Below are 115,343 nucleotides of genomic sequence, written 5' to 3'. Positions count from 1 at the left end.
TCTGGCGGTGGCCGCCGGCAGCGGCATCACCCCGATCCTGTCGATCATCAAAACCACCCTGCAGAGCGAGCCGCACAGCCAGGTCACGCTGATCTACGGCAACCGCTCCAGCACTGCGGCGCTGTTTCGCGAGCAACTCGAAGACTTGAAAAACCGCTACCTGCAACGCCTGAACCTGATCTTCGTGTTCAGCCGCGAGCAACAGGATGTCGAGCTGTACAACGGGCGCATCGATGCCGACAAATGCAGCCAGTTGTTCAGCCGCTGGATCAACGTCAAGGCGCTGGATGCGGCGTTTATCTGCGGTCCGCAAGCGATGACCGAGACCGTGCGCGAGCAGCTTCGGGCCAACGGTCTGCCAAGCGAGCGCATTCACTTTGAGCTGTTCGCCGCAGCGGGCAGCAGCCACACCCGCCAGGCCCGCCAGATCGCCGCCCAGGCAGGCAGCGCCACGAGCCAGATCACCGTGATCAGCGACGGTCGCGAGCTCTCTTTCGCCCTGCCCCGCAACAGCGTCAGCGTGCTCGAAGCCGGTAACGCCCAGGGCGCCGAGCTGCCGTATTCGTGCAAGGCCGGCGTGTGCTCGACCTGCAAATGCAAGGTGATCAGCGGCGAGGTGGAAATGGACAGCAACTTCGCCCTGGAAGATTACGAAGTCGCCGCCGGCTACGTGCTGTCGTGCCAGGCCTTCCCGTTGAGCGACCAGGTGGTGCTGGATTTTGACCAGCGCTGAACCCATAGGCGCCGCCGGGCGATCGCCCAGCGGACCACACAGACCCTAATCGATCGGTATTGCGCCTGCGAGCCCGTTAGCAGCGGATGCATCCCTGCCTCCGCCACACCGCGTTTCTAAAACAATCACAAAAAAAGAGAGCCGCCCCATGACGCCACAGGACATCGAACAGTTACAGCGCCACCCCGACTTCATCGAGCTGGTCAAGCGCAAGCAACGCCTGACCTGGTCGCTGACCCTGATCATGCTGGGGATTTACTATGGCTTCGTCGTATTGATGGCCTTCTACCCACAGACACTGGGCCGCTCGCTCAGCGGTGGGGTGACCAGCCTGGGGATCGTGCTGGCCGTTGCGGTGATCCTCCTGTCGTTTGTGTTGACCGCCCTGTATGTGCGCCAGAGCAACCGGGTGCTCGATCCGCTGACCGAAAAACTGTTGCAGCAGGTGCAGCCATGAAGCCTTCGCTGCTTGTCACTGCCCTCGGCAGCCTGTTGTGCAGTGCCAACGCGCTGGCCGCCGACGCGCCTGCACGGCCATTGAACTGGCATGCCATCGGCATGTTTGTGGTGTTCGTGCTGTTCACCCTCGGGGTGACCCGCTGGGCGGCATTGCGGACCCGCTCGGCCAGCGACTTCTACACCGCAGGCGGCGGCATCACGGGTTTGCAGAACGGTCTGGCGATTGCTGGCGACATGATCAGCGCGGCGTCGTTCCTGGGGATCTCGGCGATGATCTTCATGGTCGGCTATGACGGTCTGCTGTACTCGCTGGGCGTCGTCGCCGCCTGGCCGATCATTCTGTTCCTGATTGCCGAGCGGTTGCGCAACCTGGGCAAATATACCTTTGCCGATGTGGTGTCGTACCGTTTGCAACAGACACCCATCCGTATCACGGCCGCGTTCGGCACCTTGATCGTGGCGCTGATGTATCTGATGGCGCAGATGGTCGGTGCCGGCAAACTGATCGAGCTGCTGTTCGGCATCAGTTACCTGCAAGCGGTGCTGCTGGTCGGGGTGCTGATGGTGTGCTACGTCACTTTCGGCGGCATGCTGGCCACCACCTGGGTCCAGATCATCAAGGCCGTGATGCTGCTCTCGGGCGCCAGCTTCATGGCGTTCATGGTCTTGCGCCACTTCAACTTCAGCACCGAGGCGATGTTCGCCGGTGCGGCAGCGGTGCATGCCAAGGGGGCCGCGATCATGGCGCCGGGCGGCATGCTCAGCAGCCCCATCGACACCCTGTCGCTGGCAGTGGGGATGATGTTCGGCACGGCGGGTCTGCCGCATATCCTGATGCGTTTTTTCACTGTCAAGGATGCCCGCGAGGCGCGCAAGAGCGTGCTGTATGCCACCGGTTTCATCGGCTATTTCTACCTGCTGCTGATCGCCATCGGCTTCGGCGCAATTGTCATGGTCGGCACCGATGCGGCCTTTCGCGACGGCACTGGCGCCATCATCGGTGGCGGCAATATGGTCGCGGTGCATCTGGCCCAGGCGGTCGGCGGCAGCCTGTTTCTCGGTTTCATCTCGGCCGTGGCCTTCGCCACCATTCTGGCGGTGGTCGCGGGCCTGGCCTTGTCTGGCGCCTCGGCAGTGGCCCACGACCTGTATGCCTGCGTGATCCGTAAAGGCCAGGCCAGCGAGCGCGAAGAGATGCGCATGTCGCGCCTGACCACCCTGGTGATCGGCGTGCTGGCGGTCATTCTCGGCTTGCTGTTCGAGTCGCAGAACATCGCCTTCCTGTCAGGTCTGGTGCTGGCGATTGCCGCCTCGGTGAATTTCCCGGTGCTGTTGCTCTCGATGTTCTGGAAAGGCCTGACCACCCGTGGTGCGGTGGCCGGCAGCCTGGCGGGCCTGATATCAGCGGTGGTGCTGCTGGTCTTGAGCCCGGTGGTGTGGGTCAAGCTGCTTGGCCACGACACAGCATTGTTCCCCTACTCCAACCCCGCGCTGTTCTCCATGAGCTGCGCGTTTGCCTGCGCCTGGCTGTTCTCGGTCACCGACCGCTCCGAACGCGCCACTCAGGAACGTGGCCGCTACCTGGCGCAGTTCATTCGCTCGATGACCGGGCTGGGGGCTGCGGGGGCCAGCCGGCATTAGGTTTTGGGTAAAAGATTTTCGCATTGATCGCGGCTCAGTCCGCTTCTATAACCGACGGAACAATAACAATGCATAACGTCCGTGTTTCTGCCCCATTGCTACTGGCCATGGGGGCCGCCAGCGCCCAGGCCGGTTTTGTCGAAGACAGCAAGGCCAGCCTGGAGATGCGCAACTTCTACCTGAACCGCGACTTTCGCCAGAGCGATGCGCCTCAGGCCAAGGCTGAAGAATGGGCGCAAGGCTTCACCGCCCGCCTGACGTCGGGCTTTACCGAGGGCACCGTGGGTCTGGGCGTGGACGCCATCGGCGAACTGGGTATCAAGCTCGACTCCAGTGCCAGCCGGCGCAATACCGGGCTGCTGGCCTTCGACCCGGCCAGCGGTGAGCCGGTCGACCAGTACAGCGAACTGGGCATCGCGGCCAAACTGCGGGTGGCGAAAACCGTTCTGAAACTCGGCACCTTGCAACCCATGCTGCCGGTGGTGACCTATAACGACACCCGTCTGCTGTCGTCGACCTTCCAGGGCGGCATGCTGACCTCCACAGACATCGACGGCCTGACCATCAATGCCGGACGCCTGACCCGCGCCAACCTGCGCGATTCGTCCAGCCGCGATGCGATTGGCTACGGCGCCGCCAGCAGCGACGCGTTTGACTTTGCCGGTGGCAGCTACGCGTTCAGCCCGCGACTGACCGCCAGTTACTACTACGGCAAGCTCACCAACATCTACCGCCAGCACTTTATCGGCCTGGTGCACAGCGTGCCGCTGGGGACGAACTTGAGCCTGCGCAGTGACCTGCGCTATTTCGACAGCGGCAACGATGGCCAGCAACGCGCCGGGCGCATCGATAACCGCAACCTCAACGGCATGTTCACGCTGGGCTACGGCGGGCACAAAGTCGGCCTGGGCTTTCAGCGCATGTCGGGCGACAGCGCCTTTGCGTTTCTCAATGGCGGTGACCCGTACTCGGTCAACCTGGTGACCTATAACACCTTTACCCGCGCCGAAGAGGACGCCTGGCAACTGCGTTACGACTATGACTTTGCTGCCCTCGGCGTGCCGGGCCTGAGCTTCATGACCCGCTATGTCGATGGCCGCAATGCGCGCACCGCCAGCGGCGATCACGGCGAAGAATGGGAACGCAATACCGATATCGCCTACGTGCTGCAAAGCGGCCCGTTCAAGGGCTTGAGCATGCGCTGGCGCAACCTGACCTTTCGCTCCGGCAACGGGCTGAGCACCGACCTGGACGAGAACCGGCTGATCCTGGGCTACACCCTGGCGCTTTGGTAGTGCTGGCCCCGCCCACCATAAATGTGGAGACACTCTGATGAGCAACGCCCCTACCCTGCAAAGTTTTATCGCTGGTCGCTGGATTGGCGAGCATGGCGCCGCCTCGCTGCGCAGCGCTCTCAATGGCCAGGGCATTGCCCACACGCATGACGAGCTGCTGGATTTCAACGAGGCCCTGGAGCACGCGCGCCGGCAAGGCCGTGACAGCCTGCTGGCTCTGGATTTCCAGCAGCGCGCCGCATGCCTGAAGGCGCTCGGCAACTACCTGCTCGAACGCAAGGAACTGCTGTACAGCCTGTCGCACCATAGCGGCGCCACGCGGACCGATAGCTGGATCGACATCGAGGGCGGTGCCGGTACGCTGTTCGCCTATGCCAGTATCGGCCGCCGCGAACTGCCCTCGGGCAACCTGCTGCACGAAGGCCCGGCCATGCCGCTGGGCAAGCTGGGCAGCTTCGTTGGCAGCCATATTCTGGTGCCGCGCGGCGGCGTGGCAGTGCATATCAATGCGTTCAACTTTCCAATCTGGGGGATGCTGGAAAAGTTTGCGCCGAGCTTTCTGGCCGGCATGCCGTGTATCGTCAAACCGGCCACCGCGACCAGTTACCTGGCCGAAGCGACCGTGCGCCTGATGCACGAGTCCGGCTTGCTGCCCGCTGGCAGCCTGCAACTGATCATCGGCAGCACTGGCGATTTGCTTGACCGCCTGCAAGGTCAGGATGTGCTGACCTTCACCGGCTCGGCCGACACCGCCGCGAAACTGCGCGTCAACCCTAACCTGATCCGCCAGTGCGTGCCGTTCAACGCCGAGGCCGACTCGCTGAACTGCGCGATCCTCGCCCCGGAAGTGACCCCGGACGATCCTGAGTTCGAGCTGTTCATCAAGGAAGTGGCCCGCGAGATGACCGTCAAGGCCGGCCAGAAGTGCACCGCCATCCGCCGCGCCATTGTGCCGGCCAGACACATCGATGCGGTCGCGCAACAGCTGCATGCGCGGCTCAGTAAAGTGGTGGTCGGCGACCCGTCAGTGGAAGGCGTGAAGATGGGCGCCCTGGCGTCCCATGCGCAACAGGCCGACGTTGCCGAGCGCTTGCAACTGCTGCTGGCCAGCAGTGAGCTGCTGCTGGGGGCCGCCGACGGTTTTGCGCCGCGTGGCGAAGGGGTGGCCGAGGGCGCGTTTTTTGCCCCGACCCTGCTGCGCAGCCGCAACCCGCATGCCGAGGGCGGCGCCCACGATATCGAAGCGTTTGGCCCGGTCAGCACATTGATGGCCTACGAGGATCTGGACGAGGCCATTGCCCTGGCCGCCCGTGGCAAAGGCAGCCTGGTTGCCAGCCTGATCACCAAAGACCCGCAGGTCGCCGCCAAAGTGGTGCCCGCCGCAGCCGCGCTGCATGGTCGGCTGCACATTCTCGACCGTGAATCAGCCGCCGAGTCCACCGGCCATGGCTCGCCCCTGCCCCAACTCAAGCACGGCGGCCCCGGGCGGGCCGGCGGCGGTGAGGAACTGGGCGGTCTGCGGGCGGTGAAACACTACCTGCAACGCAGCGCCGTGCAAGGCTCGCCGAGTATGCTCATGGCCGTCACCGGCGAGTACGTGCGCGGTGCCAGGCTGATCGAAACCGAAGTCCACCCGTTCCGCCGCTATTTTGACGACCTGCAGATCGGCGAATCGCTGCTGACCCATCGGCGCACCGTGACCGAAGCTGACCTGGTCAACTTTGGCTGCCTGTCGGGGGATCACTTCTACATGCATTTTGACGAGATTGCCGCCCGCCAATCGCAGTTCGGCAAGCGCATCGCCCACGGCTACTTCGTACTCTCTGCGGCCGCCGGGCTGTTCGTCTCCCCCGCGGCGGGTCCGGTACTGGCCAACTATGGCCTGGATACGCTGCGCTTCATCAACCCGGTGGGCATTGGTGACACGATCCGTGCGCGGCTGACCTGCAAGCGCAAGATCGACCAGGGCAAGCTCAGCGCCAGGGACGAACCGCAAGGGGTGGTGGCCTGGGATGTGGAGGTGACCAACCAGCACGACGAGTTGGTGGCCAGTTACGACATCCTGACCCTGGTGCTCAAACGCTCAAGCCTTGCTTAACCGGCGATCTCGCCGACTTCGACCCGGTCACGGTGCTGCTTGGCCCGGTACAGCGCCTGGTCTGCGGTGCGCAGCAGCGCATCGAAGCTGTGCTGCAGATGGCGGCTGCCAGACTGGGTCAGACCGGCACTGAACGCAATCGGCAATGGCAACTGCGGGTCCAGTTCGCGACTGGCCAGCGCATCGCGCAGGCGCGCCATGAACACCTGCGCCTGGGCGACATCGGTGTGCGGAAACATCAACAGAAACTCTTCCCCGCCCCAGCGCACGAACACATCGCTATGACGCTTGAGCGAAAACACCGCCGCCGAGAACGCCTGCAAGGCACTGTCGCCCACCGCATGGCCGTACTTGTCATTGATGCTCTTGAAGTTGTCCAGATCGATCATCGCCACCGTCAGCGGATAGCTGCCGAGTGCGGCCTGCGCCCATTGCTGGTTGAGAATCGGCTGGGCGCCGCGCCGGTTCAAGGCCCCGGTCAGCACGTCGGTGATGCTCAGTTGCAGGGCCTGCATGCGCAAGTGCTCCTGAAGCATCAGGGCAAAGCCGAGGGTAAACAGGAATGACACCGTAAAATCCACCAGCAGCGCCATCCGCGAGGGCATGTCCGGCTCGTCATAAGGCAGCGGCGGGATCGGCTCGATCAATAGGCTGACACATGACCACAGCTGGAAGCCGAAGGCGAACACCTGGGTCGCGGCAATCCCCCAAGCGCCGCGATAAGTCCTCAACAGCCCGGCACAGACCCGCATCTGCACGGCAATCGCCAGCGCCGCCACCCCGGCAAACCAGGGAAGAATCCAGGAAGTGTCGATCAACGCCACCGCCAGGGCCAGATAGCCGGCCAGCGGCACCAGCACCCAGCCGAGCTGCTGGCCGAGGCGTCCCGGCAGCCCGACAAAATGACGCAACGCCACGGTATGACAACCAATACTGGCAATCAGCAGACCGGTGCTGGCCAGCAAGGCAGCGCGTGGCGACAGAATCTCCAGCCAGTGCAGCGACGGCAGCAACAGGCCGGGCTGGAGCATTTCGGCAACCCGGTACGAGGTATTGCACAGTTCACCCAACAGCCACCAGTGCAGGGCCTTGTTGCTGCGCCCCGCACCGACATACGACAGGCACAGCAATAGCGCCGTCATGATCCCGAACGGAGTGATGATCAACAGTAACGAGAAGGGATCGCTGAGCAACATGAACGGCGGCTTCTGGACAAAGGGCTGCAAGCACCCTCGCATTATGTCAGAGCGCCAGCAATTTGACTCTGGCCGATGGGCAGATAGTTTTCAGCCCGCCAGAGTCAGCCTTGGGCCCGCTCTACCCGGTTACGCCCGGTACGTTTGGCCTGGTACAACGCCGTGTCCGCAGAGCTGTAAGCGGCATCGAAGCGCAGGCCGGCCGCACTGGCGCTGACCCCGAAACTGGCAGTGACCTGGCGGTTGACCGGGGCAGCAAAGCAATGCCCGGCGATCGCCGCGCGCATGGCTTCGGCATAGTCCAGCCCCTGCTGCAAGTCGCTGCCAGGCAGCACGACGGTGAACTCTTCACCGCCCACCCGGCCGATCACCCCGACCTTGGCCACGATCGGCGCCAGGCATTCGACGATCCCGCGAATCACTGCATCGCCCGCCGGATGACCAAAGTCATCGTTGATCTGCTTGAACAGATCAATGTCCAGCACGATCAATACCGCGCCGGTGCTTTCCAGCATCCGCTTGGCCCGCTCGATCACAGCACCGCGGTTCAGCACCCCGGTCAGGGCATCATGGGTAGCGCGGAACTCCAGCTGTTCGGCCAGCGTTTGCAACTGCAGATTGAGCGCGTTCATCTCGCGTTCGGCACGGTCACTGCGAGTGATCAAGCGCCGGGTTTCTCGAATCAGGCGCTCGAAGTGGCTGGTCAGTTCGGCCAGCGACTGCTGGTAGAGCTCAGCGTCGGCATCGGCCTGAGCGAGGACCGAGCGGGCACGCCGCAACGCGTCGGTCTCGCTACTGAACAAGTCCACGGTCTGATCCGCACGCGCCTGGAGCGCAGAGCCAGCAGTCACCATGACCAATCTCCTTTATGAAACCGACACGGGATGATCATTGAAGGTCAACGAGGTGAAATCGGCCTGCAGTTCTTCACCGAACTCGAAGATCGTTTCGTCTTCTTCATCGTGATACCAGTTGACCACGATCTTGTTACCGGCCATGGCCGCGTGGTCAAGGGTATCGAAGATATTGAACAGCATCTTGGTGCTGGAGCTGTTGAAGTAGGCCAGTGCAATGTTGGCCGTCACTTCAACGCCGGCGCAATTAGCAAGAAAGTCGCGCAGTTGCTGGACGATCGGCGCATAAAACGCGGCGGCGTTTTCAGGATAGGACTCGCCCTTGATGGTCAGCAGGCGTTGGTCATAACGAAAATCGACTTCAGGCGAAGTGGCAGTGGCTTCAATGAAAAAATTGTCCATCACAGTCATCAATCCATTCAAATAGTGGCTTTGAGGCAGAACAAGGTGGTCTCCGGGTCTTGCGGGCGCGGCTGGAAGCTGTACTCCAGCGGCTCGCTGGCGTCGCGGGCCATGGTCAGAAAACCCAGCCCCGCGCCTTTGCTGCCCTCCGGCGTTTCGGCCCGCAGGGACACCTTGTAGGCCTGTTTGATTTCTTCAACCGACATGCCGCGCAGCGGTTCGAGGTTGGCGCGCAGCCGCTCGACCTCGCCACTGGCCACCGGGTTGGCACAGAGCATGGTGAACCGATTGTTTTCGGCACTGATGCAGACCGCCCCATGGCGCAGCCCGGTGTCGTCCTCGGCCGACACGCCCAAGGCATCGACCGAGTAGTGGACGATGTTTTGCGACAGCTCGATGAACGATGAGAACAGCTTGCGGCGGGTCGGGCCGCTGACACCGGAGACTTCAAGCTGCAGCTTGACCACCTCGGCCATCGCCGAAACGACGCTGTGGGAGAAGTAGCCCATGTGGTAGAAAATCACGTTGCGCCGTTGGGCAAGGTCGAAAAAGCTCATGTCATGGTCCTCAATGGCGCGCAGCAGATTAGTCATCATTGCTCCTGAGACGAGCGCAAAAGAAAGTCAAATCGTCACGACGATTCTGTTCGCCCTGCCAGTGCGACAGGACTTGCAACAACCCCTGGCCAATCTCGGCCGCCGGGCTATCGCTATTGGCCAGCAGGCTTTCAAATACCCGGCGCTTGCCAAAGGCGATGTTCTTGACCCCGCCAATCTGGTCGGTCAGGCCATCGGTGGTGATAAAAATCAGGCTGCCGGACTCCAGCGGCACACTGTGCATCTCCCATTGGTAATCCATGCCGCTGTCGACGTAGCCGACGCCCATCCGCTGGCCGGCAACCGTCTGAAACTGCTCAGCCTCCGGGTGCAGCACATGCAGGGACAGCCGCGCACCAGCAAAGCGCAGGGTCCAGGTATGGGTATCGAACCAGAAGAACGCAGCGTCCAGCCCGTCATCGGATTCCGGGGTGCCGTCGGCGTCGCGGTCCTGACCGAGCATGCTCTTGACGCTGCGGTTGACCGCCGACAGCAGGGTCGCCGGGTTGCGCGGCCCGTACTGATCGAGCGCCTGACCCAGCGCGCTGGAGGCAATCAGGGTCATGAACGCACCGGGCACACCATGGCCGGTACAGTCGGCAATCGCGCCGAACCAGCCGTCGGGGTACTTGCAGAAGTGATAGAAGTCGCCGCCCACCACATCACGCGGCTCCCAGACCAGCGAGGCGTCACTCAAGGTCGAGGCCAGCGTCTCGCGCGAAGCACGCAGCATGGCGCGTTGAATCACACTGGCGTATTCGATGCTTTGCATCATCTGGCGGTTCTTTTCCGCCTGCATCGCCGCCACCACCGCGATCAGTTGCAGACCGTTGCCCAAACCGACAAACCGCCCTTCACGGGTCACGATAAAGCCATCGGCCAGCGCTTTTTCACCAAACTCGACGGTCTTGAAGGTCAGCTCTTCGATGCTCATCTCGGCATCGACGATCAGCGGCTCCTTGTCCATGAAGGCGATGCAGCTTTTCTTGTCGTACAGCTCGCGGTGATACAACTTGCTCATCTGTGACATGAAGATATTGCGATTGATCAGACCGACCGGCCGCTCTTGATCGACCACCGCCAGGCACACCAGGTCGCGCTGGGTGGTAAAGACCTCCATGACCAGTGAGTTACTGTCGTCTATGTCGATGGCTGGAACGAAGTTGCACAGATCCCCCGCACTTTTGTGGTCACGGGGCAATCGGGGACGCATGAATTGAAAATGCTCTGCTTTCATTCGCGGGCCACTGCACATCATAAATACGTGACCCTACTACAGCGATATTAAACTGATATTACAGTGTCCTTTCAGGGCATCAGGGTCTCCAGCAACCAGGCGCCGGCAGGACCCAGGGTGCGCTGCCGCGACCAGATCACATCAACCGCCGAGCGGCGTGGCCAGCCCGGCACCTGCAACTCCTGCAAGCGCCCCTGGGCGTAGCCAGACACCAGCCAGCGCGGCAACGCGGCCCAGCCAAAGCCGAACACCGCCATGTCCATTAGCAGCAGATAGTTAGGCGCCGACCAACTGCGCCGGCTGCTGGTGGGCAGGTCATCGGTCGGGTTGAGGTGCTCTACCAGGGTGTTGAGTCGCAAGGCCCGATGACCCGCCAATTGCGCGTAGCTGACCTGCTGCTGGCCAGCCAGTGGATGCTGGTGCGCAACGAACAAGCCAAAATCGGCGCGTTCGGTGATGGTTGCATGGCCGATCTCGGGCGGATAACCGGCCTGGGCCGAAAGCAGGCCCAGCGTCGCCCGGCCGCTCTGGATCAGATTGATGGCATCGCCGTGTTCGGCAAATACGCATTCCAGCTCGATATCCGGAAAACGCTGGTCCAGCTCGGTCATACGCGCTTCGAATTCGACGAACTGGTTGGCATCGGACAACACCAGGGTCAGGCGCGGCTCAACGCCAGCCGCCAGCCGCCCGGCGGTGCGACGCAGCAAGTCCTGGGCACACAGCACATCCTCGACCCGCTCCAGCATGGCCCTGCCCGCTGCGGTCAACACCGGCTGGCGCGCCGAACGATCAAACAGTTGCAGATCCAGATCGATCTCCAGCCGGGCAATGGCCTCGCTGATGGTTGACTGGCTTTTACCCAGCCGGCGCGCCGCCGCACTGAACGAACCCAGCGCGGCGATCTGGACAAACGCCTCAAGGGCTTCGGGTGAATAATTCATGACGCGGCCTCCATCGGTTTTACCGATTGATCGTATTTTCACTTTAGCCCGATGACCGATAAGAATGCAGGATCTTTATTGACAGGTGGCTCCGTCATGAACAGCTCAGCCCATTCACTCCCTGCCAAAACCCTCAAGGAACGCGTGCTGCACGCCTTCGCCTTCGAGACGGTCGGGGTCATCATCTGTGCGCCGATCCTGGCCTGGGTGATGGATCGCTCAATTGGCAGCATGGGCGCCCTGACAGTGATGATCTCCACCGTGGCGATGCTCTGGAACATGCTGTTCAACCTGCTTTTTGACCGTATCCGCGCCCGGATGGGCTTCAACATGACCCTGACCAACCGTACGCTGCATGCGCTGTGCTTTGAGGCGGGTCTGATTCTGGCCGTGGTACCGCTGGCCGCCTGGTGGCTGTCGATCAGCCTGGTCCAGGCGTTCTGGCTGGACATTGGCGTGCTGCTGTTTTTCCTGCCCTACACCATGGCGTTCAACTGGGCCTGGGATGGCGCGCGGGAGCGGTTGCTGGCTAACCGGCCAGTGCAACGCTACAACTGACCGGTCAAAAAACCGCATGGCTGTATGGGGCCGCGCTCGCCCGCTTCTTGCACACTGACCGAAATTGACAAGCCAGGGAGCGCAATACCATGACAGAGATCCTAAAACTGGCGGCCTTCAGCGATGGCGAAACAGGCGGCAACCCGGCCGGGGTGTGGATTGGCGATGCCCTGCCCGATGAGCCACGCATGCAAGCCATCGCGGCAGAGGTCGGATTTTCCGAGACCGCGTTTGCCGCCCCACTGGACGGCGGGCGCTGGCGGGTACGTTATTTCTCGCCCTTGGCCGAGGTGCCATTCTGCGGCCATGCCACCATTGCCCTGGGAGCGGCACTGGCGGCGCAGCACGGTGACGGAGTGTTCGATCTGCAATTGAACCAGGCCAGCATTACCGTGGAGGGCCATGCGCAGGGGCAACTGGTTTCGGCGGCGTTGCAATCACCACCGACCCACAGCCAGCCGATCAGTGAAGCACTGCTGAACGAGGCGCTGGCTCTGTTCGGTTATCGCCGCGATGAGCTGGACCTGCGCATTGCGCCAGCAGCGATCAATGGCGGTGCGGGGCACCTGGTGCTGGCGCTCAACAGCCGTGAAGCGCTCAGCGCCATGCGTTATGACCAGGCCGCCGGGCGCGAGCTGATGGTGCGTGAAGGCTGGGCCACAATTGTGCTGGTGTTTGCTGAAAGCGCGCAGTTTTTCCATACCCGCAATCCGTTCGCGTTCGGCGGTGTCTACGAAGACCCGGCAACCGGCGCCGCCACTGCCGCGCTGGCCGGTTACCTGCGTGACATCGGTTGGCCACATGGCGGTGTGATCGATATCCTGCAGGGCGAAGACATGGGCAGCCCGTCGCGGCTGCGGGCAGAAATCAGCGCACAGCCGGGCAGCTCGATCCGGGTATCGGGAATGGCCCGCTACCTGTAATCAGGCATCACGCCTTGAGCCGGCTGCCACTGGCCGCCACTCCCAGCAGCATGATCGCCACGACCATGAACGCCACGCCCAGGCTGCTGAGGTGGGCGACAAAGCCGATGGCTGCCGGCCCCATCAGAATCCCGGCATAGCCGACCGTGGTCACTGCCGGGATGGCCACGCTTTCGGGCATGTCTTGCTGGCGTCCCACGGCGCTGTAACACACCGGAACGATGTTCGAGCAGCCGGCGCCGACCATCGCATACCCCAGCAAGGCCGCTTCCCAGGCCGGCACCAGGGTGGCAATGGCCAGACCCAGCGCCGCCAGCAGACCACCCAGAATAATGATGCGATTCGGCCCGAGCCGACGCACGATGGCATCGCCGAACAACCGGCCAAAGGTCATGGTCACGGCAAATACCGCATAGCCCAGGCCAGCGTAGGCGGTCTCCATGCCGCGGCTGGCGGTCAGGAACACCGCGCTCCAGTCGAGCATCGCGCCTTCGGCGAGAAATACGGTGAAGCACAGCAGACCAATGAACAGCACCACCCCACGCGGAATGGCAAACGCCGGGCCTTCAGCAGCACTGCCATAAGGCAGCAAATGCGCCATGGCCTTGAGCAGCGCCAACGCGATGATGAACAGCACCAGCAAAATCGCCTGCAACGGCGAGGCGCCCAGCACCAGCAGTACGCTGACGCCGGCAGCACCGACGATCCCGCCAAGGCTGAACAAGCCGTGAAAGCCCGACATCATGGTCTTGCCGCTTTCACGCTCGACAATCACCGCCTGGATGTTGGCCGTGCAGTCCACAGCGCCCATCCCCACCCCGAACATAAACAGCGCGGCAATCAGTAGCGCCAGGCTGTCGACCGTGGCCAGCAGGGGCAGGCACAGGCAGATCAGCAAGGTGCCGCCAACCAGCAGACGTCGACACCCCCAACGCGCCGCCAGCGCTCCGGCCACCGGCATGGCACTGATCGAACCCACCCCGAGACACAACAGCAGCAGGCCGAGCATGCCCTCATCCAGGCCGACGCGGAGCTTGGCGTAAGGCACCAGTGGTGCCCAGGCGGCCATCCCGAAACCGGCAATGAAAAACGCCAGGCGCGTTGCCATCTGCTCCTGGCGCGGGGTGCTGCGCGAGGCAGCGGTAGCGGTGTCACAAGCGGTCATGCGGGCTCCTCATCCATGACAAAAAAGGGCCATGGTAGCGACTCAGACCTGACAACGCTGGAAAAGTCGAATAAGCGTCATATCCACTAACGCCAATTCACTCAGAGGGGAACCTTTAATACTCATAGGCACCCGGGCAACGACTCTCTCCAAAACCTCCGATATCAAAATGAAATTACCTAGGGTTTATGTCTGCCCCGCTGGACAAGGATCATTTAGTGACATTCACGCAGGCTTGAGAAAATGAAACGGATCAAATCGGTTGCGCTGTCAGGTGCAATGATCTTCTCGCTGTTTTGCCACAATACCTGGGCTGCCAATGCTCAATCCTGGAATCTGGCCAGAGACATGTACCTCATGACGGAAAAGCCCCCTGCGGGCTCTCCATGGGCGTTCATGCAGAACAAGACAGCAGTCAATGCGGCAGCCAATTACACGCTTTTCCCAACCTTCCATGCTGATCAATGCGGCGACGGGGCGACTACCTGCTGGATGGAAGGTGCTGGCAACGGCTACATAGCTATCGTAAAGAAAAGCTGGACCTTCTCAGGGTCGGGCTCCAGTTCCCTGTTCAAGCAGGGCGACGTGGTTGCACATCCTGGCTCAAACTTCCAGAGCATTGTTCGCTGGACCAGTCCGATTGCCGGCAACATCAATGTACTGGGCAGCATCAACGATCTGCATAACGCGTGCGGAGACGGGATAAGCTGGTCACTCAACCTCGGCGACACGTTGCTGCAGTCAGGCAGCCTTGCAAAAGGCGGCAGCTCGTTGATTTATGTCGATAACATCGCTGTTACTGTGGCCGCCGCTCTATATTTAGTCATCGACAAGAAAGCCAACTACTCGTGCGATGCCACGAGCTTCGATCCACTAAGGAAACTCCGAACACGTTGTCAATCAGCCGGAAATAGACGGCTTGAGGATGCCGAAAAGCCCGATTTTCAGCCGCTGATTATTGGATAACCAAGGCAAAGCCTTGGGTTTCTGCCCTCCCGGGCGCACCTCTCCCGCAGCAGGTAATAATTGCCGACGCACCATCCGCAGATTCGACAGAGCAAACAGCGTGGTCAGTTGCGCCATGTTCTTGGCCAAGCCACGGAAACGGGTTTTCACATAGCCGAATTGGCGCTTGATTACACGGAATGGATGTTCGACCTTCGCTCGCGCCTGCGCTTTGAACTTTTCGATCTTGCGTCTGGCCTTGTAGAGCACGCTTCGTTTGCTTAAATGCGTATAGGTGCTACGACGAGCCGCAATCTGTCAGATTACCGGCCTTCCTACATGCTCCGGCCGCTTCTCCACGCCGGTATAACCCGCGTCGGCACAGATAACATTTTCATCGCCATGCAACAGGTGAGCGACCTCCGTTACATCGGCCACATTTGCCGCATTTCAGGATCGCGCTTGCCGTCCTTGTTCTTGGTCGAGCTGGGTGCGTGGATGATGGTGCCCTGGCGCAACGACAGGCCCTTGTCTCGCAGGTAATTGTTGATGGCTTCCAGAATCCCCGACGCTAGCTGATGCTTTTCCAGCAGGTGCCGGAAATTCATGATTGTCGTGTCTTCGGGGATAGGAGCGCTGAGCGTCAATCGAGCAAACTGGTGCGCCGAAGTGATCTCGTACAGCGCCTCTTCCATGGCTGGGTCACTCAACGAGAACCAGTTCTGCAGCAGATGAACACGAAGCATGGTTTCCAGTGGGTACGGCTTGCGACCATCGCCGGCCTTTGGGTAATGCGGCTCGATCAATGCCACCAAGCCGCTCCACGGGACCACCTGCTCCATCTCGGCCAGAAAACGCTCGCGACGGGTTTGCTTGCACTTACCGGCGTACTCGAAATCGAAAAAGCTCATCTGACTCATGGGATGGAGGGTTTGTAGAGGGCAGTTGGATGGGCCCTATTTCAGCACAGCTCAGATGGTCTGTGCTGACTTGTTCGGAAAATCCCTAACCGGCCTTCTGGCCAGTTTTTCGTTTCCACGACCCTCCGTCTGGAACTAACAAGCAGCGACCTCGAATGCCACACGGCGCAAATCGCGTGATGGTGCCTGCAAACTTTTGGGCGGCGGTGCAGGGCTTCTCGTGTAGACGGAATATTTTTTACGATCAGGCCTGAATAAAACCTCAAGGGTTGCCGATATATCTGGAAAGTTCATAAAGCTTTCGTGCATAGCAATAGACTATAAAAAAATACATTGCGATAGATGTAATAAAAATTCGCCAGTAGCATCATTGTTCAGAGAGATTCTCATGTCACTACGCAGTATGAACATCGCCCCTCGCGCTTTTCTCGGTTTCGCATTCATCGCATTGCTGGTGATTGTGCTGGGCGTCTTTGCCCATACCCGCATGACGTTGATGCGCCAGGCGACGATTGAGGTGCAGACCAACCAGTTGCCCAGCGTCGGCTACCTGGGCAACTTGATCGAGGGTGTGCTGCGGATGCGCATTCTGTCATTTCGGGTCTTGGTCAATCGCGAGCCCGCGGCCCTGGACGAGGCCTATGCGCGTATTGGCGTCCTGGTGGACAAGTTGCGCAAGGACCAGAAGAGCTATGCCGACCTCCCTGCTGTAGATGAGGAGTTGGCAAAGTACCGCGAGTTCACCGCTACCCTCGACACCTACCTCAAGGATCAGGAGCGCATGGTGGAACTGTCCCGGCAAAACAAGCTGGAGGATTTGCGCAGCCTGATCAATACCCAGATCAAGGCCGGCACCGATCTGATGGGCGTACAGCTTAATAAACTGGTGGAAATCAACAAGGCTGGTGCCAAGGTCGCTTCGGATGAATCCGGCAGGCAATACGACAACGCGAGTACCGGCATTGTCATTGTTTCGGTGGTGGCTGCCCTGCTGACGGTGCTGTTGGCCTGGCTGCTGACCCGAAGCATTGTCACGCCATTGAGGAAAGCCGTCGAAACTGCCGAAGTCATCGCCAGTGGCGATCTGAGCAAGCAGATCCTGGTCGAGGGTTCGGATGAACCGGCTCGCCTGCTGACCACCTTGTCCACCATGCAGGACAACTTGCGCAAGACCATAGAACAGATCTCCGGCTCAGCCACGCAGTTGGCTTCGGCTGCGGAGGAACTGAGCGCTGTGACCGAAGAGTCTTCGCGTGGGCTGCAACAGCAGAACAACGAGATCGAGCTGGCGGCCACAGCCGTCAATGAGATGACCAGTGCGGTGGAAGAGGTGGCGCGCAATGCCGTTTCGACCTCCGAGGCGTCCCAGCAGTCCAACCAGGCCGCGCGCGAAGGTCATTGCCGTGTCTTGGAAACCGTGGAAGCGATCCAGGCCATGACCCGTGACGTACAGAGCACTTCGGCCATGATTGAGGGCCTGGCGGCTCAAGGCCGTGATATCGGGCAGGTGCTGGACGTGATTCGGGCGATTGCCGAACAGACCAACCTGCTGGCCCTCAACGCAGCTATCGAGGCGGCCCGTGCCGGTGAAGCAGGTCGTGGTTTTGCGGTGGTGGCCGATGAAGTACGAGCTCTGGCGCACCGTACCCAGCAGTCGACCCGCGAGATCGAGCAGATGGTGGCAGGCATCCAGAACGGCACCGGTGAAGCCGTGCAGTCGATGCAGCAAAGCAACCAGCGTACCCAGGACACCCTGGAGCGCGCACGTGCGGCAGGCGGGGCGCTGGAGCAGATCACCCACTCGATCAACCTGATCAACGAACGCAATCTGGTGATCGCCAGTGCGTCGGAAGAGCAGGCACAGGTTTCCCGTGAGGTGGACCGTAACCTGGTGAATATCCGCGACCTGGCCTCCCAGTCAGCGGCGGGAGCCAACCAGACCAGTGCTGCCAGTCATGAATTGTCACGTCTGGCGCAGGAGTTGCGCTCACTGGTCGCCCGATTCGTCATCTGACGGTCCGAAGGACTTGAGTGTGATGATTAGTTGCGATCTTTCCAGCGCAATGTGCCGATGGCAGTCTCTCATCGCCAAAACTCCGCGTGCCTGCAAGTTCGCCGTCTTGCAGGCACACGGTTTCTTTTCAGAATGGTAGAGAAGATGGGCCTAATCAGCCCTTTGCAAGCTCGGGAAGCACCAGAGCGCTTTAGGGATCCTCCGATCAAGTTAGCTTCTGACGTGCAGAAGCTAACCACCAGCGGCGTTTTTCCGTCATATCGGCTTGATAAGCAATTGCTCAAGCAGCTGTCGGCAGGCTTTTCAGCCCACCTTGTCTAGCCAAGGCGCAATTCACCCATACCCATCAGTTTCTTGCGCACCATCCACAGGTTCGACAGTACAAACAGCGTGGTCAGATGAGCCGTGTTTTTTACCGAGCCACGGAACCGGTTCTTTACGTGGCCGAACTGACGCTTGATCACCCGAAACGGATGTTCGACCTTGGCTCGGGTTAGTGCTTTTGCCCGTTCAATTTCGCGCTTGGTCTTGTAGATCCGGCTGCGCTTGCTCAGCTTCGTGTACGTACTGCGACGCCCTGCAATCTGCCAGATCACCTTACGGTTTTCATGCTCCTTGCGCTTCTCAACAACGGTATAGCCCGCCTCGGCGTAGACAGCATTCTCGTCACCGTGCAGCAGTTCAGCCACTTGCGTCACATTTGCGACCTTGGCTGCGGTGCAATGGACGTGATAGACCAGCCCCGATTCCATATAGGCACCAATGTGGGCTTTCATGCCAAAAAAGGACTGATTTCCTTTTCTGGTCTGGTGCATTTCAGGGTCACGTTTGCCGTCGTTGCTCTTGGTCGAACTGGGGCATGAACAATCGTGGCGTGGACGATGGTGCCTTGGCGAAGCGACAGACCTTTGTCCTGCAAGTAGCGATTGATGACGTCCAGGATCCCCGCTGTCAGTTGGTGTTTTTCCAGCAGGTGCCGGTAATTCTTGATCGTGGTGTCTCCGGGGATCGGAGCGCTGAGCGTCAGCCGGGCGCACTGGCGCATCGAGGTGATTTCGTACAGCGCTTATTCCATGACCGGATCACTGAGAGAAAACCAGTTTTGCAGCAGGTGAATGCGCACCATGGTCTCCAGCGGATAGGGCTTGCGACCGCCGCCAGCCTTTGGGTAATGAGGCTCGATCAGTGCCACCCGCTCGCACCAGGGAACGACTTGCTCCATCTGGGCCAGGAAGCGCTCTCAACGGGTCTGCTTGCGTTTGCCGACGTACTCGAAATCGGAAAAGCTAATCTGACTCATGGGACTGGCTGTTGCTCGTGACGGGAGTGGTGGGCTATTTCAGCACAGCGGGCGGGCGCTGTGCTGGAACTTGATCGGAGAATCCCTAATAGCCGGTTGAAACCGAAGAGCTCTTTCCAGCGATGAGCTGAAAAGGGTCAGGCGCAGTGCCTGTAGGCGTGCAGGCACTGTGCAAGCCCAGGGTGTCAGACAAACACTTCAGTAGCGACCGGCTGGCCGGCCAGTTGAATGAAGCCGTCGACGGCCTGGTTGCTCAAAGCGACAAACTCGGCCGACTCGGAGAAGGCGATTACCACTTCCTGACGGCTCATGGTCTGGTTGTCCAGATGGCCGGTCCACCAATCCCGGCCACCGGCGTCGGCGCTGCGATCCAGGGCATTGAGGTACAGCTGATTGACGAAGTCGGTATTGTTGAGGGCACCGTAGGTCTGATTGAACTCGCTACTGTTCACAAAGCTTGCAGCCACGTCCGTCAGTGACATGCCGCGGTCCACTTGCTGTTCCCAGTAACGAAAGCCGCCAAGGTCCGGGCTGCGGTCGAAGGTGGTCATGTACAGGCGCGCCAGTGACGCATCACTGACTTGCGCCACCAACGGCTGGCCGGTCTCGCCCGGACGACTGTGCGACACCGAGATTTCCTGATAGATGCCACTGCCGTCCAGGTCGCGGTAAACGGTGGTCTCGATCCAGCCATCGTCGCGCTCGACATGCAGCACATCAGTGCCAGACACGCTGTAGGTCTCGTCGCGATCAATGTTCTCAAGCTCCCAGCGACCGTCGTCGAACTCATAGACCCGCTGGATCTGCCCGGAAACAATATCGAAACGCTTCAGATCGATCTCCGCCATGACTCACCCTCTCCCTAACAATGTGAACATTTGATGTCAGGCAAATGTATGGCACTTGGCTTAAACGAAACTTAATAACCAGTTACAACCTCGCCCCCATTCAGTGCACGGCATCGCGTTCGGGTATTCAAGGGACGCATCTGGGCAGGCAGACGGACAAATTCTGTAGCATTTTCAACTACACGACTGTTTTGAATCGCGAACAGTCCTTAGAATAGGCAGGCATTGCACCACTGCGGTGCAACCCTTCTCTTTCATCCATTGCCTTCCCAAGAGTCCCTCGTGCAGAAAGGAATTGCGCTTTCGGTACTGGCTTCCTGTCTGTTCGGAGTCATGTACTACTACACCTCGTTGATGGCCCCGCTCAGCGGTGAAGAGATTTTCGGCTGGCGCATGCTGCTGACGGTGCCGTGCGTGACGCTGTTCATGTTCATGTGCGGTGACTGGCCGCTGGTCAAGGCGCTGGGCGCGCGCATTTTGCGTCACCCGGTGCTGATTCCGGGGATCATGCTGTCTTCGTTTCTGATGGGTGTGCAGTTGCTGTTGTTCATGTGGGCGCCGTTGCACGGTCGCAGCCTGGAGGTGTCGCTGGGTTATTTTCTGTTGCCACTGACGATGATCCTGACCGGGCGTCTGGTGTATGGCGAGCACCTGTCGCACCTGCAGAAGGTGGCGGCAGCCTTTGCTGCGTTTGGGGTGGCGCATGAAGTGTGGCGACTGGGCAGTTTTTCCTGGGAGACGCTGGTGGTCGCGGCCGGTTATCCGGTGTATTTCGTGCTGCGCCGACGGTTGCAGACAGACAATCTGGGCGGGCTGTGGTTTGACATGTTGTTCATGTTGCCGGTCGGGGTGTGGTTCATTGTCAGCGGTAATCCGGCGGCGGCGCAGGCGACGCCGATGTTGTATGTGTTGATTCCGCTGTTGGGGGTGATCAGTGCGTCGGCGTTGATCAGCTATCTGCTGGCGAGCCGGCTGTTGTCGTTCAGCCTGTTCGGGCTGCTCAGTTATGTGGAGCCGGTGTTGCTGGTGGGTGTGGCGTTGTTGCTGGGCGAGAGTATCGGCGCTGATGAGTGGCTGACCTATGTGCCGATCTGGCTGGCGGTGCTGGTGTTGGTGATCGAGGGCGCGAAGCATCTGTTAGCGCAGCGGCGGCGCAACGCGGTTTCCTGAACGACTGTAGGAGCGGCTTCAGCCGCGAAAGTCTGTCGATCTGTGCAAGACTTTTTGCCGTAGTCGCCTGTACTTCGGGTTTCGCCCCGACGGGCGAGTTGCTTTGGTTTCGCCCAAAGTAACCAAAGGCATTGCTCTTGGCTTGGGTCCGCCCTGCGGGCGAACTTCCCTCCGTCCGGCATCGATTCGGGGGCCGGCGCGATGGGCACCGGAGTGAGGGAACCCCGCAGGGGGCCAAGACCGGAGCTAGCGCTTTGGTTACTTTGGTGTACACCTAGACAAAAGTGACCCGCTGTCAAAGCGCAAAGGTGACTCAAACCCACTGCCGCTGCGGCGAATGTATCCATCCCTGGCGCTGTTCTCACTCACTAAACCGCTGCAACTGCATCTCCTGCAACCGGCTCAAAGTTCGGCGGAAGGCGAATTCCAGGTAGCCTTGGGTGTAAAGCTGGTCCATGGGCACGGGGGCTTCGACATAGAGCGGGACGCGGCGGTCGTAGCATTCGTCGACCAGAGCGATGAAGCGCCGCACGCTGTCATCTTTGGGTGACAGTTGCGGCAGTTCGCGGTCACCGGCTTTGACCTGTTCGACGCCGTCTTCGGTGCCGCGGGCAATCTTCGCCTCGCGCTGTACAGCGCTGAGCAGCGGTACTTCGCTGAGCATGACCACGGCAAAACGGTCGCAAAGGGCGATGAAGTCCATCGCCGCCAGTGGTTGTTCGCACAGGTCGCGGTAGCGGCACCAGATCACGTTGTCGGTATGTTGCAGGACATTGACGCTGCGGTAGCCCAGCATGACCTGAGTGTCGTGCACGGTCTGGCCGTGGGTCAGGCCCTTGAAGATTTCAGCCAGGGCGCCGGGCTTGCCGGGTTCGCTGACCCAGTAGCGTTGCAGCAGTTGCCCCGGATGCAATCGGTGGTCTGCGCCGCCATCGACCTCGACCACTTGCATGTAGTGCTCGATCGCGGCAATGGCGGGCAGGAAGCGTTCGCGGTTGTGGCCGTGGCTGTACAACTGCGGCGGCGGGATGTTCGAGGTGCAGACCAGCACCACACCGGCTTCGAACATGGTCTGTAGCAGCCCACCGAGAATCACCGCGTCGCCAATGTCGGTGACGAACAGCTCGTCGAAACACAGCACTCGCACGTCTGCCGCCAGTTCCCGGGCGATCACCGCCAACGGCTGGGCGGTGCCGGTCAGTTCAAACATGCGCTTGTGGACCCAGCGCATGAAGTGATGAAAGTGCTGACGCCGCGACGGTACTTGCAGGCTTTCATGGAAGCGATCCATCAGCCAGGTCTTGCCGCGCCCCACTGGCCCCCACAAGTAGATACCCCTGGCGCCGCCGCCATCAGCCAGCGCCTGCCAGCAGGCCTGCAACTGTTCAGCGGCATCACGCTGGGACGCATCAGCATGAAAGCCCCGTTGCAGGGCTTGTTCATAGGCTTGCAGCGGCGTCGGGCCAGTCATTGTCACACTCCTTGTGGCTGGATGCCGGCACGCCGCAGCAGGCTGCGGCAACGCTCGGACAGATGGATCACGCGCAGGTGTTTGCCGGCCTTTTCATAGCGCTCGCGCAGGGTTTTGAGTGCGGCAATGGCCGAGTAGTCGACGAAGCTCAGGTGCTGACAGTCGAGTACCACCTGCTCAGGATCATCTTGCGGCGAGAACTGTTCGAGAAAATGTGTGGTCGAGGCAAAGAACAGCGTGCCATGCGCGTTGTAGACCTTGCTGCCATCGACGGCCTGATGGCTGTCGACATACAGGTCACGGGCATGCTTCCAGGCAAAGTCCAGCGCGGCGACGATAACCCCGAACAGCACCGCCATGGCCAGGTCGGTGAGCACCGTGACCACGGTTACCGCGACAATCGCCAGCATGTCGCTGACCGGCACTTTGCGCAGGATGCGCAGCGACGCCCAGGCGAAGGTCTGCTGCGCCACCACCAACATCACACCGACCAGCGCCGCCAGCGCAATACGCTCGATCAGCGGCGCCAGAAACAGGATGAACATCAGGATCATGCCACCGGCCACAACCCCGGACAGCCGCCCACGACCGCCGGAGCCAAGGTTGATCACGGTCTGGCCAATCATGGCGCAGCCGCCCATCCCGCCGAACACCCCTGACACCATGTTCGCCGCCCCCAGCGCCACGCACTCGCGGTCCGGGTAACCACGAGTCTCGGTGATTTCATCGGTGAGGTTAAGGGTCAGCAACGTCTCCAGCAGGCCCACCATGGCCATAACCAGCGCATAAGGCGCGACGATGTACAGGGTTTCCAGCGTCCAGGGCACTTGCGGCCAGGCAAAGGCCGGCAAACCACCGGCCATGTGCGCCATATCCCCCAGGGTGCGGGTCGGCAGGTCGAGCAGGTACACCGCCAGGCCAACCCCGACAATCGCTACCAATGCGGGCGGTGCCGCACGGGTCAGACGCGGCAGCAGGTAAACGATGGCCATGGTGACCGCGACCAGGGCGAGCATGATGTACAACGCCTGGCCGCTGAGCCAGGCGCCGTCATGTTGAAAGTGTTCGAGCTGGGCCATGGCAATGACAATGGCCAGACCGTTGACGAAGCCGAGCATCACCGGGTACGGCACCAGCCGCACCAGCTTGCCCAGGCGCAGCAGGCCGAACAGCACCATTAGCGCCCCGCCGAGCAGCACCGTGGCCAGCAGGTATTGCACGCCATGTTCGACCACCAGCGCGACGATCACTACCGCCATTGAGCCTGCTGCGCCGGAGATCATGCCCGGCCGACCACCCAACAGGGCGGTCAGGATGCAGATGATAAAAGCCCCGTACAGGCCCATCAGCGGGTTGAGATGCGCCACCAGGGCAAAGGCGATGCACTCGGGCACCAGCGCAAAAGAGGTAGTCAGGCCGGCAAGAACATCGGCGCGCAGACGGGAGAATTTCATGGGTTACCAGACCAGGCGGCGCGTGGGCACGCGAAAAAGCTGGCATGGTACGCAAACGTGCCCAATGCAGCCAGACACATGTGGTTACAGCGCGTGCATTCGCCAATATTCAGAGAACAAATGTCTATTGAGCGTTCTCCTATTGGCAGGCAATGTACCGGCCCCCCGCGCAACAGGACTGACAATGAACCGAACAATCACGCTGACCGCGGTAACGCTGGCCCTTCTCGGCAGCCCTGCGGCCTGGAGCCAGACCACCGATTCGCAGGCCCGGGACCTGCTCATCGAGCAGGCCGCCCGGCAAGTCATGCAACAAAACGGTATCGCCGGCATGGCCATCGCGGTCACTGACCATGGCGTCCAGCGCTTCTATAATTTCGGCGTGGCGGCCAAAGACACGGGCGCACCGGTGACCAGCGACACGCTGTTCGAACTGGGCTCGATCAGCAAGACCTTCACCGCGACCCTCGCCACCTGGGCTCAGGCGCAAGGCAAACTCCGGCTCGACGCCCCGATCGACAGCTACCTGCCCGCCCTGCATGACAGCCGCCTGGGCAAGGTCGCCGTATTGCACCTGGCCACCCACACGGCCGGCGGCTTCCCGTTACAGGTGCCGGATCGAGTGCAGGATGAGCAACAACTGATGGCGTACTTCAAGGCATGGCAGCCGCAGTACCTGCCCGGCACGCATCGCAGCTATGCCAACCCGAGTATCGGCCTGCTCGGGGTGATTGCCGCCAAAAGCCTGGGGCTGCCGTTCGACCAGGCCATGCAGCAAGGGTTGCTGCCGGCCCTGGGGCTGTCGGCGACCTGGATCAAGGTGCCTGCGGACAAACAGAGCCTGTATGCCCAAGGCTATGACCGGCAGGACCAACCGGTACGGCTCAATCCCGGCATACTGGCCGATCAGGCTTACGGGGTGAAATCCAGCAGCGCCGACCTGATCCGTTTTGTCGAGGCCAATATCGCCAGCCACCCGCCAACCAGTCCGTTGCAAGAAGCGCTGCGAGCGACCCACACGGGTTATTTCAGCTTTGGCCCGGCGATTCAGGCGCTGGCCTGGGAGAGCTATCCGCCACAGGCGGACCTGTCGGCACTGCTGGCAGGCAATTCCAATGACATGGCGCTCAAGACCCAACCGGCGCAGGCACTGCGCCCCCCCGTGCCTCCAGCACCCGGCAGTTGGCTCAACAAGACCGGCTCGACCAATGGTTTCGGTGGTTATGTGGCCTTCATGGCCGACCGCGAATGGGGCGTGGTGATCCTGGCCAACCGCAACTACCCGAACCCAGAGCGAGTGCGCCTGGCACAGACCATCCTCAACGCTGCGGACACGCCACTAGTGCGTTGAAAACCGTTTAAAAGCGCCGATTGGAATTGATAAACAAGGCATCGCCAGACGCTTTGGCTATGACAACCGGCGCTTGACAAACACCTGAACCGCCCCTGAACAGCAGCCAGAAATCCTTGGATAAGGGAAAAACAACTGGCCCTTACACGGGAATGACTATCATTATGTTGCGCATTGTTTCGGTGGCAACACTTTGAAACGCTTCACCCGCCCGTAGTCATTCCTGGTGAAAAATGCTCGTTCCCTTTCTGATCATGCTGCGCGAAGGCATTGAAGCCGCGCTCATCGTAGGCATCATTGCCTCCTATCTCAAACAAACCGGCCGCGGCCAATGGATGCCGGCGGTGTGGATCGGCGTGTTCCTCGCAGGCGCCCTGGCCTTGTTGGTCGGTGGCGGCCTGGAACTGATGAGCGCCGAATTTCCGCAAAAACAGCAGGAACTGTTCGAAGGCATCGTCGGCCTGCTGGCAGTGGGCATCCTCAGTTCCATGGTGTTCTGGATGCGCAAAGTGGCGCGCTCGGTCAAAGATGATTTGCAACAGTCACTGGACAGCGCATTGAGCGGTTCGCGCAATCAAACCTGGGCGTTGATTGCCATGGTGTTCTTCGCCGTGGCCCGCGAAGGTCTGGAGACCGTGTTTTTTCTGCTCGCGGTATTCCAGCAGAGCACCGGCTCCGGTGCCCCACTGGGTGCCCTGCTCGGCCTGCTGGTCTCGGTAGCCGTGGGGGTGGCACTGTACCGCGGCAGTCTGCGCCTGAACCTGAGCCTGTTCTTTCGCTGGACCGGGCTGTTCATCCTCGTCGTGGCGGCCGGAGTGCTGGCCAATTCGGTCAGGTCACTGCATGAAGCCGGTATCTGGAACCACTGGCAAGAGGTGGTCTTCGATTTCAGCGCCACGCTGCCGATGGATGGTCCGACCGGCGCGATCCTGGCCGGGATGTTCGGTTACCAGGACGCCCCCACCGTCAGTGTGCTCGGCGCATGGCTGCTGTATCTGCTCGCCGCCCTGACGCTGTTTTTCCTGCCGCACAAAGCCCAGCCGCAGGCGCCGCGCCCGGCCGTCACGAATCACTAGTCTCAAGGGATACTCATGTCCAACGCCTCATCGGGAGCCTGGTCTCCCCGTGCCCTGCGCGTGGCCGTCGCCGGCTCCGTGGTCCTGATGTTCGCCGCTGGCGGGCTGTTCTACTACGCCTCGCAAGTGGCCGCGCACAAGCGTGCCGCCAATGCCGGTAACGAAACGGTGATCAATATTCACCCGCGCAGTTGCGAGCCCAATGCCCTGACCGTGCCGGCGGGCAAGCACAGCTTCCGCATCGTTAACCAGTCCGAACGTGCTGTGGAATGGGAAATCCTCGACGGCGTGCTGGTGGTCGAAGAGCGCGAAAACATCACCCCCGGCATGAGCCAGGTGATCAACGCCAATCTGATGCCAGGCGATTACGCCATCACTTGCGGCCTGCTGAGCAACCCGCGCGGCACCCTGCACGTGACCCCGACCGCCGAGTCCGAGGCGCAGGCCAAGGCGCGCCCGTCGATGACCGCATTCATCGGCCCGTTATCCGAGTACCGGGTGTACCTGAGCCAGCAAGGCTCGGCGCTGATCAAAGCGGTTGCCAGCTTGCAACAAGCCATCGAAGCCGGCGACCTCGACGCTGCCCAGGCGGCCTACCTGCCCGCGCGCAGCGCCTATCAGCGCATCGCCCCGGCCGCCCAGCGCCTGGCCGAACTGGACAACACCATCAACGCCCGGGCCGATTACTTCGAACAACGTGAGCAAGACCCAGGCTTCAGCGGCTTCCACCGGATCGAATTCGGTCTGTTCAAGCAAGCCAGCCTCGACGGTCTTGCTCCTGTGGCGCAAAAGCTCAGTGCCGATGTGGCGCGGCTCAAGCAGGAACTGCTGGCCCAGAGCATTGCCCCGGAGCAACTGACCAGCATCGTGATCCGCAACCTGCTGAGCCTGGCGCAGAACCGCAGCAAGGGTGAAGAGGAACGCTACAGCCACACCGACCTCAATGGGTTTGCCGCCAACCTTGAGGGCGCGCGTAAGGTCATCGACCTGCTGCGTCCACTGCTGGCGAAGAACCACGCTGACCTGCAACAGCGCCTGGACAGCGCCGTGACCAACCTGGACAGCACCTTTAACGGCCTGAAAAGCGCAGACGGCTATCGACCTTACGATCAGGTCGATGCCGCCGCCCGCCAACTGATCGCCAGCCAGTCCACGGCGCTGGCCGATGCCCTGCAACAAATCGATCCGGCCTTGGGCCTGTCGAGCCTGTAAGACTGCGGAGTACTCAATCAAGATGAAAAAACCAGACGCAACCGCTGTGATCGAATCGCCCCAGCGCCGCCGCGTGCTGATGGGGCTGGGCGCCGCCGGGGCGGCGTTGGCCGGCAGCAGCCTGGCAGGTCCAGCGATGGCCGCAAAACCTGCGCAGGTCACCGAAGCACCGAACAGCGACAAGACCCAGGACAGCAACGCCTTTCATGGCGTGCACCAGAGCGGCATCGTCAACCCGCGCCCGGCGGCCGGCATGTTCGTCGCTTTCGATGTACTGGCCACTGACCGCCAAGACCTGGAGCGACTGCTGCGCACCCTCAACGAGCGCATCGCGTTTTTGATGAAAGGCGGCCTGGTCCAGGACATTGATCCAAAGCTTCCACCGCTGGACTCCGGCATCCTCGGCCCACTGGTAACCCCGGACAACCTGACCATCACCGTGTCGGTGGGCGATTCGCTGTTCGACGAGCGTTTCGGCCTGCAAGCGGCAAAACCCAAGCGGCTGAGCCGTATGGTCGGTTTTCCCAATGACGCGCTGGACGCCGCCAGTTGCCATGGCGACCTGAGCATTCAGTTCTGCGCCAACACCCCGGACACCAACATCCACGCCCTGCGCGACATCGTCAAAAACCTGCCGGACCTGCTGCTGGTGCGCTGGAAGCAGGAAGGCACCGTACCGCCGCAGGCACCGAAAAAGCCCGGTCAGCCGGCAGAGAGCGCGCGTAACTTCCTGGGTTTCCGTGATGGCTCGGCCAACCCGGACTCCAACGACAAGAAACAGATGGACGAACTGGTCTGGGTCCAGCCCGGCAGTGACGAGCCGGCCTGGGCCGCGCACGGCAGCTATCAGGTGGTACGCATCATCCGCAACTTCGTCGAACGCTGGGACCGTACCCCGTTGCAGGAGCAGGAGTCGATCTTCGGCCGCACCAAAGCCAGCGGTGCGCCCATGGACGGCAAGCTCGAAAGTGACGAGCCGAATTACGCCGCCGACCCGCACGGCAAAAAGACCCGCCTGGATTCGCATATTCGCCTGGCCAACCCGCGCACCCCTGAGAGCCGCAAGAACCTGATTCTGCGCCGCCCGTTCAACTACTCCAACGGCGTCAACAAGAATGGTCAGCTGGATATGGGGCTGCTGTTTATCTGCTACCAGGCTGACCTTGAGAAGGGCTTCATTACCGTCCAGACCCGCCTTAACGGTGAACCGCTGGAGGAATACCTCAAGCCGGTCGGCGGCGGTTACTTCTTCACCCTGCCGGGGGTGACCAATGATGAAGATTTCATCGGTCGCTCGCTGCTGGCGGCCACTTCACCGAAATCTGTCTGAACCTCAACTGGAAGAGTCGATATGAACAAGACCCCGCTCGCCCTGCTGTTCGCCCTTGGTGTGTTGAGCGCACCGCTCGCCGCCGTTGCCGCCCCCGCACCGCTGGATCTGGTCGGCCCGATCTCCGACTACAAGATCTACGTGACCGAAAACATCGATGAACTGGTCAGCCACACCCGCCAGTTCACCGATGCGGTTAAAAAAGGCGACATCGCCACCGCGAAAAAACTCTACGCACCGACCCGTGTGTTCTACGAGCGCGTGGAGCCGATTGCCGAACTGTTCAGCGACCTCGACGCCTCCATCGACTCGCGGGTCGATGACCACGAACAAGGCGTGGACGCCGAAGACTTCACCGGTTTCCATCGCCTGGAACACGCGCTGTTCGAGAAGAACACCGCGCAAGATCAGGGCGCGATTGCTGACAAGCTGATGGCTGACGTCAATGACCTGCAAAAGCGCATTGCCGATTTGACCTTCCCTCCGGAGAAAGTAGTCGGCGGCGCCGCCGTGCTGCTCGAAGAAGTGGCGGCCACCAAGATCTCCGGCGAAGAAGACCGCTACAGCCACACCGACCTGTATGACTTCCAGGGCAACGTTGACGGCGCGAAGAAAATCGTCGACCTGTTCCGTCCGCAGATCGAGAAGCAGGACAAAGCCTTTGCCGCCAAGGTGGACAAGAATTTCGCCTCGGTGGACAAGATCCTGGCCAAATACCAGACCGCTGACGGCGGCTTCATGACCTATGACAAGGTCAAGGAAAACGACCGCAAGGCACTGGTGGGTCCGGTCAACACCCTGGCCGAAGACCTCTCGACCCTGCGCGGCAAACTGGGCCTGAACTGATCGACATTGCCCCGTAGGAGTGGTCGGGCGGCGATCCGCTTTAGCCGCGAATTAGCTTCGCCGCTAAAGCTGCTCCTACAAAGGTTCAAGCCTTTTTGTCGTGGCTGATGCGCAGCAGATAAAAGGTCGCCGCCCCCCCTTCACTGGCATAGCCGGTATTGTCCTGGGTATAGACCCCGGCCTTGAAGTACAAAAGTTTGGTACTCCACTGCTGATCCAGGCGCACTTTCCAGTCGTGATCATAAGCGTTGACGCTCAGCTCGCCGGTGCTGGTCAACGCAATGGTGTAGTTGAAGCGCACATTGAGCGGCACCCCTTGCGCCAGGGTGATGACTTCAATCTCGGCATCCGGGTTGCGCCGCAGTTTGGCAACGATGTTGCCGGTCTGGAGTTTCTCCTTGTACTGATACTCCACCTTGAGCAGCGGCTCATTACTCTGATAAGCGTGAATCTGGCCGATGACAATCTTGCCGCTCGATGGCACCTGGTTAACGGTCAAGGCGGCACGCAAAACGTTGTCTGCGGAGGTGTAACTCCAGTTGAAAGCCCGACCATCTGCGGTGGTCTCGCGCAGTTCACTGCGCGGGTATTTGGCGTTGTCAGTGGTCGAGCCGGTTACCGGCGCCCAGAAGAACAGCGTTTCGCCAGAGCGGAAGTAACCATCCTGGTAGCCGCGCACCAATTGCGGGGTGTTGATGGTAGTGGCGGGAATGCCGACAGGAACGGACAAATTCCAGGTGGCGAGGTCAATCATAGGGGGCTCGCAAGGTGCGCATGCGCACCGACAGAATGGCTCTGGAGCGGGCCTTTCGGCCTGCCCTGTTCGCCACCGCTATCGGCCTGGAGCGTTTTTTGTTGACCCCCTGAAAGCGTCAATGAATCGTTGCCCGAGCCGCCTGGCCATTATTGCGATATCACCGATGACCGTCCTTGTGCAGGACCGTTTCAGCTCCGGCGCCGGATTAATCGGGATAGGCGGCGACATCGCAGTGTCAGTTTTTTGAATGGCGCGACTCAAACACCGAATAAAAGTTGCACGCCTTCCGACCAACGGTCATCAACCAGCCTGATCGAGCAGGCTGCGCAGCTTCAGAACCGCGCTGTCTGGCGTGGTCAACACCGGCAGGCCGCTGACCTGACGCACCCACTCACTGGCACGGGCCATGGAGAATTGCGCCAGGCAGATCACCTCAGCCGGCCCCAACGCATCAGCTGCTTGCGCCACTCGCCGGTCATGCTCAGGGCCATCACCCTGAGCCAGGATCTGCATGCCGTCCTCAGCCAGTTGCAGTTGCAAGTCCAAGGCCTGGCCCTGGCGTTCGGCAGCCGCGATAAATTCGGCACGCATCGACGCCAGGGTCGGTTCAAAGGTCGCCAACAGCCCGATCCGGCTGCCTTGCGCCAACGCTGCTTCGATCATCGCCTCATTGGGCTTGAGCAGCGGAATGCTCACTTCGCGCTTGCAGGCATCGATGGCTTCACCGAACGCCGAGCAGGTAAACAGAATGGCATCGGCACCAGCACTGACCGCGTAACGGGTCAGATCGAGAAAGCGCTGGATAATGGCCGGGGTCAGCTGCCCGGCAGCCTTCAAATCACGGGGCAGCGAGTCTTCCAGCAAGTTGACAAGCTCGGCTTGCGGCCAGTGCCGGTCAAAGGCCGTATTGATGGGGCTGATCGACAAGGGAGTGGCATGGACCAGGAAAATACGCGGCGTGTTCAAAACGAACCCTCATGAGCTGGAAAACGTGACACCATCCTGCCGCATCGCGCTCATCACAAAAAATATTCATTTGTGATGCCACCTATCAATTTTTGTTAGCTATGGCGAGTCATGAATCTCAAGGCACTGACTTACTGCGTCACGGTCGCGCAACTGGGCAGCTTCACCAAGGCGGCGCAGGCGCTGCATGTGGCGCAACCGGCGCTGAGCATGGCCGTGGCGCGGCTGGAAGAAGAACTCGGCGTGCAACTGTTCAACCGCGTCGGCCGGCAACTGACGATCACCGCTGAAGGCCAGTTGTTCGTGCAACGGGTAGAAGCTGGCCTGGTGCAGTTACGCGGAGCGCGGCAAGCACTCAAGGACCTGACCGCGCTGGAGTGCGGCGAGATCCGCGTCGGCATCCCGCCGTTGTACGGTATTGGTCATATTCCTGAGTTGCTGGCGCAGTTTCGGGCGCGGTATCCGGCTATGGCCATGCACGTGGTCGAGGGCAGCGCTGACGATATCCGCCAGCGCCTCAAGGACCGGCAGATAGACGTTGCGCTGCTCGAGCAGCGCCGAATCGATCCTGAATGGGAGCACGTGGCGCTGGGCAGCGACGAAATGGTCCTGTGCATGGCTCACGACCACCCGCTGGCCAACGAAACAGCAATTTGCGCCGAGCAACTGCAGGACATCGACATGCTGGTGTTCGACCAGAGCTTCTTGCAGCGTCACCTGCTAGACGCCTTCTGCGCCAACCGTCAGGTCCGCTACCGGATTGCCCTGGAGAGCAACTTCGTGTCGCTGATCAGCCGCCTGGCCTGCGACGGGATGGGCATCTGCACCCTGCTGCGCTCAATCCAGCGTCAGCAACCAACGCTGGTCGGCGTGCCGTTCGATCCGCCGTTACTGCTGAGCTTTGGCCTGTGCTGGCGTCCTCAGGAGTACTTGTCATTGGCCAACCAGCGGTTTGTCGAAGCGGCGCAGGCGTTTTTCGCTGAGTCAGCGGCGGAGCGTGTTCGCGGCTGAAGCCGCGCCTGCAAGCAAGAAATTTCATTTGACTGAAACAGGTTGTTACAGGATAGTAATAGTTAGCAAGCTATTAATGTCCTCACTAATAATACTCACCCTAACGACCTGAGCCATGTCTGACCCGACCCTGCATCGCGCCATCAGCAGCACCATGGTCGCCGCCTCCCGTCATTGGCGGCGGCTGTGCCATGCCACGCTGTCCAGCTACAGCATCAGCGAAGCCTGCGCCGGTCCCCTGCTGGCCATCGCTCGCCTGGGCGACGGGGTGCATCAGGTCAGGGTGGCGCATGCTGCGGGGATGGAAAGTCCGACTCTGGTGCGCCTGCTCGACCAGTTATGCAAGGCCGGGATCGTCTGCCGTACCGAAGACCCCAACGACCGCCGCGCCAAGGCCTTGAGCCTGACCGACAAGGGCCGCGAGTTGGCCGCCTCAATCGAGGTCGAGCTGACCCGCCTGCGTGCAGGGGTGCTGAGCGGCATCACCGCTGAAGACCTGCAAATTGCCCTGCGCGTGCTGCAGGCGTTTTCTGATGCGCTGCCGCCCGAGGGGGATCCGGCTTGAGCATGAAGGACTTTCTCAGCGACCTGCCGCCCGGCCGCGACTGGCTGCACGGAGTACGCACTTTCGCTGCCTCGATGCTGGCGCTGTACATCGCACTGGTTATGGAAATGCCGCGTCCTTACTGGGCCATGGCCACGGTGTACATCGTCGCCAGCCCGTTTGTCGGCCCGACCAGTTCCAAGGCCCTGTACCGGGCGCTAGGCACACTGACTGGCGCCTGCGCCTCGGTGATCCTGGTGCCGATTTTCGTCCAGACGCCGATCCTGCTGGCCATCGTTATTGCCTTGTGGACCGGCACCCTGCTGTACCTGTCGCTGCACCTGCGTACCGCCAACAGCTACGCGCTGATGCTGGCCGGCTACACCATGCCGCTGATTGCCTTGCCCGCCGTGGACAACCCCCAGGCGGTGTTTGAAATTGCTGTGTCGCGTACCGAAGAAATCTTCCTCGGGATCACCTGCGCCGCGGTGGTCGGCGCCATGTTCTGGCCACGGCGCCTGGCGCCGGTGTTCCGGGCCAGCACCGACAAATGGTTCAGCGATGCCACCCTGTACAGCGAGCAGTTTCTCAGCCGCAACGTTGACCCCGGCGAGGTCGCGGGCCTGCGCACCGCCATGGCCGCCGGGTTCAACAGCCTGGAGCCAATGATTGGCCAATTGCGCCATGAGGGTGCGCATAAACAGACCGTGCGACACGCGCTGGAACTGCGCGGGCGGATGATCCATCTGCTGCCGGTGATCGACGCGCTCAACGACGCGCTGTGGGCGCTGGAACGGCGCTGCCCGGAACGCATGGCCGACCTTTCGGCCCTGCTGATCGAGGCGCGCCACTGGCTGCGAGCCACTGCCAGCGGCCTGCAACCGGAGCAGTGGGACTATCTGCATCAGGCGTTGCAACGCCTGCAACCGGACGCCGAACAGCTCGACGAGCGCGAGCACCTGCTGCTCTCCAACGCCCTGTATCGCCTGGGCGAGTGGATCGATCTGTGGCAGGACTGCCGAAGCTTGCAACAGGCTATCGAGGCCGATGATGGCCGGCCCTGGCAGGCGGTGTACCGACACTGGCGGCTGGGACGGATCAGCCCGGCGCTGGATCGCGGTCTGATGCTCTACTCGGTGGCTTCGGCGGTGCTGGCGATTGTCGTCGCTTCGCTGATCTGGATTTTCATGGGCTGGCAGGACGGCGCCAGTGCAGTGATTCTGGCCGCAGTGTCGTGCAGCTTCTTTGCCGCCATGGATGACCCGGCGCCGCAGATCTACCGGTTCTTCTTCTGGACCCTGGTTTCGGTGGTGCTGTCGAGCCTGTACCTGTTCGTGGTGCTGCCCACAGTGCATGACTTCCCGATGCTGGTACTGGCCTTTGCAGCGCCATTCATCACGGTGGCGACCCTCAGCGCCCAGCCGAAATTCTTCCTGCCTACGGTGCTGACGGCGGTAAACACCGCGACGTTCGTCAGCGTGCAGGGCGCCTATGACGCCGACTTTCTGGTGTTTATCAACAACAATCTGGCCGGCCCCGCCGGTCTGCTGTTCGCGTTCATCTGGACGCTGATCATGCGCCCGTTCGGTGTAGAGATGGCCGTGCGCCGCATGACCCGTTTCAACTGGCAGGACATTGTCAGCCTGAGCGAACCGGCCACTCTGGCCGAACATCGGCGCCTGGGCGTGCAGATGATCGACCGCCTCATGCAGCAGGTGCCACGCCTGGCCCAGACCGCCCAGGACAGCAGCACGCCACTGCGTGAACTGCGGGTGGCGTTGAACCTGCTTGACCTGCTGGCCTGGACACCCCGGATCCCGACCTCCTGTCAGGCACCGCTGCGTCAGGTGGTCGCGCAGATCGGCGGTTATTTTGCCGCCTGCCTCAAGGCCGGGGAGCGCCTGCCGGCCCCCAACGGCCTGCTGATGACGCTGGACCGAACCCGGCGGGCGCTGAACAGCCAGGCCCCGGCCGAACCTCAGGCACGCCTGCACCTGCTGCATGCCCTGAGCGGCCTGCGCCTGGCACTGCTGCCGGGGCTGGAGATCATCGACGTCAATGGCCAAAGCATCGAACAACCGATCCACGGCCCCGATGGAGCACCCGCATGATTGGCGAGCTGGATATCAACGGGATCTTCATCCCGACCTTTCTGGTGCTGATGGGCCTGGCGTACCTGTTGTTTCTGGCTGTTCACGCTGTGCTGTCGCACACCCGCTTTTATCGTCTGGTCTGGCACCGGGCGTTGTTCAACACAGGTTTGTATGCCCTGCTGCTGGGCGTACTGGACACCTTTAGCCGGTACCTGATGACATGAAAAAACCGATCCTGACCTTGGGCCGCGTGGTCCTGACGTTAATTGTGGTGGCGCTGGCCAGCGTGCTGGTGTGGCGCATGGTGATGTACTACATGTTCGCGCCCTGGACCCGCGACGGGCACATTCGCGCCGACATCGTGCAAATCGCCCCGGATGTATCCGGGCTGATCCAGCAGGTCCAGGTGCGCGACAACCAGCAGGTCAGCAAGGGCCAGGTGCTGTTCAGCATTGACCAGGACCGCTTCAAACTGGCGCTGCGCCAGGCCCAGGCCACCGCAGCCGAGCGTCAGGAAACCTGGCAGCAGGCGCAACGCGAGAATCGTCGCAACCGGTCGCTGGGCAATCTGGTATCGCGCGAACAACTGGAAGAGAGCCAGTCCAAAGAGGCCCGGGCGCTGTCAGCACTCAATGAAGCCAGAGTGTCAGTGGACGCCGCGCAACTGAACCTGGATCGCTCGGTGATCCGTAGCCCGGTGGATGGCTACCTCAACGACCGCGCCCCACGCCCCCATGAATTCGTCACTGCCGGGCGGCCGGTGCTGTCACTGGTGGATGCAGCCTCCTACCACATCGACGGCTACTTCGAAGAAACCAAACTCGACGGCATCCATATTGGCTCGAAGGTCGATATCCGCGTGGTGGGCGACAATGCGCGCCTGACAGGCCATGTCGTGAGCATGGTCGCCGCCATCGAAGACCGTGACCGCACCAGCAGCAGCAACCTGTTGCCCAACGTCAACCCGGCGTTCAGTTGGGTACGCCTGGCGCAGCGTATCCCGGTGCGCATTGCCTTCGACCAAGTGCCCGAGAATTTCCGCATGATCGCCGGGCGTACCGCCACCGTGTCGATCATCGACGCCTCACACCAGGAGGCCGTGCAATGAAACCGGCCTTACGCCTGCTGGCGCTGAGCGTCGGCGCCCTGCTCTCGGCCTGTCAGGTGGTCGGCCCGGACTACCAGCCACCCAAGGACGCCGCAGTCAATCGTGCCGACCTGCAAGGTACGCTGGGCAACTCGGCCAATGTGGTTTCAGCGCCGGTGCCTGAGCATTGGTGGCGGCTGTACCAGGACCGGCAACTCGATGAGCTGGTGCGCCAGGCGCTGGCCAGCAACACCGACCTGCGCATCGCAGCGGCCAACCTGCAACGCTCGCGCTACCAGAGCGCCGAGGCCGAAGCCGCCGGAGGTTCTCACGGCAGCGCCAAGGCCGGCGCCCAGCGTTTACAGGAATCGGGCGAAGCCTTTCTGCTGGCTGAAAAAGTCCCGGTGGCAACCGTGGGTGATGTGGGTCTGACCACCTCGTATCAGTTTGACCTGTTCGGCACCCTGCAACGCGGCATCGAAGCGGCCCAGGCCAATGTCGACGCCACCCAGGCGGCGGCTGATACGGCGCGCATTACCGTGGTGGCCGACGTGGTGCGGGCCTACACCCAGGTCTGCGCCGCCAACGAAGAGCTGGCCATCGCTCACCAGTCGCTGGACCTGCAACAACAGAGCGTGAACCTCAACCAGCGCCTGCGCGATGCCGGGCGTGGCGATCAGACCCAGGTGACCCGCTCGCAGACCCAATTCAAGTCGCTGCGCGCCGAACTGCCGCGCTATGAAGCGCTACGCCAGAGCGCGCTGTTCCGGCTGTCGATGCTGCTGGCCAAACCCGTGGCGCAACTGCCGGCCGGAGTCGAGAACTGCGCCGAGCTGCCGCACCTCGCCCAGGTCATTCCGGTGGGCGACGGCGCCGCGCTGCTCAAGCGCCGCCCCGATGTCCGCCAGGCCGAGCGTCACCTGCACATGGCCACTGCCGAAATCGGCGTGGCCACCGGCGAGCTGTACCCGGACATCAGCATTGGCGCCTCGGTGGCGACCATCGGTTTTCTTGATCATCTGGGCAAACCCGCCACCAATCGCTGGGGCTTCGGCCCGCTGATCAGTTGGACCGTGCCGAGCAATGGCACCCGGGCGCGCATCCATCAGGCCGAGGCGGCAAGCCAGGTCGCGCTGGCGCGCTTCGACGCCGTGGTGCTCAATGCCATCCGCGAAACCCAGACCAGCATGGCCCAGTACACCGCCCTGCTCGACCGCCGCGATGCCTTGGTAGAAGCCGAGCAATCGGCCAAAGAAGCCGCCGAACAGACCCATCGGTTTTACCAGGCCGGCCGGGAGTCATTCCTGGCGGACCTGCAGGCCACCCGCACCTACACCCAGATGCGTGCACAACTGGCGCAGGCCAATACCCAGGTGGCGATGGGGCAGATCGATCTGTTTCTGGCGTTGGGTGGGGGCTGGCAGCAGTAGCCCGACTCAAGCCCGAGCATGCCCGAACGGGCAGCTTCGCAGAAATATCTCACAAAATTTCGGAAAAAATCTGACATCCAGCAGGTAGTAAACGTCAGAAACCAAGAGCAGACTCTCACAACTTTTTCAGCACCAGGGAAACAGACGTTTCCCTGAACAAGGCTTAACCTGCAGCCAGGCGACTGGGAGCAATTGCTCAAGGAGGCGAAATCACAGGCTGAGCGCTTGAATACGCTCGCCATCGCTGTCGAATGACCACCGAGCCATCCTTGCCACGCAGAGACCACCCATGAGCACCACCCCAAACCGCCGCGAGCGGTTGCACACGGTCATCTTCCAGACCGACACCCCCGCCGGCCGCCGCTTCGACCAGACCTTGCTGGTGATCATCCTGCTCAGCCTGCTGGTCACCATCATTGACAGTATCGAGAGCATCCACGCCGAATACGCCACCGCGCTGGCCTGGATCGAATGGGGCTTCACAGCGGTGTTCGCCGTCGAGTACCTGCTGCGCCTGTACTGCTCGCCCCGGCCATTGAAGTACGCTTTCAGCTTTTATGGGCTGGTCGACCTGCTGGCGATCATCCCCGGCATCCTGGCGATCTATTACAGCGACGCTCAGTATCTGTTGATCGTGCGGATCATCCGCATGTTGCGGATCTTCCGGGTCCTGAAAATGGGCATGTACCTGCGCCAGGCCCACTACCTGCTCGAAGCACTGCGCGGCAGCAAACAGAAGATCATCGTGTTTCTGGCCAGCGTCTCGACCCTGGTAACGGTGTTCGGCACCCTGATGTACGTGATCGAAGGCCCGGAGCATGGCTTTACCAGCATTCCGAAGGGCATTTACTGGGCCATCGTGACCCTGACCACCGTGGGCTTTGGCGACATCGTGCCCAAGACCCCGGTGGGCCAGATGGTTTCATCGCTGGTGATGATCATCGGTTACTCGATCATCGCGGTCCCCACCGGAATCTTCACCGCCGAGCTGGCCAATGCCATGCGCGGTGAACAGCTCAAGCACGACTGCCCGGTGTGCGCCAAGAAACAGCATGAACACGGCGCAGCGTTCTGTTCACGGTGCGGCAACGCGCTGTTCCCGAAACTCGACGATCGGGCATAAGTAAATATTTTTTTAATCTTTAATGGCAAGGTGCCCCGCCGTTATGATCGCGGCAGCTGGATATCTGCCGCATAACAACGACGCACTCATCTAAAGGAATCTGCTGTGAAGAAACTATTCGCCGCCTCACTGCTGGCCGCCGGCCTGGCTCTGGGCAGCAGCGCCCAGGCCGCGCCGCTGCTGAACGTCTCCTACGACGTGATGCGCGACTTCTATAAAGACTACAACGTCGCGTTCCAGAAGCATTGGGAGGCCCAGCACAAGGAAAAGGCCACCGTGCAGATGTCCTTTGGTGGTTCGAGCAAGCAGGCCCGTTCGGTCATCGACGGTCTGCCGGCGGATGTGATCACCATGAACATGGCCACCGACATCAACGCCCTGGCCGACAACGGCGAGCTGGTGCCCAAAGACTGGGTGACGCGCCTGCCAAACAACAGCGCGCCGTTCACCTCCGCCACGGTATTCATCGTGCGCAAGGGCAACCCTAAAGCCCTGAAAGACTGGCCGGATCTGATCAAGGATGGCGTCGAGGTCATCGTGCCGAACCCCAAGACCTCGGGTAATGGTCGTTACACCTATCTGTCGGCGTGGGGCTATACCCTGAAAAACGGCGGCGATGAAGCCAAGGCCAAGGAGTTTGTCGGCAAGCTGTTCAAGCATGTGCCGGTTCTGGACAGCGGTGGCCGTGGCGCGACCACCACATTCATGACCAACCAGATCGGCGACGTGCTGGTGACCTTCGAGAACGAAGCGGAAATGATCGCCCGTGAATTTGGCCGTGATCAGTTTGAAGTGATCTACCCGAGCGTTTCTGCCCAGGCCGAGCCACCGGTGAGTGTGGTTGACAAGGTGGTCGACAAGAAGGGCTCACGCGAGTTGGCTGAAGCCTACCTGAAGTACCTGTGGTCGCCTGAGGGTCAGGAGATCGCGGCCAATAACTTCCTGCGCCCGCGTGATGAAACGGTGCTGGCCAAGTACAAGGATCGCTTCCCGAAGGTCGACTTCCTTTCGGTTGAGAAGACCTTTGGTGACTGGCGCACCGTGCAGAAGACTCACTTTATCGATGGCGGCGTGTTCGACCAGATTTACACCGGCAAGTAGGAGCGGCTTTAGCCGCGAAGACCTTCCGTTCTGCGCAAGAGTCTTTGCCGCGGTTGTCTGGACTGCGGGCGAACTTCCCTCCGTCCGGCGTCGATTCGGGGGCCGGCGCGATGGGCGTCCTGCCCAACGCACCTGCTCCTGATATCAAGAGCAGCGACATCCATGTCGGTTTCTCCCCCGAATCAACGCCTACCCTCGGCCAGCGCCCAAGTCGCGATTTGCGGCGCCTGTGCCATCTCGGCTCAAAGATCAAAAGCAAAATCAACGGCAACGATCTACAGCCGAGCACAGATCATTTGAAATGCGATCTTGCAGGCGCCGCCGCGGCGAATGTACACCGCTCAACCGGTCAAAATCTCATCGCACATCAATTACCGAACTTCTGCCCCAACCCACCCGGCACACCATTGGCATCGGTAGGCTGCCAGGGCCCGTCAGGCTGGGTTGACCAGCTCCAGCCGTTGTTCCACTGGTAATACGTGCGCTGGCGATAAAACGTGTTGGTCTTGCCATCAAGCACATAGACGCCCAGTTTCTGATCCCAATGACTATTGCCCCCTGGCGGCGGCGCAAAGCTGGCTGAGGTTTTGGCAGGAGCCGGTTTCACAGGCTGGCTCGGCTTGGGCTTCGGCGTGCCCGGTTGCGACGGGCCCGGCAGGCTCTTGATCGACTCCTGGCTGCGCGGCCCGGAGGGTGGCTGGTGTACCGCACAGGCGCTCAGGCCCATGACGGCGGCCAGCAAGGTTGTGCGGGCAAGGCGCCAGGTGATGACAGCAGACATGGCAAGTACCTATTCAGAACGGTCAATGATCAACGCTTGACGGGCCGTCGTGCTGGTCGCCAGTGGTGGGCTGTTGCCCACCCATTCACCCTTGGTTGGCTGCCCGGCACGCGACACCCGTGCACTGAGTTGGACTTGCGCGAAGTTCGACAGTTTCAGTTGCGGCATCATGGCGTCGGCATCGCTCATCTGCACCTCGATCGGCAGGTCAGCCACAGTCACCCGCCTGACCGCCAACGGCGCAGGCGGGCCGCCTACGGCACGGGCAAAGATGAATACACTGTCGCCGGGCTGTACCTTGTCTTTTAACGCGGCGGCCAGTTCGACCCGGACCTTGAGCTGCGGGCCACTGACGGCTGGCGCCGGCGCGGTGGTGCCGAGGTTTTCACGGGCTCTGGCGATGCCACCTTCCAGCGCGGCACGGGACGGGTCCTGAACCGGCAGCAACTGTTGCAGGCGGGTCCAGTAGTCCACCGCGTCCTGATAACGCTTGCTCTCGAACGCCGCGATGCCCAGCAAGCCCAGGCTGGTGACTTCGTTGGCATCGGCTTTCAGGGCTTCGTCAGTCAACGCCTGCACCTGCGGGGTAAAGGTCTTGTTCGCGGCGAAGTACAACGCCTGGGCCCATTGCCCCAACAGTTCCGGTTGACGGCCGGTCAGTGCCGCTGCGCGTTCGAACTGCCGCGCTGCATCGGCCGGGCGTTGCTGGGCCATGTAGCTGCGGCCCAGAAAGTAAAAGCCCTCGGCCGACTCGGGCTGGACTTCGACGGTCCGCTCCAGGCGATGGGTCATTTCTGCCAGCGAAGTCGGCGGTTCGGCGAACTCCCGGCTCAGCTCGACCCGCTCACTGGCGCCGTAATGCAGGTAAAGACCTACCCCCAGCAGCGGCACCAGGATGGCGGCGGTCAACGGCCAGGCTTTACCCAGGCTGCCCGCCGCACGGGCGCGGTCGCTGCCTTCGGTATCGGCCAGCAGTTCGCGGGCGGCTTCGGCCTTGCCGCTGTCCAGTTGCTCGGCACTCAGCCCGCCCGCATCACGTTGGGCCTGCAACTGCGCCAGCCGCTCTTCGTACAGCTCGATATTGACTGCCGTGCGATCCGCAGCAGCCGCCAGCGGGCGGCTACGCAGGATCGGAATCAGCAGGAAACTTGCAGCCACCAGTGACACAAGCCCGACGGCCATCCAGAAATCGATCATTGCCGGTGTTTATCCATGGGGTGGTTATTCAAAAGATTCGCCAGACGCTCGCGCTCTTCGTCAGAAAGCGTTGCATCGCTGTGCACCGCAAGGCGCCGACGCCGGACGATCAGCGCAATCACAGCGCCGCCGACGATCAACAGGCCGGCCGGGCCGAACCACAGCAGCCAGGTGCGGGCCGTGAGGGTCGGCTTGTAGCGCACGAACTCGCCGTAGCGATCGACCATGTAATCGACGATCTGGCGATTGCTGCGGCCCTCTTCCAGCAACCGGTAGATTTCCTTACGCAGATCGGCAGCGATCGGCGCATTGGAGTCGGCAATGTCCTGGTTCTGGCACTTGGGGCAACGCAGTTCGCGGGTCAGCTCGGCAAACCGCGCCCGCTCGGCTTCATCGCGAAAGGTATGCGCCTCGATGGCGGCCTGGGCCAGACCGGTCAGCCCCAGACTCAACAGCGCAGCGGCCAGCCAGCGCTTCATGGCCGGGCCTCGTCAACCAGTGCCTGATAACGGCCGGCCAGTTGCTCGCGCCAGACCTGATCGTCGATCACTCCGACGAATTTGTGGCGGATGATGCCTTGGCTGTCGATCAGGAAGGTTTCCGGAGCGCCGTATACGCCAAGGTTCAGACCCAGCGTACCGTCATCGTCGCGGATATTGAGCTGGTAAGGGTTATGAAAGTCCTTGAGCCACTTCTGCGCCTCGGCGTTCACATCCTTGTAGTTGATGCCATGGATCACCACCCCCTGCTGCGCCAGCCGGTTGAGCACCGGGTGTTCGGCACGGCAGGCCACGCACCAGGTGGCCCAGACGTTGACCAGCGCCGGGCGCCCGATCAAGTCGGCACGGGTCAGGGTCCTGGCGCTGCTGACATCGCGCAGGCTGAACTCGGGAAACGGCTTGCCGATCAGCGCCGACGGCAACGCGGCAGGGTCAAGAAACAGGCCGCGAAACAACAGCGCGCTGAGGCCGAGAAAGACCACCAGGGGGATCAACAGAATCCAGCGTTTCATGAGATTGCTCCGGCAGGACTGAGGGCCTGGCGTACCTTTTGGCTGACCTTGAGCCGATAGCGGCGATCCAGCGCCGCCAGGAAACCGCCCAGCCCGGTCAGCAGGCCGCCCAGCCAGATCCAGCGCACGAACGGTTTGACATGAATACGCACCGCCCAGGCGCCCTGCTCCAGCGGCTCGCCGAGCGCCACATACAGGTCGCGGGTAAAGCCTGCATCAATACCGGCCTCGGTCATCATCGACTGCTGCACGGTGTACAGACGCTTCTCCGGGTGCAGGACGCTGATTGGCTGCTCATTACGCAGAACCCGCACCGTGCCCCGGTCGGACGTGAAGTTCGGCCCCTCGTAATGCCGGGCACCTTCGAACACGAAGCGGTAACCGCCCAGTTCGGTGGATTGCCCCGGCGCCAGGCGCAGGTCGCGTTCGATACTGTGCTGGCTGGAAAGCACCACCCCCAGCGCGCACAGCACCAGCCCCAGGTGCGCCAGCTGCATGCCCCAGTAACTGCGGCTCAGACCGGCCAGCCCTTTGAACAGGCCCTTGTGGCGGATCTTGTCGTGGATATCCCGCAACGCGCCCAGCACCACCCAGCCAGCCAGCAATACCACGGCCAGTACCGCCCACTGGCCTTCGCCAAGGATCAGGCCCAGCGCCACCGCCAATACCACGCTGCCGATCAACACCGGCGTCAGCATGCCCAACAGCCACTTGACCGGTGTGTCTTTCCAGCGCACCAGCACGCCGACACTCAGCACCGCCATCAGCAACGCCATCAGCGGCACGAACAGGGTATTGAAGTACGGCGGGCCGACCGACATCTTGGCACCGCTGAGGGCATCAATGACCAACGGATACAAGGTGCCCAGCAAAATCATCGACGCCGCGACCACCAGCAGCAGATTGTTGGCCAACAGCAGGGTTTCGCGCGACCAGAGGGCGAAGCCGACCTGGCTCTTGACCACCGGCGCACGCACCGCGAACAGCGTCAGCGAGCCGCCGACCACCAGCAGCAGGAAAGCCAGGATAAACACCCCGCGCTCCGGATCGGTAGCAAAGGCGTGGACCGAGGTCAGCACCCCGGAACGGACCAGGAAGGTCCCCAGCAGGCTCAGGGAAAAGGCAGCGATGGCCAGCAGCACCGTCCAGCTTTTGAATACGCCGCGCTTTTCTGTCACTGCCAGTGAGTGGATCAGTGCCGTGCCCACCAGCCAGGGCATGAACGAGGCATTCTCCACCGGGTCCCAGAACCACCAGCCGCCCCAGCCCAGTTCGTAATAGGCCCACCAGGAACCAAGGGTGATGCCAACGCCGAGAAATGCCCAGGCGACCATGGTCCATGGCCGCGACCAGCGCGCCCAGGCCGCATCCAGACGGCCACCAAGCAGCGCCGCGATGGCAAAGGCAAAGGCCACCGAAAAGCCCACATAGCCCATGTACAGCATCGGCGGGTGGACGATCAGGCCAATATCCTGCAACAACGGGTTGAGGTCGCGGCCGTTGGCCGGGCTCTGCGGCAACAGGCGCAAGAACGGGTTGGAGGTAAGAATCAGAAACGACAGAAAGCCCACGCTGATCATGCCCATCACCGCCAGCACCCTGGCCAGCATCTCGTGTGGCAATTGCCGTGAAAGGACTGACACCGCGAAGGTCCAGCCGCCCAGAATCAATGCCCAGAGCAATAGCGAACCCTCGTGGGCGCCCCACACCGCGCTGAACTTGTAATACCAGGGCAGCGCGCTGTTGGAGTTTTGCGCGACATAAGCCACCGAAAAATCATCGCTCATGAACGCCTGGGTCAGGCAGCCGAAGGCGAACAGCAGAAACGCGAATTGCCCCCAGGCAGCGGGACGGGCGATGCTCATCCACAAACGATCACCGCGCCAGGCGCCAATCAGCGGCAGGCTGGCCTGGACCAGGGCAAAGCACAGCGCGAGAATCATGGCCAGATGGCCGAGTTCGGGAAGCATGGCTTACCCCTCCCTGGAGACTGATGGAACGGCTGCGGCAGGCGTCGGGCTGTCAGTCTTGCCACTGTCTTGCAAAGCCTTGGTGACCTCCGGCGGCATGTATTTCTCATCGTGCTTGGCCAGCACCTCATCGGCTTCGACCACGCCTGCGGCATTGAGCCGGCCCAGGGCGACGATGCCCTGCCCTTCGCGGAACAGATCCGGAAGGATGCCCTGATAGCGGATGGTCACCGAACGGTTGTAGTCGGTGACCACAAAGCGTACCTCAAGCGAATCCGGCGAGCGTTGCAATGAGCCCTTTTGCACCATGCCACCGGCGCGGATACGGGTGTCCAGCGGCGCTTCGCCATTGGCGATCTGGGTCGGGGTATAGAACAGGTTGATGTTCTCTTGCAGGGCGCTGAGGGCCAGCCCCAGCGCCACGCCGATGCCCGTCAGCAACGCAAGGATCAATAGCAGACGCTTTTTACGCTGCGGGTTCATCACTTCCCCTCCCGGCGCAGGCGACGGGCCTGCTCCTGCAAATAGCGGCGCCGGGACAGCAGCGGCAACGCGATATTGATCAACACCACCAGCACGAACAGGCCATAGGCCGACCAGACGAACAGCCCGTGGCGGCCCATGGCCAGAAAGTCGGCAAAGGATTCGAAACTCATGGTTGCACCTGCGTGACCGGACGCCCCAGGGTTTTGAGCACTTCATCCTGGACCCAGCGGGTCCGGGCCTCGCGCTTGAGCACTTCAAGACGCATGCGCAGCAGCAGCACGCTGGCGAAGAACGCGTAAAAACCCAATGTGGTGAACAGCAGCGGCAGCCACATTTCAGCGGGCATCGCCGGTTTTTCTGTGAGGGTGAAGGTCGCGCCTTGGTGCAGGGTGTTCCACCACTCCACCGAGTACTTGATGATCGGGATGTTCACCACCCCGACAATCGCCAGCACCGCGCAGGCCTTGGCGGCGCTGTCGCGGTTGCTGATGGCGTTGCCCAGCGCGATCAGCCCCAGATACAGAAACAACAGAATCAGCATGGACGTCAACCGCGCATCCCAGACCCACCACGACCCCCAGGTCGGCTTGCCCCAGATCGCCCCGGTCAGCAGCGCCAGGGCGGTCATCCAGGCGCCGATGGGCGCCGCGCATTGCAGCGCGACGTCAGCCAGTTTCATGCGCCAGACCAGCCCCACCACGCCGCAGGCCGCCAGCATCATGTAGCACGACTGAGCCAGGATGGCGCTGGGCACATGGATATAGATGATCCGGAAGCTATTGCCCTGCTGGTAGTCCGCTGGCGCGAAGGCCAGACCCCAGACCACTCCCACAGTCAGCGACAGCGCGGCAAACGCCGCCAGCCAGGGCAACCAGCGGCCGCTGAAGTCGTAGAAGGTTTTCGGTGAGCCCAGACGGTGAAACCAGGCCCAACTAATGCTGCTTTTCATGAAACTGCCTTTGTTCACGGTTACACAAACGCTATGGGCCGGTTACCCGCATCGCCTGCAAGGGGGTCGCTGATGACCGCTACAGCGGTCTCGGCACCTCGATTATTCACCTACGCTGATTTTCAAGCCCTCAGCAATGGCCAATGGGCAGAGCGTCAATGCCAGCACCGCCAGGCAACTCAACCACAGCAGGTAGCCAGCAACCGGCATGCCCTGCAGGGACGCCTGTAGCGTACCGCTGCCCAGAATCAGCACCGGAATGTACAGCGGCAAAATCAGCAGGGCCAGTAACAGACCGCCACGCTTGAGGCCGACGGTCAGCGCGGCACCGACCGCGCCCAGCAAGCTCAATACCATGGTGCCCAGCAACAGTGACGCCACCAGTGCCGGCACGCAGCGCGTGGGCAACCCCAGCATCAAGGCCAGCACAGGTGCCAGCAACACCAGCGCCAACCCGGAAAACAGCCAGTGTGCCAGCACCTTGGCCAACACCATAAGCGCCAGCGGGTGCGGCGAAAGGACCCACTGCTCAAGCGAGCCGTCTTCAAAATCGCTGCGAAACAGACCGTCCAGCGACAACAACACCGCCAACAGCGCTGCGACCCACACCAATCCCGGCGCCAGGGTCTGCAACAACTGCGCTTGTGGCCCTACCGCGAGGGGAAACAGAGCAATCACGATAGCGAAAAAAACCAGTGGGTTGAGCAACTCCGCCGGACGGCGGACCAACAGGCGGACTTCGCGCCCCAGCAGAAGGATAAAGACCTGCCTCATGCCTGCACCTGCGCCAGATCAAGGTTGCGGTAACCGGCCGGCCGACGCTGCAGCAGGTGGTGGGTGGTCATCACCAGCAAGCCACCCTGCTCACAGTGCTCGACCAGCCGTGCCTCCAGCTGCGCCACACCGTGCACATCAAGCGCGGTGAACGGCTCGTCAAGAATCCAGGTATCAGGACCGGGCAGATACAGCCGGGCCAATGCCACCCGGCGTTGCTGACCGGCCGACAGGGTATGGCAAGGCACGTCCTCGAAACCGCGTAACCCCACCCGCTCCAACGCCTGCCACAGCTCAGCAGGCGGCACCGGTTGATGCAGCGCGCACAGCCAGGCGAGGTTCTCCAGTGGCGTCAGCACATCCTTGATCCCGGTGGCATGGCCGATCCACAGCAGATGACGGTCCGGTTGCCCTCGCTGCCCGGCCAATGGCAGGCCGTTGAGGCTAACCTGCCCGGCGGCCGGGCGCATCAGGCCACAGAGCAGACGTAACAGGCTGGTCTTGCCACTGCCATTGGGGCCGCTGACTTGCAGCATGTCCCCCGACCGCAATTGCAGGTCAAGATGCTCGAACAGCAGCCGCCCGTCACGTTCGCAACACAGGCCCTCAGCCTGTAGAGTCACACTCATCGCACACATCCGCCAGTACACTGCGCACAGCCGGAACAGACACGGCGCTGCGAGCGGGTTAAATGGAGGTTCAAGTCGGCCTCGTAACGGCCGTTACACTGATGCAAGGTTCTTGCAAGCCCGGCAAAAAAAGCTGGGATTATACATGGCAGCCCGCTCCCCAAAGCGTCTAATTCAGCAGGTCACAGCTTAATGACAGGTGATATTGCCAGCGTCCCGCCGGCCAATCCCAACCTGGCCCAACTGCGTGCCAGCATCACGGCCAATCAGGTTCTGACCCTGTTCAACGCTGCGGCCAATCTGATCCCCCAAGGTCAGACCGCCGAAGCTGAAGTGGTCACCCTCAAGCAGATCGACCAGCAATTTCAGTTGCTGCTGCGGGTGATGCTGGGTAACGGTAACCAGACCAGCCTGCAGGTGACGAGCAACCTGCCGCTGACACCCGGCACCCAATTGCTGGTGGCGCAAGCATCACCCAATGAACTGACGCTGTCGTTGCAGCAGATCAACAGTGCATTGAATAACCTCAAGACCGAACTCGATACCCGGCAGATACCGATCGGTACGCTGTTGCAGGGCAAGGTGCTGACCAGTCAGGTCATCAACTCACTGACCACAGCGCCTTCGGGTCCCGGCCAACCCGCTGGCCCGGCCTCGGGCCAAGGGCTCACCGGCCAGTATCGCTCGATCGTGCTGCTGCTCAACACCGCGCTGGCGGGCACCAGTTTGAGCATCGACAGCCCAGAGCCACTGAAGCTGGGCAGCCTGCTCAGCGCCCGGGTGCTGGGCAGCCAAGCGCTGAACTTTGTCCCCCTGCCCGGCGGCCTCGATCAATTGGCGGTCGCTCAGCAACTGAGCACTCAACAGAGCCGCCAAGGGTCGCTGGAGAATTTGTTCAACGCCCTGCAGAACCTGCCACGCAGCCAGGCCCCGATCGCCCCTGCACTGCAAGCCAGGGTTGACCAGTTATTGGCCGATATTCCCGACATTGAGCAAATGGCCAGCCCGCGCAATGTGGCACAAGCGCTTAACGCCAGCGGCCTGTTCATGGAGTCAAAACTGTTGGCCGGCCAGAACCTGACGCAGTTGCCGGACATGAAAGCCAATCTGATGCGCCTGATCGCCCAGATCCTGCCGCCCGGAGTGCCGGCCAACACCGCCTACAGCGCCGCCGCCGCGTCCAACACGCTGGTCCGGGTGATGCCCAGCGCCATCCGCGCCGCCTTGGGCACTCTGGGCCAGCTCGCGCCGCCGGTGATGCCGAGCAGCTTTCCGCTGCCGGCACGCGATGCCGGTGCAGGCGCAGAAAAAGATGACCTGGAGCTGTTGCTCAAACTGGCGGCCGCAGCGGTATCACGGGTGCAGAGCCATCAACTCGGCGCGCTGGAACAGACCCGCACCCAGCCCGATGGAACCCAGCTGACCACCTGGCAGACTGAAGTGCCGATGCGCCATGCGCATGAAATCGTGCCGCTGCAGGTCAAGGTACAACGCGAAGACTCGCCAGAGCGGCAAGAACAACAGGGCCGCGAAGAGGAATCAGGAGCGCAGCAGCGCGAGCAGCTCTGGCGCATCGACCTGAGTTTTGATCTGGAGCCGCTGGGGCCTTTGCAGGTTCACGCGCAATTGGTGCGCGGCACTTTGTCCAGCCAGCTCTGGGCCCAGCGCGAGGACAGTGCGCAGTTGATCGAGCGCGAACTTGGCTACCTGCGCGAGCGCCTGGTTGCCTGCGGCCTGGCGGTGGGCGAGCTGGCCTGCTCCCATGGCAGCGCACCACAAGGCCCACGTACCCACCTTGAACAACGCTGGATCGACGAGAACGCCTGATGAGCCATTCTGACCTTGCCAACCCTCGCCAGGCCATTGCCCTTACCTACGACGGCCAGCAGGCACCCACCCTCAGCGCCAAAGGTGACGACCGCCTCGCGGAAGAAATCCTCAGCATTGCCCGCGAGCACGAAGTGCCGATCTATGAGAATGCCGAACTGGTCAAGCTGCTGGCACGCCTGGAGCTGGGCGACAGTATTCCTCAGGAGCTGTATCGCACCATCGCCGAAATCATCGCTTTTGCCTGGCATTTGAAGGGCAAGTTTCCGGCGGGCCAGGGGCCGAATGACCCACCGCGGGAAAAACACACCCCCCCGCCCAGAGGGCGCTAGGCGCGAACTCCACCCCCCAGGCGGCCCTCACATGCCGCTCGTGGCTTCCCGCCTTCAACTGTTCTTGTGCAGCTTGCTCATCAGTTGCGCTTCGGCCTGGGTCAGTCCGCAAGACTGGGTGAGCTCTTCGACGCTGGCGCCCATCCCCACCAGCCGCGCCGCCTGGGCAAAGGTCAGGGTCGAAGGATCACGTTGCTCCAGGGCCGTGATCTTGTCCGGCAACACGGCGACGATGGCACGCAGTTCGTGCAGATCCTCGCCCATGCCGACCGTGCCCTTCTGGAAGTTTTCCACTCGCCGGGCCAGCTCGCGCAGACGTTGCTCACGGGCTTCATCAGCCTTGCTACGCTGCTCATCGAGCTGACGCTGACGCTTGATATGGTTCAGCAGCACAACCAGGGTCACGACCCAGAGCATGCCCAGAACACCGACAGCGATCCACAGCATCGGTCAGATGTTCTCCAGCTCGGACCATTCTTCCTCGGTCATCATCTTGTCCAGCTCAACCAGAATCAGCAATTCGCCGTTCTTGTTGCACACGCCCTGAATGAACTTGGCCGACTCATCGTTACCCACGTTCGGCGCGGTCTCGACTTCGGACTGACGCAGATAGACCACTTCCGCCACGCTGTCGACCAGGATACCGACCACCTGCTTGTCGGCTTCGATGATCACGATCCGGGTGTTGTCACTGACCTCGACCGGGGCCAGACCAAAGCGCTGGCGCGTGTCGATCACCGTGACCACGTTACCGCGCAGGTTGATGATACCCAGCACATAGCTGGGAGCACCTGGCACCGGCGCGATTTCGGTGTAGCGCAGCACTTCCTGGACCTGCATCACATTGATGCCGTACGACTCGTTGTCCAGACGGAAGGTCACCCACTGCAGGATGGGATCTTCGGAACCTTGTGCAGACGACTTATTCATGTTTCCAACCCCTCACCTAGTGCTGTGCAGGCAGCGCAACAAGCGCCAGCCAATGATTATCGATTATCTGAGCGTGTTCATTTGCTTGACCGCGCCACTGGCGATCAACTCGGCCAACTGTGCAACATCGAGCAAGGCGCACATATGCTCAATCACTGTACCGGCCAGCCATGGCCGATGACCGCGCTGGGCGCGCCACTTGATTTCCTGCGGGTCCAGGCGCAGCGAACGGCTGACCTGATGCACCGCCAACCCCCACTCGTAACCTTGTACCGAAATCACATACTTCAATCCCTGGCGGAAATCTTCCCGATAGCGGTCCGGCATGACCCAGCGGGCGGTGTCGAGCACCTTCAGGTTGCCGGCCTGGCACGGCAGGATGCCCAGGAACCAGTCAGGCTGACCAAACAGCGGCGTCAGTTCCTGCCCTTCCAGAGAATAGATCGCCCCCAGACACACCAACGGCACCGCCAGGGTCAAACCCGCCACATCGAACAACAGGCACTCGAACGGCTCGGCAGCCCAGTCCGGACGCCCATCGGTGGCCGGTGGTGGTGGCGGGCTCTGATCGAGCCGGGTGTTGAGCTCAGCCACTGGCTCGGCCCGCGCAATGGCCGACTCCAGCGCCTCGACGACCGGAACCTCGAGCTTGGGCACCACCACTTCAGGCACCACCACCGGAACCGGCAGCTCGACCCTGTCCTGAACCTTGGCCTGGACCGCAACAGCAACCGGTACTGCCACCGGTGCCGGCGCCGCGACAGCCACTGCCAGCGGTTTGGGTGCCAGCATACGGGCGTCATGCGCCTGCTCTTCAAGCACAGCCGCCTTGAATTCATCGAAATGATCAACCGGCGCCGGCACCACCAACAGCTCGTCGGTGACGTCCTGCAGCAGCGCATCCAGGTACGACTGCAAAGCCACCTGTGGCCGGGTTGCCAAATCTACGGGGCGAATCATGTCAGAACCCAACCAGAAAAAGTGCCATGCCTCATTGACCGGGTTATCGGCTGCCGGGTGCACAGGCTTGAGCGCACGAACAAGGATTTAAACGTCACCTCAGGCCACCTGCGCTGTCAGTTGTTCGGCCAACAGGTGCTTGAGCAACGCACGATAGGCCAGTACCCCACGACTCTTGGGGTCATTCTGCGAAGGGGTCACTCCGGCCCGGCTGGCATCGCGCAGGCGGGTGTCGACCGGCACGTAGGCTTTCCAGACATGTTCCGGGAAGCTGTCACGCAGCAGCTTGAGGGTGCCCATCGAAGCCTGGGTGCGTCGATCGAACAGGGTCGGCACGATGGTGTACGGCAACGGCACCTTGCGCGAGCGGTTGATCATCGCCAGCGTGTTGACCATGCGCTCCAGGCCCTTGACCGCGAGAAACTCGGTTTGCACCGGAATCGCCAGTTGCTGACTGGCCGCCAGCGCATTGACCATCAACACGCCCAACAACGGCGGGCTGTCGATCAGCGCATAGTCAAAATCCTGCCACAGTTGCGCAAGGCTTTTGGCAATCACCAAGCCCAGGCCGCTCTGGCCTGGCGACTGACGCTCCAGAGTGGCCAGTGCGGTACTGGACGGCAACAGCGAAATCCGCTGATCGCTGGTCGGCAGCAGCAACTGGCCGGGCAGGCCTTGAGGCACTGCACCTTTATGCAAAAACAGGTCGAAAGCGCTGTGCTCCAGCTCGTCAGGGTTATGGCCGAAGTAACTGGTCATCGAGCCATGCGGGTCCAGATCGACCACGACCACACGCTTGCCCGAGTCAGCCAGCAGGCCGGCCAGGGCAATGGTCGTGGTGGTCTTGCCGACCCCACCTTTCTGATTGGCGACTGCCCAGACTCTCATTTAGCTGTATTCCTTGTGCACGGCAATGTCCCTGACCGTTCTAGCGAGCGGGTGACGGAGAATTGACGGCATTGGTGCCTGACGGTGGACTTGCCGGAGCCGGTGCAGTTTGTGTGCCAGCACGCCGTAATGCTGCATCAGGGGTGGCATTGGCTGAACCACCTGCGGTTAGACTGCGGCGCACATCCAGGTTACGGGAAATAACCAGCACCACGCGACGATTCTGCGCCCGCCCCTGCGCGGTGGCATTACTGGCGATTGGCTGAAACTCAGCGTACCCCACTGAAGCCATGCGCGCCGGATTGACGCCGTACATGGCCAGCAGACGCACGATGCTCGCCGCCCGTGAAGCGGACAGCTCCCAGTTGGTCGGGAACTGCGCGGTGTTGATCGGTTGATCGTCTGTGAAACCTTCGACATGCACCGGGTTATCGAAGCGTTTGACGATATTGGCCACCCTTTCGATGATGCTGAAGGCCTGATTGCTGGGCATGGCGTCACCGCTGCCGAACAACAGGCTGGAATTAAGCTCGATCTCAACCCACAACTCGTTGCCACGCACGGTCATCTGGTCGGAGCGCAACAGGTCGCCGAATCCGGCGCGCACATCATCGGCGATGGCCTGCAACGGATCGACCGTTTTGGCACCGATACCGGCGTCAGTCTGCTCACTGTCTTTCAGAAGAGGCTCGGCAGGTCGGGTGGTCTGTGGCCGCTGCTCACCGATCGGAATCGGCTGCATGGTCCGCTCAGCGTCATTGAACACCCCGACCAGCGCCTGGGACAGAATCTTGTACTTGCCCTCGTTGAGTGACGAAATCGAGTACATCACCACAAAAAAGGCGAACAGCAAGGTGATGAAATCCGCGTAGGACACCAGCCAGCGTTCGTGATTTTCATGCTCTTCGTGGCGGCGACGACGGGACATGCAGTTACTCCATGAAGCCTTGCAGCTTGAGCTCAATGGAGCGCGGGTTTTCACCCTCGGCAATGGACAGCAGGCCTTCGAGCAGCATCTCGCGGTAGCGCGACTGGCGCAGGGCAATCGCCTTGAGTTTGTTGGCCACCGGCAGCAGGAACAGGTTGGCACTGGCCACGCCATAGATCGTGGCGACGAACGCGACCGCGATACCGCCACCCAACTGGCTCGGGTCGGCCAGATTGCCCATCACGTGGATCAGGCCCATGACCGCACCGATGATGCCGATGGTCGGCGCGTAACCGCCCATGCTTTCGTAAACCTTGGCGGCCTGGATATCGCGGTTTTCCTGGGTAATGAAATCGACTTCCAGAATACTGCGAATCGACGCCGGCTCCGCACCGTCAACCAGCAGTTGCAGGCCCTTGCGCGCATAGGGGTCAGGCTCGGTGTCTGCCACGCTCTCCAGCCCCAGCAGGCCTTCCTTGCGCGCCGTCATGCTCCAGCCAATGATCCGGTCAATGCCGCCAGGCAGATCGATGCGTGGCGGAAACAGAATCCAGCGCAGGATCTGCACGGCACGTTTGAACGCACTCATCGGTGCCTGCAACAACGCAGCCGCCAGGGTGCCGCCCAGCACGATCAGCGCGGCCGGGCCGTTGACCAGCGAGCTGACATGCCCGCCCTCAAGCAGATTGCCACCCAGAATCGCGACAAACGCCAGAATCAGGCCGATAAGGCTCAGTACATCCATTACAGGCACGCCTCCACGATGTGCCGGCCGATATCGTCCAGGCTGTACACCGCATCCGCCAGATCAGCCTTGACGATGGCCATCGGCATACCATAAATCACGCAACTGGCCTCATCCTGGGCCCATACGGTGCTGCCGCCCTGCTTGAGCATGCGCGCACCTTCACGGCCGTCGGCGCCCATTCCGGTGAGGACCACCGACAGCACCTTGTCACCGTAGGCCTTGGCCGCCGAGCCAAAGGTGATATCCACGCACGGCTTGTAGTTCAGGCGCTCATCACCGGGCAGGATTTTCACCGCGCCACGGCCATCGACCATCATCTGTTTGCCACCCGGAGCCAGCAACGCCAGACCCGGACGCAGCAGATCACCGTCTTCGGCTTCCTTGACGCTGATCTTGCACAACTTGTCGAGGCGCTCGGCAAACGCCTTGGTAAAGGCTGCCGGCATGTGCTGGATGAGCACGATGGGCGCCGGGAAGTTGGCAGGCAATTGGGTCAACACGCGCTGCAACGCAACCGGCCCACCGGTGGAGGTGCCAATGGCTACCAGCTTGTAGGCCTTGCGCCGTGGCGCCGGCGAATGATGAGCATGGGCCGGCGCAGCAGCCGGGCTGGCGGATGCTGTGACCGGCGCCGCGCGACTGGTCAACGGCCGGGTAGCCGCCGGAGCAGGCGCCGGCGCCACAGGGGGCGGCGTGCGCCGCACACTCGGGCTGGCCGCAGGTGCCGGGGCGGATGCCGTAGCCGCAGGCGTTGACTGCGAGCTGCTGCCAAACGAGCTGAAACGACGATTACTGCGCGCGATGCTGTTGATCTTCTCGCACAGCAACTGTTTGACCTTGTCAGGGTTGCGCGAGATGTCTTCGAAATTCTTGGGCAGGAAGTCGACCGCACCGGCATCCAGCGCGTCGAGTGTGACCCGCGCGCCCTCGTGGGTCAGGGAGGAGAACATCAATACCGGCGTAGGGATACGCTGCATGATGTGGCGGACCGAAGTGATGCCGTCCATCATCGGCATCTCGTAGTCCATGGTGATCACATCAGGCTTGAGCGCCAGGGCCTGTTCGATGGCTTCCTTGCCGTTGGTTGCGGTACCGACCACCTGAATGAGCGGGTCCGAAGAGAGGATTTCCGTAACGCGGCGGCGGAAAAAACCCGAATCATCCACCACCAGGACCTTGACTGCCATAAACACTCCAATAGACCCCGGGACAATACTGCCCCGGGGCCAGAATCAAATACGCCGTGCGGCGTAACGCTTGAGCATGCTCGGAACATCAAGGATCAAGGCAATCCGACCGTCACCGGTAATGGTGGCGCCTGACATGCCAGGGGTGCCTTGCAGCATCTTGCCCAGCGGTTTGATGACCACCTCTTCCTGGCCGACCAGTTGATCAACCACGAAACCAATGCGCTGCGTGCCGACCGACAGAATCACCACGTGCCCTTCGCGCTGCTCCTCATGAGCTGCCGACTTGATCAGCCAGCGTTTGAGGTAGAACAGTGGCAGTGCCTTGTCGCGCACGATCACCACTTCCTGGCCGTCAACCACATTGGTGGTCGACAGGTCGAGGTGGAAGATTTCGTTGACGTTGACCAGCGGGAATGCAAACGCCTGGTCGGCGAGCATCACCATCAGGGTCGGCATGATCGCCAGGGTCAGCGGCACCTTGATGACGATCTTCGAACCCTGGCCCTTGGTCGAATAGATGTTGATCGTACCGTTGAGCTGGGAAATCTTGGTTTTCACCACGTCCATGCCAACCCCACGACCGGACACATCGGAAATCTCGGTCTTGGTCGAGAAGCCGGGGGCGAAGATCAGGTTGTAGCAGTCGCTGTCGCTGAGACGATCGGCCGCGTCCTTGTCCATGACGCCGCGCTTGACCGCAATGGCGCGCAGCACGGCCGGGTCCATGCCCTTGCCGTCATCGGAAATCGACAACAGGATGTGATCGCCTTCCTGCTCGGCCGACAGCACCACCCGGCCACTGCGTGACTTGCCGCTGGCCTCACGCTCCTCAGGAGTTTCCACACCGTGGTCGACCGCGTTACGCACCAAGTGCACCAACGGGTCAGCGAGCGCCTCGACCAGGTTCTTGTCCAGGTCGGTCTCTTCACCCACCAGTTCCAGGTTGATCTCTTTCTTGAGCTGGCGTGCCAGGTCACGAACCAGACGCGGAAAGCGGCCGAAGACTTTCTTGATCGGCTGCATGCGGGTCTTCATGACCGCGGTTTGCAGGTCGGCGGTGACCACATCCAGGTTGGAAACCGCCTTGGACATCGCTTCATTGCCGCTGTTGAGGCCAAGGCGTACCAGACGGTTACGCACCAGCACCAACTCGCCGACCATGTTCATGATCTCGTCAAGCCGCGCGGTATCGACGCGCACCGTGGTTTCGGCTTCTGTCGCGGTCGGCTTCTCGGCTGGCGCGGCAGCAGCTCTGGCCGGTGCGGCAGCGGCAGGCTTGGCCGCCGCGGGCGCAGGCGCAGGCGCAGGCGCAGCAGCAGGGCCGCCCACGGCAGGCCCGCCCTTGGCGCCGGGGGCGGGGGGTTGGCCCCCCGGCGCTGCGGCGGCAACCGCGCCGCTTACTGCCGCCGGTTCGAACTTGCCCTTGCCGTGCAACTCGTCGAGCAGGTTTTCAAATTCGTGATCGGTGATTTCATCCGATGCAGGGCTGCTGGCAGGTGCCGCAGGGGCAACGGCCACCGCTTCTACAGCGCCGCTGAACGAGCCTTTGCCGTGCAACTGATCAAGCAGCGACTCGAATTCGTCGTCGGTGATTTCATCCGAGGCAGCGCCAGCGGGCGCTGCGACAGCAGGTGCTGCAGCACTGACAGTGGCGACGCTGGCATCGAACGAACCCTTGCCATGCAACTGATCGAGCAGCGCTTCGAATTCGTGATCGGTGATTTCATCACTCGCTGCAGCCGCAGGCGCGGCTGGCGCAGACGGCGTAGCGGCGACCGGGCTGCCGGCCGGGCCGTGCAGGGAGTCGAGCAGCCGCTCGAACTCATCGTCGGTGATCAGGTCGGAGCCGGCCTCCCCGGCAGCCGGTGCAGCCGCCTCGACAACCGGTTCCGGCGCGGGCTCAGGAGCCGGCTCAGGAGCCGCTGCCACCGCAGCCACTTCGTCAGCTGACTCAGGCTCTGCCAGCCGTGACAGTGCCTGCAGCAGCTCAGGGGTAGCAGGCGTGATGTCACTGCGCTCACGCACCTGGCCGAACATGCTGTTGACGGTATCCAGTGCTTCGAGGACCACGTCCATCAATTCGGCGTTAACGCGACGCTCACCCTTGCGCAGGATGTCGAACACGTTCTCGGCAATGTGGCAGCACTCGACAAGCTCATGCAACTGAAGGAAGCCGGCGCCTCCTTTTACAGTGTGAAAACCGCGAAAAATTGCGTTGAGCAAGTCCGCGTCATCCGGGCGACTTTCAAGCTCGACCAGTTGTTCAGACAATTGCTCGAGAATTTCGCCGGCCTCTACCAGAAAATCCTGGAGGATCTCTTCATCGGCGCCGAAGCTCATTGGGGTGCTCCCTAAAATTAACCGTCAACTGACCTTAGAAGCCAAGGCTGGATAGCAAGTCGTCCACATCATCCTGACCGGAAACGACATCTTCCCGTTTATCGGCATGAATCTGCGGACCTTCACCCTGAGCAAGATGTTTTTTCGGATCTTTTTCTGCTTGCATCGCTTCACGGTCATGCTCGATCCCGGCAAAGCGATCAACATGGCTGGCCATCAGTACCAGCTTGAGCAGGTTGCTCTCAACTTCGGTGACCAGTTGCGTCACGCGCTTGATCACCTGACCGGTAAGGTCCTGATAATCCTGGGCCAGCAGAATGTCGTTGAGATGGCTGGCAACGGCATGGCTCTCTTTCTCGGTACGCGAGAGGAAACCGTCCACTCGTTTGGCCAGATCACGAAACTCCTCAGCACCGATTTCGCGGCGCATGAAGCGCCCCCAGTCGGCACTCAGCGCCTTGGCGTCGTCACTGAGGCTGTTCATCAACGGTGTGCTTTGCTCCACCAGATCCATGGTGCGGTTGGCCGCACCCTCGGTCAGCCTTACAACATACGACAAGCGCTCGGCGGCATCAGTGATCTGGGACACCTCTTCGGCTTGAGGCATCTGCGGATCGATATGGAAATTGACGATCGCGCTGTGCAGCTCACGCGTCAATTTGCCCACTTCCTGATACAGGCCGCGGTCGCGCGCCTGGTTGAGCTCATGGATCAGTTGCACGGCGTCGCCGAATTTGCCTTTTTCAAGGCTGGCGACCAGCTCGTGCGCGTGTTTTTTCAGGGTCGACTCGAAGTCACCCAATGAATCATTGTTATCCATAGCGCCCTCGCGGCATGCACTCAGCTATTGACGCGCTCGAAGATCTTTTCAATCTTCTCTTGCAATACCTGGGCGGTGAAAGGCTTGACCACATAGCCGTTCACACCGGCCTGGGCCGCTTCAATGATCTGCTCACGCTTGGCTTCAGCAGTCACCATCAGCACCGGAATGTTCTTCAGGCGCTCGTCCTGACGCACCTGGCGCAGCAGGTCGATACCCGACATGCCAGGCATGTTCCAGTCGGTTACCAGAAAATCAAAGGCACCGCTTTGCAGCATCGGCAGCGCGGTAAGACCGTCATCTGCTTCCGATGTATTGGTAAACCCCAGGTCACGCAACAGATTTTTTATGATCCGCCGCATCGTTGAAAAGTCATCAACGATGAGGATTTTCATGTTCTTGTCCAATTCGACCTCCAAGCAGTCTTTAACGAGCCCGCTCCCCGGACCCGCCGTTCACTCAATACAGGTACAGCAACCCCCCGGTGCAACCAGCGCTCGACGCACCAGACACCAGAACACGGCCAAATCGCCTGCAAACAACCCTGTAGAGTTGATTGACAGGCTCCTGCCTTGTCCGGGTAGTCGACACCTCAAGCCCTGCACAGCCGGCCTGAAACCAATGGATCTGTCAGCGCGCCCGCCATTCCCCCAAACGACCTCGCAAGCGGGCTGCGCACTGACTGTGTAACTGGCTGACCCGAGATTCGCTGACCCCAAGGACCTCACCGATCTCTTTGAGGTTCAACTCCTCGTCATAGTACAACGCCAGCACCAAACGCTCACGCTCCGGAAGATTGGCAATGGCATCGGCCAATGCTTTCTGGAAGCGCTCGTCCTCAAGATCGCGCGACGGCTCCAGCGAACCGCTGGCGCCATCTTCGTGCAGCCCATCATGCTCGCCGTCCTGCAACAGGTCGTCAAAGCTGAACAGCCGACTGCCCAAAGTGTCGTTCAAGATAGCGTAATAATCATCAAGACTTAACTGGAGTTCGGCAGCAACTTCATGATCTTTAGCGTCGCGCCCTGTTCTTGCTTCAATAGCGCGAATCGCATCACTGACCATCCGGGTATTTCGATGCACTGAACGCGGCGCCCAGTCACCTTTACGCACCTCGTCAAGCATCGCGCCACGGATCCGAATGCCGGCGTAGGTTTCGAAACTGGCACCCTTGGTGGAGTCGTATTTGGTCGATACTTCAAGCAGGCCGATCATGCCCGCCTGGATCAGGTCTTCGACCTGGACGCTGGCAGGCAGACGGGCCAGCAGGTGGTAGGCAATACGCTTGACCAGTGGCGCATAGCGCTCAATCAACTCGTATTGCGAATTCCTTGATGCCTTGCTGTACATCTGATAACCGCTGGCTGTCATTGAACCGGTCCCGCTGCACTGGTCTGGTGAACAAGTCGCTCGACAAAGAACTCAAGGTGCCCACGCGGATTGGCCGGCAACGGCCAGGTATCGACCTTCTGGGCAATGGCTCGGAATGCCAGCGCGCATTTGGAGCGTGGAAAGGCTTCGTAGACCGCACGTTGCTTTTGCACCGCCTTGCGCACACATTCGTCATAGGGCACTGCGCCGACATACTGCAAGGCCACGTCCAGAAAACGATCGGTCACCTTGGTCAGTTTGGCAAACAGGTTACGACCCTCTTGCGGCGTCTGCGCCATGTTGGCCAGGACCCTGAAGCGGTTCATGCCGTAGTCGCGATTGAGCAGTTTGATCAGCGCGTAAGCGTCGGTGATCGAGGTCGGTTCATCGCAGACCACCAGCAAGACCTCTTGGGCGGCACGCACGAAACTGACCACCGATTCACCGATACCGGCTGCGGTGTCGATCACCAGCACATCAAGATTGTCGCCAAGCTCGCTGAACGCCTGGATCAGGCCGGCATGCTGCGCGGGCGCCAGGTGCACCATGCTCTGGGTACCGGAGGCCGCTGGCACGATACGCACGCCGCCAGGCCCCTGGAGCAGGACGTCACGCAGCTCACAGCGGCCCTCGATGACATCGGCCAGGGTGCGTTTGGGCGTAAGGCCCAGCAAAACATCAACGTTGGCCAGACCAAGATCAGCATCAAGCAGCATGACGCGACGGCCGAGCTCGGCCAGCGCCAGCGACAGATTCACTGAAACGTTGGTCTTGCCAACGCCACCTTTGCCGCCGGTCACGGCGATAACCTGTACGGGATGCATGCTGCCCATGTTATTTCTTTACCTTGTCATGCGTAGACTGGAGCCACATTACGGGCTGCACGTTCCGTGACGAACAATGCCTGGCAGACCACCGATGCAGTAATTTTTTAGTCGTGTTCATCAATCACCCCACTCGCTTGCCGGGGTTGTGATAAAGGTCGGCGAACATGTCCGCCATAGCCTCTTCGCTGGGTTCATCCTGCATTTGCACACTGACGGCCCGACTCACCAGTTGATGGCGGCGTGGCAGATGCAAATCATCAGGAATACGCGGCCCATCGGTCAGATAGGCCACGGGGAGTTCATGCCCGATCGCCAGGCTCAGCACTTCACCCAGGCTGGCAGTTTCATCCAGTTTGGTCAGGATGCAGCCGGCCAGCCCGCAACGTTTGTAGCTGTGGTAAGCGGCGGTCAACACCTGCTTCTGGCTGGTAGTGGCCAGGACCAGATAGTTGCGTGAACGAATCCCGCGCCCGGCCAGGCTTTCAAGCTGCAGGCGCAGCGCCGGATCGCTGGCTTGCAGGCCGGCGGTATCGATCAGCACCACACGCTTGCGGATCAGCGGTTCGAGCGCCTGGGCCAGGGACTGTCCCGGATCGACGTGGGTCACCGGCACATTGAGAATACGCCCAAGGGTCTTGAGCTGCTCCTGGGCACCGATCCGGAAGCTGTCCATGCTCACCAGCGCGATATTCTGCGCGCCGTACTTGAGCACGTAACGCGCCGCCAGCTTGGCCAGCGTAGTGGTCTTGCCCATCCCTGCCGGACCGACCATCGCGATCACCCCGCCCTCTTCCAGCGGCTCGTTGTCAGGCACATTGATCATCCGCGCCAGATGCGCCAGCAACATGCGCCAGGCATGACGGGGATCGTCGATATCGGGAACCATATCCAGCAGATCCCGCGACAGCGGGCCGGACAGGCCAACGCGCTGCAGACGCCGCCACAGGTTGGCCTGCTGCGGACGACTGCCCTGCAATTGCGTCCAGGCCAGCGAACCCAACTGGACTTCCAGCAGCTCGCGCAAGCCGTTGAGCTCCGAGCGCATCGAGTCAAACGCACGCTGGTTCAGCGTCGGCTCGGCAACGCCGGGTGCAGCGACGGCAACAGCAGGACGCGGCGGTTCTTCGAGGGTCGGCTCGATGTGCCGGTCGGCAGCGCTCAGCGGCAAGCCAGAAAACAACTGACGGTTGCTCGATACGTCATCGCCTTCGTTGCGACTTTCGAGTTCAGCTTGCGCCGAGACGATCCGCGACTGAGTCTTGCGCAGCTCGTCTTCAAGCTCCATGTTCGGCACCCGCGGCGCCAGCGCAGACAGCTTGTAATCAAGAGCAGCAGTCAGCTCAACGCCACCGGCAATGCGCCGATTTCCGATGATGGCCGCCTCGGCGCCCAGCTCATCGCGAACCAGTTTCATGGCTTGACGCATATCGGCGGCGAAAAAACGCTTAACTTGCATGACTCACTACCTCAGCCGTTAGGCCCGACAGTCGCTACGATGGTGACTTGCTTGTTGTCAGGAATTTCCTGGTACGCCAGAACATGCATGTTCGGTACAGCCAATCGTCCAAATCGTGACAGCATGGCCCGGATCGGACCTGCCACCAGCAAAATCACCGGCGAGCCTTGCATCTCTTGACGCTGCGCCGCCTCAATCAACGAGCGTTGCAGCTTCTCGGCCATGCTTGGCTCCAGAAGAACGCCTTCTTCCTGACCCTGACCCGCCTTCTGCATACTATTTAGCAAAATCTGTTCCAATCTAGGCTCAAGGGTGATGACAGGCAGCTCTGTCTCAGTCCCTACAATGCTTTGCACGATCGCCCGGCTCAACCCGACCCGTACCACAGCCACCAACGCGGCGGTATCTTGACTCCTGGCCGCATTGTTCGCGATGGCCTCGGCAATCGTGCGGATATCGCGCACCGGCACATGCTCGGCCAGCAGCGCCTGCAGCACATTGAGCAGCGCCGACAACGACAGCACCCCAGGCACCAGCTCTTCAGCCAGCTTGGGCGAACTCTTGGCCAGCAACTGCATCAGTTGCTGCACTTCCTCGTGGCCGATCAATTCATGGGAGTGCTTGTAGAGAATCTGGTTCAGGTGCGTCGCCACAACGGTGCTGGCATCCACCACTGTGTAACCCAACGACTGGGCCTGGCTGCGCTGACTGATTTCGATCCACACCGCTTCCAGACCAAACGCCGGATCGCGCGCATTGATACCGTTGAGGGTACCGAACACCTGACCCGGGTTGATCGCCAGTTCACGGTCCGGATAAATCTCCGCCTCGGCCAGAATCACCCCCATCAGCGTCAAACGATAGGCGCTGGGCGCCAGATCGAGGTTGTCGCGAATGTGCACCGTGGGCATCAGAAAGCCCAGGTCTTGGGAAAGCTTCTTGCGCACACCCTTGATCCGCGCCAGCAACTGACCACCCTGATTGCGATCCACCAGCGGAATCAGCCGGTAACCGACCTCAAGACCGATGATGTCGACCGGCGTTACGTCGTCCCAGCCCAACTCCTTGGAGTCCTGGGCACGCACTGGCGAAGGCAGCAGGTCCTGCTGACGCTGCACCTCGGCCAGCGCCACAGCCTTGGCATTCTGGTCACGGCGCCACAGCCAGTAGGCAGCACCCGAGGCGATTGCCCCCAGACCAATGAAGGCAAAGTGCGGCATGCCAGGCACCAGGCCCATGACGATCATGATCGCCCCCGACACCGCCAGCGCCTTATAAGACGAGAACATCTGGCGGTTGATCTGCTTCCCCATTTCTTCCGAACCGGAAGCACGGGTCACCATGATCGCCGCTGCGGTCGACAGCAACAGAGATGGCAATTGCGCCACCAGACCGTCACCGATCGCCAGCAAGGTATAAACACGCCCGGCGTCGCCAAAGCTCATGCTGTGTTGCAACATGCCCACCAGCATGCCGCCGATCAGGTTGATGAACAGAATCAGCAGACCGGCAATAGCGTCACCGCGCACAAACTTGCTGGCACCGTCCATCGAGCCATAGAACTCGGCCTCGGCGGCCACTTCAGAACGACGCGCCTTGGCCTGGTTCTGGTCAATCAATCCAGCATTGAGATCGGCATCGATCGCCATCTGCTTACCCGGCATGGCGTCAAGAGTAAAGCGCGCACTGACCTCGGAAATCCGCCCGGCACCCTTGGTGATTACCACGAAGTTGATGATCATCAGGATGGTGAAGACCACGATACCGACAACGTAGTTACCACCGATCACCACCTCACCAAAGGCCTGGATGACCTTACCGGCAGCGTCGTGACCATCCTGGCCGTGCAACAGCACCACCCGGGTCGAGGCGACGTTCAACGCCAGACGCAACAGGGTGGCGACCAGCAGGATGGTCGGGAATACCGAGAAGTCCAGCGGCCGCATGGCGTACACACAGACCAGCAGAACCACGATCGACAAGGCAATGTTGAAGGTGAAAAACACGTCGAGCAGGAACGGCGGGATTGGCAACATCATCATTGCCAGCAGCGACAGCAATAATATCGGCACGCCCAACTGGCCGCGCCCGAACCCGGCCAGATTGCTGCGCGCGTTACTGATTAACTGAGAGCGATCCACCGGTTCTTTCCTGCATCAGACCAAAACTTTGACGCCCCACGCGCCATGCACTGGCCTACTGCAAGAAACCGTCCAACTTTGCCGCCACAACCGCGTCGATAAAACCATCCATCGTCGACGCAGAAATCGTCATCAGGAGTCGCGCTGCAGATCGGGCGGAATGGGAAGATCGCCCAAAGGATCCGGACGCTTGGCGCGCCCGGCATGGAATTGACGAATCTGAAAGACATAGGCCAGCACCTGCGCCACAGCAAGATACAGACCGGCCGGAATCTCTTCTTCCAGCTCGGTGCTGTAGTAAATCGAACGCGCCAGGGCAGCCGACTCCAGGATCAGGATCTGGTTGTGCGCACCGATCTCACGAATCTTCAGGGCAATCATATCCACCCCTTTGGCCAGCAGCATCGGCGCCCCACCCTTTTCAGGGTCGTACTTGAGCGCTACGGCAAAGTGGGTGGGGTTGGTAATGATCACGTCCGCCTCGGGAATGGCAGCCATCATCCGCCGCTGAGACATCTGAAACTGCAGTTGGCGAATACGCTGTTTGACTTCCGGACTACCATCACTGTTCTTGTGCTCATCACGCACTTCCTGCTTGGTCATCAGCAGTTTTTTATGCGCCTCGTACAGCTGGAACGGCACATCCACCGCCGCAATCAGAAACAGCCCGGACACGATCCACAAGGTGCTCCAACCCACCACTTGCAGACTATGGATCATCGCCTGCTCAAGCGGCTCATAAGCGATAGCCACCAGATCATCACGGTCGCCGTCGATCACCACCAGCGCAACGATAAGGATGATCAGAAACTTCGCCAACGACTTGAGCAACTCTACCAGCGAATGCATCGAGAACATGCGCTTGATGCCGGACAACGGATTCATCCGGCTGAATTTGGGCATCAGCGATTTGGTCGTGAACAGCCAGCCACCAAGCAGGATCGGCCCCACCAGAGCCGCTACCAGCATGGCGACCATGAACGGCAACATGACAATGATCGCGAACTTTCCCGACTTGAGAAGCATGGTTCCCATCCAGGTCGGGTCCATGAGCGCTTCACGAGAAATCGAGAAGTTGTCGCGCATCAACTCCTGCATCATTTGGGCAATACCGCCACCAAATATCAACAGCCCGACCGCCCCCATAAGCGTAACAACCAGCGTGGTCAGCTCCTTGGATCTGGCAATCTGCCCCTCAGCCCGGGTGTCACGGATTTTCTTCTCCGTGGGGTCTTCTGTCTTGTCCTGACCACTCTCGCTCTCGGCCATTCAACGCGCCCTCACCAGATCTCGCAGTTGCTGCAAGGCTTCGACCGCCATTGGCTGATACTGGCCCAGCATGTCAGCCATGCTCATCCACAAGATGACCATACCAAGCACCAGAGTCATCGGGAAACCGATGGAGAAGATGTTCAATTGCGGCGCGGCGCGAGTCATGATGCCAAACGCAATGTTGATGATCAGCAAGGCGGCAATGGCTGGCAGAACCAGACGCAACCCCGCTGCCAGCGTCCAGCTCAGACCATTGGCCAACCCCCAGAAGCTGTTGATCTGCAAGCCCCCGCCAACCGGGAGCGTAGTGAAGCTCTCGATGAGAACCTCCAGCACCACCAGGTGGCCATTCATGGCCAGAAACATCAGGGTGACCAGCATGGTAAAGAATTGCCCGACCACAGCTGTAGATACGCCGTTGGCAGGGTCAACCATCGAGGCGAAGCCCATACCCATCTGGGTAGCGATGATCTGGCCGGCGATCACGAACACTTGAAAGAACAGCTGCAGGCACAACCCCATGCCAACCCCGATGATTACCTGCTCGCCAATCAGCAGTAACGCACTGAGATCCAATGCCTGCACAGCCGGAACCGGTGGCAGCACCGGCGCTACAACCACTGTGATAGCGACCGCCAAATACAGGCGCACACGCCGTGGCACCAGCGTCGTGCCGATAATCGGCATGGTCATCAGCAAAGCGACAATACGAAACAACGGCAGCATGAAACTGGCCACCCACGTGCTGATCTGGGTGTCGGTCAGCATGAGCAATGGCTGCATGATCCTCAGCCGATCAAGGTGGGAATGCTGTTGAACAGATTCAGGACATAGTCCATGAACACTTTCAACAACCAGGGACCGGTGACAATCAGCGTGATGAGCATCACCAACAGGCGCGGCAGAAAGCTCAGGGTCTGTTCGTTGATTTGCGTGGCCGCCTGAAATATGGCCACGATAAGACCACAGATCAGGCTCGGCACCACCAGAATGGCCACCAGCATGGTGGTCAACCACAACGCCTCGCGAAACAGATCGACCGCGACTTCAGGGGTCATGACAACGACGCCTCCACCAGACTCTTCATACGCCGCCAAAACTGCCAGCCAAAGTACCGACAATCAACGCCCAGCCATCAACCAGCACAAACAGCATGATCTTGAATGGCAATGAGATGATCAGCGGCGAGAGCATCATCATACCCATCGCCATCAGCACACTGGCCACCACCATGTCGATGATCAGAAACGGGATGAAGATCATGAAACCGATCTGGAACGCCGTCTTGAGCTCAGAGATCACAAATGCCGGCACCAGGATGGTCAGGGGCGCGGCATCCGGTGTAGGAATATCAGTGCGTTTGGACAGACGCATGAACAGTTCCAGGTCGCTGGTCCGGGTCTGGGCCAGCATGAAGTCCTTGATCGGCACCTGGGCTTTGGCGACCGCTTGCTGGGCAGTAAGGGTCTCAGCCAGATAAGGCTGCAGAGCATCGTTGTTCACCCGATCAAACACCGGCGCCATGATGAACATGGTCAGAAACAGCGCCATGCCAATCAGAATCTGGTTCGATGGGGTTTGCTGCAAGCCCAGAGCCTGGCGCAGAATCGAGAACACCACGATGATCCGGGTGAAACTGGTCATCAGCATGACGAATGCCGGAATAAAACTCAGCGCCGTCATGATCAGCAAGATCTGCAAGCTGACCGAATACTCCTGCTGACCGTCAGTCCCGTTGGACAGCGTAATAGCCGGAATCGACAACGGATCGGCCGCCAGGGCCACAGGTGCTCCCAGCCCCAACAACAGCACCACCAGCCAACGCAAGGCACCCATCACTTGTTGTCCTTATCCTTGCCCATGAGCTCCAGCAGGCGCTGGGCGAACTCGGGAGTGGCCGGCTCGCGAACCGGCACCTGAACATTTTCATTGAGCACATGCAGAGGCGTGATACGCCCAGGCGTGATCCCCAATAAAATCTGCTCCTTACCCACCTGAACCAGTACCAGCCGGTCACGCGGCCCCAAAGCTCTGGAGCCAACCAATTCGATAACCTGCTGATTGCCGATCGACGCCCCCTGAACCCGACGCATCACCCACGCCAGCACAAAGATCAGCCCGATGACCAGCAACAGCCCCAGTAATAACTGCAACAGTTGCCCACCCCAGCCACCGGACAGAGCGCTACCCACCTGCGGGGCAGCCGCCTGAGCTGTCGGCTCGGCTGCCAGCACAGCCAAAGGCGCAGCCAGCAACAGCATCAACCAGCGGTTCACTTAGCGCAGCTTCTTGATGCGTTCACTCGGACTGATCACGTCAGTCAGGCGAATGCCGAACTTTTCATTGACCACCACCACCTCGCCATGGGCGATCAGGGTGCCATTAACCAGCACATCCAGCGGCTCTCCCGCCAGGCGATCAAGCTCGATCACCGAGCCCTGGTTGAGCTGCAAAAGGTTACGAATGCTGATATCGGTGCTGCCCACTTCCATGGAAATCGACACCGGGATATCCAGGATCACATCCAGGTTCGGACCATCGAGCGTGACCGGCGCAGTGCTCTTGGGCACACTGCCAAACTCTTCCATGGGCATACGATTGGAGCTGGGGCGGCTCGCTTCATCAGCCGCCAGCAGCGCATCAATATCAGACTGCCCTCCCTCGCCGGCTTCATTCAGCGCAGCAGCCCACTCATCGGCCAACGCCTGATCATCAGCAGACGTCATATCGTTTTCATCAGCCATCGGTTGTCCTCTGCGGGCAGTAATTCAATTACGCAATTGGGTTGTGGCGCGACGGTCTGTCAACGCCGCTCTATCGGTTCGATAACCTGCAAGGCCAGATTGCCCTTGTGCGAACCGAGCTTGACCTTGAATGACGGCACACCGTTGGCGCGCATGACCAGCGCCTCGGGCAGCTCGACAGGAATCACATCGCCAGGCTGCATGTGCAGGATGTCGCGCAACTGCAACTGACGCTGCGCAACCGTAGTCGTCAGCGGGACCGATACATCCAGCACGTCCTCCTTGAGTGCCTTGATCCAGCGCTCATCCTGATCATCCAGATCAGACTGAAAGCCGGCATCAAGCATCTCGCGGATCGGCTCGATCATCGAATAAGGCATGGTCACGTGCAGGTCGCCGCCACCGCCATCGAGTTCGATATGGAAGGTCGAGATCACGACGGCTTCACTGGGCCCGACGATGTTGGCCATGGCCGGGTTCACTTCCGAGTTGATGTACTCGAAATTGACCTCCATGATTGCCTGCCAGGCCTCCTTGAGGTCGATAAATACCTGATCGAGCACCATACGCACCACACGCAGTTCGGTCGGCGTGAACTCACGCCCCTCGATCTTGGCATGGCGCCCGTCACCGCCAAAGAAGTTGTCCACCAGCTTGAACACCAGCTTGGCGTCAAGAATGAACAAGGCAGTGCCGCGCAGCGGCTTGATCTTGGCCAGGTTGAGGCTGGTGGGCACATACAACGAATGCACGTACTCACCGAACTTCATTACCTGTACGCCACCCACCGCAACATCCGCCGAGCGGCGCAGCAGATTGAACATGCTGATGCGGGTGTAACGGGCGAACCGCTCGTTGATCATTTCCAGGGTCGGCATGCGACCCCGGACGATCCGGTCCTGGCTGGTCAGGTCATAACTTTTGACGCTGCCAGGCTCGACTGCGTTATCGGTCTGGACCATTCCATCGTCCACGCCGTGCAGCAGCGCGTCGATCTCATCCTGGGACAGCAGGTCTTGCACGGCCATGTCCTGGAGTCCTACTGCAATACGAAGTTGGTGAAGAGCAGCTGCTCAATCACAGTCTTGCCCAGCTCTTTTTGAGCGACTTCCTGAATGCTGGCCGTGGCTTTCTGGCGCAACATTTCCTGGCCGATCGGCGATGACAGCGATTCGAACGGGATACCGGCGAACAGCATGACCAGATTATTGCGAATGGTCGGCATATGCACTTTCAGCGCCTCCATGTCTGCCGTATTGCGTGCAAGCATGGTGATGTTGACCTGCATGTAACGCTGGCGTCCGTTGGCATTGAAGTTGACCACGAATGCCGGTGTGAGAGGTTCGAATACCGCAGGTTGCCGAACATTCGCTGCGGCCGCAGCCGCTGCCGGATCAGGCTTGGGCTCGGATTTGTGCATGAGAAACCAGGTCGCGCCTGCCGACAAGCCTACCGCCAGCAACAGGGCAACAACGCCGATAATGATGAGCTTGAGTTTACTTTTCGAGCCGGGCTCTTTAACTGCGTCACTCGCCATGCCAATAATCCGTCAGTATTCAAGGGGTTCGTTGATACGTAACAGAGTTTGAGCAAGTGTTATGCCAGAGTGGCGAGCACAGCAGAGGAAAGCGCGCACTGAGCAATTTCAGGCGCGCTTTTTTGCGGATCAGGCGTAGTAATCGATTTCGCTGCTACCCACAATCCGCTGGGCAGGCTGAGACACTGCAGCAACCGCTGCCGGCGCCACTTCATCCTCAACTTCATCCTGCGCCATAGACCCACGCCCGCCACGCTGCGCGCGACTGGCCTGCTCCTGAGCCTGCTGCTGGGCTTGTTGCTGTGACTGGTCAGAGACATTGACGTCAACCTGACCCAGGCCCTGCTGACTGAACGACTCACGCAGGCGCGCGACCTGGCTCTCCAATGCATCGCGCACGCCCAGATGCGCACTGGCAAAGGTCACCTGGGTCTGTTGATCCGGCGCCATATTGACACGGATGTCCAGACGCCCCAGCTCCGCAGGCTCAAGCTTGATCTCTGCCGACTTGAGATTCTGACTCGACAGGTACATGACCCGATCAACAATACCCTCGGTCCAGCCACTCTGATGCATGGCCAACGGCTGACCCAATGGCGAAGCCACCGGCGCAGTCACCGGCCGCGCCGGCTGGGCGGCCTGACTCAACGCGGCAAGACGTTCGGCAAAGTTATCGACCCGGGTATCACCGGCAGCGCTCTTTACATCCTTAAGCCCATCACCGAGCACCGCAGTAAAAGACTGATCACTGCTCTCGGTAGAACCATCCTGAGCTGCCGGGTCACCATTAAGGCTCGCCAGATTATTGACAACGTTCTGCGCCCGAGCGTCGTCGGCGTTGAGGTCCGGATTCGCCTGAGCCTGCCCGGCCTGATTAGTCGCCACCGGCGCAGCCGCACGACTCTTGCCGCCTGCACTTTCAAGCGCAAACTGCAAGGCATGCAGACCGTCAAGCGGGTCAGCCTCCGGATTGAACGCCTCTTCCACAGCAGCAGAAGTTGCCGCAGGCGCCGCTGCCAGCGGCGACGCTGCGAGCTGGGACTGCTGCAGGCCATCAATGGCCGCATCTGCCGACACCGGAGCGTCAACCGCTACCTCAACCGGAATCTGAATCAGCGTCGGCAGCCCCACCAGTTGCTCGACAGCCTCGGACGGATCGGCACTCTGATCATCAGCATCAGCGGTCTGACCCTTGGCCTGGACTGGCAACGAATTGCCGCTTCCGGCAACCTGATCAGGCTCACTCTTGGCCTTGTCTGCCGTATCCGGCTTGTCTTTGCCGACCGCAGCAGGCTTGTCTTTGGTTGCGACCGCCTTGTCTTTATCGGCAGCGGGCTTGTCCCGAGCAGGCCTGGCCGGTATATCGCGCTCAACGGCAGGCTTGTCGCGAGACTGCTGCGCATAGACATCAGAGAAGCTGGAGGCGTCAGCCTTGCTGGTTTCGGCAGGCTTGAACGAATTACTGACGGCACCGGTCTTGGCCGGAGCCGCTACATTCGCCTGGAGGAACACATCTGGAGCAAGCGGCATCGGGATCTCCACATAAAGCAGCACAATGCTATTGCATTAGCAAAATGCAGGCCAAACTAACAAGGGAGATAGCAAGCAGAGCAATACTCAGGTCTGAGCAACCAGCACTTGTCGCTCGGCATTGAACACTTGGCGAATGGCCTGATACTCGCTGTCGATCAGGCTGACAAGCTCTTCAAGGCCATCGAGCGCCTGACGCCGGGCCTGCTCTTCGAGCTGACGGCACAATTCAGACAAGCGCAGGGCGCCCATATTGCTGCTGCTGCCCTTGAAGCTGTGCGCCGCCAGGCCCAGTTCCGTCAGATCAGGCGATGTACCGCCGGCCAGGTTGCGCGCCGCCTGACGAAGCAATGCCAGGCGCTGCTCGGAGTCGCTCAGGAAGACGTCGATGAGCGTCAGATACTCGTCTTCCATGACCTCTTGCAAGGTATTCAATACCGCGTAGTCAATCTGTACGAACGACACTTGCTCACTCCTTGATCAAGACCCCGAAGGCAAGTATGCCATCGCCCCCCAGACAAATTCCACATGCACCGTACAACCATCGGCGGACCATCGCGCATCCCGGCACAACGAGCGAATCAGGCGCAGCCCGCGACCGTGCAGGCCCGCATCATCCGGCAGCCTGGCCAGCACCGCCTGGACGTCGAACCCTTGGCCACTGTCCTGCATGCAAATCTGCAACCTGCCGCCTTGCGCAGCAGAACAAAGCACCAACTCCAGGCGGATGAACCCGTTTTGCAGCTCAGCCAGACGCTTGGCGCGCGCCTCGTAATACCGGGCAAAACCGGCCGCATCCTGTTTGAGGGTGGAATCCAGCCCGAGAACGCCATGCTCCAACGCATTGCTGTAAAGCTCGGTGAGCACGCTGTAAATCGTGGCCGCCTGCTCACGCAAGCCGCGCTGCTCCAGCAGCAGTTGCAGCACGCCAGGAAGCGGATTACTCGCTTTGAGGGTCGCAGCGCGAAACTCGAAGGCCACCGACCAGTCCACCGGCTCCGCCAGACCACTGTCGGACCAGCCTTGAGTCAATGCAGTGGCCGGCAGCGCCCCATGCCCGGCACTGATTTCCAGCATGCTGACATCGTCACGGGCACGGCCGCCAAAATCGTTGAGCGCCTGGAGAATCTCCTGAATCAGCATCTCGGGCTCGCGATTGGCAGCCAGGACTTCGCACAGGCGTTGCGAGCCAAACAGCTGATCCTGAGCATCCCGGGTGTCGATCACTCCATCAGACAACAGAAAGATCCGGTCCCCGGCCCCCAACGGGTGAACCTCGGTATGCGCCTCGAACGCCTTGGGTGACAACACGCCCAGCGGCAGGTGCCGGGACTGCAACGGGACAAACCCGGCGTTGTCGGCGCGCAGCAGATAACCGTCAGGCAACCCGCCATTCCATAGCTCGACCTGCTGCTGACCGGCATCGATGCACAACAGCGCGGCGCAACAAAACATGTCTACCGGCAGGATACGTTTGAGCTTGCCGTTCATCTCCCGCAGGATTTCCGCCAGCTCGTAGCCTTTGGCGGTCATCCCGTAGAACACCTCGGCCAGCGGCATGGCACCTACTGCTGCCGGCAAACCATGCCCGGTGAAGTCGCCGAGAAACACATGCATGTGCCCGGCCGGTGTATAGGCCGCCAGCATCAGGTCGCCATTGAACAGCGCATAAGGCGACTGCAGATAACGGATACACGATGCGTCAAGACAGCCGGAATGCGCCACCTGGTCAAATACCGCCTTGGCCACCCGTTGTTCGTTGAGTAAATGTTCACGATGACTGGCAATCAGGTCGCGCTGGCGCAGCACAGTATCCTGCAGTTGCCGCAGTCGATTCATGGCATTGATCTTGGCGGCCAGCACCAGAGGATTGAAGGGCTTCGCCAGAAAGTCGTCACCGCCGGCATCCAGGCATCGGGCCAGCGCCTCCCCCTCGGTCAGAGAGGTCAGAAAGATGATTGGCACCAGCGCCTGACCGGCCATCTGCTTGATCTGACGGGCGGCCTCGAAGCCGTCCATGACCGGCATCAGGGCATCCATCAGTACCAACTGCGGCTGGTGATCGCGATACAGCTGCACAGCCTCCTGACCATTGGCAGCGACCAGCGGCTGGTGCCCCTGCCGACTGATCAGGGTCGATAACAGCAGCCTGTCACTGGCACTGTCATCAGCAATCAGCACCCGCAGCTCTTGCCCAACAGGCTGCAAGACTTAACCCAGCGTAAACAGTTTGGAGAAATTGGAGATGGTCAGGATCTTGACCACCTCGCTGCTGCAGTTGATCAGCCGCACCTGCGCATGGTCGCCACCGGCATGGTCGCGCAACAACAGCAGCATGCCCAGCGCCGAGCTGTCCAGATAGTGAGTGCCGCGCAGGTCCACGACATAATCCAGCTCGCCGGAAAAAGCTTCATAAGCGGCACGAAAATCCTGATGGCAGGAGAAGTCGAACCTCCCCTCGATAAACAGCGTGACTTGCCGACCGTCTGGCGAGAGACCGCAAGTGACTGTCATAACCCACTCCTGCGCTGCATCAATGATAAGACACAGACTAGACCATGATCGGCGCTACATCTCGTGACGCGGCAAGCGCTGAGACAGCTCATCGAGCAGTTTCTGCTCACGCTTGTCTTCCAGCGCCCGCGCCTCATCAATGTAGCGCTGCACCAGCTTGCGCAACCCTTCGACCCGCGCATAGGCCTGCTGCCAGACGCCACGCGCCCGATCCAGGTTGGCTTGATGCCAGGCCAAGCTCTTGCGCTGCTGGCCGATCGCAGTTTCAAGCTGATTGAGAAAGCGCTGGTAGTTCATCAGCCACTGACCTGAAACGCCATGGTTGCCCTTGTCGATCCACTGCTGCTGATAGTTGAGGCGAAACTGCTCCAGCTCCTCAAGCTTGCTGTGCGCCAGATTGACCTGCCCCTGGGCGTGCCCCAGGCGCTGCGCCGCGGTTCGCTCTGCCGACTCGGCCATTTCCACAACCGGCGCCAAGCGCGCCGCACGACTCTGTGCCATGGCTCATCAACCGCCCGGTGCCGGACCGAACACCGCCGCCAAAGCACCCTCACTGTCCTGCATGCTGAAGCTTTCGGTCAGGCCCTGGCGCTGAAAGCGCACCAGTGCCGGCTGCAACTGAATCGCCAGGTCGGTTTCCCGGTCACCGCCGGCCACATAAGCACCGACGCTGATCAAGTCACGGGTCTGCTGATAACGGGACCACAACTGCTTGAAGTATTGCGCGCGCATCATATGGTCAGGGCTGACCACCGCCGGCATGACCCGGCTGATGGATGCCTCGATATCGATAGCCGGGTAGTGCCCCTCTTCGGCCAGACGTCGTGACAGCACAATATGCCCGTCCAGCACGCCACGGGCCGAGTCGGCAATCGGGTCCTGCTGATCGTCACCCTCAGACAGCACGGTATAGAACGCGGTAATCGAACCACCACCGGCCTCGGCATTACCGGCACGCTCCACCAGTTTGGGCAAACGGGCAAACACCGATGGCGGGTAGCCCTTGGTCGCAGGCGGCTCGCCAATGGCGAGAGCGATTTCACGCTGGGCCTGGGCAAAACGGGTCAATGAATCCATCAGCAGCAGCACGTTCTTGCCCCGATCGCGGAAGTATTCCGCGATACGGGTGCAATACATCGCCGCCCGCAAACGCATCAGCGGCGCATCATCGGCAGGTGAAGCCACCACCACAGAACGCTTGAGCCCCTCTTCGCCAAGGATGTGCTCGATGAATTCCTTCACCTCCCGACCCCGTTCACCGATCAGCCCGACCACAATGATGTCGGCCTCAGTAAAGCGGGTCATCATGCCGAGCAACACACTCTTGCCCACCCCGGTACCGGCGAACAGCCCCAGCCGCTGACCACGTCCTACCGTCAACAAACCGTTGATGCAGCGAATGCCCACATCCAGCGGCCGACTGATCGGGTCACGCTTGAGCGGGTTGATGGTCGGGCCATCCATCGGCACCCAGTCTTCAGCCTTGACCGGCGGGCGACCGTCGAGCGGGCGACCGGCACCGTCAAGCACTCGACCCAGCATGCTCATGCCCATGGGCAGCCGACCAGTGTCAGCCAGCGGCACGACCCGCGCACCTGGCGCAATACCGACCACACTGCCCACCGGCATCAGGAACACTTTGCCACCGGCAAAACCCATGACTTCGGCATCCACCTGGACCGGATGGTGACTGTCGTCGTTGATGACCACACAGCGGCTGCCCATCGCTGCGCGCAAACCTTCAGCCTCAAGGGTCAGGCCGACCATGCGCAGCAGACGGCCTTCAACCACGGGCTGAGTCGGCAGGTCGATGGCGCTGGCGTAACCGCCCAGGCGCTTGGCGAAACTCAGGCGTTCAAGGCGCATGGCCCGGCTCTTCGTCCGCCGCCAGCGAGTCAGCGCCGACCGGCTGCTCGGGGATATCACTGCTGCGCGGCACTTCAACATCAGGCAGTTCGATGCTCAGATCAGGCGCTGCCGGATGCGCAACCTGTTCATGCATCTGATCGTACAGGCGGGCAATCGCCTGACTGATCCGGGTCTCGACACTGGCATCGATCCGGCTGTGCTCGGTTTCAATGCGGCAGCCACCGGGCATCAGCGCGTCATCTTCAAGAATCTTCCAATTCTCTTCATGACGCTCGCGCAGCAGCTTGACCACGGAAAAGTCCTGCGGATTGACAAAAATGCGCAGATTATTGGCGCCCATCGGCAGCAGTTTCAACGCTTCGCGCAACACATGGGCGATTTGCTGCGAGTCGGTTTGCAGTTCGCGCTGAATGACCTGGCGGGCGATATGCTCGACCAAATGGACCAGCGACTTCTCAATCTGGGTGTCTTGCTCGGCGATAGGGTCGAGCAACTGGCTCATCAACAGTTCAAGGCTGTCGAGCTTGGCCGCCAGAGCCACTTCAGCCTCTTGGCGAACCTTGATCCGGGTACTATGAAAACCTTCTTTTTCGCCGGTAGCGAAGCCTTCGTTCCAGGCCTCCTGGCGAATGCTTTCCAGCTCTTCAAGCGTCAGTGGCTGGACTTCCTCCAGCGGCACCTCTTCCATCTCCAGCGGTTCAGGCTCAGGCTCCGGTTCCGGCTCGGGCTCCACATAGGGGTCAAAGCTGGGCAAGGCCCAGATATCTGCGTCACGAACATCCTTGGCGCGAATCAGATCACTGGGTGACGAATCTTTTACAGAGCTGGACATGGCTTAGATCATTTCCTCGCCACCCTTGCCACCCAGCACAATCTCGCCAGCTTCGGCCATTCGGCGGGCGATGGTGAGGATTTCCTTCTGCGCGGTCTCCACATCGCTGACCCGCACCGGCCCTTTGGCCTCCAGATCGTCGCGCAGCAGCTCGGCAGCACGCTTGGACATGTTCTTGAAGACCTTCTCCTTGATTGCCTCGTCGGCACCCTTGAGCGCCAGCACCAGCACATCGGAAGACACTTCGCGAAGCAGTGCCTGAATGCCGCGGTCGTCGACGTCGGCCAGGTTGTTGAAGACAAACATAAGGTCTTCGATCTGCGTCGACAGGTCTTCGTCGACCTCGCGGATCGAATCCATGAGCGCGCCTTCGATGGAGCTGTCGAGGAAGTTCATGATGTCCGCAGCACGCTTGATACCGCCCAGCGTGGTCCGCGAGGTATTGGCATTGCCGGAGAACTGCTTCTCGAGAATCTGGTTGAGCTCTTTGAGTGCCGCCGGCTGCACCGTGTTGAGCGACGACACCCGCAGGATGATATCCAGACGCACTTTATGATCGAAGTGGCCAAGCACCTCACCCGCCTGGTCAGCGTCCAGATACGCCACCACGATGGCCTGAATCTGCGGGTGCTCGTAACGAATGACGTCGGCCACCGCACGCGGCTCCATCCACTTGAGGCTGTCCAGACCGCTGGTGTTGCCACCGAGCAGGATGCGGTCGATCAGGCCGTTGGCCTTGTCTTCGCCCAGCGCCTGGGTCAGCATCTTGCGAATGTAGCCATCGGAGCCAACGCCGAGACTGGTCTGATCGCCGACCGTGTCGACGAACTCGCTCATCACCTCTTCGACCTGCTCGCGGTGCACATTGCGCATTTGCGCCATGGCCACGCCGACTTTCTGCACTTCTTTGGGCCCCATATGCCGCAACACCTGGGCGGCATCGGTTTCGCCCAGCGACAGCAACAGAACTGCGGCCTTTTCGACCTGGGTCAACTTGACAGCCACGGCGCGGTCATTCATCAGCGTTAATCCACTCTTTTACGACCTGAGCCACACGACCCGGGTCTTCGGCCACCAAGCCCTTGATTGCATTCAACTGCGCGTCATAGCCCTCGGTCGGGCTAGGCAGCAGGATGCTCTGCGGACCACCCAGGCTGACCCGGTCGTTCGACAGTTCGCCATCCAGACCGCCCATGCCACCGAGTTCGGCATCGCCACCAAAGCCGCCCAACTCCTTGCTCTTGGGGTTGGTGATGTTGCTCAGTACCGGGCGCAGCACACCAAACACCAGGATCAGGATGAAAATCACCCCGGCAGCCTGCTTGATAATGTCCCAGAACCACGGCTGGGTGTAGAACGGAATATCCGGCAGTACTTCGCCGCGCTCACTGGAGAACGGTACGTTGATGACACTGACGCTGTCGCCGCGGCTGGCGTCGTAGCCCACTGCGTCCTGCACCAGACGGGTAAAGCGGGCCAGATCGGCAGCGCTCCAGGGCGCCCGAGTGACTTCACCGTTGGCCGGGTTGGTCTTGACCATGTCATCGACCACCACCGCGACCGACAACCGGGTAACCCGACCGGCCTGCTGCTTGGTGTGGCTGATGGAGCGGTCGAGCTCGAAGTTCTTGGTCGACTGTGAACGCTTGTCGGTCGGGAACGGCGCCAGCGCCGGCTGACCGGTGGCGGGGTCCATGACCTGCTGACCATTGGCATCAAGCAGCGGCTGACCCGCCGCAATCGCAGGCGCGGCACCGCCGGCACCGGCTGCCGCATTTTGCGGTGCCGTGGCAGGACCTGGCGGCTGGTTGCTCAGCGCACCAGGCACACCTTGCGGGCCAGTGCTGCTGGAGCGCTGCTCATTGACCGACTGCTCGCTGCGCAGGGCCGGCTGGTCCGGATTGAAGCTTTCCGAGGTAGACTCCACCGCACTGAAATCAACCATGGCCGAGACCTCGGCCTTGTAGCGATCACTGCCCAGCACCGGCTGCAGGATATTCTGCACCCGCTGGGTCAGCATGCTCTCCATGCGCCGGGTGTAGTCGAACTGCTTGCCGGCCATGGTCAGCTCAGAGTTCTCGGCCTGATCGGACAACAGGTTGCCTTTCTGGTCGACCACCGTCACCTGTGATTTGGACAGCTCAGGGACGCTGGTGGCGACCAGATTGACGATCGCGGCGACCTGACCGGCTTCCAGCGCACGGCCCGGATACAGTTCGACCAATACCGAAGCGGTCGGCTTGCGGTCGTCACGGACAAACACCGAGCTTTTCGGAATTGCCAGGTGAACACGGGCCGCCTTGACGTTGTTCAGCGAGGAAATGGTTCGCGCCAGCTCACCCTCTAGACCACGCCGATAGCGGGTCGCTTCCATGAACTGGCTGGTACCCAGCCCCTGATCCTTATCAAGAATCTCAAAGCCGATATTGGCATCGGTCTGGCTGACGCCGGCCTGGGCCAGCTGAATACGGGCACGTTGCAGATCATCGGCCTTGACCAGCAGAGCACCGGAATTGGGCTCGACGGTGTAAGGAATATTGGCCGCCCCCAGGGTGTCCATCACCTGCTTGCTGTCAAGACCCGCCAGGCTGCCATACAGCGGCCGGTAGTCGGGTTGCTGAGACCAGAGCACAACGGCAAAACCGATGGCCACGCTGGCTGCCAGACCGACCATGAGGCCGACCTGACGAAGCATGGTCATTTCGGAAAGATTTTCCAGAAAAGCAAAGCCGAACAGCGGCTTCTTGTCCGGGTTACCCGCCCGCGCTGGGACAGAATCAGATGCTGCTTCGGCCATGACTCAGTACGTCCCTTAAACCGGCATCTGCATGATGTCTTGGTAGGCCTGCACCAGCTTGTTGCGCACCTGGGTCAAGGCCTGGAAGGACACGCTGGCCTTCTGCGAGGAAATCATCACATCCGTCAGGTCCACGCCGCTTTTGCCCATTTCGAACGCATTGGACAACTGACTGGAGGCTGCCTGGGTATCGGCCACCTTGTTGATCGCCTGCCCCAGCAGGTCGGCAAAGTTACTGCCAGCGACCTCAGGCACATTGCCGACCGGCTTGGACGCCGCCATGGCATCCATCTGCATGGCCCGCATATCCAACATCAAGCGATTAAATTCAACACCTTGGCTCATGGACATTATCTCTCGTGAGGCCCGCATTTTTTTGACACTGCAACAGCGATACTCAAGTCGTAGCAACAAGAGTGCCAGCTAATATGCAGGCAAATAGCCACCTAGAAGCTTTATTGCATCAAAACAGTGTTCGGAATGAGCGACACCGCCCAATGCCGTGCATAGTGCCACGGCGATATTGCACTGTATCGACAATTTGACCTGGATCACATAAACATCAAACAAAACCGATAAAAAACCATTCTCACGAAGCGTACAGATAAGCCTCGACATCCATCCCCGCGTCACGCATCTGCGCCAGCTTGTAACGCAAGGTACGCGGGCTGATACCCAGCCGCTCGGCAGCCTCTTTGCGCCGCCCACGCTCACTGCGCAATGTGTCGATGATCAACTGGAACTCACGACGGCGCAGGTCTTCACCCAGCGCACCGACCGCCTCGGCGCCCGCTGACAAATCAGCGCCCACCACCGGCACGGCGCCAGCAGGTGCAGGCGGCTCGGCAGCGAAGGTCACTGGCCCGGCCAGGCAGAAATCGCGTGCCTGAATCAGCCCGCCCTGCTGCAGAATCAGTGCGCGCTGCAGTGCGTTGTCCAGCTCACGCACATTGCCTGGCCAGGCGTATGCCACCAGACAAGCGCGTGCCTCCTCAGAGAGCCGCACCGGCGCGTGCTTCATTTTTTTGACATGCTTGCTCAGCAAGCGCTCGGCCAACGGCAGAATATCGGCAGTTCGCTGACGCAACGGTTGCCAGGCCAGCGGGAACACCGACAGCCGATAGAACAGGTCTTCGCGAAACCGCCCGGCCGCCACTTCACCGGCCAGATCACGGTTGGTCGTCGCCAACACCCGAATATCCAGGCTGATCGGCTTACGCGCCCCGACCCGTTCAACTTCGCGCTCCTGCAATACCCGTAGCAGCTTGGCTTGCAGCCCCATAGGCATTTCGGAAATTTCATCGAGCAAAATGGTGCCGCCTTCGGCCAGCTCGAACTTGCCCGCCTGGGCCGCGATGGCCCCAGTGAACGAACCCTTTTCGTGCCCGAACAGTGTGGCTTCGAGCATATTGTCCGGAATGGCCGCACAGTTGATGGCAATGAAGGGTTTCGCAGCGCGCGGTGACTGCAAATGAATGAAGCGCGCCAGCACCTCTTTACCGGTGCCTGACTCGCCCGAGATCAGCACCGTAGAGTCACTTCTCGCCACCCTGGCAGCCAGTTCCAGCAGTTGCTGACTGGCAGGCTCGATGGCCACCGGACCGTCATGCTCGGCAGGACCAATACTGCCCAGCGCATGCTTTGCCACCAGTGCCAGCAACGCCCCCGGCTCAAAGGGCTTGACCAGATAATCCACTGCGCCCTGACGCATGGCGTCCACAGCACGCTCCACAGCGCCATGGGCGGTCATCAACAGCACCGGCAGGTGCGGATGCCGCTCGCGCAACGCGGCGAGCAACTGGTGGCCATCCATACCCGGCATGTTCACATCACTGACCACCAGGCTAAATACATCCTGCGCAACCGCTCTGAGCGCATCTTCAGCACTGGCTACCGCACGGTATTGATGACCTGCCAGTTCCAGCGTGTCGGCCAGCGCCTCGCGCAGCGCACGATCATCCTCGACCAGCAATACCTTGCCCGCCATCAAACTTCTCCCTGAGCGCCGCCGGGAATCAGCGGCAGACTAACAATGGCGCACGTACCGCGCCCGACTCTGGAGCGATAATCAACGCGGCCCTGATGAGCCCGTGCCACAGCAAAAACCACCGCCAGGCCCAGACCGGTGCCGGTGGTCTTGGTGGTGTAGAACGGCTCGCCAATCCGCGCCAGCGCCGCCGCATCCATACCCGCACCACGATCACTGATGCACAAGCGCAGCATGTCACCCCTACGGTAGAGGTGGATCTTCAACTGCGCGGTGCTGCCACTGGCCTGCACCGCGTTCTCGATCAGATTAAGCAAGGCACCGACCAGTGTGTCGCGATTGCACAGCAACTCACCCGGCACCGGATCGCACTGCCAGCGCACCGCAACCTCACTCACATGGGTCTGCGCCGCCGCCTGCAAGGCCTGGAACAGCGCGGCAGGCGGCAGGCGATCATTCAGCGGCAACTCACCGCGAGCGAACACCAACATGTCCCGCACCTGGTGCTCCAGCTCATGCAACCGCTCCTTGAGACGCCCGGCGAAACGCTGCTGAGTCTCGACCGGCAACGCCTGTTCACTCAGGTGGCTGGCATAGATCATGGCCGCTGACAACGGCGTACGAATCTGATGCGCCAGCGAAGCGACCATGCGCCCCAGCGACGACAAACGCTCATGACGCGCCAACTGGTCCTGCAAGCGCCGGGTCTCTGTCAGGTCGGTAAGCAACACCAGCTGGCCAGGTTCAGCGTCCAGCGAACGGGTGGCAATCGACAAGCGTCGGCCGTCCTTCAGCGAGACCTCATGCCCGTCGTCACTGCGCGGCGCAAAGCAGCGGCTGATCACCTGACGCCACAACTCCCCTTCCAGCGGCTGGCCCAAGAGCTCGACAGCCGCCGGGTTGGCTTCACATACCACCCCACTGCCGTCAATGACGATCACCCCACCTGGCAGCAGATCCAGCAAATTCTGCAAGCGGTTGGCCAGACGCTCTTTTTCCGCCAGCTCCTGCATCCGCTGCACACCGGCTTCGGCCAACTCGCCCTTGAGCTCGTTGACCCGCGATTCGAGCAGCCCGTAGGAGTCAGTCAACTGTGAGGACATTTGATTGAACAGCGCAAAAGCCTGTTCCAGCCCCTGACGGCTCTCCAGCTCCGGCGACAACGCCGACTGAACAGAAAGATCGGTAGAAACGTGCAAGGCCTGAGGCATCGAATTCTCTCTCGCAGGGCGAACCGTCATTAAACGGCTTGTTGAAAAGAGACTTAGCAATCACCGTGCCTAACCCGCTGGAAAACCCTGACAAGACCGGTGCAGCGGCGAAAGCCCCAGGCTTTTCAGGCGCATAAAAAACAAAACCTCCGCATTGGCGGAGGTTTTGGTCAACGCCTGGACAGCCAAGCGTCAATCATCTGCCTGTTCGTCACCATCGCGGCGACTCATGCCATATTTGCGCATTTTCTCGACCAGCGTGGTACGCCGGATCCGCAGCCGCTCGGCAGCACGCGCCACGATACCGTTGGCATCATCCAGCGCCTGCTGGATCAAGCCCTGCTCCAGACCACCCAGGTAGTCTTTCAGATCCAGCCCTTCGGGCGGCAACATGGCAGTGGAAGTGAAGTTCGGCGTGGTGGAATTGATCGCCACCCGCTCTTCCAGATCGCTGCGCAGACTGTCGACCATCTGCTCGTCTTCATCATCGACATAGCGGAATTTCTTCGGCAACTCCGACACCCCGATCACACCATAGGGATGCATGATCGCCATCCGCTCGACCAGGTTGGCCAGCTCACGAACGTTACCCGGCCAGCCATGGCGACACAGCGACATGATCGCCGCCGAGTTAAAGCGGATCGAGCCGCGCTTCTCGTGCTCCATCCGCGAGATCAGCTCATTCATCAGCAGCGGAATATCTTCGACACGCTCGCGCAGTGGCGCCATTTCGATCGGGAACACGTTCAGGCGGTAGTACAGGTCCTCGCGGAACGCGCCGGTCTCGATCATGCTCTCAAGATTCTTGTGCGTCGCCGCAATAATGCGCACGTCGATACTTTGAGTCTTGTTGCTGCCGACCCGCTCGAAGGTGCGCTCCTGAAGCACGCGCAGCAGCTTGACCTGCATCGGCAACGGCATATCGCCAATTTCATCGAGGAACAGCGTACCGCCATTGGCGAGCTCGAAGCGCCCGGCACGGCTGGTGATCGCGCCGGTGAACGCACCCTTCTCATGACCGAACAACTCGCTCTCAAGCAATTCGGCAGGAATCGCCCCGCAATTGACCGGCACGAAAGGCGCGTCACGGCGCTTGGAATGGTAATGCAGGTTGCGTGCGACCACTTCCTTGCCGGTGCCGGACTCACCCAGGATCAACACACTGGCGTCGGTATCGGCGACCTGCTGCATCATCTGCCGGACATGCTGAATCGCGCGGCTGGTGCCCACCAGGCTGCGAAACAGGTTCGGCTCACGATGACGGCCACGCTCACGGGCCTGGTCGTACATCTCACGATAGACCTGCGCACGGTGCAAGGCGTCCAGCAGCTTGCTGTAGCTAGGCGGCATTTCCAGAGTCGACAGCACCCGGCGGCGCAGGTCTTCTGGCAGCTCTACAGGGGCATGCTCACCAAAAAGCAACACGGGAAGGAACTCATCCCATGCAGCGATGGTCTTAAGAAGTCCCTGCAAGCTCCCAGCAGCGCTGACACTGCCAATAAGTACGCAAAGTACTTCCCGGGTAGAGCCAAGAGAGCCAACCACCTGCTGCCAGTCCTGACTGGAACAGGAAATGTTCTCTTCGCCGAGAAAATTGAGAATGACCGCCAGATCACGGCGGCGCTGGCTATCGTCATCGATCAGCAGGATTTTGATTTCACGCCACATGCAATAGCAACTTCCCTAGTCAACTCTTTAACCTGCCCGCAGGCAAGCCGCTTGGCATCTCAGCCACTTCTTAATACTGATCTGACGCCAGAAAACGAAAAACATCACTAGTTAAGTCAAAAAAACGGACACAGTCAAATTTATGGCGTGTTTTGTGTCCGACAATCCAACTCAGCCAAACAAATGGTATACCTTCGTAGCGTTTTTGGCTCGCTGAATCTCTGACATCTCATCGACGATTGCCTGACGCTCGCCGACCGCGACGTCAATCAACTGCCGGTAGACCCCGAGTAACTCCTCAAGTTTGCCGCGCAACTTCTCATCATCGGGCGCTGCGTGCTCTACCACCGTCTCGACACACTCACGACAAGCCAGATCGAGTTGGGTAATCGCCTCCCAGTTACGCACAGCCAGAGCCTCAAGCAGCGCTTCCTGGGTTTCTTCGATACGTTGCAATGCAGCACTCATGGGAATAACTCCTGAAAGCAGATCAGTTGATCGTGCCGATGGCGTCCCAGCCTTCTTTTACAGTGATCAGCAGACCTGCTACCTCATCAAGCATTTTCTGGTCATTCTTGATGTTAGCCTCGGCCAGACGCTTCATCATGTAGTGATAAAGGTTGTCCTGATTGCGCAATGCATCAGTGGCGTAATTATCCAGATCCAGCCCCTCACGCAGCCCGCCAATGATGGCGATGGCCTTGCCGATCAATACTCCTTTGTTGCCCACATCCTTGCGCGCCATTGCACCCTTGGCCTGGGCAATCCGGTCCAGGCCGCCCTCCATCAGCATTTGTACCAAACGGTGAGGACTGGCTTCGGACGTCTGGGCATGAGAGCCGATTTTCTGGTATTGACGCAACGCTAGCATAGGATTCATGAGAGACCTCGCGGGCAAGACAAACTTTGTATATTCAAGCTATCGACGCGCGCTCGATAAACTTTAGGCCATAAGGCAAAAACCCGGCACACGGCCGGGTATTCGTCAACGCATCACCATCAGGACGCGTTCTTCTGAGCATTCATCGCCTCAAAGATCGAGGTAATACTTTCACCTGTAGCTTTCAACTGGGCAACCACCAGGTCCATGGCGTTGTACTTCTTGGTAAGCGATGCAGTCAGCGTTTCAATCCGGCGATCCAGCGCCTCCTGATCCGCCTCAAGACGAACAGTAATTTTGTCCAGGCTGGTCTTTTTCTGCGCCAGGACACCATTCGCTGCCGTAAAGGGCTTCAACGAGTCTTCGATTCGTGAGATGAAGCCCTTGTTGTTATCGTCACCAGTGAAAAAAGCCTGCATCTGACCGCCCAGCTGCTTGTCGGTGACCGCCTCTTTGAATTTGGTGGTATCAAAAGACAAGGTACCGTCAGCCTGTTGAGTAGCGATACCCAACTGAGAGAGAGAACCCAGGCCACTTGTAGCGGTGGCCGAAGCAATTTCCTTGCGAACAGCCTCAAGGATGCTGCGAGGCGCAGAATCCCCAGTCATTGGCGCGGCGACAAATGTGCCATTAGAAGATGTCGTACCCTTGGTCAGAGTACTGACAAGCTTGACCAAGGTATTAAAAGAATCCACAAAGCTTTGCATCGAGGCTTGCAAGCCCTCGGTATTGCTTGCCACCGTGATTGTCGAAGGCTGGTTTTTGCCAACCAGCTCCAGAGTCAGACCCGAAATAGCATTTGAGACGCTGTTCTTGGAACTGGTCAGCGCCAGACCGTCGACCGTGAACTTCGCATCCCCGGCCACTGCCGTGATCGCCCCGGCACCAGTAGCGCTATCACTCATTTTTTGGGTGCCATCAATGTCCAGCAACGTACCCATGGCACTGTCACCCTTGACACTAATATCGGTACCTGCGCCGGTAGTTGTCGAGGTGAATACTAGCCGCGAACCGCTCGCGTCATTCACAATGTTGGCGCTGATGCCTTTGCCCTGCATCGTGGTATTGATCTGGTTACGCACCTCCTCTAACGAGGTCGTTGCTGTGATATTGACCTTGGTATCAATGCCATTTTGACTGATGGTCAGTTCACCACTCGGAATAGCACTCGCCTGCGCCGGAGTCAGCGCAGCAGTGGTCACCTTGGACGCAGTTGCAAGCTCCTGGACCACAATGGAGTAAGTCCCGGCAACAGCACTGCTTCCGGCTGTAGCCTTGACACCCTTCTCATCGGAGGAGGTTGCAGCGAAGCCATTGAATGCCGGCGCAGTCGTGCTGCCGAGCGTTTTCAACGTCGAGGTGAAGGCTGCCAGAGCGCCTTGCAACTGACCGACCGCAGTCAACGAAGCCGTGTTTTTGGTGCTTTGGGTGGTGATCTGCTTCTGTTTGGCCGCCTTTTCAGCATCAGCCAACGCGGTCACCATTTCGGTGATCTTCAGCCCGGAACCGATACCCGTTGAGGTTATAGGGGATGCCATATCAATCTCCTTTCAGAAGGTTACAAGGTCTCTGACCCAGCGCAAGCCCAGAAACCCACCCGTACTGTTGCCGTATCAGGCCTCAGCCTTGAACAAAGTGCTATTGGCATCGTTCAGGCTTTCAGCCAGTTTCAACACTTCCTCATTGGGGATTTGTCGAACCACCAAACCGGTGTCACTGGCAATTACTTTGACCACTACCCTGCCAGAATCCTCATCAACCGAGAACTCCAGATTTCTCTGGATCGACTGAAGAAACTGCTGGATCTGAGCAGCAGCGGCCTTGACCTTTTCATCATCGTGCTGCGAGCCTTTACTCTCTTGTGACGAAGCCTCAGCCTCGACAACCGGAGGTTTCACAGCCACCTTATCCAACACGACAGTCTCGCTCGCCGGTTTAGCGGCCGGATAAGACAAATTCAACCTGACGCCCATATCCATTGTCTATTACCTCAGAAAGTAAAAAAGCGAGGAAGTACGTGACCGCACCCCTCGCTTATGCTCACCCCAGAATTACTGGAGCAGTTTCAGTACAGCGGAAGGCAACTGGTTGGCCTGGGCCAGAACCGAAGTCGACGCTTGCTGCAGAGTCTGCTGCTTGGTCAGCTGGGCAGTTTCAGAAGCGAAGTCAGTATCTTGTACGCGCCCCAGAGCAGCAGTAGCGTTTTCGTTGATGTTCTGCAGGTTGGAAATGGTGCTGGTCAAGCGGTTTTGCGCAGCACCGAGGTCAGCACGAGCGGCGTTGATGGTGTTCAGAGCGCTGTCGATAGCCGAGATAGCAGCGTTGAAGCTCGCCTCAGCGGTGGTGCTGTCAGAACCGGTGATCGCAACGGCAGCCGAGTTGACACCCAGAGTCGAAGCAGCGAACGAGCTGCTCAGGGTCAGAGTGATCTGGTTGCTGGCGCCCGAGTTGGAACCGACCTGGAAGGTCATGGTCGCAGCGCTACCGTCCAACAGGTTCTTGCCGTTGAGGTTGGTACTTTCAGCGATACGAGTCAGCTCGTCGGACATGGCCGCGAACTCTTTGTTCAGAGCTTCACGATCGGTAGTGCCGTTGTTGTCGTTACGCGCCTGGATGGCCAGTTCACGCATACGTTGCAGGATGTTGGTCTGCTCTTGCATCGCGCCTTCAGCGGTCTGGGCGATGGAGATACCGTCGTTGGCGTTTTTGATCGCCATGGTCTGACCACGAATCTGCGAAGTCATACGGGTAGCAATTTGCAGACCGGCGGCGTCGTCTTTGGCGCTGTTGATTTTCAGACCGGAAGACAGACGAGTCATCGAGGTCGACAGCGCGTCGGAAGCCTTGCCCAGGTTCTTCTGCACGTTCAAGGAGGCAACGTTGGTGTTTACTGTTAAAGCCATGATGAATTCCTCGTGGGTTGATTGCTGCGTGGCTTCCGGCCCCTGCGAGCGCCGGGTGTGCCTAGAGAACCTTCGTAATAGTTATCGTCGGCATGGCAGGTTGCTTGAGGGCTTTTTTGATTTTTTTTACAAACCACTCTACAAGCCAGTCAAAACAACAAGTTATCGCAGCACTCAACCAGTAAGGATAGCCATTGAATTGCCCCTGGCTCAGGACAAAACGCGATGCAGTTGGCAATCGATGCAAAACACTGAATTCAAATGCACAACGCCCGATCAACGAGTGTCGGGCGCAAAGAGGGCAAGATTACGTATCAGGCGCGATAGATGATCGCCGACCCCCAGGACAACCCCACACCGAAACCGCTCAGGGCAACACGCTGCCAGGTTGACCCCAGCACGTGCTTTTCAATCAGCAGCGGAATACTGGATGAAACAGTGTTGCCGGTCTCGACCATGTCCTTGACGAACTTTTCAGGCTGCTCCTCGAAACGTCGCGCCACGGCATCGACAATCGCCGCGCTGCCTTGGTGAATGCAAAAGGCATCGATATCCTCAGGCTTGAGGCCCGACTCATCTAGCAGCTCATGCAAGTGCGCGGGCACCTTGAGCAGCGCGAAGTTGAATACCTGACGGCCATTCATATAAAACACGCCGTTACTGACCTTAAGGTGCGGCGCGCCGGAGCCATCGGTGCCAAAACGGGCCTTACCCAATTGCCAGGGCGCATCTTCGCCCATCCAGGTAGCGGTGGCTGCATCGCCAAACAGCATTGTTGTGTTTCGATCATCAGGGTCGACGATCTTGGAATAAGGATCGGCAGTGACCAGTAAGCCATTTTTCAGGCCAGCCGCCTCCATGAAGCCTTTGATCGCATAAATGCCGTACACATATCCCGAACAGCCCAGAGAAATGTCAAAAGCGGCAACGCGGGTCGATAAACCCAGTTTGTCCTGGACGATCGCCGCGGTGTGCGGCAAACCCTCTTCGTCACCGTTCTGGGTGACTACAATCAGCACATCGATGCTTTCACGGGTCAGTTGGGGATTGTTGGCCAACAGGGCGTTGACCGCCTCGACACACAGGTCCGAGGTTTCCTGCGCGGCATCCTTGCGCGGCAAAAAGGTGGAGCCGATCTTGCCCAGAATGAATTCTTCATCCTTGCCGAACCTGGCGCCTTGCGCGTAGTTGTCCACACCCTCGACGGGCACGTAACTCGCTATGCTTTTTATGCCAATCATCGCGGCTTCCCGATAGTAAGCAGTTAACCACGCCTGCGCCGTAGCGACGGGCGTGACTTGAAAATAAAGGACTCGTGGTCGATAGCAGCAAGCAAACACAGCAGCGAACAATACGAGTACCGCCTTGCATGCACGCTCGATACAGTGAAGATGCCCGCTGCCGAGTCTAGGTCACGCCCAATGTCACGATTTGCAACAAAGCCATCTGCCATGCGCGACAAATAAAAAGGCCACGAACACTACTCGTGTTCGCGGCCTTGGTAAAGCATCCGTGTGTCAACCGAGCAACTGATCCCAGTCAACCGCCCCATCCTTGAGCCAGGACTCCCGCTGGGAATGAAGATGGTTCTCATTGCCGAGCGGATCCTGCTGCAGAGGCCCGGACCACTTACTGCGCAATGCGTCGAGCGCTGTTGCGACCGGCACCACCTCACCACTGTGCAGCACCTGAGCCTGAGGGGTCAGGACGGTCAGATAACCCGCCTCTCCCAGTTTCAGACACAGATCGACATCGGCAAAGCCCTGACCGAACGCCACCTCATCGAAACCACCGGCAGCATCAAACAGCTCTTTGCGGACCATCATGCAAGCCCAGGACACCGCGCTACAGTTCTGTTCGACAAGCGCACGATCCATATAGCCTGGTGAATCCTTGCCTTCGCCGACAAACGCTGCCGCCACCCCATTGTCTTGGCCAAGCAGAAGACCTGCCTGAGTTGATACACCCTTGCTGTCGACCAGTTTCGCCCCTACGATCGCGACCTCAGGGCGCTGTGCCTGATTGAGTAGGCTGTCGACCCAGTTGGCGGTCACCACCTGAGCGTCGGGCGCCAGGAACAGCAAGTACTCACCCCGAGCCTGCTGGCTGGCCAGATTGTAAAGCGCGGCGGTATTGACGCCTTGTTCCAGCCGTAGCGTCCTGATTCGCTCACCCTTGGCCTGAAGCTCATCGAGCCACTGATGCAGGCGCGGGTCGCGACTGTGGTTGTCGGCAATCAGAATCTCATGCTGTTGATAACGAGTACGCTGTAATACGCTAATCAGGCAAAGCTGCAAGACTTCGAAATTATCTTCACTACGCAGGATGATCGACACCAGCGGACGTCGGGCATGGCGATAATCGATTTGCCAGTTGCCGGGCCTGGTTGAACTGACCTGGGCTTGGTAGCCACGCACTTCAAGGTGACGAACCAGAGTCTGGCTTTGCTGCTCGTTCTCGACCCGCTCCGGGGCCTTACAGATCAACAGCGGTTCGGCAAGATGGGCCAGCCCACTCATGCCACCGCCCTCAATCAGACGCAAAACCAGATCGAACTCCAGCGCCTCAGCAAACCTGGCGGAGTAACCACCAGCCTCAAGAAACACATCACGACGAATCAGCCAATGCCCGGCCATAAGGTCCGGCACACTCAAGAGCAGATCGAGATTGAAGCCTGGGCGCAACACATCGCGCAACGAGCCATCTTCCTGGCGATGAACCTCATCCATCGCAACCGCACGGCACTCTGGCGCCGCACGCAATTCCAGTGCGGCCCGCAACAGCCCTGTTGCAGTGAACACCTCACCGGCCTTGGCCAACAGCAGCCAATCTGCCGAAGACCCGGCTGCCAATTCATTGAGCTGCTCAACGTGACGTCCGGATTTGACCTTGACGAAATGCACCGTGTCCTTGCGACGGGTGTTAGCCGGCAGGTCTCCGGTCATCAGGACCACGACCTTGAAGGTCTTCAGATTAGACGCCAGCAAGCTGTCAAAGGTTGCCTGCAGAGCATCAGCGTCGTTATCCAGATCAAGCAGCAGAATCTCGATCTGTGGACCGCTTTGCTGCAACAGCCTGTCAGCTTCACCGACCTGCCGCACAGTGGGCCGACGATCATCAAGCCACTTGATCAAGCGCCCACTGTGCATGTTGTCGAACATCGCCTTGCGGTCCACAACAGCCACCGACCTGACTCGCTGCGCCCAGGCCTTGAGGTTTTCAGCCTCGTCAAGTTCTTCAGGAGTACTGCCAGCCTGCAGTGCAGGAATCAGCCTGTCGACCACATCAAGATTGAAGACGCCGAGACTCAAAGCCCGCCACAGACGGGCACGCAACGTTTCCTGAGTGTCGTTGGGGTACTGCTGCATCAGTTCCTGCTGCTGGACCAGCACCCCCTCAAGCTCAAGCATCTGCTGGCGGTTTGCCGGCATCGAATGAATAAGAAACTCGATCTCGGTCAATCTGTCGAAAAAAGCCTTGTTGTAGAACGGCATTTCGACAAACTGGATCAGGTCGAAGTGACGCACAGGTTCGGCGCCGGGTTGCTGCCATTGCGAGCGGAAAATGCGGCTCATCCTTAGCGAGCGGCCATGCAGGAGACAGTCGGCCATGGCTGCAAAGCTGTCCAGCGCAAGCTGCCTGGCAGCGCCTGGCTCAAGCTCACTGATCCCGGTCGGCAAGGATGTCAGGAACGCGGCGAACTCCTCGCGCCCCGCCACCGATTGGGCATCGAGCGGCGCCAGGACGGTCAGGACGTTGGTACTGTGGTCGGAACCACCGTAGTTGATTTCCCTGACAATGTAGGGAATATCCAGAATCCGCGCCTTGGCACTGGCCAACAGATAAAAAGAGTGGCCCACTTCCTGCCATTCGAAACTGACTCCCGCCGGCATCGACCGGTGCCAACTACGCAGTAACTCGGTACGGGTTACGGCATAGAATGGCGGCAGGAACTGCGCCATGAAGTCCATAACCCGCTGCGCAGCGCAATCGGAGCCATAATCTTCCTGAACTTTCATTTCCCGCCGGAAATACAGAACCTCGGCGCCGCGCGCCAGATACATCATCCCGTAGCCATGGCACATGCCATAGTCGGGGTTGGCCTGCAGAAATGCCACACACTGGGCCAACGCATCATGAAGCATGAAATCATCATCAGGTGCAAAGGCCATGAATGGCGTTGTCACCACAGACGAGCCATAGGCCAGCTTTTCCTGAAGACTCCCGTAAGACAGCTGGGGCAGATGGTGATAATCGATAAAGGGATACTGTTCGCTCAGCGCCGAATCACCCTGATCGGACGAGTCCAAAACCAGTAGTCGCCCAGTAAAGCCGCGATAGTACTCAAGGGTGCGCCTGAGAAACGCATTGCGATTGTGGGTGATCAAAACCAGAGTGAACAGCTCCTTCAGGGAGCCTGGATTATCCAAAACATGCGACTGCATTTGTGTTTTCCCTGAACCCGGCGCGCGGCCTGGTGAAAGATTCGGCATCGGTTACTTGACGCGCAGCAGATAACCATCCGGCGCAACCGAAATCAGCAGTTTATTGTTCAACCGCTGATCGATCTGGAAATCGGTATTTTCCTTCAGATACTCCCAGACCGCCGTTTTTGGATTGTCACCCGGCCCCCATGGACGATCAGGGAATGCCTCAGCCGGCATATCCTCGACCACGGTGTCCATAACTACACAGTAGCTACCCACGCTGACCAGTGGCGCATACAGGCGCAGCTCTTCAAGCACATGCTCGTGGGTGTGGTTTGAATCCAGCACCAGAATCACCTTCTTGCCGATCGCCTGGGCACGAACCTGTTCAGCAATGCCGGCATCAATGCTGGAGCCTTCGATCATGGCGATACGCTTGAACATCGGGTGGCTTTCGATGGCCTCACGGTTATGAGGGCGGATATCCACATCGATACCCAGCACCTCGCCATGACCGAGCAGTTCGAGCATCGACGCGTAGTAGATCAGCGAACCACCATGGGCAATGCCACATTCAATGATCAAATCCGGACGAACGTCCCAGATGATCTCCTGCATGGCCACCATGTCTTGGGGCAACTGGATGATGGGACGGCCCATCCAGGAAAAGTGATAGCTGTACTTGTGTTGCGCCGACTCATTGAAAAAATCGGTCGCCAGTGCCCGCAGTTTCTGGTTTTCACCCTGAGCCTGGATATCAGCCTCATTCTGCGCTGCGAACTCTTGAGCCTGGATACTGGTCATGTTCAACCTCGAAGGAAAATTACTGGAATGTGGCATCATCGACGGCGTGATACACATAGCGCTCATCGGTCATGTGCCTGATTTCATCCAGATAGTTGGAATTCATCACAAACAAATGTGCTCCGGCCGGCAACGCCTGCATGGCTTCTTCAGGTGAGGAAACACGCAAGCCACTCAACGGAAGATAACGTCCCTGCTTGGCCGGGTTGATATCAACGATCTGGTCCACACTGACCCCGGCACGTTGCAGAAACAGCGAATAGATCACGCCCTTGGACGAGGCGCCCCAAATACCCACTGGCTGACCACCGTCAACCTGGGCAATCTGCAAGGCACGGCCGATGCTGTGGCAGAAATTGTCCGGCACCTGAACGGGCTCGGCGGGCGGCAAGCTATCGCGTAGACTTGCCAGATCGGCCACCACATAAAGGTATTGGCCCCCAAACAGATGCCCTGCCTCATCGACAGTGGCGAACATCCGACGGAAATCCTCGATGCGGAAGTAGTTCACATGCTCGTAGAACACATCGAACCAGGCGCGATGTTCGAGAATCCAGTCCAGACACGGGACTTCGATGTAGATACGCCCACCGTCATTGGCTTGCGCGATGGTATGCAGGAAAGCGAGCGGGTCAGGGATATGTTCAAGCACATGGCGCAACACCACTGCATCGGCTGACAGACCGGCGTCCGGCGTGAAAGGCGCCTTTAGCACATGTGGGTTGTCGCCCTCGTATGCCGGATCGATGCCCACGATATCGAAGCCCTTGCCACGCAATTGCTCAAGAAAATAGCCCTTGCCACACCCCACCTCGATCAGCCGCTGGCCGACGAAGTGCTGCTTGACGATATGCTCGACTGCTTCGAGGTGCGCCTTAAAGTGTGCCGAATGCGCCTGCTCGTTCTGATAATCGCTGTCGTAGCTGAGTTTTTGCGGATCGAAGGCAGCGTTGTACACAAGCCCACTGTGCAGATCCTGCACCAGCACGACATCGGCACTGGCATAAGCCTTGGCTGTAGCCTGGTCGGCAAAGGTGCGGTTCTGCAAGACCGGCAAACCGCTGGCCCGATACAACTCATTGTGCATGCTCAGCTCCGAGTAACTGTTGTAGACGGCGCACATCACCCCAGAAAGCCAGCGGCTCATGTACTGAGTAGGGGTAATGGCCAAGATTGATATGGATATCGGCATGACGCCGGGCGACCTGCGCCTCTACCAACGCACGGACAGAAACCGGCCGACCACTGCAGCAGTTGAGTATCCCGTTGAAATCCGCTTTCTGAACGACCGCCGCCATGTGAGCGGCAGCTTGCTCGATGGGCAAATAATCACGCAATTGATCGCCTGCCGACATATCGAAGGACTCAGCACCGGTATCAATGGCCCTTTCCAGACTGGCCAGCAGGCTATTGGGGTTTTGCCCCTCACCATACAAATAGAACAGCCGCACCCACTGCAAAGTAAACGACTGCTCACGCTGCAACGCTTCAAGGAACAGCCGCAGGGTGTGCTTGGCCAGTCCATAAGGATTGACCGGCCGTGCCTCAGTGTTTTCGCTCAGTTCGCCGTTCTGCAAGCCATATTCAAAACAGGTACCGGTGACCATGATTTGAGTGATACCGGCCTGCACCGCCGACTTGATGAAGGTGTAGTCGGCGAACAGGTTGCGCTCAAAATGAAACAGCCCCTGATACGCCGGCAGCCCTGGCCAAGCCAGATGCGCCAGCACATCGACACCTTGGGCAAGCGCGACAACATCCAGGTCCAATGCGTGAACATCCGCCGCGACGAACTCGACCCTGTCGAACCAAGGCATGCGCAGGGCCTTGTGCTGATCGCGTGCCACGGCACGTACCTGACAACCGCCATCAAGCAACGCCTGAACCAGATGCCGGCCAACAAACCCGGTGGCACCGGTAACCAATACCCTCTGACCACTCATAGCAAGGTCAGCTCCGGCACCGCGATGACGAACCGGCCACCCCATTCATGCACCTGCGGATACTGCCGACGCACCTCATCGAGCAGGTTCCACGGCAAGACAAGCACGTAATCGGGCCGCTCAGCCAGCAACTGCTCAGGCGCTATCACAGGAATGCGACTGCCTGGCAGGAACTTACCCTGTTTGTGCGGGCTGGCATCTGCCACACTGGCCAGCAGGTCGGTCTTGATGCCAGCGTAGTTGAGTAGCGTATTGCCCTTGGCCGCAGCGCCATAGCCGACTACGCGCTTGCCCTCAGCCTTGGCTTGCAACAAAAAGCTCAACAACTGATGCTTGATACGCTCGGCAGCCGGCGCCAAGGTTGCGTAATACGCCCTGGTAGTGACCCCTACGGCCTGCTCTTGAGCCAGAACCCACTCAACTGATGGCTCAATCGCGCGCGGCGGCCCATCGCTACGCTGCACAAACACTCGCAATGAGCCTCCATGGGTAGGCAATTGCTGAACATCGAAAATGCGCAGGCGATTGCGCCGACACAAAATCTGCACGGCGGTAAGTGACAAGTAGGAATAATGCTCGTGGTACAAGGTGTCGAACTGCGCACCAGCCATCAGCGTCAACAGGTGCGGAAACTCGAACGTTGCCACGCCATGCGGCTTTAGCAACGTGGCAAAGCCACTAAGAAAGTCGTTGATGTCCGGCACGTGGGCCAGCACATTGTTGGCCGCCATCAGATCGGCAGACCAGCCTTCGGCAACCAGAGACTGCGCGGTCTGCTGGCCGAAAAACAACTCGCGAATATCCAGCCCCTTGGCGCGAGCGGCCTGGGCCGTGCTATGGGTAGGCTCGACACCGAGGCAAGCGATGCCGCGCGCAGCGACATACTGCAACAGGTAACCGTCATTGGCCGCCACTTCAACTACCCGACTGTCAGTGCTCAGGCCAAAACGCTCGACCATCTCATGCACATAGCGCTCGGCGTGCGCCAGCCAAGTACTGGAGAACGAACTGAAGTAAGCATAGTCGGCGTCGAACAGGCTGTCTGCTTGGGTGTAATCCTCGGTCTGCACCAACCAGCACTGCTCACAGACCTGAACTTTCAACGGCACCCACTGCTCAGCGTGTTCCAGTTGTCTAGCCAAAAGGTAAGCATTGGAGGGTGGTGACGTTCCCAAGTCGATCAGCGGCAGACTCAGAGGGGCGCCGCAACCTCGGCAGTTCATAAGCGAACTCCAGTAAAAGAAGCATCCAGCAGCGGGTGTGAACTGTCGCGCACCGACAGATTTCTGACAGGTAGCGGCCAGTTGATCGCCAACCGCGGATCGTGCACCGACAAACCACCCTCGGCTTCAGGACTATAGTCAGCACTGTGCAGATACAGCAGTTCGACGTCGTCACTCAGGGCCTGAAATCCGTGGGCAAACCCTGCCGGGATCAGCAACCCGCAGCCATCACCGACGCGCAGGTGTTGTGCGTGCCAATGTAGATAGGTTGCCGAGTCCGGACGCAGATCAACTGCTACGTCCCAGACTTCGCCGCGCAGACAACTGATTAGTTTGGCTTCGGGCTGTTGCCCGTCCTGGTAATGCAGACCGCGAACACTGCCCGCCTCACGGGTGCAAGAGTGATTTATCTGGCGGATGTGAAAGGGATAACCGAACGTAGCCAGACCGCCTTCACAAAATAGCCGGGAGAAATGCCCGCGAGCATCTTCATGACGCTTGTGGCGCACCAGTGCCAGCCCGGCCAGCGGTAACGCCTGCAATCCAAACTCGCTCACGGGCACCCCCGAAACAGATTCAATTGCTCAAGGGTCACCTGATGCATATCTGCGCCAGCCTGCCAGGCCAAGTGCCAGTTCAAGGTATGCTCCAGACATTGTGCCAGCGACCAGCGCGGCTGCCAGCCCAGTAACTGACGCGCACGGCTGCTGTCCAGGCGCAATAACCCGGCTTCATGCAAGGTGACGGGCTCGATCTGAATACCGGCAGCTTGCGGCCAACGCGCGGACAACAGCCGAACTACCTCACCAACGCTGCACATGTCGGCTTCACCCGGCCCAAAGTTCCAGGCACCGGAAAAGGCCGTGCCTTGCTCAAAGAGCCCGTGGGCCAGTTGCAGATAACCCGCCAAAGGCTCCAGTGCGTGCTGCCAAGGCCTGACTGCCTGCGGGTACCGTAAGGTTACCGGCTGGCCAGCCGACCAGGACCTGAGTACGTCAGGTATCAGCCGCTCAGCGGCAAAATCGCCACCACCCAGTACATTGCCGGCGCGTGCAGTGGCCATGGCAAAGCCATGCTCTGCGTATTGCTCAGGCGCAAAGAACGAAGCCGCGTAGGACTGCGCCAGTAACTCGCAACAGGCTTTGCTACTGCTGTAAGGATCATGCCCGCCAAGCGCTTCATTTTCCCGGTAAGGCCAAGCCCATTCCTGGTTGGCGTAGACCTTGTCGGTGGTGACCAGCACGCACGCTTTGACACCGCCGACCTGACGGATGGCTTCCAGCAGATGGAGCGTGCCCATGACATTGCTGGAATAAGTCCCCAGCGGATCACGGTAGCCTTCTCGCACCAGCGGCTGGGCAGCCAGATGCAGAACAATTTGCGGTCGGGTTTCGACCACAACATCCAGTAGCGCCGCAAGATCACGCAAGTCGCCGCGCCGGTCGTCGAGCCCCTCGCCGACCCGGGCCAGCTCGAACAGACTTGGCGTGGTCGGTGGATTCAGAGCAAAGCCGGTGACCCAGGCTCCCATACTCTTTAGCCACAGCGCCAGCCAACTACCCTTGAAACCGGTATGGCCGGTCAGCAGAACACGCTTGCCCTGCCAGAAGGCCGCGCTCACCCCCACATTTTCCAAGGGGCCTCCCCGCTCTGCCAGAGTTGCTCCAGATAATTCTTGTCGCGCAGGGTGTCCATCGGATGCCAGAAACCGGTGTGCTGGAAGGCATTGAGCTGCCCCTCGGCAGCCAGTCGGCCCAACGGCTCGGACTCCCAAGGCATCTGGTCACCTTCGATATAACGCAAGACCTTGGGCGACAGCACGAAGAAGCCACCGTTAATCCACGCGCCATCACCTGGCGGCTTCTCGGTAAAACCCAGAACCTGATCACCGGAGCACTCCAGCGCGCCGTATCGCCCCGGCGGCTGAACAGCTGTCACTGTCGCCAGGCGGCCATGAGCCTTGTGAAAGTCGACCAAAGCACGGATATCCAGATCCGAGACGCCATCGCCATAGGTAAAGCAGAAGGCCTCTTCACCTTCCAGATAGCGGCCAGCGCGCTTGAGGCGGCCACCGGTCATGGTCTCCTCTCCCGTATCGACGAGGGTCACGCTCCACGGCTCGCTGTAGTTCTGGTGCACATCCATGCGGTTATTGCGCATGTCGAACGTGACATCGGAGGTGTGCAGGAAGTAATTGGCGAAAAAATCCTTGATCGCATACCCCTTGTAACCCAGGCAAATCACGAAGTCGTGAATGCCGTGGGCAGAGTACTGCTTCATGATGTGCCAAAGAATTGGCTTGCCGCCGATTTCGATCATCGGTTTGGGTTTGAGGTGCGACTCTTCACTGATACGCGTTCCCAGACCACCAGCCAGAATGACTGCCTTCATCGCGTTCCTCTTGAGCATTGGGCCGCCAGAACCCTTCATCCATACCAGGCCATGCCTTCCTGCGTGCAACGAAGAAGGATTCATGACGATAAGCGAAGGGCTTGCAGGAACTGCGCCAATTACAGCAAGGGACGTTCTGACAGAAAGCGATCAGGCAGCACTGGGCACTGCCTGACCGTCAGCGGTGCGGGATCAGTCTGGTAACCAGCCCCACTCCCAATGGCGCAGGTTATCGCCTGATAACATAAAGTTCTGAAACACCGCCTCGCGTAACTGATCGCCCATGCGATAACTGGCTTCAGGATCAGCCAAGTGCATACGGATTGCCTCAATCCATTCCTCGGTGCTGTTGCTCTTGACTCGGGTGCACGGCAGAAAACCTTTGTAGGCCTCCGTGTCGGTACAGACTACCGGGTAACCACAAGCACCATACTCCAGTAACCGCAAGTTGCTCTTGCAGTCATTGAAAATATGAAATTCCAGTGGCGCCAGAGCAAGGTCAAGATTCAGACTTGCGAGTTTGGCAGGGTAGCGCTGAAGATCGACAGGTGGATAAAACTCGCGCACATACGGTTTAAGCTCCTCGGTGCACATACCAAAAAACACCCAGTCAACTTCGTCCGCCAATTGTCGTACCACATCGACAATGACCTCAAGATCCCCGGTATGGCTGGTCCCGCCCCCCCAGCCCACACGCGGACGCGCCGAAGTCTTGCGATGGCTTTTAAGCCCCTGCCACAAATGTGGGGCAAGCATATTTGGCACTACCCGAATATCATCGTGCATGGCTGACAATGCATCCTTGAGTCCCTGAGTTGTCACCACCACCCGATCGCAGGCCTGGATCGACTCGCGCAACCACTGCTCGGTATCAGCCGGTTTGTTTCTGGCATGGGCATTCTTGACAGGCGCCTTGATCACATAATCATCCAGCTCGAATATCCGCAAGGCACGAGAATATTTCTTCAAAGAGGCGATATAGGCGGGAGCATTACCGCCATAGCGGCACTGCAGGACGATCACATCCGGCGCAATCCGCTCAATCTCAGCAAACGATGGGAAATCGAACACTGTACGCCCTACCACCCGCCCAGCAGCCTGCAACTCGGTCAACGGCTGGATAACACGATAGTGTCCCGTCGCCATTTGATTGACCGGCATGATCAACACGGTTGGCAACGATTGCGAGCAAAAAGGACTCCAGCCGGTGTTCAAACCAGGATTGAGAGCAAAGCTGGAAAGACCCTGACTCAGACTCGGGTTATAGGCAGGGTCTCTGGCAATGACATCGATCCAGCGGCAATGAAGATGATCACGTTCCAACTCGCGCTCTTGAATCTGCGCTAATGAACGCTCAGCAGGCAAACGATGCTGGACGATACTCGAATAAGGCGTGCCGACCACCAGATATCCTTGTTTGCCAATGCGCAAGCAAAGGTCAACATCATGCAGACACGAAGCGAAGGCGTCGGCATCAAAGCCATTGACACTATCGAACACCTCTTTTCGCACCATCAGGCAATCGGCACTGATAGCGCTCCAGTTCTGGGTTGCCTGCAAACGCTGCATGTAGCCACGCGCCTTGCTAGACTCCCCCAGGAAAGGCGAGGCGGCTGCGCCACCCAATCCAACGATCAGACCCGCATGTATGATTGCACCCTGCGGATTGAGAATCCTGCCCCCCGTCACCCCGACCTCAGGACGCTGCGCATGGTTTAGTAATTCACTGAGCCATTGCGACTGGGTAAATACCGTGTCGGTACCCAGAAACAGCAGATATTCACCACGACTCTCGTCGGCCGCCAGATTATTGAGCGCAGCTTTACCGACAACGTCCGTGCGCACAACGCGCAACAGATTTGTGTCCAGTTGCCCCATGGCCGCCAGCCAGTCGCCCATCTCCTGATCGTCAGCGTTATCGTCTATCAAGAGAATTTCATAACGACTATAAGCCGTCTGCTCAATTAGCGTCTCGATGCAACGCTGCAAGACCGCCAGCCGACGACCTACAGAAATGACGATACTCACCAGCGGCTGATGTTCACTCAGATAATCGACGCGGCTGATTAACGACAACTCACCCGCCCGAATACGGTGCTCAACGCCAATACGCTCCAGATGCGACCGAAGCAATTGTCGACTTTGTTGCTCCATCCAGGGTGCAGATAACCATTGCGCGAACGTATAAGTACTGGCGAGCTGAATCTCGGCAATATGTCCAATGGTCTGCGGACCATGGACCTCCACCAGCTTCCATAACAGATCCTGAGGTGCGAGCTCTGCATGAAACGGGTCGAAGCCGTCATAATCAAGTATGGCCTGACGAGAAAACGCCAGAGCTCGTCCCACATAGGGGTAACTGCGCATCAGATCGGTATTGAAGTCGGGCTTGAACACCGGCTCACGAGAAACGTCCTCGCTCCATGCGCTTTCATCGCTGTAAATGCATAGCATGCCTGGGCGATGGGCAATACGCTCAGCCAAGACCAGTAGTGCAGATTCAACAAGCTGATCGCCCGGGCGCAGCAGATAAACCCACTCGACCTGATGCATGGAAGTAATGATTTCGTTGAGTTGCGTCACCCAGTCTTCACGCGCCATATGATGCTGGACCGAAAGATCCATCGGCGGACACTTGGGAGCTATTAACGAAACGTTCGCCACGTCATACATCTGCGACTCAAGAGATCCCAGCGTCAGACCCAGACCAACAGAATCACCTTCAAGATCAATAACGACGACTGCAATACGCGGTTTCTGCGGCCATTGAGAAATTGCGCGAGGGAGCTGCGCCAATTCAGCATCAGTAAACCGCCGGGCGGCAAGCCAGTCGGCATAGAACTCATCATAGCTTTCACTCTCACTACCGACACGCAACCCCAGTGAAGTTATGAGATTACTCATCGCACGCAAAAGCGCCAGCTCTTCCCACTTATGCGGCTGGCCAGCCACTACGCGAGCAAGATCCACTGCACGCACCCAGCCTGGGGCAGGCGCATCGTCACCACCGCGCCCCTCCATCATCTGTAATAGCCACTGCAATTCACGCCCTGCGGCTTCGATCATGGATGACTGTTTGCTCAAGCGTCCTGAATGAATCCGCTCAGCACTCAACACAGAGCGCAACATGGCCATTTCGCCACGTCGTAGCAAACAAATGAAGAGTGCAAAGTCCAGCAATGCGCAAAACTCGACACCCTCTTGGGTCAGCGCCTCAAGAATCGCTTGCACATCTGCTGTACGCATCAAAGCAGATGAAAAATTACCCAGGATATTGGTCGGCGAGCTGTGCAACAGCGCCAGCATGTCGCCGCCTTTGAAAATCGTATCGAAGTTATGGATCTGGGAGTTGATAAGCCGCGATGGGAGGGCGTAGTCATTGGCATCAATCAGCACGCGCTGACATAACACAAGATTAACGTCAAGATGTTCACACAACACCTGCGCCTGCAGCCTGATACAGTCCGCGAACATCCGGTCGTCATCGCACAGTACCTTGATGAATTCGCCTTCGGCCTGAGCGACTGCATGTACCAGATTACGAGGGAATCCCAGGCGCTGCTGATTACGCAGATAACGCAGACGCACCCCTTCAGGCACGGTCAACGACTCGACAATTTTGCAGATTTCTTGCGTCGGACAATCGTCGCTGATCACGATTTCCAACGGAGAGTAAGATTGATCAAGGGCGCTTTGCAGAGCCGCGCCGAAGTACAGCGGGTCAAAGGCGGGGATGACGATACTGACGAGCGGTGTCGAATTCACGGTAAGGACTCACAAGCGGCGGGAAGCGTAACCAGTACGCCTCCACTTCGGCCGCTGAAAAAAGACGGCGAATGCCTGAAAAAGTACGACTTACAGCTTGCTGAACAGATTCAAACTGGAAAGCTGTAAAAACACCTGCTGAGAGGCAGCCAGGATGTTTTTCTGCAAAGTCAGCTGAGTGGCTGCCTCCATTTCGTCAGCCTTGGTGAATGACTGCGACTCGACCGTATTATTACCTTTGAGCAAATCATTGGTGACGCCTTGATCAGTCGCCGCGTTCTGCCTTGCTCCAATCGCGGAGCGCGCAGTAGAAGACTGCTCAAGCGCCATATTGATATTGCCCATGGCTGAGTTCAGAGAGGCGTTGAGCTTCTGTAGCCCGACAGCACTGCCATCAGTCGGAGTCGTTAACGCCTTGATTACGTCAGTCAACGTATTGAGTACATTCTTGGTCTGATGCGTACTGCTCTCGACCACAAACTGATCACCATCGTTAGGCGTGCCACTGATGGTAAAGCTGACACCCGCCGCACTGATAGTCGGCCCCGATCCAGTACCCACCGCCACCGGAGGATTATTGTTACTCAAGGGTGCCGCGTAAAGTTCATAACCACCGGGGACGAACTTCAACACTGCGCCACCCGTTGGGAAAGTTGTGTTGAACAATTCTTTCTCTGCAGCTGTAGTACCCACCGCAGCCGTCGTGATGACCGCTGCCGACGTATTACCAGCACTGCGTACCGGGCTGATACTAGGCGGTGTTGAGCTCAGTTCATAAGTGCGCCCCAGCAACACACCTTCAGCAGTAGCGGCATCGACCGACTCGGCAGCAGACAGGTTGATGTTGAGATTCAGATCCACGCCACGGAAAGTGATCAACTGATTTTCCGAATTGGCAAAACTGAATGCGCCAGCAGTTGAAGCATCGCCGGTCACATCATTGCCTGCAGCATCGGTGATCGCATATTGCGGACCACTCACGATACTCAGTGTGTAAGGCTGGCCGGCGATGAAGCTGGAATTATAGGTGGTGGTCGACGACACGATACCGCTGGACATATTGAACTTGTCATCGTTAGGAGTCGCACCAGTCGCCGTAAGCGAAGTACGAGTGGTATTGACCGCCTTGTCAAACGCTTCCCAACCCGTCGTGTTGCTCGGCAGAATCAGTCCATCACCCACCGCCAACCCCACGGAGGTCTGGTTACCGTGATAGCTATAGGTGCCGTCGGAGTTCATTGAGTAAGGCGGCTGCGCCGCATCGGACCCGGAGAACAGATAACGACCATTGGCATCCTGGCTATTCATCAAGCCAAGCAGTTGACTCTGCAGCTGTTTGATCTGTTCAGCCGTAGAGATCCTGTCAGCATCGGTATAGGCACCGTTACCGCCTTTGATAACCAACTCACTGATTGTCTGAAGCGCAGTACCGATACTTTCCAGCGCAGTTTCAGTGTTGGCTGCGTTGTAGTTGATCGTCGTGATATTAGACGCATACTGGTCCAGCATCGAATTCTGTTGAGCCAGCTGTAAAACACGTGCCGCCCCCACCGGATCATCGCTGGCGCTATTGAGCTTTACACCCGTTGTGGTCTGCTCGCCCGCCTGGATGAACTTGGCATAGTTCCGCTGGTAGTTGGCGCTGGACGCGTCGTAGATCTGATTGGTGGAAATGCGCATGGGCTACGACTCCTTAAAGGGCGTTGATCAGAGTACTGAACATGGTCTGAGCCGCCTTGATGATCTGCGACGACGCGGTGTAGTACTGCTGATACTTGATCAGGTTGGCGGCCTCTTCATCCAGTGATACGCCGGATACCGAGTCGCGTGCGGTCTTCGCCTGGGCCAGCACCGCATCGGTCGCAGTCACGTCAAGCTTGCCTTGGCCTGCCTGAGTGCCGACAGTTGAAACCAGGCTACCGTAGGCGCTGGACAGACTTACCCCTACACTGCCACCCGACACACCGACCGTACGTTCAGTCTGCAAACCAACCAGCGCTGTAACATTACGGTTATCAGAAGAACCTGCCGCAGTCAGGTCGACACTAAAGGTGTCATTGGCATTGGGCGTTCCGGACAAAACCATTTCAAACTCGAACGACTTCGAATTCGATGCGCTATCGATATACCCCACGTTGAACTTCAGGGTATTGCTCTGGCCCTGGACGATCGTACCGGTAATGGCATTGCCACTGGCATCATTGACTGCAACACCTTTCGCATCGACCAGCGAATAGCTCTGTACGCCATTGGTCGCTGTTCCCATGACCAGACGCATGGGGGTCGCATCTTTCAAGGCAGTGTGCAGATCATTGAGCCCGGTCGCGTTGTAGATATCGGGTTTGGTATTAAGCACCGGCTGGGTAAAACCACCTGTGCCGCTGTTGCTCACTCCTGCTGCGGCAGTCAGAGGCGCCGCGGCGGCGAAGTCCTGCGGATCACTCATGACAACCGAAATACCTGTGGCCCCATTGCGGGTCGGGGTCACCTTGAAGGTGTCACCGGCCGCCAGGCCATTGCCGCTAAGCGACAGCGAGAAACCATCGAAGCTGGGGGCAGGATTGGCATACAGGTCGCCGGTACCAACGGTTTCGCCATTGGGCAGACGCCGCACGGTGTACAGGGTGGTAGGCGGTGTAGTGGTCAGATCCGAAGAGTCGACCTTGACCTCATAATCAGCGGCCGTCAGCTTACTCGTGTCGGTAATGGTTACATTCAGGTTGCCGGAACCCGAACTGTTGCGGATCGCGCCGATACTGCGCTGAGTGATCGCGTCAGCCGAGTTGATATTGCTGAACAGGTTGGTCCCGAACTCACCCTTTTGGTTAATACCCTGGGAAAGTTGCGTGTTGACCTGATCGGAAAGTACCAGCCCGAGACGACCCAACTCGTTGGCCGCCGGAGCCAGAACATCGGAGCGATAACGAAGCAACCCGCCAATTGTGCCGCCGGTGACAACATCGGTGACATCGGTCGGCGTATTACCGTAATAGACCTGCAGATTGAATTGGCTCGGGTCACTCGGCCCCGGACCGGCCTCCATCCGATAAGAGGTTCCAGCCACGACCAGTGACTGACCAGTACCGGTGTAAACATCGAAGCCGGTATTGTTTTCGACAACCTTGACGCCAATCAGCTCATTGAGCTTGCGAACCGCTTCGTTACGAGAGTCGAGCAAGCTGTTGGGCGACGTGTTACCGGCCGAGGCCTGGGTGATCTGCTTGTTCAGGCTGGCGATCGTACTCGTCAGCTCGTTGACGTTACCCGCCAGGCTCTTGAGCTGGCTGTTGATATTGTCGTTTTGCGAGACCATCTGCGCCGAGATGGAGTTAAAACGTGACGCCAAAGACGAAGCCTGGGCCAGAAAAGCTGCACGCTGCGAAGACTGCGTCGCATTGGCGGCGATGCCCTGCAAATTGGTAAAGAACGACGCCAACTGGGTCGCAATACCGGTATTGCTGTCCGACAGCAGGGTATCGATCTTGTTTGCCTGGGTCGAAAAGGCAGTGGCTTCTGCACTCAATGCTGTGCCGTTCTGCAACTGGGTTTCCAGGTAACCGTTATAGATGCGCCGCACATCAGACACCGTAGTGCCCGTGCCGAGGTAACCAACGCCCACGCCAAGGTTGATCTGCGCCGTTGAGGTCGTCTGGACCTGCTGCCGCGAGTAGCCCGCAGTGTCGACGTTAGCGGTGTTGTTGCCGATAGTGGCAATCGCAGCGCTACTGGCGTTGAGCCCTGAAAGCCCAATATTGATCAGCGACATGGTTCAAGCCTTTATAAAGTCGTGGAAGCGTCGGTTACCGCAGCGTAATTCTGGTAACTCTTCATCTGCTTGGCGATCTGCGAAATCTTGCTGGCGTAGTCCGGGTCGGTGGCGTAGCCAGCTTTCTGCAATTCTTTTACAAACTGTTCCGGGTTATCGGCCGAATTGACCACTTCTTTATAGCGGCTGTTGTTCTGCAACAGGCTCACCAGATCGTGGAAACTGTCAGCGTAGGAGTCGTAGGCACGGAAGTTGGCCGTCTCCTTGACCATCTTGCCGTCACGGAACTCGCTAGTGATCGCCCGCGCCTCGGCGCCTTTCCAGCCGCCGCCCATGGCCTTGATACCGAACAGGTTGTGACTGCTGCTGCCATCGCTCTGGCGCATGATCGATTTGCCCCAACCGGTTTCCAGCGCCGCCTGGGCCACCAGCATGACCGGGTCAACACCGATACGCGCTGCTGCCTCCTTGGCCAGCGGCAACATGGTCGCAACAAACTGGTCGGAGTTGCCAAACGCGCGCTTGGCCGGCGCCAGTGGGGTCTGCACTCTCTTCGCGGAGATGTCCGGGGTATTGGCCAATTCGGGATTGCGCGTCCAGTCGCCGTTGGCACGGGCAATCAGCTCTTTATTCGACCCAGTGCCGGGCACGTTGATGCGGTGATTGGGCTGATCCTGAACCGTGGTCGTGGCCGACGGTACGATACCGGCCAGCAAGCGGTCGGTGAGCTTGCCCGGCAGCGCCAGGCGCCGCGAGTTGAGCATGGCCATGTCGTTACGCGCCTGACCGGACGCATTGGTCGCGGCATCAGTGCCGGCTGCCGAGTGAGAACGATTGGCCCACAACGGTTGCTGATAGATGGAGGTTGCCAGGGCCGGTTTGTTAGCGGCCTTTTCAGCGGCCGCACTGCCCTCGGCAGACTCCGTCGGCGCGGCCGGCGCATGCTGCACACCCTTGTCCTTGGACAACTGGCGCATCAGCACGTCCTGCAAACCAATACCGTTACCACGGGTCGACAGAGTCACTGCCAATTGCTGGTCATACATGTCCTGATACTGGCGGGTAGCGGCAGTATTCATCGGATTGTCCTTGGCCAGCACTTCATTGGCCGAGCGCATGGCTTTGAGCATCTGACTGACGAACAGCGACTCGAACTCGCGGGCCACCTTGCGCAGGTTTTCCGGGCTGTCCTTATCGCTGCCTTTGAGCGAAGCCAGACGATTGACGTCGGTATAGGCACCGGAGTCGACGACGGAGGATCCTGGAGCCTTGGGCATATCCATCATGCGCGTCCTCAGATCACGATCAGGTCGGCCTGCAGCGCGCCGGCCTGTTTCAAAGCTTCGAGAATCGCCATCAAGTCACCTGGCGCGGCACCGACCTGGTTAACGGCGCGGACGATTTCATCCAGCGTGGTGCCAGGGCCGAACTTGAACATCGGTTTCATTTCCTGCTGGGCATTGACCCGCGAGCGCGGCACTACAGCGGTCTGGCCGCCGGATAACGCCCCTGGCTGGCTGACAATCGGGTCTTCAGTGATAGTCACGGTCAAGCTGCCATGGGTCACAGCCGCCGGCGAAACCTTGACGTTCTGACCAATCACGATGGTGCCGGTGCGCGAGTTGATGACCACCTTGGCCGAAGCCTGACCCGGATCGATCTCGATATTTTCCAGAATCGCCAGATAATCGACGCGCTGCCCCGGATCGAGCGGCGCCGTCACCCGCACGGAACCGCCATCCAGCGCCTGAGCCACACCCGGACCAAGCATGTCGTTGATCTTGTCGACAATACGCTTGGCCGTGGTGAAGTCGGAGCGGTTAAGGTTCAGAGTCAGACTATTGCCCTGATTGAAACCGCTTGGCACCGCACGCTCAACGGTTGCGCCGCCGGGGATCCGACCGGCCGACGGAACATTGACGGTGATCCGCGAGCCATCCGCGCCGCCCGCGTCAAAGCCGCCCACCACCAGGTTGCCTTGGGCGATGGCATAGACGTTGCCGTCGATACCTTTCATCGGCGTCATCAACAGGCTGCCGCCGCGCAGGCTTTTGGAGTTACCGATCGACGACACGGTAATGTCCACCGCCTGGCCAGGTTTGGCGAACGGCGGCAGGTCGGCATACACCGCAACCGCCGCCACGTTCTTGAGCTGCACCGTACCGGACCCGGCCGGCACCTTGATGCCGAACTGCGCCAGCATGTTGTTGAAGGTCTGCAAGGTGAACGGCGTCTGGGTGGTCTGGTCACCCGTACCGTTGAGCCCGACTACAAGGCCATAACCGATCAACTGGTTGGTCCGCACCCCGGAAATGCTGGCAATGTCTTTAAGACGTTCGGCCTGGGCCGCGAAAGGCGCGGTGATCAGCAGCGCAGCAACGATCAGTTTTTTCAAGGCAATCATGGCTATCCCGCGATCAGAAAGGGAACAACGGGCTGAGGAAGAAGCGGTCGAACCAGCCTGGCTGGCTGGTATCGGCAAACGCTCCGGTCCCTGAATAGGTGATGCGCGCATCGGCGACACGGGTCGACGAGACGGTGTTATCAGTGGCGATGTCATCGGCGCGGATCAGGCCGGCGATACGCACCAGCTCGTTGCCAGTGTTGAGGGTCATCCACTTCTCGCCACGCACCGCCAGAATCCCGTTAGGCATTACATCAGCCACGGTGACCGTCACCGAACCGGTCAGGCTGTTGCTTTGCGCAGCCTGGCCGGCACCTTTGGTTTCGCGCTGAGAGCCATAGCCGGCATTGAGACTCAGATCGTTGCTACCGATCGGGTTATTGGTGGTCAGACCCGAACCGAACAGCGATGTCAGCCCCACAGTCGTGTTGCTGTCCTTGCTCAGATCAGAGCTGGCCGCCTTGCTCGCCGCCATCCGTTCAGACAGGGTGATAGTGATGATGTCACCGACCCGGAAGGCTTTGCGATCGCCGTAAAGGTTCTGCTCAAAGCCCGCCTGATAGATCGCGCCATTGTTGGCAGCGGCTGACATCGGTGTGCGCGGCAACACCGGAGCGTAATAAGGGTCATTGGGCTTGGCGTCTGGTGCCACGCAGCCGCTCAGTAGCACGGCGGCGCACAACGGCGCGATCAGCACGGGAAAACGCAGAACAGATAAGCGCTTCATGACTCTTGAAACCTCGCGATGTAGCAGGCGCCGCGACGGCGCCTTGGCAGATTGAGCAGATGCATCATGTCTTACAGGTTTTGTACCAGGTTCTGCATCATCTGATCAGCGGTAGAAATCACCTTGGAGTTCATCTCGTAGGCGCGCTGGGTAGTGATCATGTCGACCAGTTCTTCAACGGTGCTGACATTGGAGTTTTCCAGAGTATTTTGCAGCACCGGGCCCAGACCGTTGAGGCCAGGCTGGCCAACGTTCGGCGCACCGCTGGAAGCGGTTTCCAGATACAGGTTGCCGCCAATGGCCTGCAGGCCGGCCGGGTTGATGAACTCGGCAGTCTGAATGTTACCGATCACCTGTGGGGTCGCTGTCGCCCCCGGCAGCGTGATCGATACAGTGCCGTCCTGAGCCACGGTAAACGTCTGGGCACCCTGCGGAACCACCACTGCCGGCTCCAGGGCAAAACCGTTGGAAGTCACGATCTGACCGTTGGCATCCAGGTGGAAGGTACCGTCACGGGTGTAGCCGATAGTGCCGTCGGGCTGCATGATCTGGAAGAAACCGCGGCCGTTGATGGCCATGTCCAGCGGGTTCTCGGTGGTCTGCAGGCTGCCGGCCACGAAGCTCTTCTGAGTGCCGACGATACGCACACCGGTACCGACCTGCAGGCCGGACGGCAGCTCACTGTCCTGAGTGGACTGAGCACCTGGCTGACGCTTGATCTGGTAAAGAAGGTCCTGAAACTCGGCCCGATCACGCTTGAAACCGGTGGTCGAAACGTTGGCCAGGTTGTTGGAAATGGTCGTCAGGTTGGTGTCCTGGGCAGCCAGGCCGGTTTTGGCGACGTACAGAGCAGGAAGCATGGGTTTTCTCCTCAGGCGCCGGGTTACCGGCGCGAGCTGTCAATGGTTAGCCAATCTGCAAGACGCGAGCCATTGCCTGGTCGTCTTCTTCAGCGGTTTTCATCATTTTTACGTGTAATTCGAATTGCCGGGACAACGCCAGGATCGAGGTCATTTCCTCGACCGCATTAACGTTGCTGGCCTGCAGGAACCCCGACTCGACACGCACGTTGGCGTCCATCTCGGCAGGCCGCCCGTCTTTGGTGTGAATCAAGCCGTCAGGGCCTTTTTCCAGGTTGGCCAGGGCTGGATTGACCAGCTTGATGCGGTCAATCTGCGCCATGACCTGCGGGCTTTCTCCCAACGAGCGAATGCTGATGGTGCCGTCGGAACCGATATCGATCTGCTGCTGCGGTGGCACTGCAATCGGGCCACCGTTACCCATCACTGGCAGGCCATTGGCGGCGCGCAACACACCCAGCGCGTCAATGTTCATGCCGGCGCTACGGGTATAGGCTTCGCCACCGTCAGCGGTTTGCACGGCAATCCAGCCGTCACCCTTGACGGCGATATCCAGGTCACCGCCGGTTTCAATCAGGGCGCCACCGGAAAAGTCAGTACCCGGCCGTTCGCTCATGGCATAGGCGCGCGACGGCATGACTTCGCCAAACACCGGCATCGAGCGGGCCTGTTCGAAGTCACGCTGAAAACCGGTGGTCGAAACGTTCGCCAGGTTGTTGGCACGCACCTTCTGCGCCAGAGCATTTTCCGACGCACCGCTCATTGCCACGTAAAGCAACTTGTCCACAGTCTTCCTCCTCCGACAGACGCTTGCCGTCTGTAGCTGTACTGATGCAGGCGAAGCAATTTTTGCACCAACTTGTCATTAGCGATACAAAAGCGCTGATCCCCAGCACTGACGGGCACTTCGCTTGCGGGCTGGCAGGCACTCATTTGCCAAAGCGGCGAAGGACTGCCGCTGGCGGCCAACAACCCGGCACTGACCGCCAAAAAACTGCGCCGCGCAGCTTTGCCAATCGCAGCAAGGTGTTTTATCGTGACAAGACCCCACCCAGAGCATGAAGTGGTGATCACCATGCGAATTAAACCCGGGCTGCGCCTGTTGACCACCAGCCTGCTGGGCTTGACCCTGCTGAGCGCCATCGCCCCAAGCCAGGCCGCACCAGCGCGCTACTACAAATGGCAAGGTGCCGACCGCGTGATCTGCGCCCAGACCAGCCCCGGCTGGGGCTGGACACGCCTGAACGGTTTTTATGTGAAATCAGACTGCTCGATCTGACGCTCAGGTCGACTGGATCAAAGTCTGCAACACCGTGGTCTGCGTTGAGATTGCCTTGGAATTGGCCTGAAACGCCGTCTGCGCCTGAACCAGCTCTATCAGCTGCGCCGACAGCTCAACATTCGAAGCCTCCAGAGACTGAGCGACAATACCTCCGGCTCCCGCACCTCCCGGCACACCAAACATCGCCGCACCCGAAGCCTGGGCTGCACTCCAGCGCGTATCACTGACCGGCAACAAGCCTTGTTCATTGGCGAACCGCGCCAGCATGACCTGACCAATCGCCCGATGCAGCCCGTTGGTGTAAGCCGCACTTAATACACCATCACGCCCGATCCCGATTCCGGCCAGCATCCCAGGCGCGTGACCGTCGGGGCGACTGGCAAGCAATGCGGTGTCAGCGTTGTGCTGGGTCAGGCGATCCACCTGAATCCGCACGCCGTCAGGATGCGCTGCTGCGCCGTTGGCGACCCAGCCACGCCCGGACGCATCACTGAGCCGCGCCGGCAACCAATGCTTGAGCACCAGGGCACCCCGATCCAGATCGAGACCAGCAGCCCCTGTGACACTGGCCAGCGTGCCGTTGGCATTGAACAACAGACTGGCGGTCACTGGCTCAGCACTTTGCGGATCAGCCGGGTTACGACCATTGACCAGAACGTGCATCTTCCAGCTATTGGTGCCGTCCTTGACGAAATACTGCTGCAACTCATGTGGATTACCCAATGAGTCGTGGAGGGTGCTGGAAAAAGTCTTGTTGAACGACCCCAGATCCGCTGGCCGGAACACTGGCACCGGACGCTCCACCAACGGATCGACTTCACTCAGCGCGTGATCAGCCCCATCCATCAAAGGCAGGGCCAATGGGCCTGCCGCCCCCGCGGCACTGGCCAGCCACTGCCCATTAACTTGCCGAGCCGGCTGCCAGCCACTCAAGGAAAACTCTGCATCGGACACCTTCTTGATGTGCTCACTACCACCAGTAAGCACCACCGAGCCATCAGGCCGCTTTTGCAGCGACCACTGCAAGGGTTTGTCAGAGCCGGCGTCCAGTGGATTGCGCCCATCCACGGTGACATACAACGTCCAGCGATCCGCATCAGTCTTGACCAGATACTGCCTGAACTCATGATCCTCTGGCGCCACCGCTGGGACGCCCGGCCGGGTAACCACTCCGCTGGCATCGACCATTTCGACCACTTCAGCAATACCTGCGTCGCGTACGGTTCGGGTCATGACCCGGGTGTAACTGCCCGGCTCGGCCGGATTGAACTCGCGCAATGCGGCCAGCGATGGCATGGCTGAACTCAGATTCACCGCCTGCTCAAGCTCACGGGTTGCCCGTGCCTGCATCACCGAAGTATCGATTTTCAAATCAGTGCGCATGCCGACCAGCACCCGCCCATCGTCATCCACCCCGTACCCCTGCAGACGATTACCGGCACTGTCGACAATAAAGTCCTCAGCATCCTTATGAAAAGCGCCCGCACGGGTATAACCCAACGCACCCCGCTCACTGACCACAAAGAAACCGCTGCCTTGAATACGCATATCCAATGGCGCGCCATCGCTGCTCATCGCATCACCGGCGTTGAAGTTCTGCGCGACATTGGCCAGGCGCACACCATCACCAATGTTATGCACACTGCTGCCCAACTGAGATGAGGAATAAAGCGCTGAAAATTCCGCACGCGAAGATTTGAAGCCTACCGTGCCCACGTTGGCAATATTGTTACCCGCCACTTCCAGCCGCTTGTGAGCCGCACGCAGGCCACTCATGGCCACATTAAATGTCATGAAAACTCCCGGACGCCAGATGGCGCTCTGCTCAATGAGTGATAAAACAGCCAGCTGGACTGCATGCACAATGGCGAGACCAGACTGTAGTTTCGAGTCTTGCATTGATCAGAATCGGAAGTTTCCGGGTATCGAGTGGGAAAGTTCTGGATTAATTAAAATATTGAAGCCGTCCATAAAAGCCAGACGGGCTCATTGAACAACCCTCAGAGAAGCGCATACTCCTCAACAACAGCCTTACAGAAAAACAGCTGCACTTAAACGCAAAAAACCCTGCCGAAGCAGGGTTTTTTGAACAGGCCGATTAGCCAACCATCTGGATAGTCGTTTGCAAGATCGTACTTTGAGTGGAGATTGTCTTGGCGTTGGCCTGATAGTTACTTTGCGCCTTGATCAGGTTGACCAGCTCAGCCGTCAGATCGACGTTCGACTCTTCAAGTGCCTGGCCGGTGATATAACCCAGAGTACCGGTTTCCGGCGGACCGCTGACCGGCACGCCAGAGGCAAAAGTTTCACGCCAGTTGGTGCCACCGGCCGAGGCCAGGCCTTGCACGTTGGCAAAGCTGGTCAGCGACACCTGACCAATAACCTTCGACTGGCCGTTGGTGTAGGTGGCGAACAGATTACCTGTCGAGTCAACGCTCATGGCACTGATCTGGCCAGTAGCGTAGCCGTTCTGGCTCTGGGTAATCAGACCGGAAACCGACGCAGTCTGGCTGATACCGGTCATGTCCAGCTTGATCCCGGTCGCCGAACCCGTGGCGCCGTTTTCAGCCCATACCGGGTTGGCGGCAGTACCGGTCTGGATCAGCGGCTTCCAGTCAGCGACCTGAAAGGTACCATCAGCATTGAGGGTGACCTTGCTACCGCTGACAGGCTGCGGAGCATTTGGATCAGCAGCATCCACATCACCTGTCGTAGTACGCGGCAATGACAGATTACCCGCCGAGTCAAATTTGAAGTCCACTCGGTCCAACTGCGGATCGACCGGAGCGGTCGGGTCAGCTGGCGAAATGTTTTGCCCGTCAACCAAGGTGTACATCGACCACGAGTTTACCCCAGTCTTGACAAAGTAACTCTCCAGCTTATGAGCGTTACCTTGCGAGTCGTAGATAGGCGTATCGTACTTGAGGTTATAACTCTTGGTGTCCGTTGGGTCGAACGTCGTGATGCTCGGTGCAGTGGTCGTGGAGTTCAGGTTGGCCACGTTGGTGATCATACTGGTCGTACTCGGCGCCAGGTTCGAAGAATCGACCCGCAGGTTCGCCAGCGTACCCACTACAACATTACCGTTGCCATCAACGTTGTAACCCTGCAGGTTCATCCCTTCACTATTGATAACATAGCCGTCTTTATCAGTGTGGAATGCGCCGGCACGAGTATAGAGCTTCTCGCCGCTGTTGCTGAGCTGGAAGAAACCATTACCGTTAATGGCCAGATCCAGACTATTACCGGTCCCGGTAGTCAGGTTGCCCTGCTGGAACTGCTGGGACACAGAGTTGACCGT

General features: G+C 59.8%; 107 protein-coding genes and 3 pseudogenes (2 of these 110 cut by a window edge). 27 read left to right on the top strand and 83 right to left on the bottom strand.

What is annotated here, in order from left to right; genetic code table 11:
- The 5 genes from paaE to paaZ all read left to right on the top strand — a co-directional run.
- Positions 1 to 733, top strand: partial view of a 1,2-phenylacetyl-CoA epoxidase subunit PaaE gene (gene paaE / locus NRB16_RS15870; RefSeq protein ID WP_253140151.1) — the 3' portion only. 344 nt of this gene lie to the left of the window's left edge; the window shows 733 of its 1,077 coding nt (coding positions 345-1,077); the start codon falls outside the window, past its left edge; it ends in the stop codon at positions 731 to 733.
- Between the two features lie 148 nt (positions 734 to 881).
- Positions 882 to 1,190, top strand: a complete 309-nt coding sequence (locus NRB16_RS15865) for a DUF485 domain-containing protein (protein ID WP_045489627.1) — start codon at positions 882 to 884, stop codon at positions 1,188 to 1,190.
- Positions 1,187 to 2,833: a cation acetate symporter gene (locus NRB16_RS15860; protein WP_257106474.1), complete on the top strand. Its 1,647-nt coding sequence runs from the start codon at positions 1,187 to 1,189 to the stop codon at positions 2,831 to 2,833. Before NRB16_RS15865 ends, NRB16_RS15860 begins: the two co-directional genes overlap by 4 nt.
- 68 nt (positions 2,834 to 2,901) lie before the next feature.
- The gene (locus NRB16_RS15855; protein ID WP_257106473.1) at positions 2,902 to 4,128 is read left to right on the top strand and encodes an OprD family porin; all 1,227 of its coding nucleotides are present in this window, start codon (positions 2,902 to 2,904) and stop codon (positions 4,126 to 4,128) included.
- Positions 4,129 to 4,165: 37 nt separating this feature from the next.
- The gene (gene paaZ / locus NRB16_RS15850; protein WP_257106472.1) at positions 4,166 to 6,226 is read left to right on the top strand and encodes a phenylacetic acid degradation bifunctional protein PaaZ; all 2,061 of its coding nucleotides are present in this window, start codon (positions 4,166 to 4,168) and stop codon (positions 6,224 to 6,226) included.
- Here paaZ and NRB16_RS15845 read toward each other — a convergent pair.
- The 6 genes from NRB16_RS15845 to NRB16_RS15820 all read right to left on the bottom strand — a co-directional run bounded on the left by NRB16_RS15845 (position 6,223) and on the right by NRB16_RS15820 (position 11,455).
- Entirely contained in the window at positions 6,223 to 7,422 is a 1,200-nt protein-coding gene (locus NRB16_RS15845; protein ID WP_253117337.1) for a diguanylate cyclase, read from the bottom strand. The genes paaZ and NRB16_RS15845 overlap by 4 nt on opposite strands.
- A gap of 104 nt (positions 7,423 to 7,526) precedes the next feature.
- Positions 7,527 to 8,276: a GGDEF domain-containing protein gene (locus NRB16_RS15840; protein WP_045489616.1), complete on the bottom strand. Its 750-nt coding sequence runs from the start codon at positions 8,274 to 8,276 to the stop codon at positions 7,527 to 7,529.
- Positions 8,277 to 8,288: 12 nt separating this feature from the next.
- Positions 8,289 to 8,678, bottom strand: a complete 390-nt coding sequence (locus tag NRB16_RS15835; RefSeq protein ID WP_045489613.1) for a DUF1987 domain-containing protein — start codon at positions 8,676 to 8,678, stop codon at positions 8,289 to 8,291.
- A 17-nt stretch (positions 8,679 to 8,695) separates the two neighbouring features.
- A complete protein-coding gene (locus NRB16_RS15830) occupies positions 8,696 to 9,271 on the bottom strand; it encodes a SiaB family protein kinase (protein ID WP_257106471.1) in 576 nt (191 codons plus the stop codon).
- Positions 9,264 to 10,487, bottom strand: a complete 1,224-nt coding sequence (locus NRB16_RS15825; protein WP_045494514.1) for a SpoIIE family protein phosphatase — start codon at positions 10,485 to 10,487, stop codon at positions 9,264 to 9,266. The genes NRB16_RS15830 and NRB16_RS15825 overlap by 8 nt, the downstream gene beginning before the upstream one ends.
- A 95-nt stretch (positions 10,488 to 10,582) precedes the next feature.
- Positions 10,583 to 11,455: a LysR family transcriptional regulator gene (locus NRB16_RS15820; protein WP_045489608.1), complete on the bottom strand. Its 873-nt coding sequence runs from the start codon at positions 11,453 to 11,455 to the stop codon at positions 10,583 to 10,585.
- Positions 11,456 to 11,551: 96 nt separating this feature from the next.
- Between NRB16_RS15820 and NRB16_RS15815 the strand changes: the two genes are divergently transcribed.
- The gene (locus NRB16_RS15815) at positions 11,552 to 12,013 is read left to right on the top strand and encodes a multidrug/biocide efflux PACE transporter (protein ID WP_253140145.1); all 462 of its coding nucleotides are present in this window, start codon (positions 11,552 to 11,554) and stop codon (positions 12,011 to 12,013) included.
- Positions 12,014 to 12,102: 89 nt separating this feature from the next.
- Entirely contained in the window at positions 12,103 to 12,936 is an 834-nt protein-coding gene (locus tag NRB16_RS15810) for a PhzF family phenazine biosynthesis protein (RefSeq protein ID WP_253140144.1), read from the top strand.
- 7 nt (positions 12,937 to 12,943) lie between these two features.
- Here the strand turns inward: NRB16_RS15810 and NRB16_RS15805 are convergent, their stop codons facing one another.
- The gene (locus NRB16_RS15805) at positions 12,944 to 14,101 is read right to left on the bottom strand and encodes an MFS transporter (RefSeq protein WP_257106470.1); all 1,158 of its coding nucleotides are present in this window, start codon (positions 14,099 to 14,101) and stop codon (positions 12,944 to 12,946) included.
- 243 nt (positions 14,102 to 14,344) lie between these two features.
- Here NRB16_RS15805 and NRB16_RS15800 point away from each other — a divergent pair, with 243 nt between their 5' ends.
- Complete coding sequence (locus NRB16_RS15800) at positions 14,345 to 15,067, top strand: hypothetical protein (RefSeq protein ID WP_257106469.1); 723 nt, start codon at positions 14,345 to 14,347, stop codon at positions 15,065 to 15,067.
- 33 nt (positions 15,068 to 15,100) lie between these two features.
- On the opposite strand, the pseudogene NRB16_RS15795 reads toward NRB16_RS15800, so the two are convergent.
- Positions 15,101 to 15,966, bottom strand: a pseudogene (locus tag NRB16_RS15795) (IS5 family transposase); the annotation flags it as partial.
- A gap of 388 nt (positions 15,967 to 16,354) precedes the next feature.
- Between NRB16_RS15795 and NRB16_RS29720 the strand changes: the two are divergent.
- Both NRB16_RS29720 and NRB16_RS29715 read left to right on the top strand, forming a co-directional pair.
- A pseudogene (locus NRB16_RS29720) lies at positions 16,355 to 17,122 on the top strand (MCP four helix bundle domain-containing protein); the annotation flags it as partial.
- Positions 17,117 to 17,980 (top strand): methyl-accepting chemotaxis protein, encoded by an 864-nt coding sequence (locus NRB16_RS29715; RefSeq protein ID WP_373568473.1) that lies wholly within the window; start codon positions 17,117 to 17,119, stop codon positions 17,978 to 17,980. The pseudogene NRB16_RS29720 and the gene NRB16_RS29715, both read left to right, overlap by 6 nt.
- Before the next feature lie 317 nt (positions 17,981 to 18,297).
- On the opposite strand, the pseudogene NRB16_RS15785 reads toward NRB16_RS29715, so the two are convergent.
- Positions 18,298 to 19,211: pseudogene (locus NRB16_RS15785) on the bottom strand (IS5 family transposase).
- A 254-nt stretch (positions 19,212 to 19,465) separates the two neighbouring features.
- Complete coding sequence (locus tag NRB16_RS15780; protein WP_257106467.1) at positions 19,466 to 20,128, bottom strand: DUF4214 domain-containing protein; 663 nt, start codon at positions 20,126 to 20,128, stop codon at positions 19,466 to 19,468.
- Positions 20,129 to 20,410: 282 nt separating this feature from the next.
- On the opposite strand from NRB16_RS15780, the gene rarD reads away from it, so the two are divergent.
- A complete protein-coding gene (rarD, locus tag NRB16_RS15775) occupies positions 20,411 to 21,298 on the top strand; it encodes an EamA family transporter RarD (protein ID WP_045489594.1) in 888 nt (295 codons plus the stop codon).
- A 361-nt stretch (positions 21,299 to 21,659) separates the two neighbouring features.
- Here the strand turns inward: rarD and zapE are convergent, their stop codons facing one another.
- Together zapE and NRB16_RS15765 are read right to left on the bottom strand one after the other, a co-directional pair.
- Positions 21,660 to 22,769, bottom strand: coding sequence for a cell division protein ZapE (gene zapE / locus NRB16_RS15770; RefSeq protein WP_253115257.1), 1,110 nt, complete (start codon positions 22,767 to 22,769; stop codon positions 21,660 to 21,662).
- A 2-nt stretch (positions 22,770 to 22,771) separates the two neighbouring features.
- On the bottom strand, positions 22,772 to 24,223 hold the full coding sequence (locus NRB16_RS15765; protein ID WP_253115259.1) for a SulP family inorganic anion transporter: 1,452 nt from the start codon (positions 24,221 to 24,223) through the stop codon (positions 22,772 to 22,774).
- Between the two features lie 178 nt (positions 24,224 to 24,401).
- Between NRB16_RS15765 and ampC the strand changes: the two genes are divergently transcribed.
- The 5 genes from ampC (at position 24,402) to efeO (NRB16_RS15740) (ending at position 30,038) form a co-directional block, all read left to right on the top strand.
- On the top strand, positions 24,402 to 25,574 hold the full coding sequence (gene ampC / locus NRB16_RS15760; protein ID WP_373568472.1) for a class C beta-lactamase: 1,173 nt from the start codon (positions 24,402 to 24,404) through the stop codon (positions 25,572 to 25,574).
- A 233-nt stretch (positions 25,575 to 25,807) separates the two neighbouring features.
- On the top strand, positions 25,808 to 26,650 hold the full coding sequence (gene efeU / locus NRB16_RS15755) for an iron uptake transporter permease EfeU (protein ID WP_257106465.1): 843 nt from the start codon (positions 25,808 to 25,810) through the stop codon (positions 26,648 to 26,650).
- A gap of 15 nt (positions 26,651 to 26,665) precedes the next feature.
- The gene (efeO, locus tag NRB16_RS15750) at positions 26,666 to 27,862 is read left to right on the top strand and encodes an iron uptake system protein EfeO (protein ID WP_045489580.1); all 1,197 of its coding nucleotides are present in this window, start codon (positions 26,666 to 26,668) and stop codon (positions 27,860 to 27,862) included.
- 22 nt (positions 27,863 to 27,884) lie between these two features.
- The gene (gene efeB / locus NRB16_RS15745) at positions 27,885 to 29,192 is read left to right on the top strand and encodes an iron uptake transporter deferrochelatase/peroxidase subunit (protein WP_045489577.1); all 1,308 of its coding nucleotides are present in this window, start codon (positions 27,885 to 27,887) and stop codon (positions 29,190 to 29,192) included.
- A gap of 21 nt (positions 29,193 to 29,213) precedes the next feature.
- Complete coding sequence (gene efeO / locus NRB16_RS15740) at positions 29,214 to 30,038, top strand: iron uptake system protein EfeO (RefSeq protein WP_045489576.1); 825 nt, start codon at positions 29,214 to 29,216, stop codon at positions 30,036 to 30,038.
- Positions 30,039 to 30,123: 85 nt separating this feature from the next.
- On the opposite strand, the gene NRB16_RS15735 is transcribed toward efeO (NRB16_RS15740), so the two are convergent.
- Positions 30,124 to 30,792 (bottom strand): polysaccharide lyase family 7 protein, encoded by a 669-nt coding sequence (locus NRB16_RS15735; protein WP_045489574.1) that lies wholly within the window; start codon positions 30,790 to 30,792, stop codon positions 30,124 to 30,126.
- A 303-nt stretch (positions 30,793 to 31,095) separates the two neighbouring features.
- Positions 31,096 to 31,761, bottom strand: a complete 666-nt coding sequence (locus NRB16_RS15730) for an aspartate/glutamate racemase family protein (protein ID WP_257106464.1) — start codon at positions 31,759 to 31,761, stop codon at positions 31,096 to 31,098.
- Positions 31,762 to 31,872: 111 nt separating this feature from the next.
- Here NRB16_RS15730 and NRB16_RS15725 point away from each other — a divergent pair, with 111 nt between their 5' ends.
- From NRB16_RS15725 to NRB16_RS15690, 8 genes are all read left to right on the top strand, one after another.
- Complete coding sequence (locus tag NRB16_RS15725) at positions 31,873 to 32,772, top strand: LysR family transcriptional regulator (protein WP_257106463.1); 900 nt, start codon at positions 31,873 to 31,875, stop codon at positions 32,770 to 32,772.
- 115 nt (positions 32,773 to 32,887) lie between these two features.
- Entirely contained in the window at positions 32,888 to 33,337 is a 450-nt protein-coding gene (locus tag NRB16_RS15720) for a MarR family winged helix-turn-helix transcriptional regulator (RefSeq protein ID WP_253115277.1), read from the top strand.
- 2 nt (positions 33,338 to 33,339) lie between these two features.
- Positions 33,340 to 35,427, top strand: coding sequence for an FUSC family protein (locus NRB16_RS15715; protein WP_045489563.1), 2,088 nt, complete (start codon positions 33,340 to 33,342; stop codon positions 35,425 to 35,427).
- Positions 35,424 to 35,633: a DUF1656 domain-containing protein gene (locus NRB16_RS15710; RefSeq protein ID WP_045489560.1), complete on the top strand. Its 210-nt coding sequence runs from the start codon at positions 35,424 to 35,426 to the stop codon at positions 35,631 to 35,633. Before NRB16_RS15715 ends, NRB16_RS15710 begins: the two co-directional genes overlap by 4 nt.
- The gene (locus NRB16_RS15705) at positions 35,630 to 36,517 is read left to right on the top strand and encodes an efflux RND transporter periplasmic adaptor subunit (protein WP_253140137.1); all 888 of its coding nucleotides are present in this window, start codon (positions 35,630 to 35,632) and stop codon (positions 36,515 to 36,517) included. The genes NRB16_RS15710 and NRB16_RS15705 overlap by 4 nt, the downstream gene beginning before the upstream one ends.
- The gene (locus tag NRB16_RS15700) at positions 36,514 to 37,926 is read left to right on the top strand and encodes an efflux transporter outer membrane subunit (RefSeq protein WP_257106462.1); all 1,413 of its coding nucleotides are present in this window, start codon (positions 36,514 to 36,516) and stop codon (positions 37,924 to 37,926) included. Before NRB16_RS15705 ends, NRB16_RS15700 begins: the two co-directional genes overlap by 4 nt.
- Before the next feature lie 289 nt (positions 37,927 to 38,215).
- Complete coding sequence (locus tag NRB16_RS15695; protein WP_045489551.1) at positions 38,216 to 39,049, top strand: ion transporter; 834 nt, start codon at positions 38,216 to 38,218, stop codon at positions 39,047 to 39,049.
- 105 nt (positions 39,050 to 39,154) lie between these two features.
- Positions 39,155 to 40,150 (top strand): sulfate ABC transporter substrate-binding protein, encoded by a 996-nt coding sequence (locus NRB16_RS15690; protein ID WP_045489548.1) that lies wholly within the window; start codon positions 39,155 to 39,157, stop codon positions 40,148 to 40,150.
- A gap of 367 nt (positions 40,151 to 40,517) precedes the next feature.
- Here NRB16_RS15690 and NRB16_RS15685 read toward each other — a convergent pair whose 3' ends face one another.
- From NRB16_RS15685 to ccmA, 10 genes are all read right to left on the bottom strand, one after another.
- Positions 40,518 to 40,931: a hypothetical protein gene (locus tag NRB16_RS15685; protein WP_045489544.1), complete on the bottom strand. Its 414-nt coding sequence runs from the start codon at positions 40,929 to 40,931 to the stop codon at positions 40,518 to 40,520.
- Positions 40,932 to 40,940: 9 nt separating this feature from the next.
- Entirely contained in the window at positions 40,941 to 42,128 is a 1,188-nt protein-coding gene (ccmI, locus tag NRB16_RS15680) for a c-type cytochrome biogenesis protein CcmI (RefSeq protein ID WP_257106461.1), read from the bottom strand.
- Positions 42,125 to 42,607 carry a cytochrome c-type biogenesis protein gene (locus NRB16_RS15675; protein WP_045489539.1) on the bottom strand — a complete coding sequence of 161 codons (483 nt, stop codon included), beginning with the start codon at positions 42,605 to 42,607 and terminating at the stop codon, positions 42,125 to 42,127. The genes ccmI and NRB16_RS15675 overlap by 4 nt, the downstream gene beginning before the upstream one ends.
- Positions 42,604 to 43,140: a DsbE family thiol:disulfide interchange protein gene (locus NRB16_RS15670; protein ID WP_045489536.1), complete on the bottom strand. Its 537-nt coding sequence runs from the start codon at positions 43,138 to 43,140 to the stop codon at positions 42,604 to 42,606. The genes NRB16_RS15675 and NRB16_RS15670 overlap by 4 nt, the downstream gene beginning before the upstream one ends.
- Complete coding sequence (locus NRB16_RS15665) at positions 43,137 to 45,110, bottom strand: heme lyase CcmF/NrfE family subunit (RefSeq protein WP_045489534.1); 1,974 nt, start codon at positions 45,108 to 45,110, stop codon at positions 43,137 to 43,139. Before NRB16_RS15665 ends, NRB16_RS15670 begins: the two co-directional genes overlap by 4 nt.
- 3 nt (positions 45,111 to 45,113) lie before the next feature.
- Positions 45,114 to 45,593: a cytochrome c maturation protein CcmE gene (gene ccmE, locus NRB16_RS15660; protein WP_045489532.1), complete on the bottom strand. Its 480-nt coding sequence runs from the start codon at positions 45,591 to 45,593 to the stop codon at positions 45,114 to 45,116.
- Complete coding sequence (ccmD, locus tag NRB16_RS15655) at positions 45,593 to 45,766, bottom strand: heme exporter protein CcmD (RefSeq protein ID WP_045489531.1); 174 nt, start codon at positions 45,764 to 45,766, stop codon at positions 45,593 to 45,595. The genes ccmE and ccmD overlap by 1 nt, the downstream gene beginning before the upstream one ends.
- Positions 45,763 to 46,545, bottom strand: coding sequence for a heme ABC transporter permease (locus NRB16_RS15650; protein WP_045489528.1), 783 nt, complete (start codon positions 46,543 to 46,545; stop codon positions 45,763 to 45,765). Before NRB16_RS15650 ends, ccmD begins: the two co-directional genes overlap by 4 nt.
- 102 nt (positions 46,546 to 46,647) lie before the next feature.
- The gene (gene ccmB, locus NRB16_RS15645) at positions 46,648 to 47,319 is read right to left on the bottom strand and encodes a heme exporter protein CcmB (protein WP_253115299.1); all 672 of its coding nucleotides are present in this window, start codon (positions 47,317 to 47,319) and stop codon (positions 46,648 to 46,650) included.
- Positions 47,316 to 47,948, bottom strand: coding sequence for a cytochrome c biogenesis heme-transporting ATPase CcmA (ccmA, locus tag NRB16_RS15640; protein WP_045489522.1), 633 nt, complete (start codon positions 47,946 to 47,948; stop codon positions 47,316 to 47,318). Before ccmA ends, ccmB begins: the two co-directional genes overlap by 4 nt.
- 192 nt (positions 47,949 to 48,140) lie before the next feature.
- Here ccmA and NRB16_RS15635 point away from each other — a divergent pair, with 192 nt between their 5' ends.
- Together NRB16_RS15635 and NRB16_RS15630 are read left to right on the top strand one after the other, a co-directional pair.
- Positions 48,141 to 49,775 (top strand): flagellar hook-length control protein FliK, encoded by a 1,635-nt coding sequence (locus NRB16_RS15635; protein WP_257106460.1) that lies wholly within the window; start codon positions 48,141 to 48,143, stop codon positions 49,773 to 49,775.
- Positions 49,775 to 50,107 (top strand): EscU/YscU/HrcU family type III secretion system export apparatus switch protein, encoded by a 333-nt coding sequence (locus NRB16_RS15630; protein ID WP_257106459.1) that lies wholly within the window; start codon positions 49,775 to 49,777, stop codon positions 50,105 to 50,107. The genes NRB16_RS15635 and NRB16_RS15630 overlap by 1 nt, the downstream gene beginning before the upstream one ends.
- Positions 50,108 to 50,161: 54 nt before the next feature.
- Here the strand turns inward: NRB16_RS15630 and NRB16_RS15625 are convergent, their stop codons facing one another.
- The 57 genes from NRB16_RS15625 to NRB16_RS15345 all read right to left on the bottom strand — a co-directional run bounded on the left by NRB16_RS15625 (position 50,162) and on the right by NRB16_RS15345 (position 111,547).
- Complete coding sequence (locus NRB16_RS15625; protein WP_045489513.1) at positions 50,162 to 50,554, bottom strand: DUF2802 domain-containing protein; 393 nt, start codon at positions 50,552 to 50,554, stop codon at positions 50,162 to 50,164.
- Positions 50,555 to 50,557: 3 nt separating this feature from the next.
- On the bottom strand, positions 50,558 to 51,037 hold the full coding sequence (locus NRB16_RS15620; RefSeq protein ID WP_045489510.1) for a chemotaxis protein CheW: 480 nt from the start codon (positions 51,035 to 51,037) through the stop codon (positions 50,558 to 50,560).
- Between the two features lie 63 nt (positions 51,038 to 51,100).
- Entirely contained in the window at positions 51,101 to 51,997 is an 897-nt protein-coding gene (locus NRB16_RS15615) for a CheW domain-containing protein (protein ID WP_257106458.1), read from the bottom strand.
- A 99-nt stretch (positions 51,998 to 52,096) separates the two neighbouring features.
- A complete protein-coding gene (locus tag NRB16_RS15610) occupies positions 52,097 to 52,885 on the bottom strand; it encodes a ParA family protein (RefSeq protein WP_045489505.1) in 789 nt (262 codons plus the stop codon).
- Between the two features lie 40 nt (positions 52,886 to 52,925).
- Complete coding sequence (gene motD, locus NRB16_RS15605) at positions 52,926 to 53,813, bottom strand: flagellar motor protein MotD (RefSeq protein ID WP_045489502.1); 888 nt, start codon at positions 53,811 to 53,813, stop codon at positions 52,926 to 52,928.
- 4 nt (positions 53,814 to 53,817) lie between these two features.
- Positions 53,818 to 54,558, bottom strand: coding sequence for a flagellar motor protein (locus NRB16_RS15600; RefSeq protein ID WP_045489498.1), 741 nt, complete (start codon positions 54,556 to 54,558; stop codon positions 53,818 to 53,820).
- On the bottom strand, positions 54,558 to 55,748 hold the full coding sequence (locus tag NRB16_RS15595) for a chemotaxis response regulator protein-glutamate methylesterase (protein WP_045489495.1): 1,191 nt from the start codon (positions 55,746 to 55,748) through the stop codon (positions 54,558 to 54,560). Before NRB16_RS15595 ends, NRB16_RS15600 begins: the two co-directional genes overlap by 1 nt.
- Positions 55,749 to 55,793: 45 nt before the next feature.
- A complete protein-coding gene (locus tag NRB16_RS15590) occupies positions 55,794 to 58,091 on the bottom strand; it encodes a chemotaxis protein CheA (RefSeq protein WP_257106457.1) in 2,298 nt (765 codons plus the stop codon).
- Between the two features lie 34 nt (positions 58,092 to 58,125).
- Positions 58,126 to 58,911, bottom strand: a complete 786-nt coding sequence (locus NRB16_RS15585) for a protein phosphatase CheZ (protein WP_045489489.1) — start codon at positions 58,909 to 58,911, stop codon at positions 58,126 to 58,128.
- Between the two features lie 20 nt (positions 58,912 to 58,931).
- Positions 58,932 to 59,306 (bottom strand): chemotaxis response regulator CheY, encoded by a 375-nt coding sequence (locus NRB16_RS15580; protein ID WP_173426689.1) that lies wholly within the window; start codon positions 59,304 to 59,306, stop codon positions 58,932 to 58,934.
- 235 nt (positions 59,307 to 59,541) lie between these two features.
- A complete protein-coding gene (fliA, locus tag NRB16_RS15575) occupies positions 59,542 to 60,282 on the bottom strand; it encodes an RNA polymerase sigma factor FliA (protein WP_045489483.1) in 741 nt (246 codons plus the stop codon).
- Complete coding sequence (gene fleN / locus NRB16_RS15570) at positions 60,279 to 61,115, bottom strand: flagellar synthesis regulator FleN (RefSeq protein ID WP_045489480.1); 837 nt, start codon at positions 61,113 to 61,115, stop codon at positions 60,279 to 60,281. The genes fliA and fleN overlap by 4 nt, the downstream gene beginning before the upstream one ends.
- Before the next feature lie 115 nt (positions 61,116 to 61,230).
- Complete coding sequence (gene flhF / locus NRB16_RS15565) at positions 61,231 to 62,565, bottom strand: flagellar biosynthesis protein FlhF (RefSeq protein ID WP_045489477.1); 1,335 nt, start codon at positions 62,563 to 62,565, stop codon at positions 61,231 to 61,233.
- Between the two features lie 11 nt (positions 62,566 to 62,576).
- Positions 62,577 to 64,706: a flagellar biosynthesis protein FlhA gene (gene flhA, locus NRB16_RS15560; RefSeq protein WP_045489474.1), complete on the bottom strand. Its 2,130-nt coding sequence runs from the start codon at positions 64,704 to 64,706 to the stop codon at positions 62,577 to 62,579.
- Between the two features lie 132 nt (positions 64,707 to 64,838).
- Entirely contained in the window at positions 64,839 to 65,975 is a 1,137-nt protein-coding gene (gene flhB, locus NRB16_RS15555; protein ID WP_045489470.1) for a flagellar biosynthesis protein FlhB, read from the bottom strand.
- A complete protein-coding gene (gene fliR, locus NRB16_RS15550; protein ID WP_045489467.1) occupies positions 65,976 to 66,761 on the bottom strand; it encodes a flagellar biosynthetic protein FliR in 786 nt (261 codons plus the stop codon).
- A 5-nt stretch (positions 66,762 to 66,766) separates the two neighbouring features.
- Entirely contained in the window at positions 66,767 to 67,036 is a 270-nt protein-coding gene (gene fliQ, locus NRB16_RS15545; protein WP_045489464.1) for a flagellar biosynthesis protein FliQ, read from the bottom strand.
- Positions 67,037 to 67,061: 25 nt separating this feature from the next.
- Entirely contained in the window at positions 67,062 to 67,814 is a 753-nt protein-coding gene (fliP, locus tag NRB16_RS15540) for a flagellar type III secretion system pore protein FliP (RefSeq protein WP_045489461.1), read from the bottom strand.
- Positions 67,814 to 68,254 (bottom strand): flagellar biosynthetic protein FliO, encoded by a 441-nt coding sequence (fliO, locus tag NRB16_RS15535; protein WP_045489457.1) that lies wholly within the window; start codon positions 68,252 to 68,254, stop codon positions 67,814 to 67,816. Before fliO ends, fliP begins: the two co-directional genes overlap by 1 nt.
- Positions 68,255 to 68,722 (bottom strand): flagellar motor switch protein FliN, encoded by a 468-nt coding sequence (gene fliN / locus NRB16_RS15530; protein WP_045489454.1) that lies wholly within the window; start codon positions 68,720 to 68,722, stop codon positions 68,255 to 68,257. It lies immediately after the preceding gene.
- Positions 68,723 to 68,781: 59 nt separating this feature from the next.
- Positions 68,782 to 69,750 carry a flagellar motor switch protein FliM gene (gene fliM, locus NRB16_RS15525; RefSeq protein ID WP_045489451.1) on the bottom strand — a complete coding sequence of 323 codons (969 nt, stop codon included), beginning with the start codon at positions 69,748 to 69,750 and terminating at the stop codon, positions 68,782 to 68,784.
- 11 nt (positions 69,751 to 69,761) lie between these two features.
- Positions 69,762 to 70,259: a flagellar basal body-associated protein FliL gene (gene fliL / locus NRB16_RS15520; RefSeq protein WP_253140124.1), complete on the bottom strand. Its 498-nt coding sequence runs from the start codon at positions 70,257 to 70,259 to the stop codon at positions 69,762 to 69,764.
- Between the two features lie 129 nt (positions 70,260 to 70,388).
- Complete coding sequence (locus NRB16_RS15515) at positions 70,389 to 71,789, bottom strand: flagellar hook-length control protein FliK (RefSeq protein WP_257106456.1); 1,401 nt, start codon at positions 71,787 to 71,789, stop codon at positions 70,389 to 70,391.
- 87 nt (positions 71,790 to 71,876) lie between these two features.
- Entirely contained in the window at positions 71,877 to 72,203 is a 327-nt protein-coding gene (locus NRB16_RS15510) for an Hpt domain-containing protein (protein ID WP_045494511.1), read from the bottom strand.
- A gap of 66 nt (positions 72,204 to 72,269) precedes the next feature.
- Positions 72,270 to 73,997: a fused response regulator/phosphatase gene (locus NRB16_RS15505; RefSeq protein WP_257106455.1), complete on the bottom strand. Its 1,728-nt coding sequence runs from the start codon at positions 73,995 to 73,997 to the stop codon at positions 72,270 to 72,272.
- 3 nt (positions 73,998 to 74,000) lie between these two features.
- Complete coding sequence (locus NRB16_RS15500; RefSeq protein WP_257106454.1) at positions 74,001 to 74,303, bottom strand: STAS domain-containing protein; 303 nt, start codon at positions 74,301 to 74,303, stop codon at positions 74,001 to 74,003.
- Positions 74,304 to 74,357: 54 nt separating this feature from the next.
- Positions 74,358 to 74,804, bottom strand: a complete 447-nt coding sequence (fliJ, locus tag NRB16_RS15495; protein WP_045489438.1) for a flagellar export protein FliJ — start codon at positions 74,802 to 74,804, stop codon at positions 74,358 to 74,360.
- Positions 74,805 to 74,810: 6 nt separating this feature from the next.
- Positions 74,811 to 76,169 carry a flagellar protein export ATPase FliI gene (gene fliI, locus NRB16_RS15490; protein ID WP_045489436.1) on the bottom strand — a complete coding sequence of 453 codons (1,359 nt, stop codon included), beginning with the start codon at positions 76,167 to 76,169 and terminating at the stop codon, positions 74,811 to 74,813.
- The gene (gene fliH / locus NRB16_RS15485) at positions 76,159 to 77,004 is read right to left on the bottom strand and encodes a flagellar assembly protein FliH (RefSeq protein WP_257106453.1); all 846 of its coding nucleotides are present in this window, start codon (positions 77,002 to 77,004) and stop codon (positions 76,159 to 76,161) included. The genes fliI and fliH overlap by 11 nt, the downstream gene beginning before the upstream one ends.
- A 3-nt stretch (positions 77,005 to 77,007) precedes the next feature.
- Entirely contained in the window at positions 77,008 to 78,024 is a 1,017-nt protein-coding gene (fliG, locus tag NRB16_RS15480) for a flagellar motor switch protein FliG (protein WP_045489430.1), read from the bottom strand.
- On the bottom strand, positions 78,017 to 79,801 hold the full coding sequence (gene fliF, locus NRB16_RS15475; RefSeq protein WP_045489428.1) for a flagellar basal-body MS-ring/collar protein FliF: 1,785 nt from the start codon (positions 79,799 to 79,801) through the stop codon (positions 78,017 to 78,019). The genes fliG and fliF overlap by 8 nt, the downstream gene beginning before the upstream one ends.
- A 15-nt stretch (positions 79,802 to 79,816) precedes the next feature.
- On the bottom strand, positions 79,817 to 80,146 hold the full coding sequence (fliE, locus tag NRB16_RS15470) for a flagellar hook-basal body complex protein FliE (protein WP_045494508.1): 330 nt from the start codon (positions 80,144 to 80,146) through the stop codon (positions 79,817 to 79,819).
- 244 nt (positions 80,147 to 80,390) lie between these two features.
- Positions 80,391 to 81,788, bottom strand: a complete 1,398-nt coding sequence (locus NRB16_RS15465; protein ID WP_257106452.1) for a sigma-54 dependent transcriptional regulator — start codon at positions 81,786 to 81,788, stop codon at positions 80,391 to 80,393.
- On the bottom strand, positions 81,788 to 82,999 hold the full coding sequence (locus NRB16_RS15460) for a PAS domain-containing sensor histidine kinase (RefSeq protein ID WP_257106451.1): 1,212 nt from the start codon (positions 82,997 to 82,999) through the stop codon (positions 81,788 to 81,790). The genes NRB16_RS15465 and NRB16_RS15460 overlap by 1 nt, the downstream gene beginning before the upstream one ends.
- 192 nt (positions 83,000 to 83,191) lie before the next feature.
- Entirely contained in the window at positions 83,192 to 84,667 is a 1,476-nt protein-coding gene (gene fleQ, locus NRB16_RS15455) for a transcriptional regulator FleQ (RefSeq protein WP_045489420.1), read from the bottom strand.
- A 171-nt stretch (positions 84,668 to 84,838) separates the two neighbouring features.
- Positions 84,839 to 85,135: a flagellar protein FliT gene (locus tag NRB16_RS15450; RefSeq protein WP_045489418.1), complete on the bottom strand. Its 297-nt coding sequence runs from the start codon at positions 85,133 to 85,135 to the stop codon at positions 84,839 to 84,841.
- A 22-nt stretch (positions 85,136 to 85,157) separates the two neighbouring features.
- Positions 85,158 to 85,547: a flagellar export chaperone FliS gene (gene fliS / locus NRB16_RS15445; protein WP_045489416.1), complete on the bottom strand. Its 390-nt coding sequence runs from the start codon at positions 85,545 to 85,547 to the stop codon at positions 85,158 to 85,160.
- Between the two features lie 119 nt (positions 85,548 to 85,666).
- Positions 85,667 to 87,085, bottom strand: a complete 1,419-nt coding sequence (gene fliD / locus NRB16_RS15440) for a flagellar filament capping protein FliD (protein ID WP_257106450.1) — start codon at positions 87,083 to 87,085, stop codon at positions 85,667 to 85,669.
- A 75-nt stretch (positions 87,086 to 87,160) separates the two neighbouring features.
- Positions 87,161 to 87,526, bottom strand: a complete 366-nt coding sequence (locus tag NRB16_RS15435; RefSeq protein WP_045489410.1) for a flagellar protein FlaG — start codon at positions 87,524 to 87,526, stop codon at positions 87,161 to 87,163.
- 72 nt (positions 87,527 to 87,598) lie between these two features.
- A complete protein-coding gene (locus NRB16_RS15430; RefSeq protein WP_045489407.1) occupies positions 87,599 to 88,450 on the bottom strand; it encodes a flagellin domain-containing protein in 852 nt (283 codons plus the stop codon).
- 314 nt (positions 88,451 to 88,764) lie between these two features.
- A complete protein-coding gene (locus NRB16_RS15425; protein ID WP_045489405.1) occupies positions 88,765 to 89,691 on the bottom strand; it encodes a ketoacyl-ACP synthase III in 927 nt (308 codons plus the stop codon).
- 276 nt (positions 89,692 to 89,967) lie between these two features.
- Positions 89,968 to 92,895: a TIGR00180 family glycosyltransferase gene (locus tag NRB16_RS15420; RefSeq protein ID WP_045489402.1), complete on the bottom strand. Its 2,928-nt coding sequence runs from the start codon at positions 92,893 to 92,895 to the stop codon at positions 89,968 to 89,970.
- 51 nt (positions 92,896 to 92,946) lie between these two features.
- Entirely contained in the window at positions 92,947 to 93,681 is a 735-nt protein-coding gene (locus NRB16_RS15415) for a cephalosporin hydroxylase family protein (protein WP_045489399.1), read from the bottom strand.
- Between the two features lie 19 nt (positions 93,682 to 93,700).
- Positions 93,701 to 94,768: a class I SAM-dependent methyltransferase gene (locus NRB16_RS15410; protein ID WP_257106449.1), complete on the bottom strand. Its 1,068-nt coding sequence runs from the start codon at positions 94,766 to 94,768 to the stop codon at positions 93,701 to 93,703.
- Entirely contained in the window at positions 94,758 to 95,624 is an 867-nt protein-coding gene (locus NRB16_RS15405) for an NAD(P)-dependent oxidoreductase (RefSeq protein ID WP_045489393.1), read from the bottom strand. Before NRB16_RS15405 ends, NRB16_RS15410 begins: the two co-directional genes overlap by 11 nt.
- Positions 95,621 to 96,847 carry a class I SAM-dependent methyltransferase gene (locus NRB16_RS15400; protein WP_045489388.1) on the bottom strand — a complete coding sequence of 409 codons (1,227 nt, stop codon included), beginning with the start codon at positions 96,845 to 96,847 and terminating at the stop codon, positions 95,621 to 95,623. Before NRB16_RS15400 ends, NRB16_RS15405 begins: the two co-directional genes overlap by 4 nt.
- The gene (locus tag NRB16_RS15395) at positions 96,844 to 97,404 is read right to left on the bottom strand and encodes a dTDP-4-dehydrorhamnose 3,5-epimerase (RefSeq protein ID WP_257106448.1); all 561 of its coding nucleotides are present in this window, start codon (positions 97,402 to 97,404) and stop codon (positions 96,844 to 96,846) included. Before NRB16_RS15395 ends, NRB16_RS15400 begins: the two co-directional genes overlap by 4 nt.
- On the bottom strand, positions 97,401 to 98,474 hold the full coding sequence (gene rfbG, locus NRB16_RS15390) for a CDP-glucose 4,6-dehydratase (RefSeq protein WP_373568471.1): 1,074 nt from the start codon (positions 98,472 to 98,474) through the stop codon (positions 97,401 to 97,403). The genes NRB16_RS15395 and rfbG overlap by 4 nt, the downstream gene beginning before the upstream one ends.
- Positions 98,465 to 99,238, bottom strand: a complete 774-nt coding sequence (gene rfbF, locus NRB16_RS15385; protein ID WP_045489381.1) for a glucose-1-phosphate cytidylyltransferase — start codon at positions 99,236 to 99,238, stop codon at positions 98,465 to 98,467. The genes rfbG and rfbF overlap by 10 nt, the downstream gene beginning before the upstream one ends.
- A 192-nt stretch (positions 99,239 to 99,430) precedes the next feature.
- Positions 99,431 to 103,003 (bottom strand): glycosyltransferase, encoded by a 3,573-nt coding sequence (locus tag NRB16_RS15380; protein ID WP_257106447.1) that lies wholly within the window; start codon positions 103,001 to 103,003, stop codon positions 99,431 to 99,433.
- Positions 103,004 to 103,093: 90 nt separating this feature from the next.
- Complete coding sequence (locus tag NRB16_RS15375; RefSeq protein WP_045489378.1) at positions 103,094 to 104,683, bottom strand: flagellar hook-associated protein 3; 1,590 nt, start codon at positions 104,681 to 104,683, stop codon at positions 103,094 to 103,096.
- A gap of 13 nt (positions 104,684 to 104,696) precedes the next feature.
- Complete coding sequence (flgK, locus tag NRB16_RS15370; RefSeq protein ID WP_257106446.1) at positions 104,697 to 106,769, bottom strand: flagellar hook-associated protein FlgK; 2,073 nt, start codon at positions 106,767 to 106,769, stop codon at positions 104,697 to 104,699.
- Positions 106,770 to 106,780: 11 nt separating this feature from the next.
- A complete protein-coding gene (gene flgJ, locus NRB16_RS15365) occupies positions 106,781 to 108,052 on the bottom strand; it encodes a flagellar assembly peptidoglycan hydrolase FlgJ (RefSeq protein WP_045489372.1) in 1,272 nt (423 codons plus the stop codon).
- A gap of 11 nt (positions 108,053 to 108,063) precedes the next feature.
- Entirely contained in the window at positions 108,064 to 109,173 is a 1,110-nt protein-coding gene (locus NRB16_RS15360; protein WP_045489368.1) for a flagellar basal body P-ring protein FlgI, read from the bottom strand.
- 13 nt (positions 109,174 to 109,186) lie between these two features.
- Complete coding sequence (gene flgH, locus NRB16_RS15355) at positions 109,187 to 109,900, bottom strand: flagellar basal body L-ring protein FlgH (protein WP_257106445.1); 714 nt, start codon at positions 109,898 to 109,900, stop codon at positions 109,187 to 109,189.
- Between the two features lie 71 nt (positions 109,901 to 109,971).
- Positions 109,972 to 110,760, bottom strand: a complete 789-nt coding sequence (gene flgG, locus NRB16_RS15350; protein WP_045489363.1) for a flagellar basal-body rod protein FlgG — start codon at positions 110,758 to 110,760, stop codon at positions 109,972 to 109,974.
- Positions 110,761 to 110,806: 46 nt separating this feature from the next.
- The gene (locus tag NRB16_RS15345) at positions 110,807 to 111,547 is read right to left on the bottom strand and encodes a flagellar basal body rod protein FlgF (protein WP_045489360.1); all 741 of its coding nucleotides are present in this window, start codon (positions 111,545 to 111,547) and stop codon (positions 110,807 to 110,809) included.
- Positions 111,548 to 111,796: 249 nt separating this feature from the next.
- On the opposite strand from NRB16_RS15345, the gene NRB16_RS15340 reads away from it, so the two are divergent.
- Positions 111,797 to 112,039 carry a hypothetical protein gene (locus tag NRB16_RS15340; protein ID WP_373568470.1) on the top strand — a complete coding sequence of 81 codons (243 nt, stop codon included), beginning with the start codon at positions 111,797 to 111,799 and terminating at the stop codon, positions 112,037 to 112,039.
- Positions 112,040 to 112,042: 3 nt separating this feature from the next.
- Here the strand turns inward: NRB16_RS15340 and NRB16_RS15335 are convergent, their stop codons facing one another.
- Complete coding sequence (locus NRB16_RS15335) at positions 112,043 to 113,836, bottom strand: flagellar hook protein FlgE (protein WP_045489358.1); 1,794 nt, start codon at positions 113,834 to 113,836, stop codon at positions 112,043 to 112,045.
- Positions 113,837 to 114,140: 304 nt separating this feature from the next.
- On the bottom strand, positions 114,141 to 115,343 hold the 3' portion of the coding sequence (gene flgE, locus NRB16_RS15330) for a flagellar hook protein FlgE (protein WP_045489356.1). The gene runs 180 nt beyond the window's last position; the window shows 1,203 of its 1,383 coding nt (coding positions 181-1,383); its start codon lies off the right edge, out of view; its stop codon occupies positions 114,141 to 114,143.

The sequence above is a fragment of the Pseudomonas sp. LJDD11 genome, assembly GCF_024584215.1.
GTDB lineage: Bacteria > Pseudomonadota > Gammaproteobacteria > Pseudomonadales > Pseudomonadaceae > Aquipseudomonas.
Note: the sequence above shows the minus strand (reverse complement) of the source record. Positions and strands in the feature narration are given on the sequence as shown.

Excerpts from the sequence above, each read along its gene's own strand:
- NRB16_RS15865 (WP_045489627.1), top strand. The coding sequence starts at position 882 with ATGACGCCACAGGACATCGAACAGTTACAGCGCCACCCCGACTTCATC.
- NRB16_RS15860 (WP_257106474.1), top strand. The coding sequence starts at position 1,187 with ATGAAGCCTTCGCTGCTTGTCACTGCCCTCGGCAGCCTGTTGTGCAGT.
- NRB16_RS15855 (WP_257106473.1), top strand. The coding sequence starts at position 2,902 with ATGCATAACGTCCGTGTTTCTGCCCCATTGCTACTGGCCATGGGGGCC.
- paaZ (WP_257106472.1), top strand. The coding sequence starts at position 4,166 with ATGAGCAACGCCCCTACCCTGCAAAGTTTTATCGCTGGTCGCTGGATT.
- NRB16_RS15845 (WP_253117337.1), bottom strand. The coding sequence starts at position 7,422 with ATGTTGCTCAGCGATCCCTTCTCGTTACTGTTGATCATCACTCCGTTC.
- NRB16_RS15840 (WP_045489616.1), bottom strand. The coding sequence starts at position 8,276 with ATGGTGACTGCTGGCTCTGCGCTCCAGGCGCGTGCGGATCAGACCGTG.
- NRB16_RS15835 (WP_045489613.1), bottom strand. The coding sequence starts at position 8,678 with ATGGACAATTTTTTCATTGAAGCCACTGCCACTTCGCCTGAAGTCGAT.
- NRB16_RS15830 (WP_257106471.1), bottom strand. The coding sequence starts at position 9,271 with ATGACTAATCTGCTGCGCGCCATTGAGGACCATGACATGAGCTTTTTC.
- NRB16_RS15825 (WP_045494514.1), bottom strand. The coding sequence starts at position 10,487 with ATGCGTCCCCGATTGCCCCGTGACCACAAAAGTGCGGGGGATCTGTGC.
- NRB16_RS15820 (WP_045489608.1), bottom strand. The coding sequence starts at position 11,455 with ATGAATTATTCACCCGAAGCCCTTGAGGCGTTTGTCCAGATCGCCGCG.
- NRB16_RS15815 (WP_253140145.1), top strand. The coding sequence starts at position 11,552 with ATGAACAGCTCAGCCCATTCACTCCCTGCCAAAACCCTCAAGGAACGC.
- NRB16_RS15810 (WP_253140144.1), top strand. The coding sequence starts at position 12,103 with ATGACAGAGATCCTAAAACTGGCGGCCTTCAGCGATGGCGAAACAGGC.
- NRB16_RS15805 (WP_257106470.1), bottom strand. The coding sequence starts at position 14,101 with ATGACCGCTTGTGACACCGCTACCGCTGCCTCGCGCAGCACCCCGCGC.
- NRB16_RS15800 (WP_257106469.1), top strand. The coding sequence starts at position 14,345 with ATGAAACGGATCAAATCGGTTGCGCTGTCAGGTGCAATGATCTTCTCG.
- NRB16_RS29715 (WP_373568473.1), top strand. The coding sequence starts at position 17,117 with ATGCAGGACAACTTGCGCAAGACCATAGAACAGATCTCCGGCTCAGCC.
- NRB16_RS15780 (WP_257106467.1), bottom strand. The coding sequence starts at position 20,128 with ATGGCGGAGATCGATCTGAAGCGTTTCGATATTGTTTCCGGGCAGATC.
- zapE (WP_253115257.1), bottom strand. The coding sequence starts at position 22,769 with ATGACTGGCCCGACGCCGCTGCAAGCCTATGAACAAGCCCTGCAACGG.
- NRB16_RS15765 (WP_253115259.1), bottom strand. The coding sequence starts at position 24,223 with ATGAAATTCTCCCGTCTGCGCGCCGATGTTCTTGCCGGCCTGACTACC.
- efeU (WP_257106465.1), top strand. The coding sequence starts at position 25,808 with ATGCTCGTTCCCTTTCTGATCATGCTGCGCGAAGGCATTGAAGCCGCG.
- efeO (WP_045489580.1), top strand. The coding sequence starts at position 26,666 with ATGTCCAACGCCTCATCGGGAGCCTGGTCTCCCCGTGCCCTGCGCGTG.
- efeB (WP_045489577.1), top strand. The coding sequence starts at position 27,885 with ATGAAAAAACCAGACGCAACCGCTGTGATCGAATCGCCCCAGCGCCGC.
- efeO (WP_045489576.1), top strand. The coding sequence starts at position 29,214 with ATGAACAAGACCCCGCTCGCCCTGCTGTTCGCCCTTGGTGTGTTGAGC.
- NRB16_RS15735 (WP_045489574.1), bottom strand. The coding sequence starts at position 30,792 with ATGATTGACCTCGCCACCTGGAATTTGTCCGTTCCTGTCGGCATTCCC.
- NRB16_RS15725 (WP_257106463.1), top strand. The coding sequence starts at position 31,873 with ATGAATCTCAAGGCACTGACTTACTGCGTCACGGTCGCGCAACTGGGC.
- NRB16_RS15720 (WP_253115277.1), top strand. The coding sequence starts at position 32,888 with ATGTCTGACCCGACCCTGCATCGCGCCATCAGCAGCACCATGGTCGCC.
- NRB16_RS15715 (WP_045489563.1), top strand. The coding sequence starts at position 33,340 with ATGAAGGACTTTCTCAGCGACCTGCCGCCCGGCCGCGACTGGCTGCAC.
- NRB16_RS15710 (WP_045489560.1), top strand. The coding sequence starts at position 35,424 with ATGATTGGCGAGCTGGATATCAACGGGATCTTCATCCCGACCTTTCTG.
- NRB16_RS15705 (WP_253140137.1), top strand. The coding sequence starts at position 35,630 with ATGAAAAAACCGATCCTGACCTTGGGCCGCGTGGTCCTGACGTTAATT.
- NRB16_RS15700 (WP_257106462.1), top strand. The coding sequence starts at position 36,514 with ATGAAACCGGCCTTACGCCTGCTGGCGCTGAGCGTCGGCGCCCTGCTC.
- NRB16_RS15695 (WP_045489551.1), top strand. The coding sequence starts at position 38,216 with ATGAGCACCACCCCAAACCGCCGCGAGCGGTTGCACACGGTCATCTTC.
- NRB16_RS15685 (WP_045489544.1), bottom strand. The coding sequence starts at position 40,931 with ATGTCTGCTGTCATCACCTGGCGCCTTGCCCGCACAACCTTGCTGGCC.
- ccmI (WP_257106461.1), bottom strand. The coding sequence starts at position 42,128 with ATGATCGATTTCTGGATGGCCGTCGGGCTTGTGTCACTGGTGGCTGCA.
- NRB16_RS15675 (WP_045489539.1), bottom strand. The coding sequence starts at position 42,607 with ATGAAGCGCTGGCTGGCCGCTGCGCTGTTGAGTCTGGGGCTGACCGGT.
- NRB16_RS15670 (WP_045489536.1), bottom strand. The coding sequence starts at position 43,140 with ATGAAACGCTGGATTCTGTTGATCCCCCTGGTGGTCTTTCTCGGCCTC.
- NRB16_RS15665 (WP_045489534.1), bottom strand. The coding sequence starts at position 45,110 with ATGCTTCCCGAACTCGGCCATCTGGCCATGATTCTCGCGCTGTGCTTT.
- ccmE (WP_045489532.1), bottom strand. The coding sequence starts at position 45,593 with ATGAACCCGCAGCGTAAAAAGCGTCTGCTATTGATCCTTGCGTTGCTG.
- ccmD (WP_045489531.1), bottom strand. The coding sequence starts at position 45,766 with ATGAGTTTCGAATCCTTTGCCGACTTTCTGGCCATGGGCCGCCACGGG.
- NRB16_RS15650 (WP_045489528.1), bottom strand. The coding sequence starts at position 46,545 with ATGAAAAGCAGCATTAGTTGGGCCTGGTTTCACCGTCTGGGCTCACCG.
- ccmB (WP_253115299.1), bottom strand. The coding sequence starts at position 47,319 with ATGAGGCAGGTCTTTATCCTTCTGCTGGGGCGCGAAGTCCGCCTGTTG.
- ccmA (WP_045489522.1), bottom strand. The coding sequence starts at position 47,948 with ATGAGTGTGACTCTACAGGCTGAGGGCCTGTGTTGCGAACGTGACGGG.
- NRB16_RS15635 (WP_257106460.1), top strand. The coding sequence starts at position 48,141 with ATGACAGGTGATATTGCCAGCGTCCCGCCGGCCAATCCCAACCTGGCC.
- NRB16_RS15630 (WP_257106459.1), top strand. The coding sequence starts at position 49,775 with ATGAGCCATTCTGACCTTGCCAACCCTCGCCAGGCCATTGCCCTTACC.
- NRB16_RS15625 (WP_045489513.1), bottom strand. The coding sequence starts at position 50,554 with ATGCTGTGGATCGCTGTCGGTGTTCTGGGCATGCTCTGGGTCGTGACC.
- NRB16_RS15620 (WP_045489510.1), bottom strand. The coding sequence starts at position 51,037 with ATGAATAAGTCGTCTGCACAAGGTTCCGAAGATCCCATCCTGCAGTGG.
- NRB16_RS15615 (WP_257106458.1), bottom strand. The coding sequence starts at position 51,997 with ATGATTCGCCCCGTAGATTTGGCAACCCGGCCACAGGTGGCTTTGCAG.
- NRB16_RS15610 (WP_045489505.1), bottom strand. The coding sequence starts at position 52,885 with ATGAGAGTCTGGGCAGTCGCCAATCAGAAAGGTGGGGTCGGCAAGACC.
- motD (WP_045489502.1), bottom strand. The coding sequence starts at position 53,813 with ATGTCCCGTCGTCGCCGCCACGAAGAGCATGAAAATCACGAACGCTGG.
- NRB16_RS15600 (WP_045489498.1), bottom strand. The coding sequence starts at position 54,558 with ATGGATGTACTGAGCCTTATCGGCCTGATTCTGGCGTTTGTCGCGATT.
- NRB16_RS15595 (WP_045489495.1), bottom strand. The coding sequence starts at position 55,748 with ATGGCAGTCAAGGTCCTGGTGGTGGATGATTCGGGTTTTTTCCGCCGC.
- NRB16_RS15590 (WP_257106457.1), bottom strand. The coding sequence starts at position 58,091 with ATGAGCTTCGGCGCCGATGAAGAGATCCTCCAGGATTTTCTGGTAGAG.
- NRB16_RS15585 (WP_045489489.1), bottom strand. The coding sequence starts at position 58,911 with ATGGATAACAATGATTCATTGGGTGACTTCGAGTCGACCCTGAAAAAA.
- NRB16_RS15580 (WP_173426689.1), bottom strand. The coding sequence starts at position 59,306 with ATGAAAATCCTCATCGTTGATGACTTTTCAACGATGCGGCGGATCATA.
- fliA (WP_045489483.1), bottom strand. The coding sequence starts at position 60,282 with ATGACAGCCAGCGGTTATCAGATGTACAGCAAGGCATCAAGGAATTCG.
- fleN (WP_045489480.1), bottom strand. The coding sequence starts at position 61,115 with ATGGGCAGCATGCATCCCGTACAGGTTATCGCCGTGACCGGCGGCAAA.
- flhF (WP_045489477.1), bottom strand. The coding sequence starts at position 62,565 with ATGCAAGTTAAGCGTTTTTTCGCCGCCGATATGCGTCAAGCCATGAAA.
- flhB (WP_045489470.1), bottom strand. The coding sequence starts at position 65,975 with ATGGCCGAGAGCGAGAGTGGTCAGGACAAGACAGAAGACCCCACGGAG.
- fliR (WP_045489467.1), bottom strand. The coding sequence starts at position 66,761 with ATGCAGCCATTGCTCATGCTGACCGACACCCAGATCAGCACGTGGGTG.
- fliQ (WP_045489464.1), bottom strand. The coding sequence starts at position 67,036 with ATGACCCCTGAAGTCGCGGTCGATCTGTTTCGCGAGGCGTTGTGGTTG.
- fliP (WP_045489461.1), bottom strand. The coding sequence starts at position 67,814 with ATGGGTGCCTTGCGTTGGCTGGTGGTGCTGTTGTTGGGGCTGGGAGCA.
- fliN (WP_045489454.1), bottom strand. The coding sequence starts at position 68,722 with ATGGCTGATGAAAACGATATGACGTCTGCTGATGATCAGGCGTTGGCC.
- fliM (WP_045489451.1), bottom strand. The coding sequence starts at position 69,750 with ATGGCCGTGCAAGACCTGCTGTCCCAGGATGAGATCGACGCGCTGCTG.
- fliL (WP_253140124.1), bottom strand. The coding sequence starts at position 70,259 with ATGGCGAGTGACGCAGTTAAAGAGCCCGGCTCGAAAAGTAAACTCAAG.
- NRB16_RS15515 (WP_257106456.1), bottom strand. The coding sequence starts at position 71,789 with ATGCCGCTTGCTCCAGATGTGTTCCTCCAGGCGAATGTAGCGGCTCCG.
- NRB16_RS15510 (WP_045494511.1), bottom strand. The coding sequence starts at position 72,203 with ATGGAAGACGAGTATCTGACGCTCATCGACGTCTTCCTGAGCGACTCC.
- NRB16_RS15500 (WP_257106454.1), bottom strand. The coding sequence starts at position 74,303 with ATGACAGTCACTTGCGGTCTCTCGCCAGACGGTCGGCAAGTCACGCTG.
- fliJ (WP_045489438.1), bottom strand. The coding sequence starts at position 74,804 with ATGGCACAGAGTCGTGCGGCGCGCTTGGCGCCGGTTGTGGAAATGGCC.
- fliI (WP_045489436.1), bottom strand. The coding sequence starts at position 76,169 with ATGCGCCTTGAACGCCTGAGTTTCGCCAAGCGCCTGGGCGGTTACGCC.
- fliH (WP_257106453.1), bottom strand. The coding sequence starts at position 77,004 with ATGTCCAGCTCTGTAAAAGATTCGTCACCCAGTGATCTGATTCGCGCC.
- fliG (WP_045489430.1), bottom strand. The coding sequence starts at position 78,024 with ATGAATGACCGCGCCGTGGCTGTCAAGTTGACCCAGGTCGAAAAGGCC.
- fliF (WP_045489428.1), bottom strand. The coding sequence starts at position 79,801 with ATGGCCGAAGCAGCATCTGATTCTGTCCCAGCGCGGGCGGGTAACCCG.
- fliE (WP_045494508.1), bottom strand. The coding sequence starts at position 80,146 with ATGAGCCAAGGTGTTGAATTTAATCGCTTGATGTTGGATATGCGGGCC.
- NRB16_RS15465 (WP_257106452.1), bottom strand. The coding sequence starts at position 81,788 with ATGGCGGGCAAGGTATTGCTGGTCGAGGATGATCGTGCGCTGCGCGAG.
- NRB16_RS15460 (WP_257106451.1), bottom strand. The coding sequence starts at position 82,999 with ATGCCTCAGGCCTTGCACGTTTCTACCGATCTTTCTGTTCAGTCGGCG.
- fleQ (WP_045489420.1), bottom strand. The coding sequence starts at position 84,667 with ATGTGGCGTGAAATCAAAATCCTGCTGATCGATGACGATAGCCAGCGC.
- NRB16_RS15450 (WP_045489418.1), bottom strand. The coding sequence starts at position 85,135 with ATGAGTGCTGCATTGCAACGTATCGAAGAAACCCAGGAAGCGCTGCTT.
- fliS (WP_045489416.1), bottom strand. The coding sequence starts at position 85,547 with ATGAATCCTATGCTAGCGTTGCGTCAATACCAGAAAATCGGCTCTCAT.
- fliD (WP_257106450.1), bottom strand. The coding sequence starts at position 87,085 with ATGGCATCCCCTATAACCTCAACGGGTATCGGTTCCGGGCTGAAGATC.
- NRB16_RS15435 (WP_045489410.1), bottom strand. The coding sequence starts at position 87,526 with ATGGATATGGGCGTCAGGTTGAATTTGTCTTATCCGGCCGCTAAACCG.
- NRB16_RS15430 (WP_045489407.1), bottom strand. The coding sequence starts at position 88,450 with ATGGCTTTAACAGTAAACACCAACGTTGCCTCCTTGAACGTGCAGAAG.
- NRB16_RS15425 (WP_045489405.1), bottom strand. The coding sequence starts at position 89,691 with ATGATTGGCATAAAAAGCATAGCGAGTTACGTGCCCGTCGAGGGTGTG.
- NRB16_RS15420 (WP_045489402.1), bottom strand. The coding sequence starts at position 92,895 with ATGCAGTCGCATGTTTTGGATAATCCAGGCTCCCTGAAGGAGCTGTTC.
- NRB16_RS15415 (WP_045489399.1), bottom strand. The coding sequence starts at position 93,681 with ATGACCAGTATCCAGGCTCAAGAGTTCGCAGCGCAGAATGAGGCTGAT.
- NRB16_RS15410 (WP_257106449.1), bottom strand. The coding sequence starts at position 94,768 with ATGCACAATGAGTTGTATCGGGCCAGCGGTTTGCCGGTCTTGCAGAAC.
- NRB16_RS15405 (WP_045489393.1), bottom strand. The coding sequence starts at position 95,624 with ATGAGTGGTCAGAGGGTATTGGTTACCGGTGCCACCGGGTTTGTTGGC.
- NRB16_RS15400 (WP_045489388.1), bottom strand. The coding sequence starts at position 96,847 with ATGAACTGCCGAGGTTGCGGCGCCCCTCTGAGTCTGCCGCTGATCGAC.
- rfbF (WP_045489381.1), bottom strand. The coding sequence starts at position 99,238 with ATGAAGGCAGTCATTCTGGCTGGTGGTCTGGGAACGCGTATCAGTGAA.
- NRB16_RS15375 (WP_045489378.1), bottom strand. The coding sequence starts at position 104,683 with ATGCGCATTTCCACCAATCAGATCTACGACGCGTCCAGCGCCAACTAC.
- flgK (WP_257106446.1), bottom strand. The coding sequence starts at position 106,769 with ATGTCGCTGATCAATATTGGGCTTTCAGGGCTCAACGCCAGTAGCGCT.
- flgJ (WP_045489372.1), bottom strand. The coding sequence starts at position 108,052 with ATGGATATGCCCAAGGCTCCAGGATCCTCCGTCGTCGACTCCGGTGCC.
- NRB16_RS15360 (WP_045489368.1), bottom strand. The coding sequence starts at position 109,173 with ATGATTGCCTTGAAAAAACTGATCGTTGCTGCGCTGCTGATCACCGCG.
- flgH (WP_257106445.1), bottom strand. The coding sequence starts at position 109,900 with ATGAAGCGCTTATCTGTTCTGCGTTTTCCCGTGCTGATCGCGCCGTTG.
- flgG (WP_045489363.1), bottom strand. The coding sequence starts at position 110,760 with ATGCTTCCTGCTCTGTACGTCGCCAAAACCGGCCTGGCTGCCCAGGAC.
- NRB16_RS15335 (WP_045489358.1), bottom strand. The coding sequence starts at position 113,836 with ATGACATTTAATGTGGCCATGAGTGGCCTGCGTGCGGCTCACAAGCGG.